General features: G+C 63.7%; 104 protein-coding genes (2 of these 104 only partly in view). 59 read left to right on the top strand and 45 right to left on the bottom strand.

The genetic code is table 11. The features are described from left to right. Positions 1-71 carry the 5' portion of a DedA family protein gene (locus AC07UC_RS00795; RefSeq protein WP_494903454.1) on the bottom strand. The gene continues 547 nt to the left of window position 1, outside the view, so only the first 71 of its 618 coding nucleotides appear in the window; its start codon is at positions 69-71; its stop codon lies beyond the left edge, outside the window. Further along, positions 68-667, bottom strand: coding sequence for a class I SAM-dependent methyltransferase (locus tag AC07UC_RS00800; RefSeq protein WP_494903456.1), 600 nt, complete (start codon positions 665-667; stop codon positions 68-70). The genes AC07UC_RS00795 and AC07UC_RS00800 overlap by 4 nt, the downstream gene beginning before the upstream one ends. A gap of 291 nt (positions 668-958) precedes the next feature. On the opposite strand from AC07UC_RS00800, the gene AC07UC_RS00805 reads away from it, so the two are divergent. The 4 genes from AC07UC_RS00805 (at position 959) to AC07UC_RS00820 (ending at position 4413) form a co-directional block, all read left to right on the top strand. Continuing rightward, positions 959-1633 carry a response regulator transcription factor gene (locus AC07UC_RS00805; RefSeq protein WP_494903458.1) on the top strand — a complete coding sequence of 225 codons (675 nt, stop codon included), beginning with the start codon at positions 959-961 and terminating at the stop codon, positions 1631-1633. Positions 1634-1643: 10 nt separating this feature from the next. After that, the gene (locus AC07UC_RS00810; protein ID WP_494903460.1) at positions 1644-3005 is read left to right on the top strand and encodes a sensor histidine kinase; all 1362 of its coding nucleotides are present in this window, start codon (positions 1644-1646) and stop codon (positions 3003-3005) included. A 69-nt stretch (positions 3006-3074) separates the two neighbouring features. Further along, positions 3075-3524 (top strand): RrF2 family transcriptional regulator, encoded by a 450-nt coding sequence (locus AC07UC_RS00815; RefSeq protein ID WP_494903462.1) that lies wholly within the window; start codon positions 3075-3077, stop codon positions 3522-3524. Further along, positions 3514-4413: an NAD(P)/FAD-dependent oxidoreductase gene (locus AC07UC_RS00820; RefSeq protein ID WP_494903464.1), complete on the top strand. Its 900-nt coding sequence runs from the start codon at positions 3514-3516 to the stop codon at positions 4411-4413. The genes AC07UC_RS00815 and AC07UC_RS00820 overlap by 11 nt, the downstream gene beginning before the upstream one ends. Here AC07UC_RS00820 and AC07UC_RS00825 read toward each other — a convergent pair. Then, complete coding sequence (locus tag AC07UC_RS00825; RefSeq protein ID WP_494903465.1) at positions 4410-5186, bottom strand: DeoR/GlpR family DNA-binding transcription regulator; 777 nt, start codon at positions 5184-5186, stop codon at positions 4410-4412. The genes AC07UC_RS00820 and AC07UC_RS00825 overlap by 4 nt on opposite strands. 410 nt (positions 5187-5596) lie before the next feature. On the opposite strand from AC07UC_RS00825, the gene AC07UC_RS00830 reads away from it, so the two are divergent. Continuing rightward, positions 5597-6484 (top strand): phosphotransferase family protein, encoded by an 888-nt coding sequence (locus tag AC07UC_RS00830; RefSeq protein ID WP_140769865.1) that lies wholly within the window; start codon positions 5597-5599, stop codon positions 6482-6484. Then, complete coding sequence (locus tag AC07UC_RS00835; RefSeq protein WP_494903466.1) at positions 6481-8922, top strand: GcvT family protein; 2442 nt, start codon at positions 6481-6483, stop codon at positions 8920-8922. The genes AC07UC_RS00830 and AC07UC_RS00835 overlap by 4 nt, the downstream gene beginning before the upstream one ends. A 99-nt stretch (positions 8923-9021) precedes the next feature. Here the strand turns inward: AC07UC_RS00835 and AC07UC_RS00840 are convergent, their stop codons facing one another. After that, positions 9022-9654, bottom strand: a complete 633-nt coding sequence (locus AC07UC_RS00840; protein WP_494903467.1) for a class I SAM-dependent DNA methyltransferase — start codon at positions 9652-9654, stop codon at positions 9022-9024. A gap of 105 nt (positions 9655-9759) precedes the next feature. Between AC07UC_RS00840 and AC07UC_RS00845 the strand changes: the two genes are divergently transcribed. Next, positions 9760-10662: a phosphotransferase family protein gene (locus AC07UC_RS00845; RefSeq protein ID WP_140769871.1), complete on the top strand. Its 903-nt coding sequence runs from the start codon at positions 9760-9762 to the stop codon at positions 10660-10662. A 45-nt stretch (positions 10663-10707) separates the two neighbouring features. On the opposite strand, the gene AC07UC_RS00850 is transcribed toward AC07UC_RS00845, so the two are convergent. From AC07UC_RS00850 to AC07UC_RS00860, 3 genes are all read right to left on the bottom strand, one after another. Beyond that, the gene (locus tag AC07UC_RS00850) at positions 10708-11631 is read right to left on the bottom strand and encodes a DMT family transporter (RefSeq protein WP_494903469.1); all 924 of its coding nucleotides are present in this window, start codon (positions 11629-11631) and stop codon (positions 10708-10710) included. Positions 11632-11755: 124 nt separating this feature from the next. Then, entirely contained in the window at positions 11756-12016 is a 261-nt protein-coding gene (locus tag AC07UC_RS00855) for a hypothetical protein (RefSeq protein WP_494903470.1), read from the bottom strand. Positions 12017-12104: 88 nt separating this feature from the next. Further along, on the bottom strand, positions 12105-13385 hold the full coding sequence (locus AC07UC_RS00860) for an amidohydrolase family protein (RefSeq protein WP_494903471.1): 1281 nt from the start codon (positions 13383-13385) through the stop codon (positions 12105-12107). Between the two features lie 206 nt (positions 13386-13591). Between AC07UC_RS00860 and AC07UC_RS00865 the strand changes: the two genes are divergently transcribed. Continuing rightward, the gene (locus AC07UC_RS00865) at positions 13592-15346 is read left to right on the top strand and encodes an ABC transporter ATP-binding protein (RefSeq protein ID WP_494908872.1); all 1755 of its coding nucleotides are present in this window, start codon (positions 13592-13594) and stop codon (positions 15344-15346) included. A 163-nt stretch (positions 15347-15509) separates the two neighbouring features. On the opposite strand, the gene ilvD is transcribed toward AC07UC_RS00865, so the two are convergent. Further along, complete coding sequence (gene ilvD, locus AC07UC_RS00870; RefSeq protein WP_140769879.1) at positions 15510-17354, bottom strand: dihydroxy-acid dehydratase; 1845 nt, start codon at positions 17352-17354, stop codon at positions 15510-15512. 265 nt (positions 17355-17619) lie between these two features. Here ilvD and AC07UC_RS00875 point away from each other — a divergent pair, with 265 nt between their 5' ends. After that, positions 17620-18087, top strand: coding sequence for a VOC family protein (locus AC07UC_RS00875; protein WP_494903473.1), 468 nt, complete (start codon positions 17620-17622; stop codon positions 18085-18087). A 52-nt stretch (positions 18088-18139) separates the two neighbouring features. Here the strand turns inward: AC07UC_RS00875 and AC07UC_RS00880 are convergent, their stop codons facing one another. Continuing rightward, entirely contained in the window at positions 18140-19732 is a 1593-nt protein-coding gene (locus AC07UC_RS00880) for a peptide chain release factor 3 (protein ID WP_056569618.1), read from the bottom strand. A 228-nt stretch (positions 19733-19960) separates the two neighbouring features. Between AC07UC_RS00880 and AC07UC_RS00885 the strand changes: the two genes are divergently transcribed. Next, the gene (locus AC07UC_RS00885) at positions 19961-21034 is read left to right on the top strand and encodes an NAD(P)/FAD-dependent oxidoreductase (protein ID WP_494903475.1); all 1074 of its coding nucleotides are present in this window, start codon (positions 19961-19963) and stop codon (positions 21032-21034) included. On the opposite strand, the gene AC07UC_RS00890 is transcribed toward AC07UC_RS00885, so the two are convergent. The 3 genes from AC07UC_RS00890 to AC07UC_RS00900 all read right to left on the bottom strand — a co-directional run bounded on the left by AC07UC_RS00890 (position 21028) and on the right by AC07UC_RS00900 (position 23618). Further along, positions 21028-22401: an amidase gene (locus AC07UC_RS00890; protein WP_494903477.1), complete on the bottom strand. Its 1374-nt coding sequence runs from the start codon at positions 22399-22401 to the stop codon at positions 21028-21030. The genes AC07UC_RS00885 and AC07UC_RS00890 overlap by 7 nt on opposite strands. A gap of 152 nt (positions 22402-22553) precedes the next feature. Then, entirely contained in the window at positions 22554-23354 is an 801-nt protein-coding gene (locus AC07UC_RS00895; RefSeq protein WP_494903478.1) for a class II glutamine amidotransferase, read from the bottom strand. Between the two features lie 15 nt (positions 23355-23369). After that, positions 23370-23618 (bottom strand): DUF6356 family protein, encoded by a 249-nt coding sequence (locus AC07UC_RS00900; protein WP_140769888.1) that lies wholly within the window; start codon positions 23616-23618, stop codon positions 23370-23372. Positions 23619-23729: 111 nt separating this feature from the next. Between AC07UC_RS00900 and AC07UC_RS00905 the strand changes: the two genes are divergently transcribed. The 6 genes from AC07UC_RS00905 to AC07UC_RS00930 all read left to right on the top strand — a co-directional run bounded on the left by AC07UC_RS00905 (position 23730) and on the right by AC07UC_RS00930 (position 28276). Continuing rightward, a complete protein-coding gene (locus AC07UC_RS00905; RefSeq protein WP_494908873.1) occupies positions 23730-24200 on the top strand; it encodes an Lrp/AsnC family transcriptional regulator in 471 nt (156 codons plus the stop codon). Between the two features lie 114 nt (positions 24201-24314). After that, on the top strand, positions 24315-24800 hold the full coding sequence (dut, locus tag AC07UC_RS00910; RefSeq protein WP_140769890.1) for a dUTP diphosphatase: 486 nt from the start codon (positions 24315-24317) through the stop codon (positions 24798-24800). Beyond that, the gene (locus AC07UC_RS00915; protein ID WP_140769892.1) at positions 24800-25459 is read left to right on the top strand and encodes an HAD family hydrolase; all 660 of its coding nucleotides are present in this window, start codon (positions 24800-24802) and stop codon (positions 25457-25459) included. The genes dut and AC07UC_RS00915 overlap by 1 nt, the downstream gene beginning before the upstream one ends. A gap of 73 nt (positions 25460-25532) precedes the next feature. Further along, a complete protein-coding gene (locus AC07UC_RS00920) occupies positions 25533-26387 on the top strand; it encodes a hypothetical protein (protein ID WP_494903481.1) in 855 nt (284 codons plus the stop codon). A 73-nt stretch (positions 26388-26460) separates the two neighbouring features. Beyond that, a complete protein-coding gene (locus tag AC07UC_RS00925) occupies positions 26461-27264 on the top strand; it encodes an isocitrate lyase/PEP mutase family protein (protein WP_494903483.1) in 804 nt (267 codons plus the stop codon). 13 nt (positions 27265-27277) lie between these two features. After that, a complete protein-coding gene (locus AC07UC_RS00930) occupies positions 27278-28276 on the top strand; it encodes a proline racemase family protein (protein ID WP_202324779.1) in 999 nt (332 codons plus the stop codon). Between the two features lie 15 nt (positions 28277-28291). Here AC07UC_RS00930 and AC07UC_RS00935 read toward each other — a convergent pair whose 3' ends face one another. Both AC07UC_RS00935 and AC07UC_RS00940 read right to left on the bottom strand, forming a co-directional pair. Beyond that, positions 28292-28993 carry a sulfate transporter family protein gene (locus AC07UC_RS00935; RefSeq protein ID WP_494903486.1) on the bottom strand — a complete coding sequence of 234 codons (702 nt, stop codon included), beginning with the start codon at positions 28991-28993 and terminating at the stop codon, positions 28292-28294. Positions 28994-29082: 89 nt separating this feature from the next. After that, entirely contained in the window at positions 29083-29985 is a 903-nt protein-coding gene (locus tag AC07UC_RS00940) for an EamA family transporter (protein ID WP_494903487.1), read from the bottom strand. Positions 29986-30213: 228 nt separating this feature from the next. Between AC07UC_RS00940 and AC07UC_RS00945 the strand changes: the two genes are divergently transcribed. After that, positions 30214-31206 carry an adenosine kinase gene (locus AC07UC_RS00945; protein WP_140769904.1) on the top strand — a complete coding sequence of 331 codons (993 nt, stop codon included), beginning with the start codon at positions 30214-30216 and terminating at the stop codon, positions 31204-31206. Between the two features lie 434 nt (positions 31207-31640). Next, complete coding sequence (locus tag AC07UC_RS00950) at positions 31641-32342, top strand: antitoxin Xre/MbcA/ParS-like domain-containing protein (protein ID WP_494903489.1); 702 nt, start codon at positions 31641-31643, stop codon at positions 32340-32342. Positions 32343-32370: 28 nt separating this feature from the next. On the opposite strand, the gene AC07UC_RS00955 is transcribed toward AC07UC_RS00950, so the two are convergent. After that, positions 32371-34650, bottom strand: a complete 2280-nt coding sequence (locus AC07UC_RS00955) for an NADP-dependent malic enzyme (protein WP_202324783.1) — start codon at positions 34648-34650, stop codon at positions 32371-32373. Positions 34651-34906: 256 nt separating this feature from the next. Here AC07UC_RS00955 and mutS point away from each other — a divergent pair, with 256 nt between their 5' ends. After that, on the top strand, positions 34907-37594 hold the full coding sequence (gene mutS, locus AC07UC_RS00960) for a DNA mismatch repair protein MutS (RefSeq protein WP_494908874.1): 2688 nt from the start codon (positions 34907-34909) through the stop codon (positions 37592-37594). On the opposite strand, the gene AC07UC_RS00965 is transcribed toward mutS, so the two are convergent. The 3 genes from AC07UC_RS00965 to AC07UC_RS00975 form a co-directional block, all read right to left on the bottom strand. Then, the gene (locus AC07UC_RS00965; protein ID WP_494903492.1) at positions 37595-38440 is read right to left on the bottom strand and encodes an aldo/keto reductase; all 846 of its coding nucleotides are present in this window, start codon (positions 38438-38440) and stop codon (positions 37595-37597) included. Positions 38441-38533: 93 nt separating this feature from the next. Continuing rightward, complete coding sequence (copM, locus tag AC07UC_RS00970; RefSeq protein ID WP_140769913.1) at positions 38534-38926, bottom strand: CopM family metallochaperone; 393 nt, start codon at positions 38924-38926, stop codon at positions 38534-38536. Positions 38927-38969: 43 nt separating this feature from the next. Continuing rightward, on the bottom strand, positions 38970-41486 hold the full coding sequence (locus AC07UC_RS00975; protein ID WP_494903494.1) for a heavy metal translocating P-type ATPase: 2517 nt from the start codon (positions 41484-41486) through the stop codon (positions 38970-38972). Between the two features lie 193 nt (positions 41487-41679). Here AC07UC_RS00975 and AC07UC_RS00980 point away from each other — a divergent pair, with 193 nt between their 5' ends. The 7 genes from AC07UC_RS00980 to AC07UC_RS01010 all read left to right on the top strand — a co-directional run bounded on the left by AC07UC_RS00980 (position 41680) and on the right by AC07UC_RS01010 (position 51388). Further along, positions 41680-42483, top strand: a complete 804-nt coding sequence (locus AC07UC_RS00980; protein WP_494903496.1) for a glycosyltransferase family 25 protein — start codon at positions 41680-41682, stop codon at positions 42481-42483. A 370-nt stretch (positions 42484-42853) separates the two neighbouring features. After that, on the top strand, positions 42854-43651 hold the full coding sequence (locus tag AC07UC_RS00985; RefSeq protein ID WP_494903498.1) for a glycosyltransferase family 25 protein: 798 nt from the start codon (positions 42854-42856) through the stop codon (positions 43649-43651). A 150-nt stretch (positions 43652-43801) separates the two neighbouring features. Continuing rightward, a complete protein-coding gene (locus AC07UC_RS00990) occupies positions 43802-46603 on the top strand; it encodes a [protein-PII] uridylyltransferase (RefSeq protein ID WP_140769922.1) in 2802 nt (933 codons plus the stop codon). Between the two features lie 172 nt (positions 46604-46775). Beyond that, positions 46776-48374, top strand: coding sequence for a murein biosynthesis integral membrane protein MurJ (murJ, locus tag AC07UC_RS00995; RefSeq protein WP_494903501.1), 1599 nt, complete (start codon positions 46776-46778; stop codon positions 48372-48374). 326 nt (positions 48375-48700) lie between these two features. Continuing rightward, positions 48701-49768, top strand: a complete 1068-nt coding sequence (trpS, locus tag AC07UC_RS01000) for a tryptophan--tRNA ligase (RefSeq protein ID WP_140769925.1) — start codon at positions 48701-48703, stop codon at positions 49766-49768. Between the two features lie 282 nt (positions 49769-50050). Continuing rightward, positions 50051-50542 (top strand): universal stress protein, encoded by a 492-nt coding sequence (locus AC07UC_RS01005; RefSeq protein ID WP_140769926.1) that lies wholly within the window; start codon positions 50051-50053, stop codon positions 50540-50542. Positions 50543-50818: 276 nt separating this feature from the next. Next, positions 50819-51388, top strand: a complete 570-nt coding sequence (locus AC07UC_RS01010; RefSeq protein WP_056570395.1) for a NifU family protein — start codon at positions 50819-50821, stop codon at positions 51386-51388. A 167-nt stretch (positions 51389-51555) separates the two neighbouring features. Here AC07UC_RS01010 and AC07UC_RS01015 read toward each other — a convergent pair whose 3' ends face one another. Further along, the gene (locus AC07UC_RS01015) at positions 51556-52173 is read right to left on the bottom strand and encodes a L,D-transpeptidase (RefSeq protein ID WP_140769928.1); all 618 of its coding nucleotides are present in this window, start codon (positions 52171-52173) and stop codon (positions 51556-51558) included. A gap of 227 nt (positions 52174-52400) precedes the next feature. On the opposite strand from AC07UC_RS01015, the gene cueR reads away from it, so the two are divergent. Further along, positions 52401-52814 carry a Cu(I)-responsive transcriptional regulator gene (gene cueR / locus AC07UC_RS01020; protein WP_140769930.1) on the top strand — a complete coding sequence of 138 codons (414 nt, stop codon included), beginning with the start codon at positions 52401-52403 and terminating at the stop codon, positions 52812-52814. Positions 52815-53535: 721 nt separating this feature from the next. Here the strand turns inward: cueR and AC07UC_RS01025 are convergent. After that, entirely contained in the window at positions 53536-53787 is a 252-nt protein-coding gene (locus AC07UC_RS01025) for a hypothetical protein (RefSeq protein WP_140771329.1), read from the bottom strand. Positions 53788-53966: 179 nt separating this feature from the next. Between AC07UC_RS01025 and AC07UC_RS01030 the strand changes: the two genes are divergently transcribed. Next, positions 53967-54467 carry an MmcB family DNA repair protein gene (locus AC07UC_RS01030; RefSeq protein WP_494903505.1) on the top strand — a complete coding sequence of 167 codons (501 nt, stop codon included), beginning with the start codon at positions 53967-53969 and terminating at the stop codon, positions 54465-54467. 26 nt (positions 54468-54493) lie between these two features. On the opposite strand, the gene nhaA is transcribed toward AC07UC_RS01030, so the two are convergent. From nhaA to AC07UC_RS01055, 5 genes are all read right to left on the bottom strand, one after another. Beyond that, on the bottom strand, positions 54494-55687 hold the full coding sequence (gene nhaA, locus AC07UC_RS01035; protein WP_494903507.1) for a Na+/H+ antiporter NhaA: 1194 nt from the start codon (positions 55685-55687) through the stop codon (positions 54494-54496). Between the two features lie 31 nt (positions 55688-55718). Beyond that, a complete protein-coding gene (locus AC07UC_RS01040; protein ID WP_140769944.1) occupies positions 55719-56282 on the bottom strand; it encodes an ActR/PrrA/RegA family redox response regulator transcription factor in 564 nt (187 codons plus the stop codon). A gap of 64 nt (positions 56283-56346) precedes the next feature. Beyond that, the gene (locus AC07UC_RS01045; protein ID WP_140769945.1) at positions 56347-57678 is read right to left on the bottom strand and encodes an ActS/PrrB/RegB family redox-sensitive histidine kinase; all 1332 of its coding nucleotides are present in this window, start codon (positions 57676-57678) and stop codon (positions 56347-56349) included. A gap of 26 nt (positions 57679-57704) precedes the next feature. Next, positions 57705-60167, bottom strand: coding sequence for an ATP-dependent helicase HrpB (gene hrpB / locus AC07UC_RS01050; protein ID WP_494903510.1), 2463 nt, complete (start codon positions 60165-60167; stop codon positions 57705-57707). Between the two features lie 57 nt (positions 60168-60224). Continuing rightward, complete coding sequence (locus AC07UC_RS01055) at positions 60225-61115, bottom strand: DMT family transporter (RefSeq protein ID WP_140769947.1); 891 nt, start codon at positions 61113-61115, stop codon at positions 60225-60227. 27 nt (positions 61116-61142) lie between these two features. Here AC07UC_RS01055 and AC07UC_RS01060 point away from each other — a divergent pair, with 27 nt between their 5' ends. From AC07UC_RS01060 to AC07UC_RS01130, 15 genes are all read left to right on the top strand, one after another. Continuing rightward, the gene (locus tag AC07UC_RS01060) at positions 61143-61841 is read left to right on the top strand and encodes a PIG-L deacetylase family protein (RefSeq protein WP_494903512.1); all 699 of its coding nucleotides are present in this window, start codon (positions 61143-61145) and stop codon (positions 61839-61841) included. A gap of 233 nt (positions 61842-62074) precedes the next feature. Further along, a complete protein-coding gene (locus AC07UC_RS01065; RefSeq protein WP_494903514.1) occupies positions 62075-63406 on the top strand; it encodes an ABC transporter substrate-binding protein in 1332 nt (443 codons plus the stop codon). 222 nt (positions 63407-63628) lie between these two features. Next, positions 63629-64576, top strand: a complete 948-nt coding sequence (locus AC07UC_RS01070) for a carbohydrate ABC transporter permease (protein ID WP_140771331.1) — start codon at positions 63629-63631, stop codon at positions 64574-64576. Next, positions 64573-65523 (top strand): carbohydrate ABC transporter permease, encoded by a 951-nt coding sequence (locus tag AC07UC_RS01075; protein WP_140769950.1) that lies wholly within the window; start codon positions 64573-64575, stop codon positions 65521-65523. The genes AC07UC_RS01070 and AC07UC_RS01075 overlap by 4 nt, the downstream gene beginning before the upstream one ends. Next, entirely contained in the window at positions 65520-65726 is a 207-nt protein-coding gene (locus tag AC07UC_RS01080) for a hypothetical protein (RefSeq protein ID WP_140769952.1), read from the top strand. Before AC07UC_RS01075 ends, AC07UC_RS01080 begins: the two co-directional genes overlap by 4 nt. 2 nt (positions 65727-65728) lie before the next feature. Next, positions 65729-66841 carry an ABC transporter ATP-binding protein gene (locus AC07UC_RS01085; protein WP_494903517.1) on the top strand — a complete coding sequence of 371 codons (1113 nt, stop codon included), beginning with the start codon at positions 65729-65731 and terminating at the stop codon, positions 66839-66841. Beyond that, positions 66834-67847 carry an ABC transporter ATP-binding protein gene (locus AC07UC_RS01090; protein ID WP_494903519.1) on the top strand — a complete coding sequence of 338 codons (1014 nt, stop codon included), beginning with the start codon at positions 66834-66836 and terminating at the stop codon, positions 67845-67847. Before AC07UC_RS01085 ends, AC07UC_RS01090 begins: the two co-directional genes overlap by 8 nt. A 69-nt stretch (positions 67848-67916) precedes the next feature. Beyond that, entirely contained in the window at positions 67917-69560 is a 1644-nt protein-coding gene (locus tag AC07UC_RS01095) for a dihydroxyacetone kinase subunit DhaK (protein WP_494903521.1), read from the top strand. Between the two features lie 72 nt (positions 69561-69632). Continuing rightward, positions 69633-70235: a dihydroxyacetone kinase subunit DhaL gene (gene dhaL, locus AC07UC_RS01100; protein ID WP_494903523.1), complete on the top strand. Its 603-nt coding sequence runs from the start codon at positions 69633-69635 to the stop codon at positions 70233-70235. Then, the gene (dhaM, locus tag AC07UC_RS01105) at positions 70232-70621 is read left to right on the top strand and encodes a dihydroxyacetone kinase phosphoryl donor subunit DhaM (protein WP_056569510.1); all 390 of its coding nucleotides are present in this window, start codon (positions 70232-70234) and stop codon (positions 70619-70621) included. The genes dhaL and dhaM overlap by 4 nt, the downstream gene beginning before the upstream one ends. Positions 70622-70639: 18 nt before the next feature. Next, complete coding sequence (locus AC07UC_RS01110; protein WP_140769963.1) at positions 70640-70942, top strand: HPr family phosphocarrier protein; 303 nt, start codon at positions 70640-70642, stop codon at positions 70940-70942. 41 nt (positions 70943-70983) lie between these two features. Then, entirely contained in the window at positions 70984-72558 is a 1575-nt protein-coding gene (ptsP, locus tag AC07UC_RS01115; protein ID WP_494903526.1) for a phosphoenolpyruvate--protein phosphotransferase, read from the top strand. Positions 72559-72569: 11 nt separating this feature from the next. Further along, positions 72570-72995: a hypothetical protein gene (locus tag AC07UC_RS01120; RefSeq protein ID WP_056569505.1), complete on the top strand. Its 426-nt coding sequence runs from the start codon at positions 72570-72572 to the stop codon at positions 72993-72995. A 32-nt stretch (positions 72996-73027) separates the two neighbouring features. After that, positions 73028-74014: a dihydroxyacetone kinase subunit DhaK gene (dhaK, locus tag AC07UC_RS01125; RefSeq protein ID WP_494903528.1), complete on the top strand. Its 987-nt coding sequence runs from the start codon at positions 73028-73030 to the stop codon at positions 74012-74014. Between the two features lie 171 nt (positions 74015-74185). After that, positions 74186-75208 (top strand): nucleotidyltransferase family protein, encoded by a 1023-nt coding sequence (locus tag AC07UC_RS01130; RefSeq protein WP_494908875.1) that lies wholly within the window; start codon positions 74186-74188, stop codon positions 75206-75208. 8 nt (positions 75209-75216) lie between these two features. On the opposite strand, the gene AC07UC_RS01135 is transcribed toward AC07UC_RS01130, so the two are convergent. The 4 genes from AC07UC_RS01135 to AC07UC_RS01150 all read right to left on the bottom strand — a co-directional run bounded on the left by AC07UC_RS01135 (position 75217) and on the right by AC07UC_RS01150 (position 78257). Continuing rightward, positions 75217-76206: a serine kinase gene (locus AC07UC_RS01135; RefSeq protein ID WP_494903530.1), complete on the bottom strand. Its 990-nt coding sequence runs from the start codon at positions 76204-76206 to the stop codon at positions 75217-75219. Continuing rightward, complete coding sequence (locus AC07UC_RS01140) at positions 76203-76637, bottom strand: lasso peptide biosynthesis B2 protein (RefSeq protein ID WP_494903532.1); 435 nt, start codon at positions 76635-76637, stop codon at positions 76203-76205. The genes AC07UC_RS01135 and AC07UC_RS01140 overlap by 4 nt, the downstream gene beginning before the upstream one ends. 39 nt (positions 76638-76676) lie before the next feature. Further along, on the bottom strand, positions 76677-76961 hold the full coding sequence (locus tag AC07UC_RS01145) for a PqqD family protein (RefSeq protein ID WP_172347223.1): 285 nt from the start codon (positions 76959-76961) through the stop codon (positions 76677-76679). Positions 76962-77408: 447 nt separating this feature from the next. Then, positions 77409-78257 (bottom strand): DUF2259 domain-containing protein, encoded by an 849-nt coding sequence (locus AC07UC_RS01150; protein WP_494903534.1) that lies wholly within the window; start codon positions 78255-78257, stop codon positions 77409-77411. 156 nt (positions 78258-78413) lie between these two features. On the opposite strand from AC07UC_RS01150, the gene AC07UC_RS01155 reads away from it, so the two are divergent. The 3 genes from AC07UC_RS01155 to AC07UC_RS01165 all read left to right on the top strand — a co-directional run bounded on the left by AC07UC_RS01155 (position 78414) and on the right by AC07UC_RS01165 (position 82614). Further along, complete coding sequence (locus AC07UC_RS01155) at positions 78414-80321, top strand: propionyl-CoA synthetase (RefSeq protein ID WP_494903536.1); 1908 nt, start codon at positions 78414-78416, stop codon at positions 80319-80321. A gap of 134 nt (positions 80322-80455) precedes the next feature. After that, positions 80456-81538 carry an acyltransferase family protein gene (locus AC07UC_RS01160; RefSeq protein ID WP_494903537.1) on the top strand — a complete coding sequence of 361 codons (1083 nt, stop codon included), beginning with the start codon at positions 80456-80458 and terminating at the stop codon, positions 81536-81538. Positions 81539-81882: 344 nt separating this feature from the next. Next, on the top strand, positions 81883-82614 hold the full coding sequence (locus tag AC07UC_RS01165) for a metallophosphoesterase (protein ID WP_494903538.1): 732 nt from the start codon (positions 81883-81885) through the stop codon (positions 82612-82614). 98 nt (positions 82615-82712) lie between these two features. On the opposite strand, the gene AC07UC_RS01170 is transcribed toward AC07UC_RS01165, so the two are convergent. From AC07UC_RS01170 to AC07UC_RS01195, 6 genes are all read right to left on the bottom strand, one after another. Further along, complete coding sequence (locus AC07UC_RS01170; RefSeq protein WP_140769982.1) at positions 82713-85100, bottom strand: polysaccharide biosynthesis tyrosine autokinase; 2388 nt, start codon at positions 85098-85100, stop codon at positions 82713-82715. 237 nt (positions 85101-85337) lie between these two features. Beyond that, on the bottom strand, positions 85338-86234 hold the full coding sequence (locus AC07UC_RS01175; protein WP_056569474.1) for a UTP--glucose-1-phosphate uridylyltransferase: 897 nt from the start codon (positions 86232-86234) through the stop codon (positions 85338-85340). A gap of 74 nt (positions 86235-86308) precedes the next feature. Continuing rightward, positions 86309-87292 (bottom strand): glycosyltransferase family 2 protein, encoded by a 984-nt coding sequence (locus tag AC07UC_RS01180; RefSeq protein WP_494903540.1) that lies wholly within the window; start codon positions 87290-87292, stop codon positions 86309-86311. Further along, positions 87282-88232 (bottom strand): glycosyltransferase family 2 protein, encoded by a 951-nt coding sequence (locus AC07UC_RS01185; RefSeq protein ID WP_494903541.1) that lies wholly within the window; start codon positions 88230-88232, stop codon positions 87282-87284. The genes AC07UC_RS01180 and AC07UC_RS01185 overlap by 11 nt, the downstream gene beginning before the upstream one ends. Next, positions 88232-89221: a glycosyltransferase family 2 protein gene (locus AC07UC_RS01190; protein ID WP_494903542.1), complete on the bottom strand. Its 990-nt coding sequence runs from the start codon at positions 89219-89221 to the stop codon at positions 88232-88234. Before AC07UC_RS01190 ends, AC07UC_RS01185 begins: the two co-directional genes overlap by 1 nt. A 15-nt stretch (positions 89222-89236) precedes the next feature. Further along, entirely contained in the window at positions 89237-90409 is a 1173-nt protein-coding gene (locus AC07UC_RS01195; protein ID WP_140769989.1) for a glycosyltransferase family protein, read from the bottom strand. 615 nt (positions 90410-91024) lie between these two features. Between AC07UC_RS01195 and AC07UC_RS01200 the strand changes: the two genes are divergently transcribed. The 5 genes from AC07UC_RS01200 (at position 91025) to AC07UC_RS01220 (ending at position 96031) form a co-directional block, all read left to right on the top strand. Continuing rightward, on the top strand, positions 91025-92173 hold the full coding sequence (locus AC07UC_RS01200) for a glycosyltransferase family 4 protein (RefSeq protein ID WP_494903544.1): 1149 nt from the start codon (positions 91025-91027) through the stop codon (positions 92171-92173). Between the two features lie 147 nt (positions 92174-92320). Beyond that, positions 92321-92464 (top strand): hypothetical protein, encoded by a 144-nt coding sequence (locus tag AC07UC_RS01205; protein WP_202324817.1) that lies wholly within the window; start codon positions 92321-92323, stop codon positions 92462-92464. Further along, a complete protein-coding gene (locus AC07UC_RS01210; RefSeq protein ID WP_494903546.1) occupies positions 92461-93249 on the top strand; it encodes a family 16 glycosylhydrolase in 789 nt (262 codons plus the stop codon). Before AC07UC_RS01205 ends, AC07UC_RS01210 begins: the two co-directional genes overlap by 4 nt. A 209-nt stretch (positions 93250-93458) precedes the next feature. Further along, positions 93459-94955: a lipopolysaccharide biosynthesis protein gene (locus AC07UC_RS01215; protein WP_202324819.1), complete on the top strand. Its 1497-nt coding sequence runs from the start codon at positions 93459-93461 to the stop codon at positions 94953-94955. A gap of 53 nt (positions 94956-95008) precedes the next feature. Further along, positions 95009-96031, top strand: coding sequence for a phosphoribosyltransferase family protein (locus AC07UC_RS01220; protein ID WP_140769997.1), 1023 nt, complete (start codon positions 95009-95011; stop codon positions 96029-96031). Between the two features lie 46 nt (positions 96032-96077). Here AC07UC_RS01220 and AC07UC_RS01225 read toward each other — a convergent pair whose 3' ends face one another. The 8 genes from AC07UC_RS01225 to AC07UC_RS01260 form a co-directional block, all read right to left on the bottom strand. After that, positions 96078-97157, bottom strand: coding sequence for a glycosyltransferase (locus tag AC07UC_RS01225; protein WP_494903548.1), 1080 nt, complete (start codon positions 97155-97157; stop codon positions 96078-96080). A 68-nt stretch (positions 97158-97225) separates the two neighbouring features. Next, on the bottom strand, positions 97226-97675 hold the full coding sequence (locus AC07UC_RS01230) for a hypothetical protein (RefSeq protein WP_494903550.1): 450 nt from the start codon (positions 97673-97675) through the stop codon (positions 97226-97228). A 13-nt stretch (positions 97676-97688) separates the two neighbouring features. Further along, positions 97689-99134 carry a GMC oxidoreductase gene (locus tag AC07UC_RS01235; protein ID WP_140770001.1) on the bottom strand — a complete coding sequence of 482 codons (1446 nt, stop codon included), beginning with the start codon at positions 99132-99134 and terminating at the stop codon, positions 97689-97691. 85 nt (positions 99135-99219) lie between these two features. Then, positions 99220-100551, bottom strand: a complete 1332-nt coding sequence (locus AC07UC_RS01240) for a UDP-glucose dehydrogenase family protein (protein ID WP_140770003.1) — start codon at positions 100549-100551, stop codon at positions 99220-99222. Between the two features lie 49 nt (positions 100552-100600). Beyond that, positions 100601-101482 carry an endo-1,3-1,4-beta-glycanase ExoK gene (gene exoK / locus AC07UC_RS01245; protein WP_494903553.1) on the bottom strand — a complete coding sequence of 294 codons (882 nt, stop codon included), beginning with the start codon at positions 101480-101482 and terminating at the stop codon, positions 100601-100603. A gap of 150 nt (positions 101483-101632) precedes the next feature. Next, positions 101633-102034 carry a hypothetical protein gene (locus AC07UC_RS01250; RefSeq protein ID WP_494903555.1) on the bottom strand — a complete coding sequence of 134 codons (402 nt, stop codon included), beginning with the start codon at positions 102032-102034 and terminating at the stop codon, positions 101633-101635. Between the two features lie 288 nt (positions 102035-102322). Then, on the bottom strand, positions 102323-103345 hold the full coding sequence (locus tag AC07UC_RS01255) for a glycosyltransferase family 2 protein (RefSeq protein WP_494903557.1): 1023 nt from the start codon (positions 103343-103345) through the stop codon (positions 102323-102325). Positions 103346-103410: 65 nt separating this feature from the next. After that, on the bottom strand, positions 103411-104541 hold the full coding sequence (locus AC07UC_RS01260) for a nucleotidyltransferase family protein (RefSeq protein ID WP_202324824.1): 1131 nt from the start codon (positions 104539-104541) through the stop codon (positions 103411-103413). 520 nt (positions 104542-105061) lie between these two features. Between AC07UC_RS01260 and AC07UC_RS01265 the strand changes: the two genes are divergently transcribed. From AC07UC_RS01265 to AC07UC_RS01290, 6 genes are all read left to right on the top strand, one after another. Then, a complete protein-coding gene (locus tag AC07UC_RS01265) occupies positions 105062-105214 on the top strand; it encodes a lasso peptide (protein ID WP_010913078.1) in 153 nt (50 codons plus the stop codon). Between the two features lie 134 nt (positions 105215-105348). Beyond that, positions 105349-105648, top strand: coding sequence for a PqqD family protein (locus tag AC07UC_RS01270; protein ID WP_202324825.1), 300 nt, complete (start codon positions 105349-105351; stop codon positions 105646-105648). Between the two features lie 91 nt (positions 105649-105739). Continuing rightward, the gene (locus tag AC07UC_RS01275) at positions 105740-106150 is read left to right on the top strand and encodes a lasso peptide biosynthesis B2 protein (protein ID WP_494903560.1); all 411 of its coding nucleotides are present in this window, start codon (positions 105740-105742) and stop codon (positions 106148-106150) included. Continuing rightward, a complete protein-coding gene (locus AC07UC_RS01280) occupies positions 106147-108090 on the top strand; it encodes a lasso peptide isopeptide bond-forming cyclase (protein WP_494903561.1) in 1944 nt (647 codons plus the stop codon). Before AC07UC_RS01275 ends, AC07UC_RS01280 begins: the two co-directional genes overlap by 4 nt. Next, positions 108087-109103, top strand: coding sequence for a phosphoenolpyruvate carboxykinase (ATP) (locus AC07UC_RS01285; protein WP_494903562.1), 1017 nt, complete (start codon positions 108087-108089; stop codon positions 109101-109103). Before AC07UC_RS01280 ends, AC07UC_RS01285 begins: the two co-directional genes overlap by 4 nt. Before the next feature lie 8 nt (positions 109104-109111). Then, positions 109112-110956 (top strand): ABC transporter ATP-binding protein, encoded by a 1845-nt coding sequence (locus tag AC07UC_RS01290; RefSeq protein WP_494903564.1) that lies wholly within the window; start codon positions 109112-109114, stop codon positions 110954-110956. 60 nt (positions 110957-111016) lie between these two features. Here the strand turns inward: AC07UC_RS01290 and AC07UC_RS01295 are convergent, their stop codons facing one another. Further along, positions 111017-111292, bottom strand: coding sequence for an exopolysaccharide production repressor protein (locus AC07UC_RS01295; protein ID WP_140770019.1), 276 nt, complete (start codon positions 111290-111292; stop codon positions 111017-111019). Between the two features lie 602 nt (positions 111293-111894). Between AC07UC_RS01295 and AC07UC_RS01300 the strand changes: the two genes are divergently transcribed. Continuing rightward, the gene (locus AC07UC_RS01300; RefSeq protein ID WP_140770020.1) at positions 111895-112572 is read left to right on the top strand and encodes a sugar transferase; all 678 of its coding nucleotides are present in this window, start codon (positions 111895-111897) and stop codon (positions 112570-112572) included. Between the two features lie 84 nt (positions 112573-112656). Further along, on the top strand, positions 112657-113916 hold the full coding sequence (locus tag AC07UC_RS01305) for a polysaccharide biosynthesis/export family protein (protein ID WP_494903567.1): 1260 nt from the start codon (positions 112657-112659) through the stop codon (positions 113914-113916). A 246-nt stretch (positions 113917-114162) separates the two neighbouring features. Here the strand turns inward: AC07UC_RS01305 and AC07UC_RS01310 are convergent, their stop codons facing one another. Further along, a protein-coding gene (locus AC07UC_RS01310) for an O-antigen ligase family protein (RefSeq protein WP_494903569.1) crosses the window boundary here: on the bottom strand, positions 114163-114380 show its 3' portion. The gene runs 1093 nt beyond the window's last position; only the last 218 of its 1311 coding nucleotides appear in the window; its start codon lies beyond the right edge, outside the window; its stop codon occupies positions 114163-114165.

Here is a 114380-nt window from a genome sequence, read left to right on the forward strand (position 1 = left end):
TTCTCGGTGAAGGCAAGGCAAAAGACGCCGAACAGGCCGAAGCCGAGAATGGCCGACAGCGGGCCGGTCATGCGAAGCGCCAGTCGGAGGACGTGACAGTCTTGATCCTGGCGATGCGATAGACCGTCGCCGGCGGGAAATTGCGAAAGGTATGGCCGACCGGCGTGACCTCGAGATCGAGCCGATCGAGCAGCGACTGATCGAACGGGCAGCGCCAGCCGAGCGTGAACTGATACAGCGCCCCGCCCGGACGAAGGTTCGCGAAAACGCCTTCGAGAATGGCAAACGTCTTGCGCGGTGAAATCAGGCGGAAGGGCAGCCCGCTGATGGCGGCGCCGACCACCGGCCCGGGGAATAGCGACAGATGGCGCAGGCCGACGGCATCCATCTCGAAAATCCGGGCGGCGGGAAAGCGGCGCATGAGAAGTGCCGCGAAATCCGGATCGGATTCGATCAGCGTCAGATCCTCTTCCCTCACCCCGCGGGACAGCAGCGCGCGTGTGAACGGGCCGGTTCCAGGACCGAGCTCCAGCACAGGGCCGGTTTCGGGGCCGATGTCGCGCGTCATCAAGGCCGCCAGGCTGGAACTGGACGGCGTGACGGAGCCGACCCTGAACGGCGCAACGGTCCACGCCATGAGAAAAGACAGGGCATCATGTGCAGGCATAGGCAACCTCAATCCCGGACAACAGCACGCCAACCAATTTGGCGTGGCCGCTCGATTTCGTTTCGGCGTCGGGCCCGAACCTGTTGCATCGTCAGGCCCGACGCCTTGACGCCGGCATGGGCGGTTCGTGCCGACCGGCGCTGTTTGCGGTGGCTGGATTGCATAGACATTGCGCAATGGCGCTGACGCAAAGAAAGGACTTGCCGGCCTCGGGCCATTCGGCTTTGCCATGTCTACGCAATGTTGGCGCGGTAGCGCCTGATACGGTGTGCTCGTTGCCGGGGAGTGTGGATGCGTATCTTGCTGGTCGAAGACGAGCCCGAAATGGTCTCGGCGCTGCGTGCGGCGCTGAAGCGCCACGACATGGTGGTCGATCACGCCGGCACATTGCTCGAGGCGGAAGGCTTCGTTGCCGTCGACAGCTACGACGCCATCCTGCTCGACCGCCAGTTGCCTGACGGCGACGGGCTGTCGCTGGTGCCGAGATTGCGCTCGGCGGCGAACACCACGCCGGTGCTGGTGCTGACGGCCAGGGGCGACACGTCTGACAAGGTTGACGGGCTGGACATGGGCGCGGACGACTATCTGGCAAAGCCGTTCGCCTTCGAGGAATTGCTGGCCCGTTTGCGCGCATTGCTCAGGCGGCCGGCGCCGTTGCAGTCGCAATTCATCCGCGCCGGCCATCTGGTGCTCGATGTTGGACATCGCGAGGCTGCGATCCGCGGCGAGCCGCTCAGCCTGCCGCGGCGCGAGCTGCTGGTGCTGGAGGCGCTGATGCGGCGCACCGGCCGCATGGTGCAGCGCGAGGCGCTGATGGAAGCAGTGTTCGGCCTCGACGACGAGATCCAGTCCAATGCGCTCGATACCCATGTTTCACGCCTGCGCCGCAAGCTCGCCGACGCCGATGCCGGGGTGACGATCAACGGCATTCGCGGCGTCGGCTATCTCCTGCGCGAAACGACGTGAGCCTCGATCGATGAGCCTCAAACGCCCACGTTCGCTCAAATGGAGCCTGGTGCTGCGCATCGCCTTGCTGCAATGCGCGATGCTGACGCTGATCATCGTCGGTATTCTCGGCGCGTTGCTCGCCACCGGCCTCATCCCCCACGACTATGAGGACGGCACGATGGACGTGCTGGCGGATGCCGTGGCACGCGACGCCGGCGGCAAGCTTGTGCTGCGCGAGACTTCGGATCTGACGAAGCTGCGATCCGATGTCCCCGGCCTGTGGTTCATCATCCGCGACAAGCAGGGGCAGCGGCTCCAGGAAGGCACGGTGCCGGCCATCTTCCAGCCTTTTGCCGGCCTGCTGGACACCATCAGCGACGCGCGTGTCGACAAATCCATCGGCGAGAGCGCACCGCCGGATGCAAAGATCCGCTGGACCGACACGGCCGCCGGCACCGTCCAGATCTTCACCGGCACCAAAGGCGGGCTTTCGCTGCTGCGCCTGCTCGGACAGGCGCCGCAATTCTTCCTGCAAGGCATATTGCCGCTGGCCGGCCTGATGGCGCTGGCCACGCTGTTCGCGACGCCCTGGGTGGTGCGCGGCGCGCTATCGGGCCTTGGCCATGCGGCCGCCGAGGCCGAGCGCATCGACATCGACCAGCGCGGCGTGCAACTGCCGCTGAAGGATGTGCCAAAGGAGGTCGCGCCGCTGGTCAAGGCGGTGAACGCCGCCCTCGCACGCCTGGACAAAGGCTATGAGCGCCACAAGCGCTTCCTGACCGATGCCGCCCATGAACTCAGGACGCCGGTCGCCATCCTCAACACACGCCTGGCCTCGCTGCCGGCAACACCCGAGCGGGCCCGGCTGCTGCAGGACGCGGCACGGCTTTCGACGCTGACAGACCAGTTGCTCGACCTGCAACGGCTCGACCGGCAGACCTCGCCTTTCGAGAAAGTCGATCTGGTGGCCATCGCGCGCGGCGTCATCGTCGATCTCGCGCCGATGGCGTTCTCTGCCGGGTATGAAATGTCGTTCGAGCCGGCAAGAGATACGGTTTTCGCGACCGGAGACCGCACCGCGATCGAACGCGCGGTGACCAACATCGTCCTGAACGCCATCGAGCATGGCGGCCGCGCGGGCAAGATCACCGTCAGCGTTGCAGCTCCGGCCGTCATCGAGGTGCGGGACGAAGGCGGCGGTGTGCCGCCAGCCGAGCGCGAACGCATCTTCGAGCCGTTCTACCGGCTGCGCCCTCAAGATCACGGCGCCGGGCTCGGCCTCAACCTGGTGCAGGAAATCATGCAACTGCATGGCGGGCACATCGAGATTTTCGATGGCAAGCCGAGCGGCGCCTGCTTCCGGATGAGTTTTCGCGCCTTGCCGGCATAGCGCCGCCGTGAACGGTAGAAATTGCGTTGGCGTGATTGACATCGCCGCAATCGTAACTAAATAAGTTACATGAAACGCAACAGCCGACTGTCCTCAACCCTGCACATTCTCGTCCACATGGCCGAGAAGCCAGAGCACGCGCTGACCTCCGAGCAGCTTGCCACCTTCATCCACACCAATCCGGTGGTGGTGCGCCGGACCATCGCCGGCTTGCGCGATGCCGGCATCGTCACCTCGTCTCGTGGGCATGGCGGCGGCTGGCTGCTCGGGCGCACGCCCGAGGACATCTCGCTGGCCGAGATCAGCGCAGCACTTGGCGAGACGCTGCTGCCGTTCAGCACCGAGCCGGAAAGCCCCGGCTGTCTCGTCGAGCAAGCGGTGATCGCCGTACTCGATGATTTTCGTGTCGCGGCGGAGAAGCTGCTGGCGGAGAAGCTCAGCCGCATCACGCTGGCCGACCTGACCGCCGATTTCCGCCGCCGTTACGACCTCATTGGAGTCTCCAGCCATGCAATATGATCTTGCCGTCGTCGGCGGCAGCTTTGCCGGCCTGTCCGCCGCGATCCAGGCGGCGCGGGCCCGGCGCAACGTGCTGGTGATCGACGCCGGCCAGCCGCGCAACCGCTTTGCCGCGCATTCGCATGGCTTTTTCGGCCAGGATGGACGCACACCCAGCGCCATACTCGATGATGCAAGGCGGCAACTGCTTGCCTATCCGACAGCCAGGTTTGTTCAGGCGCGTGCAAACAATGCCGTTGCCGACAGCAGCAGTGATTTCGAGATCACCACCGATGGCGGCGAGACATTCGGCGCCGCGCGACTGGTTCTGGCCACCGGCGTGCGCGACATCCTGCCGGAGGTTCCCGGGCTTGCCGGGCAATGGGGCAAGACCGTGCTGCACTGCCCCTATTGCCATGGCTACGAGGTTTCCGGCGGGCCGCTTGGCGTGCTCGCAACCGGCCTGATGTCCATGCATCAGGCGCAGTTGATTACCGACTGGGGTGACGTCACGCTGTTCGGCAACGGCCAGATAGAGCCCGACACCGAGCAGATGCTGGCCATGGAGGCCAAGGGTGTCAGGTTCGAACCCGCGACAGTCAACGAACTCAGGGAGGACGGCTCCGGCGGCCTGATCGTCCAGCTCGACAGCGGCCGAAAGGTTGGTGTCAGGGCGATGTTCACCGCACCGCGCAACATGATGGCGAGCCCGCTTGCCGAACAACTCGGCTGCGGCTTCACCGACGGCTTCCTCGGCCCGGTGATCACGGTCGATGACCGGCAGCAGACGACGATCCCCGGCGTCTACGCTGCCGGCGACGCGGCGCGCGCGATGCACAACATCGCCTTTGCCGTATCGGGCGGGACTTTCGCGGGCGTGTGCGCCCACCAATCCTTGGTGTTCAGCTAAAAAGCGACTTCGCCACCGGCGATGCTGAGCCGCGCGCCCGCCTGCGCCAGCGCCGCGGCTACATCGTGCGGCGGCGCGCAGTCGGTGGCGAGTTCGGAAAAACCGTCGAAGCCGCAGACCTGGACCAGGCCCTGGCGGCCGAACTTCGTGTGATCGGTGACGACGAGCGAGCGCTGGCCGCGTGACAGCACCATGCGGGCGAACTCAGCCTCTTCCAGATCGTAGTCCATGACACCGGTAACGGCATCGACGGCACCGGTGGAGATGATGGCATGGCTGACGGAGAAGCGGCTGACGAACTCGATGGCCGAAATCCCGAACGCGGCCCCTGAATCGCTGCGCAGCTCGCCGCCGGCCATATAGACCTTGTTGCCGTTGATCGTGGCCAGCGTGCGGGCGATGTCAGACGAATTGGTGACGACCGTCAGCCGCCGGTGGCCTAGCAGTTCCCGCGCCAGGAACGAGGTCGTGGTGCCGGTATCGAGCATGATGGACTCGCCATCGCGGATGGTGGCGGCGACCATGCGGGCAATGACGCGCTTGGCATCGGCATTCTCGCGCATGCGTCGCTCGAACGGCGCTTCGCCGATCATCGACGGCAGGCCGATCGCACCATGCATCTTCAGCACCGAGCCATCAGCGGTGAGCGGCTTGACGTCGCGGCGCACGGTTTCGAGCGAAACACCCAGCCGGTCGGCCAGGCTGGCGATGGTGACGGTTCCCTCTTCCTGCAGCAGCCGAAGGATCTCGCCGTGGCGTTTGGAATGGACCATTGGGTTTTCCCGGGCTCAGGCTTTTGACCGGTTTTAAGGTAATTCAAGCGCTTTTAAAGGGACTGACCCTTGGTTTCGGGCAAAATACCCAAAAAAAGTCACATCTTTTTGTTGACAACCGGGCAACCTTGGCGTGAAATCCACTCATCGACAGAGGTTTCGGAGCTGCAACGGGAGGGCGATGGCAGAGCCGCAACTCACTGGTCAGGCAGCCTTGAACGTGCCTGACGCAAGGAATTTTCAGATCCGCGGGGGCGGATGCCGGGATCAAAAACCTGGCCAAGGGGCTCGTCGGTGCGGTGCGGGATACCGATCCTGGCGTCCCGCACCGACGAGATTTACGCTTCTCCCCGCCGTCGCTGCGCTGTCCATGGCGCCTTGTCGAAGCCCCGCAAACCAGGGATGATCCCGTGATTGCCGAAGACCGCATCCGCGCCCTGCCCTGCTGGACCGGCGCCGTCGAGATCGCCCCGCTGCCCGGCGGCCTGAGCAACGCCAATTATGTGGTCAGCGACGGTGCCGGACGGCATGTCGTGCGCTTCGGTCAGGACTACCCGTTCCACCACGTCTTCCGCGAACGTGAGGTGATGACCGCGCGGGCGGCCCATGCCGCCGGTTTCGCACCGGCGGTCCATTACGCCGAGCCGGGCATCATGGTGACGGCGTTCCTTGGCGCCAGGACCTATCTTGCCGAGGACGTGCGCACCAATCTCGGCCGCGTCGCGGCCTTGATGCGCGGCTTCCACCGGGAGATGCCCAACCATATTTCCGGCGCCGGCTTCATGTTCTGGGTCTTCCACGTCATTCGCGACTACGCGCGCACGCTCGAGGAAGGCGGCAGCCGCAAGCGCGGTGACTTGCCACGGCTGCTGACGCTGGCAGACGAGTTGGAGCGGGCGCAGAAATTGCTGCCGATCGTCTTCGGCCACAACGATCTTTTGCCGGCTAATATTCTCGACGACGGCAGCAGGCTTTGGCTGATCGATTTCGAATATGCCGGCTTCAACACGGCGATGTTCGATCTTGCCGGCGTCGCTTCGAATGCGGGCATGAGCGACGAGGAATCCTTCGCCTTCCTGACCGCCTATTTCATGAAGGAACCGGACGAGGCGATCCGCCGCTCGCACGCCGCCATGCAATGCGCCTCGCTGTTGCGTGAGGCGATGTGGAGCATGGTGTCGGAACTCTATCTCGACGCGCCAGGCATCGACTATGTCGCCTACACCGAGGAAAATCTGGTGCGGCTCGACGCGGCGCTTGAAAACTACCGGACAAAATACGGGATCCTGAAATCATGACATTGCCCAGCCAGGCCGCCATCGTCGTCATCGGCGGCGGCATCATCGGCTGCTCGACGGCCTATCATCTCGCGCGCGACCACAAGGCCGACGTCGTGCTGCTCGAACAGGGCAAGCTGACCTCGGGCTCGACCTGGCACGCCGCCGGCCTGGTCGGGCAATTGCGCTCGTCGGCATCGATCACCCGGGTGCTCAAATATTCGGTCGACCTCTACAAGGGACTGGAGGCTGAAACCGGTCTTGCCACCGGCTGGAAGATGACCGGCTGCCTGCGGCTCGCCACCAATGCAGACCGCTGGACCGAATACAAAAGGCTGGCGACGACGGCGAAGAGCTTCGGCATGGACATGCATCTTTTGTCGCCGGCCGAGGTCAAGGCGATGTGGCCGCTGATGGAAACCGACGATCTCGTCGGCGCCTCCTGGCTGCCGACCGACGGCCAGGCGAGCCCTTCCGACATCACGCAGTCGCTGGCCAAGGGCGCGCGCATGCATGGCGCGAAGCTGTTCGAGGAGGTCCGCGTCACCGGCTTCGAGATGAAGGGCGGCCGCATCACGGCCGTTAAGACCAATCAAGGCGACATCGCCTGCGACAAGGTGGTGAACTGCGCCGGCCAATGGGCGCGGCAGGTGGGCGCCATGGCCGGCATCAATGTGCCGCTGCAGCCGGTGAAGCACCAATACATCATCACCGAGAAGATCGATGGACTGGCGACCGACGCGCCGACGCTGCGCGACCCCGACCGGCGCACCTATTTCAAGGAGGAGGTCGGCGGGCTGGTGATGGGCGGCTACGAGCCCAACCCGCAGGCATGGACGACAGGCGATGTGCCCAACGACTGGGAATTCCGTCTGTTCGACGACGATTACGACCATTTCGAACAGCACATGACACAGGCGATCGCGCGAGTGCCGGCTCTGGAAAGCGTCGGCGTCAAGCAGATGATCAACGGGCCGGAGAGCTTTACGCCGGACGGCAATTTCATTCTCGGCACAGCACCCGAATGCGCCAACATGTTCGTCGGCGCCGGCTTCAACGCCTTCGGCATCGCATCGGGCGGCGGTGCCGGCTGGGTGCTGGCGCAGTGGGTGGTCGACGGCGAGGCGCCGCTCGACCTGTGGGTGGTCGACATCAGGCGTTTTTCCGCCCTGCACCGCGACCGGCAATGGGTGTGCGAGCGCACGCTGGAGGCCTATGGCAAGCACTATACGATCGGCTTCCCGCACGAGGAATATGCCAGCGGCCGGCCGCGCATCATATCGCCGCTCTACAACAGGCTGAAGCAACGGCGCGCTGTGTTCGGCTCCAAGCTCGGCTGGGAGCGGCCGAACTGGTTCGCCCCAGAGGATGTCGAGCCGCGGGACATCTATTCCATGGGCCGGCAGAACTGGTTCGCGGCGGTCGGCGACGAACACCGGCATGTCCGCGAGCATGTCGGCATCTTCGACCAGTCGTCCTTCGCCAAATACGAGCTCAGCGGACCCGACGCGGCCAAGGCGCTGGACTGGATCTGCGCCAACGATGTCAGCAAGCCGGTCGGCCGGCTGACCTACACACAACTTCTCAACACGCGCGGCGGCATCGAAGCCGACCTGACCGTGGCGCGGCTGGCCGAAGACAGATTCTACATCGTCACCGGCACCGGTTTCCGCACGCATGACGCCTCCTGGATCCGCGACCATATCGGCGAGGGCCTCGATGCCGGACTGACCGATGTCACCGAGGAATTCGGCACGCTGTCGCTGATGGGACCGCGCGCCCGCGATGTGCTTTCCGCGGTGACCGAGGCCGATGTGTCGAACGCGGCATTCCCGTTCGGCCATGTGCGCGAGATCGCCATTGCCGGCCACACGGTGCGGGCGCTGCGCGTCACCTATGTCGGCGAACTCGGCTGGGAATTGCATGTGCCGATCGCGGCCACTGGTGAAGTCTTCGACGCATTGACGGCGGCGGGCGAGAAGCACCGCATCCGCCCGGTCGGCTACCGGGCGCTGGAATCGCTGCGCCTGGAAAAGGGCTACCGCGCCTGGGGCTCCGACATCACGCCCAACGACACGCCGCAGGAAGCCGGGCTCGGCTGGGCGGTCAAGCTGCGCAAGAACACCGATTTCGTCGGGCGGCGCGCGCTGGAGACGATCGGCGGGGCACCTCTGAAGAAACGCTTTGCCGGCTTCACGGTCGACAATCCGGAGATCGTGCTGCTCGGCCGGGAGACCATCCTGCGCGATGGCGAGCCGGTCGGTTACCTGACCAGCGGCGGCTATGGCTACACGATCGGCAGGAATATCGGCTATGGCTATGTGCGCAATGGCGACGGGGTGAGCGACGATTTCCTCGCCTCGGGCGATTATGAACTGGTGGTCGCGATGGAGCGGACGCCGGCCAAGATCCATCTCGAGCCGATGTACGATCCGACAGCGGAGAGGGTAAAGGCCTAGATACGGTTCATCGTTTCACCGAAACGCCGAATCGCTCCTTTGTGGTGACGCAATCCCCAAGGGGACACAGCGATACACTTCTTTCTTGCTGGAATTACTTCAGTTTACCCGCAGGACGAGGCCTCGGCTGGGCACGGTGTCGGCCTCGCCTGGCATGGAGACGTAAGGGCGCGTCTCCTCGGCGCGGGTGACGATGCCTTGCGCCTCGAGTTCGGCGATGCGCGCTGCAAAACCCTGATCCCACAGCGTGTTCTTGACCGTCAGCACGATCACCCCGCCGGGCCGGCAGATGCGGATCAGGTCGTCCAGCCCTTCGACGCCGACATGGCCCGAGGTGAAGACGCCGGCCGAAACGATTCCGGCATAGGCATCGTCGGCAAAGGGCAGCCTGCCGCCGAGCGCGAGGCAATGCAGCGCGGAATAGACACCCTTGCTGGCGGCCTGATCCAGCATGCCTTGCGAGATGTCCAGCGCCTCGACTTCGGGATAGCCAGCAATGTTCAACCATTCACCGATGAGCCCGGTGCCCGCGCCGGCATCGAGCAGCGGTGCGGAGCCACGCGGCAGATGGCGGGCGAGCAAGGCAAGGCAGATCGTCGGATGGCGATAGCCGGCGGCTGACATGTCGGCGTCATAGGTCTGAGACCACCGGTCATAGAGAGCGGCCACTTCCTCTGGCCGCTTCGCCGCGTAGGCAGCGCCGAGCGCACCATGATGTTTGCTGTCCACCATCGTCGTTCCGCCAGCCGCTCTCTCGCTCACCACGATCGGATGATAGCCAAACGGCGAAAATTGTGGAACCGTTGCGATGAGAAATAATCGCGTGGGGGCGCAGGCATGGTGACAGACGAGGCGCGGGCAAAACTTGCCGCCATTCCGGCGCTGGCCGGCTATGCCGGACCGCTCGACCGGCTTGGCGGCCTCACCAATCTCGTCTTCAAGGCCGGCGACTTCTGCCTGCGCATTCCGGGCAAGGGCACCGAGGAATACATCAACCGCGCCAACGAAGCGGTGGCGGCGCGCGAGGCGGCAAAGGCCGGCGTCAGCCCTGAAGTGCTTCATGCCGACGCCGGCACCGGTGTGATGGTGACGCGCTTCATCGCCGGTGCAGAAACGATGTCACCGGAGAAATTCAGGGAACGGCCGGGAAGCCCCGCCCGCGCCGGCGAAGCGTTCCGCAAGCTGCACGCGTCCGGTGCGGTGTTTCCTTTCCGCTTCGAACTGTTCGCGATGATCGACGACTATCTCAAGGTCCTGTCGACCAAGGATGTCGACCTGCCCGCCGGCTATCATGATGTGGTGCGCGAGGCCGGGAGCGTGCGCTCGGCACTGGCCAGCCATCCCTTGCCGCTCGTCGCCTGCCATTGCGATCCGCTGTGCGAAAACTTCCTCGATACGGGCGAGCGGATGTGGATCGTCGACTGGGAATATTCGGGGATGAACGACCCGCTCTGGGACCTCGGCGACCTCAGTGTCGAAGGCAAGTTCGACGCTGCGCAGGACGAGGAGATGATGCGCGCCTATTTTGGCGGGGAAGCAAAGCCGGCGGAGCGCGGCCGTATCGTCATCTACAAGGCGATGTGCGATCTTCTATGGACGCTGTGGGGGCTGATCCAGCTTGCCAACAACAATCCCGTCGACGATTTCCGCGCCTATGCCGACGGCCGCTTCGCGCGCTGCAAGGCGTTGATGGAGACGCCGGAATTTTCGCGGCATCTGGCGGCAATACGCCGGGGTTAGCCCCGCACTCGTTCCAAAACGCTGCGCACTTTTGGGCGGCAGGCGTCAATTCACGCCCTTCGGCACGTTTTCGGGCGGCACGGTGGTGTCGACCACCTTTTGGCGGTGGAAAATGAAGATGCCGGCCAGGACGACGATGCCGGAGCCGATCAGGATGCGTGGGCCGGGAACGTCACCGAAGAACATCAGTCCGAACACCACGGCCCACAGCAGCAGCGTGTAGTGCAGCGGTGCCAGCGTCGAGGCCGGCGCCAGCTTCAATGCCCTGGTGATCATCAGATGAGCGGCACAGGAGACGATGCCAAGCAGGAGCATGGCGCCGAAATCGAGCGCCGAGGGTGTCCGCCACGCGCCGATGGTCAGCGCGCCGCCGACCAGCAACGTGCCGATCGTCTGCCATGTCACAAGGTTGGTATCGCTGGTGCCGCGCAAACGCCGGTTGAGGATGATGGCGAAGGCAAAGGCGATGCTGCCGACAAGGGCGAAGGCCGAGGATAGCGAGAACGCCTCGGAGGACGGCTTCAGGATGATGAGCACGCCACAGAAGCCGACCAGGATCGCCAGCCAGCGCCGCCAGCCGACCTTTTCGCCCAGCAGCAGGTGCGACAGCGCCGCGACGTAGATCGGTCCGGCCATGTAGAAGCTCATCACGTCGGCGAGCGGCAGATAGACGACCGCGGCGTAGAACAGCCCGGTATCGGCCGTGGTCGCGACCACGCGCAGGAGTTGGAGGATAGGCCGCTCCAAGTGGAAAAGCTTTGCGGCGCCCTGGTTGGCGATCATCGGTCCGAGCACGATGAAGGCGCCGATAGAGCGGATCAGCACCACCTGACCGACGGAGAAGCTTGCGACCAGCCATTTGCCCATCGCATCGTTCAGCGCAAACATGAAATCGCCGGCCAGCATCAGCAGAATGCCGGCCAGAAGAACGTTCCTGATTGTGGAACTCTGCGCCACGGGCTGCGTCATGCCGATCCCGATTCCTCCCTCGCGTAAGGCCGCGTCGTAAACGGAAGCGGCCGCTTTGACGAGGAGAAATCCGGAAATCGGCAAGGCCAGCACCGGGAATCGGCTGGGTCTGGCCCGCCCCAACCTACTTCGGTTGCGGCCTGACGATGATCGGCCGGTAGATCACCGGCCGGTCCCAGGGATCAAAGGCCGGCGTGCTTCTCAACTCCGCGCGGCGATCGAGATCAATGCGCTGCAGGCATTCGGCGAAGGCGTCATTCTTCTTGAGAAAACCGTAGGACCGGCATTTGGCTTCGTCGGCGGCGCGTCGATCCTGCGCCGACATCGCCGTGCAGCCGGCGCAAAGCGCCGTCAACGCCATCGCCGTCACAGTCTTGCGCCACATGGAATCCTCCTCGATTAAAAGTGGAGGGCCATTGTAGACTTATTCGCAGGCAGACAAAGCAGCGAAGCTTGATGCAGATGCCGGCGTCTTATTGGGCCTGATGCCTGCGGTTAACCAGTGCCGGCCGGCCCGTGATCGAAAGCCTGGTATCCTGCCTTGTCCGTTCCGCCACCACCTTGCCGCTGGCGATGACGCAAATGCGCTCGGCGCGCAGGCGCAGGGCCTCGATCGGATTGCCGGCGTCGAGAACGACGAGGCTGGCGCGCTTGCCGACGGCCAGGCCCAGATGATCCAAGCCCATGATGGCGGCGTTGACATTGGTGACCATGTCGAAGCAGCGCGCCATGTCGGCCGGGCTCGACATCTGGGCGACATGCAGGCCCATGAAGGCGACATCGAGCATGTCGGCGGTGCCCAGCGAATACCAGGGATCGAGCACGCAATCCTGACCCCAGCCGACACGGATGCCGAGCGCCTGCATTTCCTTGACCCGGGTCATCCCGCGGCGCTTCGGGAAGGTGTCGTGACGGCCTTGCAGCATGATGTTGATCAGCGGGTTGGGGATGGCGGAAACGCCGGCCTCGGCGATCAGCGGCAGAAGTTTCGAGACGTAGTAGTTGTCCATCGAATGCATCGAGGTGAGATGCGAGCCGGCCACCCTGCCCTGCAGCCCCAGACGCTGCGTTTCATGGGCCAGCTGCTCGATGTGGCGCGACAGCGGGTCGTCGGTCTCGTCGCAATGCAGGTCGACCATCAGGCCGCGTTTTGCCGCGATCTCGCAAAGCTCGGTCACCGAGCGCGTGCCGTCGGCCATGGTGCGCTCGAAATGCGGTATGCCGCCGACGATGTCGACGCCCATGTCCAGCGCGCGGATGGTGTTTTCGCGCGCCTTCGGCGAGCGGTAAAAGCCATCCTGCGGAAACGCCACGAGTTGCAGGTCGATGTAAGGGGCGATCTTTTTCTTGACGTCGAGCAAGGCCTCGACCGCAAGCAGCCTGTCATCGCAGACATCGACATGGGTGCGGATGGCGAGCAGGCCCATCGACACCGCCCAGTCGCAATAGGCGAGCGCCCGGTCGCGCACCGCCTCATGCGTCAGCAACGGCTTCAGTTCACCCCATAATGCAATACCTTCTAGCAGCGTGCCCGAGGCATTGATGCGCGGAATGCCGTAGGACAACGTGGCATCCATATGAAAATGCGGATCGATGAAGGGCGGCGAGACCAGATTGCCGCGGGCGTCGACCTCGGTCCGGGCGGAACCTTGCAGTTTCGGCTCGATCGCCGCGATCGTCTCGCCGCTGATGCCGATATCGGCAATCCCGCCATCCGGCAGCGTGCCGCCACGAACGATAAGGTCGAAATCCATCTGCCGTCATCCTATTCCAGAATCACCCAGCCATGGTGGCGCAAAAGACAGCTTGCCGCAGCCGTTTCTTTCGGCGACCGCGAAAGGTTTCCTCCGGCGACAACTCCCTCTATAAGCCGCCTTTCGTCCACGCAGCGATCGGCTTCGGACTCAAGGCCACAAGTCGCAAACCATGGAAGTCTCGTGTGAACTTGAACTTGCCGTTCCTGAAACGCGACGAACGCTCGGTAGAGAACCAGCGCCTTATCGTGCGGTTGGTCAAAGAGTCCTTCGGGCAGCATAAGTTCGGATACGGCGCCGCCATCCTGTCGATGCTGGTGGTGGCCGGCATGACGGCTGCCAGCGCCTGGATCCTGCGCGAAATCACCAATGAATTCGTGATCGACAAGCGGATCGACCGTGTCAACATGATTGCCGGCGCGGTCGCCGGGATTTTCATCCTCAAGGGCCTCGCCAATTTCGTCCAGGCCTACTTCATGAGCCGGGTCGGCAATGCCATCATCGCCGACCGGCAGCGCAAGATCTACGACCGCATCCTGGCGCAAGGCATCGAATTCTACCATTCGACCTCGTCATCGGACCTGATCACCCGCATGACCAACAATGCCCAGGCGGCACGCAACGTGCTCGACCTGATCGTCACTTCCTATGTCCGCGATCTGGTGACCCTGCTCGCCTTGATTGGCGTCATGATCTGGCAGCAGCCGGCACTGTCGCTGATCTGCTTCGTCGTCGGTCCGCTGGCCATCTACGGCGTCAATCGCATCCTGAAGCGTGTGCGCAAGTTCGCCGCCATGGAGTTCCGCTCGGTCGGCCAGATCATCCAGGTAATGCAGGAAACCGCGATCGGCGTGCGCGTCGTCAAATCCTTCAACCTCGAAAGCCTGATGCGCAAGCGCATGTACAAGGCGGTGGCGGACGTCGAGGATCGGGCCAACAACATCGCCGCGCTGGAAGCGGTCACCAGCCCGGTGATGGAGACGCTGGCTGGACTGGCGATCGCCGGCGCCGTCATGGTCAGCGGCCTCCTGGTCCTGCAGGGCGGCCAGATGCCTGGCAACATCATGGCCTTCATCGCGGCGCTGCTGCTTGCCTATGAGCCGGCAAAGCGACTTGCGCGCGTGCGCATCTCGCTGGAAAGCGGCATTGTCGGCGTGCGCATGATGTTCCAGCTCGCCGACGAGCCGCTGACCCTGGCCGAGAAACCGGACGCGCGGCCGCTTCGGGCCGGACCAGGCGAGATCCGGTTCGACGCCGTCAACTTCGCCTATCAGAACGGTCCGCCAGTGCTCGACGGATTCGACCTGACCCTTTCAGCGGGCAAGATGACGGCGCTGGTCGGCCCCTCAGGCGGCGGCAAATCGACGATCCTGAACCTGATCATGCGCATGTACGACCCGAAGAGCGGCAAGGTCCTGCTCGACGGCCAGGATATTTCGCATGCGACGCTCGCCTCGCTCAGGGAAAAGATCGCCTATGTCAGCCAGGACACGTTCCTGTTTGCCGGCACGATCATGCACAACATCCGGCTCGGGCGAGAGGGCGCGACCGACGACGAAGTGATCGCCGCCGCCAAGGCCGCCAACGCGCATGACTTCATCATGGCGCAGGCGAAAGGCTATGAGACCGATGTCGGCGAGAATGGCGGCCTGTTGTCGGGCGGCCAGCGCCAACGCATCTCGATCGCACGCGCCATGCTGCGCAATGCCGAGATCCTGCTGCTCGACGAGGCGACCAGCGCGCTCGACGCCGAATCCGAAGCGCTGTTCCGCGACGCACTGCAGCAACTGACCGAAGGGCGCACAACGATCGTCATCGCGCACCGCCTGTCCACCGTGCACCAGGCCGACACGATCGTTGTGCTGGAAGCCGGCAAGGTGGTGGAGAGCGGGCCACATCGTGCGCTGCTCAAGCAGGGCGGGCTTTACCAGAAGCTCTATGAGTATCAGCTGATGCCGTAGCGCGGCGCCTTTCCTTCTCCCCTTGTGGGAGAAGGTGGATTGCCGCGAAGCGGCAAGACGGATGAGGGTGTTCCATCGGAGTGAGACGTTGGCGTTCCCTGGACACCCCTCATCCGTCGCCTGCGGCGACACCTTCTCCCACAAGGGGAGAAGGAAGAAACCCTTACTCCGGCACGTGCCGCACCGCGCCCTTGTCGGCGCTGGTGGCGAAGGCGGCGTAGGCGCGCAGCGCGGTCGTCACCTTGCGCTTGCGCTTTTCCTCCGGCTTCCAGGCCAAGGCGCCCTTGGCCGCCATCGCCGCGCGCCGTGCCTCAAGCTCGGCATCGCTGACGGCCAGGCGGATGGTGCGGTTGGGAATGTCGATCTCGATCGTATCCCCTTCCCTGACCAACCCGATCGTGCCGCCTTCGGCGGCTTCGGGCGAGACATGGCCGATCGACAGGCCCGACGTGCCGCCGGAGAAGCGGCCATCGGTGACCAGCGCGCAGGCCTTGCCGAGGCCCTTCGACTTCAGATAGCTGGTCGGATAGAGCATTTCCTGCATGCCGGGACCGCCGCGCGGTCCCTCATAGCGGATGACGACGACATCGCCGGCCTTGATCTCGTTGGACAAGATTGCCTTGACCGAAGCGTCCTGGCTTTCGAACACGCGCGCCGGGCCGGTGAATTTCAGGATCGACTCATCGACGCCCGCCGTTTTCACGATGCAACCATCGAGCGCCAGATTGCCTTTCAGCACGGCAAGACCGCCATCCTTCGAAAACGGCGTCTTTGCGGAACGGATGACGCCCGTCTCACGGTTGGTGTCGAGCTCGTCCCAGCGCCGGTCCTGGCTGAAGGCGACCTGCGTCGGCACGCCGCCGGGCGCGGCGAGGAAGAAGTCGCGGACATTCTGGCTGGAGGTGCGCGAAATATCCCAATGGTCGAGCGCCTCGCCGAGGCTGGCCGTATGCACCGTCGGCAGGTCGCGGTTGATCAGCCCTGCTTCGTCGAGTTGGCCAAGGATGGCCATGATGCCGCCGGCGCGGTGGACGTCTTCCATATGCACGTCGGACTTTGCCGGGGCCACCTTGCAGAGCACAGGAACCCGCCGCGACAGCCGGTCGATATCCTCCATGGTGAAGTCGACCTCGCCCTCATGGGCCGCGGCCAGGATGTGCAGCACCGTGTTGGTCGAACCGCCCATGGCAATGTCGAGCGTCATGGCGTTCTCGAAGGCGCCCTTCGAGGCGATGCTGCGCGGCAGCGCCGTCTCGTCATCCTGTTCGTAATAGCGCTGGGCGAGATCGACGACGAGATGGCCGGCTTCGACGAACAGGCGCTTGCGGTCGGCATGCGTCGCCAACGTCGAGCCGTTGCCCGGCAGCGACAGGCCGAGCGCCTCGGTCAGGCAATTCATCGAATTGGCGGTGAACATGCCCGAGCAGGAGCCGCAGGTCGGGCAAGCCGAGCGCTCGATGACCTTGACGTCCTCGTCGGAGATCTTGTCGTCGGCGGCCGCGACCATGGCGTCGACCAGGTCGAGCGCCTGCGTCTTGCCAGCCAGCACCACCTTGCCGGCTTCCATCGGTCCGCCCGAGACGAACACGGTCGGGATGTTGAGGCGCAGCGAGGCCATCAGCATGCCGGGAGTGATCTTGTCGCAATTGGAGATGCAGACCATGGCGTCGGCGCAGTGGGCGTTGACCATGTATTCGACGGAATCGGCGATCAATTCGCGCGACGGCAGCGAATAGAGCATGCCGTCATGGCCCATGGCGATGCCGTCATCGACGGCGATGGTGTTGAACTCCTTGGCGACGCCGCCGGCCTTCTCGATCTCGCGCGCGACCAACTGGCCGAGGTCCTTCAGATGGACATGGCCCGGCACGAACTGGGTGAAGGAATTGACCACAGCGATGATCGGCTTGCCGAAATCCGAGTCCTTCATGCCGGTGGCGCGCCACAGGCCGCGGGCGCCGGCCATGTTGCGGCCATGGGTGGTGGTGCGGGAGCGATAGGCAGGCATGTTTTTTCCTTGGTGGCTGGCCGCGGCCAAGGCATGGCGCGGCGGAGCTGAATTTGGATCGCAGGCGTTATAGACGCCAGAGCTTGGTCTGGCCACATTTTTGCGATGCGCCAGATTCCGCCGAAGAACGAGAGACCAGGAAAAATCGCACGCCGCTGTCGGATTGCGCGGCGCGCGGCCGTCCTTGGGCAGACGGCACGGAAATGGCACCATTCTCGGGGTCAGCCGTTTCACAGTAGCAGCAAGAGCAAGCGAGGAGCGCGACATGCAAAAGATCACCACCTGCCTTTGGTTTGACGGCCATGCAGAAGAGGCGATGAACCACTATGTCTCCATCTTCAAGAATTCGAAGGTGCTGAGCGTTCTGCGCTGGCCCAAGGGACACGCCAGTGAGGGCAAAGTGCTGATGACCACGTTCGAGCTCGACGGCGTGCCGTTCCAGGCGCTCAATGGCGGCCCGAACTTCAAGTTCAACGAGGCGATGTCACAGTCGATCGACTGCAAGACGCAGGAAGAGGTGGATTATTTCTGGGAAAAGCTCACGGAAGGTGGCGAGCCGGGCGTCTGCAGCTGGCTGAAAGACAAGTTCGGCGTCTCCTGGCAGGTCGTGCCGGAGCAATTGCCGAGGCTGCTTCTGGATCCGGACAGGGCCAAGGCCGGGCGGGTGATGTCGGCGATGATGCAGATGGGCAAGATCGACATCGCCAAGATCGAAGCGGCGGCCAAAGGTTAAGCACTGCGCGATCTTCCCTTCTCCCACAAGGGGAGAAGGAAGAAACCGCAGCTCACGCCGCCTTGTCGCGGACCTGGTAGTCCTTGATCGTGGCGAAGCGGATCGCCTTCCAGCGTTCCGCTTCGTAGTTCAGCGAGAAGGCGTGCTGGGCGAGGAACACCGGATCGTTGTCGAGGTCGCGGGCAATGTCGCCGCGATGCGCCTCGATGAAGCGCAAGACCTCCGCCTTGTCGTCGGCCGATATCCAGCGGCAGACGGAAAAGCGCGACATCTCGAATTCGACAGGCAGTGTGTATTCGAAATTCAGCCGCTCCTTCAACACGTCCAGCTGCAGCGCGCCGACAACGCCGACGATGGCCGGCGAGCCGTCCTCGGGCGAGAACAGCTGCACGACGCCTTCTTCGGCCATCTGGTGCAGCGCTTCCTTGAGTTTCTTCGCCTTCATCGCGTCGCCGAGGCGGACGCGGCGCAGGATCTCCGGCGCGAAATTCGGCACGCCGCGGAACAGTATTTCCTCGCCTTCGGTCAGCGTATCGCCGATGCGCAGCGTGCCGTGATTGGGGATGCCGACGACGTCGCCGGCAAAGGCTTCGTCCGCCGTCACGCGGGTGCGGGCAAAGAAGAATTGCGGCGCGGACAGGGACATCGGCTTTCCCGTGCGCACCAGCTTGGCCTTCATGCCGCGCTCGAGCTTGCCCGAGCAGACGCGAACGAAAGCGATGCGGTCGCGGTGATTGGGGTCCATGTTGGCCTGGATCTTGAAGACGAAGGAGGTCATCTTGTCCTCGGTCGCCTCGACGGTACGCGTATCGGCATCCTGCGCGCGCGGCGGCGGGCCGAAGGCGCCGAGCGCCTCGATCAGGTCGCGAACACCGTAGTTGCGCAGCGCCGAGCCGAAATAGACCGGCGTCAGATGGCCCTCGCGGAAGGCATCGATATCAAGGGGTCTGCACGCTTCTCGCGCGAGCTCCAGCTCCTCGATGAAGGCCTCGCGCTCGTTTTCGGGCAGCAGGCCGGCGACGCGGTTGGAATCGGGACCGTTGACCGGCGTGCGTTCCTTCTCGTCGTCGCCCTTGCGCACCGCGTTCAACGCCAGGTGATAGGTACCGGAGAACGTCTTGCCGCGGCCGATCGGCCAGGTGATGGGGGCAGTGTCCAGCGCCAGCTTCTGTTCGATCTCGTCCAAAATCTCGAAAGGGTCGCGGCTTTCGCGGTCCATCTTGTTGACGAAGGTGATGATCGGGATGTCGCGCAGCCGGCAGACTTCGAACAGTTTCAGCGTGCGCGGCTCGATGCCCTTGGCGGCGTCGATGACCATGACGGCCGAGTCGACCGCCGACAGCGTGCGATAGGTGTCGTCGGCGAAATCCTCGTGGCCGGGCGTGTCCAGGAGGTTGAAGACATTGTCCTCATATTCGAACGTCATCACCGAGGTGACGACCGAAATGCCGCGCTCGCGCTCTATCTTCATCCAGTCGGACCGGGTCTGGATGCGGTCCTTCTTGGCCTTGACCTCGCCGGCAAGCTGGATGGCGCCGCCGAACAGCAGCAGCTTTTCGGTGAGCGTCGTCTTGCCGGCGTCGGGGTGGGCGATGATCGCGAAGGTGCGGCGGCGCGCCACTTCCTCTGGTATTGTTTCGGGCATTCTCTGGGATTTCCGTGTGACAGGCCGGGCTTCTAGCAGCGCAGTGCCGGGCTGTCGACCGGTCCGGGCGGCGCTGACGCCGCCGGATGCCGTCTCGCTGTCCAGATCCGCAATTCGACCGTCCCTGCTCCACACTGGCCGAGAGCCGGACATTTCGACATTGGCAAGCGGCTACAGGAATGCCACTTGGATAAACATCCGTTGGAATCATGAGACAGAGGAGCGAGCATGGCAGCGGCGAAACAAGTCATCGTCATCGGCGCCGGCATCATCGGTGCTTCGATCGCCTGGCACCTGACCAAGGCCGGTGCACAGGTGACGGTCGTTTCCGAAAGCGGCGCAGGTGGCGTCGCGACGCCCAATTCCTTTGCCTGGATCAATGCCAGCTGGGGCAACCCCGAAATCTACTTCCGGCTGCGCATCCGCGCCATGGCCGAGTGGAAACGGCTGGCAAATGAGCTGCCCGGGCTTCCGCTCGCCTGGTGCGGTGGCCTGTGCTGGGACCTGCCGGCCGACCGGCTCGAAGCCTACGCGGCCGAACACTCTTCATGGGGCTACGGCATCGAACGCGTTGATGCGAAGCGGGCGGCGCAAATCGAGCCCAACCTCGTCGAGCCCCCTGAATTCGCCGTCTATGTCGCGGAAGAAGGCGTGGCCGAGCCGGTTGCGACGGCCAGGGCCCTGCTGGCCGATGCCGAACGGCATGGCACACGGGTCATTGCCAGCACGGTTTCGGCGCTGGCCCAGACCAATGGCCGGATTACCGGCGTGGACACATCGCATGGGCTGATTGCCGCCGACGAAGTGGTGATCGCCGCCGGCGTCGGCGCTCCGGATATTGCCGCGACGGCGGGGATCAGCCTGCCGATCGAGACGCCGCCTGGCCTGATTGTCCATTCGCGGCCACACAAAAAGCTGCTCAACGGCCTGGTGCACGACGAGAAGTTGCATATGCGCCAGACGGCCGAAGGCCGCATCATCGCCGGCTCGGATTTCGCCGGCGGCGACCCAGGCGATGACCCCGCCGCCACGGCGCGCGAATTGTTTGCAGTAGCGAAGGCAGCGTTGCGCGGCGCCGTGGATCTGGAGCTCGATTTCCACACGGTCGGCTACCGGCCGACGCCGATCGACGGCTTTCCGATCATCGGTCGCGCGGAGAGCATGGACGGCCTGTATGTTACCGTCATGCATTCCGGCATCACGCTGGCGCCGGCCGTCGGCCTGTTCGCTGCGCGGGAAATCCTCGACGGCGAGCGCGACACGCTGCTGGCGCCCTACGGATTGTCGCGTTTCGCTCAGTAGCCCGGCGGACGGCGGAAGCCGCCGATGAGCGGCTCGATCGTCGCCGCAATACCAAGCAGCTGGGATTCCGACCAGCGTTTGCCGACCAGTTGCAGGCCGATCGGCAGGCCGTCGGGATCTGCACCATACGGCATCGAAATCGCCGGATGGCCGCTGTAGTTGAAGACAGCGCCGTAGGCCGGCAGCATCCAGTAGCTCTGTTCCCGACCGTCGACCTTGATCGCCTTGCCCGGCTCGCAATGCGGGAAGGCGGTGGTCATGGCGACAGGGCAGAGCAGCGCATCCCAGTCATCGAAGAACCGGTCCCAGGCGAGAATGGATTTGTCGCGGCGGGCGAGCGCCTCGAACCAGCGCGAAACCGATGTCGGCTGCGCCGGGGACAGGGGTTGGGCAGCTTCCAGCATCATGCCGATCAGTGCGCCGCCTTGCGCCAGATCGTCGTGCAGGTCGAGCCTGGGCAGTTTCGCTTCCTCCACGGTCGCCCCGGCCGAGCGCAGATTCCCGGCGAGATCTTCGACCGCCGCACTGATGTCCGCCGCCACCGGGAAGCCGCGAAAGGACGGCGCGAAGGCGATGCGTAGTGCCTTGAAGTCGAGCTTCGGCATGGCCTCGACCGGCACCGGCGCAAGATCGGTATCACGCCCGTCCGGCCCGGCGATGATGCGATGGATCAACGACAAATCGCCCACGCTACGCGCCAGCGGTCCGAGGCAGGACATCAGCCGCACGCTGCGCGCCGTGCCGCCCGGGTCCGGGAAGGCACCGGCCAGCGAGACGCGATGTTCCGTCGGCTTCAGCCCATAGACACCGCACAAGGCGGCAGGCAGGCGGATCGAATCCTGCATGTCGGTGCCGACATCGAATGGTGTCATCCCGGCGGCGACCGCTGCCGCGGCGCCGCCGCTGGAGCCGCCGGCGGTGCGCTCAGGGTTCCACGGATTGTTGGTGCGGCCGAACAGCGGATTGTTCGACTGCCAGTCGGAAAGCATGGTCGCGACATTGGTCTTGGCCATCAGCACGCCGCCGGCGGCCTTCAGCCTCGCAACCACCGGGCTGTCGTGGCTGGCGACATGGTCGGCGAAGGCCGGAAAGCCGGCAGTGGTTTTCAGGTCTGCGGTGTCGTGCGTGTCCTTCAGGGTGAAGGGAACGCCATGCAATGGCCCGAGCGCCTCGCCGCGTGCAAGCGCCGCGTCGGCGTTTTTGGCGCGTTCGCGAGCGCCTTCCCTGTCGAGCGAAATGACGGCGTTGATGCCTTGGTTGTGGCAATCGATCCGCGCCAGATGGGCGTCGAGCGCTTCGACAGCGGAGATCTTGCGTTGGGCAATGGCGGCGGCGAGGTCGACGATTGAGGAGAAGGCGACGTCCATGGCGAATGCTCCGGCTTGGCCGCTTGCCTGGAAAATGGCGGACAGCGATACGACTTCAAGCGGAGTTGAGCATTCGGAGCTTGGCTCCGTTTGATCGGAATTGTGCCGAGGCCAATTGAGGGGGCGCTGGCCTGCGGCGTTTCCGACTTAGATTACCCTGCCAGCGCCAGCCTCGCCGCCGTCGGCGCGAATGGCCGAATGCTGATGCCGTCCCCAGTCATGGTGACGAAGCTCGACGGCGGGATCGCCTGCCAGTCGCCGCCTTCGCGATCGAAAGGCTCGGAGACGATGCAGCGGCCGCCGCCCTTGCGCAGGGTAGAGGTGTAGAGTGTCGGCGCATGCGCATCGGTGGCATATCGAACCGCGTGCAGCGCCTCCCCGTCCGAGAAGGCGGCGGTGAGTTTCAGTGCCGGTTCGAGGCCGGCGCGGCGCGAGGCTTCGAGAACCCGGCTGGTGGCGCGTGACACCGCACCCTGCGGGTCGCCGGCCAATCCTTCGTCGATCATAAGGAGAAAAAAGAGTTCGGAATCGGTGGTGCCTTCGCGCTGGTCGAAGACGGCGTCGGACAGTGAATTCTCCAGCGCGCGACGGATTTTCTCGAAACCGCCTATCTGGCCGTTATGCATGAACGACCAGCGGCCGGAGATGAAGGGATGGCAGTTCATGCGGCTGGTCGCGCCGCCAGTCGAGGCCCGCACATGGGCGAGGAACAGGCCGGATTTGATCTGCCGGCACAGGCTCTTCAGATTGGGATCGGACCAGGCCGGCAGGATGTCGCGGTAGAGGCCGGGTTCCGGACGGTCGCCGTACCAGGCAAGGCCAAAGCCGTCGCCATTGGTCGGTGACTTCGCCTCCTGGGCGCAATGGCTCTGGGCGATCAGCGAGTGACAGGGCGCCGTGAGGATATCTTCGAGAAAGACCGCTTCACCGAGATAGGCCGCCCAACGGCACATCGCTTCTGTCGTCCTCTAGGCGCGATCCGGAAGAGCCGCGGGCTCCTTGGTCGCGTGTGTGCCTCTGTTGTGCGTCCGCTCGTAAAGCTCACGGACGATTCGGCTGGCGGTAGTCTCGAAGAGAAATGGCAAGAAAGCGTGAACGAGCGCGGCACCCGCCGCCATCAGCAAACGCGACGAAAACCAGGCAGCGAAGGCCATATGGCCGAAATAGGTCTCGCCAACCTTGGCCGGATGAGAGGTGAAGATGCTTGCGACTGACATGCTGGTCCCCTTCAGCGTGAGTTCCGATATGAGTATCCTGACACGCTTCGCCGGTTCATCGGTCTCAAAATGTCCTTGTATTTTGCCATTCCATGGGACAAATATCCCAATATGACGCTGGATATCGATGAAATAGACCGAAAACTGCTTGCCGAATTGCAACGCGACGGCACGCTGTCGGTCGACCAGCTATCGGAACGGGTAGCCTTGTCGCGCAATGCCTGCTGGCGGCGCGTCAAGCGGCTGGAGGAAGAAGGCGTCATCACCGGACGCGTGGCGCTGGTCGATGCCGACAAGCTCGGGCTTGGCTTGTCTGTGTTCATCCTGGTCCGGACGTCGAACCATGATCCGGACTGGCTGCACAAATTCCGCGCCGCGGTGACCGGCTTTCCCGAGATCACCGGCGTCTACCGGATGTCCGGCGATCTCGACTATGTCCTGCGCGCCCGTGTCGCCGACGTGAAAGCCTATGACCGGCTCTACCAGCGGCTGATCGCCAAGGTGGCGCTGTCGGATGTCTCCGCCTCCTTCGTGATGGAGGAGATCAAGGAGACGACGGTGGTTCCGATGGAAGTGCGCTGAAGCGTGCTAAGGTCATAGTGATGCCTGAGGTCATAGTGATGCCCGAAAGAAAGCCGTTGATACCCTTGCGGGCGAATTGACCGAATCGGCAATCGCGCCGATAGGATCGATTTTATGCGCGCAGCCCTCCAAAACTCCTCCGTCATCGGTCCGACCGTCGGCTTCGTCAGGTTGCCGCATGCTGAAGGACTACCCCTCCCCGCCTATGAAAGCGCCGGCGCCGCCGGGATGGATCTGCGCGCCGCGGTGCCCGACGACCGGCCGCTGCTGATCCTTCCCGGAAAACGCGCCCTGGTGCCGACCGGGCTGATCCTGGAAATCCCCGAAGGCATGGAAGGCCAGGTACGGCCGCGCTCCGGGCTTGCTTTCAAGCATGGCCTCACCGTCCTCAATTCGCCAGGCACGGTCGACAGCGACTATCGCGGCGAGGTGAAGGTGCTGCTGGTCAATCTCGGCGATGAGGATTTTGCCGTGACGCGCGGCATGCGCATCGCCCAGATCGTTTTCGCCGCCGTGACGCAGGTGGCCGTCGAAGAACGTTCGCTGGCCGGCGGCACGGCGCGTGGCTCGGGCGGGTTCGGATCGACCGGCACCGCCTGATGCCCATCCCGAAACTTGTCATCTTCGACTGCGACGGGATCCTGGTCGACACGGAGAACCTCGCCAACCGGCGCCTTGCCGAGTGGCTGAGCGCGGCTGGCTATCCGACGAGCTTCGAATATTGCCGCAAGAATTTCTCCGGCCGCAGCATGGCCTCGGTGCAGAAGGAGATCGAAGAGCAGACCGATGTCCGCCTCGGCACCGATTTCGTCGATCGCTGGAATGCCGGCCTGCCGGACCTGTTTTCCCATGGCGTCGAGGCGATCCCCTATGTCCGGGAGTTCATCGAGGCGGTTCGCGGGGCCGGCATCCCCTATTGTGTCGCCACCTCGGCCAGGATTTCGAAGATGCACATCACGCTTGGCCAGACCGGGCTGCTGCCGCTCTTCGAACATGCGATGTTCAGTGCCACCATGGTCGGGCGCGGCAAACCGTTCCCCGACCTGTTCCTGCATGCGGCCAAGACCATGAGCTTCGCGCCCGCCGACTGCATCGTCATCGAGGACAGCGTCGCGGGCACGCAGGCCGGCATTGCCGCCGGCATGCGGGTGTTTTCCTATCATGGCGATCCCTATTCCGACCGCGACGGCCTGATCCAGGCCGGCGGCATCCTGTTCGATGACATGCGCGAGCTGGCCGGCCTGGTGCCGATCCACTGATCCTGTTCCGACACGGCTGCACGATGCCGGAACCCGTGCTAGCGTGACTGGCCTGATCTCCGGGGGGATATTCATGCCGACGAACCTGCTCCGCCTCATGCTCGCCTTGATGCTGCTGCCGTTCTTTTGGACTGCGGCCGGCGCGCAGGCCGTGAGCTTTCCCGAACTCAACAGCCCGCTGCCCGGCCGCAGCGATGTCACCTATCTCGACCTGGCCAAAATGGTCATCCCGGACCTCGCCGCCGACAAGGACGGTTTCTACAAGGGCGGATTGCCGATCGACATGCGCCACATTGCCGGTGACGATGACGGCGGCTCGCCGCCGGAGACGACGAGCCTGCCCAATGCGGCAGTGCTTCCCATCAAGGCCGGCGGCAAGGATCGGCTGGCGATGCTGTTCGATCTCGGCGATTCTCCCGACAGTGCCGAAGGCTATGCCGTGCTGGCGCTCTACGACGTGACAGCCAAGCCGAAACTGCTCGATGCGGCCAATGTCGCGGTCGACCGCAGCACCTATTTCCGCGAGCCGAACAAGCTTTCGATCGGCGCCGGCGACGACGTGCTCATCTCCATGAGCACGCATTTCAATTCGAACCAGGGCTATGTGAGTACGCTACTGATCCAGCCTCGCGAGGATCGCCTTCAATTGGTCGACACGATCAACACGTTCGACGAAAACGTCTGCGCTTACAAACGCACCCAGGACCTGGCCTTCCTGACGCTGGACGACGGAAAGCCCTATGCGGCGATCAAGGTGACGGCGACCGACGCCACGGTGCCGAGTGGTGAAAGTTGCGATGAGGCGGCGCCCGAGGCGGCCTCGCACGACATTTCCGTCACCTACCATTGGGACACGAAGACTTCACACTACGTCAAGGATTCCGACGCGTTCGAGAAATTGTCAGCAGAGAACGCGAAGCGCTTCTGAACCAAACGCATTCGTTTGCCCGACTTGAGACAGCGCGGTAGCATCCGCTCAAAACTCGTGATGGGGAGCATTCATGGACAAGGGCAAGATCTTTCGCGACCTGCATGCCTCGACCTTCGTCATGCCCAATCCCTGGGATCCGGGCACGACCAAGCTGCTCGGCTCCTTCGGTTTCAAGGCGCTGGCGACGACCAGCGCCGGCTTCGCCTTTTCGCGCGGCCTGCCGGACGGCTCGGTGACCTTCGAACAGATGATCCATCACTGCCGCGAGGTGACGGCAGCGACCGACCTGCCGGTCTCGGCAGATCTCGAGAGGGGCAAGGGCGACAGCGCCGAGCGGGCCGCCGAAACCATCTTCGCGGCGGAAGCGGCCGGCCTTGCCGGCTGCTCGATCGAGGACCACACCGGCGATCCCGACAAGCCGATCTATGATTTTTCGCATGCGGTCGAGCGCGTCGCCGCGGCGGTGGAGGCGGCGCGGGCGCTGAAGCGCGATTTCGTGTTCACCGCGCGCGCCGAAAATTTCCTCTGGGGCAGAACCGATCTCGACGACACGATCAAGCGGCTGCAGGCCTTCGAGAAGGCTGGAGCCGACGTGCTCTATGCGCCGGGGATCGGCGACATCGAGATGGTGCGTACGATCTGCTCGGCGGTCGGCAAGCCGGTCAACGTCATGGCAAAGCCGGGCTTTACCATCGCCGATCTTGCCATGGCCGGCGTGAAGCGCATTTCACTCGGGCCATGGCTGACCAATTTCGCCTACGGCATGCTGGAGACGGCGGCGCGCGAGATCCAGCAGGACGGCACGTTCGGCTTCACCCGCGCCGCCATGCCTTTCGGCAAGCTGCAGGCGCTATACAGCAAGCCATCATTATGAACAGGCTGGGCGCATGACGCTGACCGTCGTCGACATGCATACGGGCGGCGAGCCTTTGAGGATCGTCACCGGCGGCTATCCCCGCATCCCGAAGGGCACCATCCTGGAAAAGCGCGCCTATGTGCGCGACCATCTCGATCATCTCAGAAAAATCCTGATGTTCGAGCCGCGCGGCCATTACGATATGTACGGCGCCCTGCTGGTCGAGCCCGACTTGCCGGGCGCCGATCTCGCGGTGCTGTTCATGCATAATGAGGGCTATTCTACCATGTGCGGCCACGCCATCGTCGCCCTCGGCCGCTACGCCATCGATGAAGGGCTGGTGGCGAAACAGGAGCCGATCACGACCGTCAACATCGAGGCGCCGTGCGGCCTGGTCGTCGCTTCGGTCGAGGTTCTGGACGGCAAGGCCGGCGCCGTGTCGTTCGAGAGCGTGCCGGCCTTCCTGTTTGCCGGTGACCAGCAGATCGAACTGGCAAGGTATGGCAAGATCGGCTTCGACATCGCCTATGGCGGCGCTTTCTACGCGCTGGCGGACTGCCATCAGTTCGGGCTGGAATTCGGCCGTGACCGCGTGCGCGATTTTGTCGATGCCGCAACGACGCTGACGAACAGGCTCAAGGCGGAATTTCCGCTGTCGCATCCCGACCACGCCGACCTCGCCTTTCTCTACGGCACCATCCTGACCGACGGACGCGACGCGTTTTCCGGCGAGGTGACGAAAAACATCTGCGTCTTCGCCGAGGCCGAGGTCGACCGCTCGCCGACCGGCTCCGGCGTCACCGCCCGTCTCGCCGCCATGCTTGCCAAGGGCGAGATCGCTATCGGGCAGACGCGGACCTTCGAGAGCATCGCCGGTTCGCGCTTTTCCGGCGCGGTGGCGCGGACGGCGCGGGCCGGCCCGCATGAGGCGATCATCGCCCGCGTCGGCGGCCGCGCCTACTACTCCGGGCGGGCGGAATTCATTGTCGAGCCCGATGACGAGCTGGGGCGAGGTTTCCTGCTGCGTTGAGCAGAGCTAGCTGCGCTATCGACGTGCCGCTTCCCGTGCCGAAATCGCCTTGTGCAGGTGCACCATCATGGCGGCGGCGAAGAGCGGCGTCACCAAATTGAGCAACGGCACGGCGAGGAAGGCCGCGATGACCAGCCCGGCGAGAAAGACCGTGCCGGCATACTGCCGGCGCAAGGCCCTGGCTTCGTCGTCGCCGCGAAAGCGCATGGCGGCAAATTCGAAGAATTCGCGGCCGAGCAAATAGCCGTTGACGACGAAGAAGGCGGCAATGTTGATGCCCGGCACCAGCAGGAGCAGCAAGGCGACGATGTTGCCGAGGATGACGACGCCGAGGAATTTTATCGCCAGCACCAGCGAGCGCAGCGCCGGCATGGCGCGCCCAATCGGGTCGCCGGGATAGTCGGTGCGCTCGACCACTTCGGCGACATCGTCGAGGAACAGGCCGGCGATCCCCGCCGTCACCGGGGCGACGAGCAGCGCCGTGCCGAAGGCAAGCGCTATTGCCGCGATGATGCCGCCCAGCCAGCCGGCCCAGGACGGCATGCCGGGCAACAAGGCCTGGAGCCACAGGAGCGCCAGCCACTCGACCAGGCTGGTCAGGCCGAACCACAAGGCGACCAGGGCCAGCACGGTCAGGCCAAGCGTCTTGACGAACACGGCGCGAAACGGCGGCGAGAGCAGCTCGAGGGCCGCAGTGCGGGCAGCGTCGAAAATCACCGTGCTTCAACCCCAAGTCAGCGACAGCGCCGTAAAGGCGGGACGTTCACGAGATAGGCAGCGCGGCTCGTCAGCACAAGCGCGTATCGCTATCGGGCAAACGCCGGCTTTCTGACCGGGATCGTCATGGCGGCGACGCCGGCCACGACAAAGGCCATGCCCAGCCATACCGTTGGCCCCAGGCTTTCGCCGAGGAAGACAGCACCGATGCCGACGCCGATCGGTACGCGCAGATAGGCCTGCGATGTCGTGCCGACCGAACCCAGCGTGTGGATGAGGCGGAAATAGATAACGAAGGCCAGCGCGGTCGAAAACACCGACAGGCCAAGCAGGGCCAGGATCGATGCCATCGAGGGTGTCAGCGTCCATGGCTGGTCGACCAACAGGCTGAGCGGCACCAGCATGACCGCGCCGCACAGCATCGAACCGGCGGCCGGCAGCATCGGATCGAGGCCCTTGAAGCCACGGCCGAAGATCGCCGCACCCGCATAGCAGATCGTTGCCACGACGATGGCGACCTGTGCCCAGAGTTCGTGACCGAGACCACCCAGCGCCTGCGTGCCGACAATGAAGCAGATGCCCGCTATGCCGGCGCCGACACCGATCAGCTTGCGCACAGTCACCGGCTCATGGCGAGTGATGAGCGCTGTGAAAACGAAAGTGAAGATCGGCGAGGTCGCATTGAGGATCGTGGCCAGGCCGGCATCGACCGAGCGCTCGGCGGCGGCGATCAGCGTGAATGGTATGACGCTGTTGAGGCATGCCTGGAAGGCGAAGCGGCGCCAGCTTGCCGCATCGCCCGGCATGGCCAGCCCGCGCCAGCGGATGATGGCGAACAGGATGCCGCCGGCGATCAAGGTGCGGGCGGCGATGAAGGTGACCGGCGGGATCGTCTCGACGCCGATCTTGATGAAAGTGTAGGAGGCGCCCCACAGCACCGCCAATACGGCAAGCAACGCCAGGTCGATGGTCGTGTCGTTCTTCGCGGACATGGGCTTGCCGTCTTCGGGTGCGATCGATCAGGCCCGATTTGTAGGCAATGCGGCGATGAAACGCTTCGTCCACGGTCGAATTGTCGTAGCGCCTGGCTGTTGGTGCCCTGTTCTGGGGCCATCCCGCCAAAGTTGAGTGTCGTGCTCTAGGCAAAGCTGCCGTTAATCGCTAAACCCGCGCCCGGCCAGCGTGGCAAGAAGCCGGCTCGGGTTTTGGCGGAGATATTGATGCCGGATTATGACGTGCTTTGCATCGGCAATGCCATTGTCGACATCATCGCCCAGTGCGAGGAGGAATTCCTCGAAACCAACGGCATCATCAAGGGCGCGATGAACCTCATCGATACGCGGCGCGCCGAACTGCTCTACAGCCGCATGGGCCCGGCGATCGAGGCCTCCGGCGGCAGCGCCGGCAACACGGCGGCAGGCGTCGCCTCCTTCGGCGGACGCGCTGCCTTCTTCGGCAAGGTCTCCAACGATGCGCTGGGCGAAATCTACGCGCACGACATCCATGCGCAGGGCGTCGCCTTCGACACCAAGCCGCTCAAGGGCGAGCCGCCGACGGCGCGCTCGATGATCTTCGTCACCCCCGACGGCGAACGCTCGATGAACACCTATCTCGGCGCCTGTGTCGAACTCGGCCCCGAGGATGTCGAGGCCGAAAAGGCCTCGGGCGCCAAGGTCACTTACTTCGAGGGCTATCTGTGGGACCCGCCGCGCGCCAAGGAGGCGATCCGGCAGACGGCCAGGCTGGCACACGCGGCAGGCCGCGAAGTGTCGATGACGCTTTCGGATTCGTTCTGCGTCGACCGCTACCGTGACGAGTTCCTCGAGCTGATGCGCTCGGGCACGGTCGACATCGTCTTCGCCAACAGCCACGAGATCAAGTCGCTCTACCAGACATCGTCCTTCGACGAGGCGGTGGCCAAGATCCGCAAGGACTGCAGAATAGCCGCGGTGACCCGTTCTGAAAAAGGCTCGGTCATCGTGCGCGGCGACGAGACCGTGGTCATCCAGGCGACGGCGATCCGTGAACTGGTCGACACGACGGGCGCAGGCGATCTCTACGCCGCCGGTTTCCTGCATGGCTACACGCAAGGCCGCGACCTCAAGACCTGCGGCGACCTCGGCTCCCTGGCGGCCGGACTGGTGATCCAGCAGATCGGCCCAAGGCCAAGGCAGAATCTGCGCCGCGAGGCGGAACTGGCGGGGTTGTTGTAGGGACAACTGCTGATCTCCCCCCTTGTGGGGGAGATGGCCGGCAGGCCAGAGGGGGGCGCTGTCCCGCTGGCATTTCCGACGTTTTATTTCATAGCTTCAGGGCTCAACACCTGCCGAGAGCCGGGGGCACGGCATAAGCATCGCTACGTAGCGATCCTTCGCCCCCTTTGCCCTGCCGGGCATCTCCCCCACGAGGGGGGAGATCGGCAACTTCACCGTCGCGTTACTGTCACATATCACCCCTACACGAAACCGTGAGTGTCCCGTGACTGACATTTCGGGACGCCCGCAACCAGATGGGGTGTTGAAAGATGCAAGACAGCAAGCTGTCGGGCAGCGCGATGCGTTGCCGCCACGATCTTCGTTTTCCGCAATAAAAATTCAGCAATCGGCCGCGGCTGAGGGAGGAACGCGCGCGGCCAGAAGACATATGCATGAGCAGATTTCAGCCACCTGGTCCTGGACAGGACGACTTCGCGGAAATGGTCGCGGAGGACGTCGAGCGCGCGCTTGCCCATTATGACGAGGCCATAAACCAGTCCACCGTGGTGTCGGTCGGCAAGATCGCCGGCAGCATAGCGTCCGCCGTCACCTTGCTGTCGCCGAAACACCAGCGCGCCATCGACGCCATCCATGCCGACCTTCCCGGCCTGGCCTCGAAATTCGTGCGCGCGCTGGCAGCGGAAGCCGCGCGCCGCAGCGAAGCCGGCACTGCCGGGGCCACAAACCAGTTGACGGCTTCGCTGGCCGATGAGCCGCTTCCTGCACCGCCACGGTCCGACGACCTCGAATCGATGCTGATCGAGGACTGGGCCGGTCGTGTCGCCGGTTCGACCTACCTGGAAGAAAACCTGGGCATCGCCCGCTCGACCCTGCATCGCTGGCAAAGGCGCGGCGACGTCATCGCCTTGCGCAAGGGAGGCCGCAAACACGTCTTCCCGCTGGCGCAGTTCGTCGACGGCAGGCCTGTCGCAGGCATAAGCGACGTGCTCAAGCAGATCGGCAATCCGAGGCTGGCGTGGCTATGGCTGACACGCCCCACGGCACAGCTCGACGGGCGCATTCCAATCGACCTGCTGCGCGCTGACGAAGTCTCGGATGTGATCGAGGCGGCGCGGGCGTTCGCGCCGGGCTGAAGCTCTCATCCGCTGCCCGGACCGCTCCTCAAGTCCCCGCCGTGTACGCCGCGATCACCGCCATGTTGACGATATCGCTATCCTTGGCGTTCAGCGAGACGATCTGGACCGGCTTGTTCAAGCCGACCAGCAGCGGGCCGATGACCGTCGAGCCGCCGAGTTCCTGCAGCATCTTGGTCGAGATCGAGGCCGAGTGGAAGGCCGGCATGACCAGCACATTGGCCGGACCGGTGAGGCGGATGAAAGGGTACTGCGCCATGGCGCGCGCGTTGAGCGCGACGTCGGCGGCCATTTCGCCGTCATATTCGAAATCGACGCGGCGCTTGTCGAGGATGCGAACCGCTTCCTGGACGCGCTCGGAGCGTTCGCCCTGCGGATGGCCGAAGGTGGAATAGGCGAGCATGGCGAGCCTCGGCTCATAACCCATGCGGCGGGCAAAGCCTGCCGCCTCCTCGGCGATGTCGGCGATCTGTTCGGCGTTCGGCATGTCGTGCACGGCGGTGTCCGCGACCAGCACGGTCTTGCCCCGCGCCAACACGATCGACACGCCTATGACGCGGTGGCCGGGTTTGGCGTCGATGACGCGCCTGATATCGTCGAGCGCGGTCGAATAGTTGCGGGTGACACCGGTGACGATGCCGTCGGCATCGCCCAGCGCCACCATGCAGGCGGCGAAGTGGTTGCGGTCATTGTTGATCAGGCGCTGGCAGTCGCGGAACAGGAACCCCTTCCGCTGCATGCGCTCATAGAGATAGTCGGTGTAGATGCCGTTGCGGCGCGACAGCCGCGCATTGATGATCTCAATGCCTTGCTTGTTGAGGTCGATGCCGGCGTGCTTGGCGTTTTCCTTGATGACATCGTCGCGGCCAAGCAGGATGGCGGTGCCGAGCCGCTGGTTCACATAGGAGACGGCGGCGCGCATCACCTGCTCCTCCTCGCCTTCGGCGAAGACGATGCGCTTGGGCTGGCGGCGCACGCGGTCGTAGATGCGTTGCAGAGTCGAAGCGATCGGGTCGCGGCGGGCCGACAGTTCCTGTGCGTAGCGGTCGAGGTCGAGGATCGGCTTGCGGGCGACGCCGGAGTCCATCGCCGCTTTGGCGACGGCCAGCGGAATGGCCGAGATCAGGCGCGGATCGAACGGCACCGGAATGATGTAGTTGGGGCCGAATTTCGGCCGGTTGCCCTGGTAGGCGGCGGCGACGTCGTCGGGCACGTCCTGGCGCGCCAGTTCGGCGAGCGCCCTGGCCGCGGCGATCTTCATGTCGTCATTGATGGTGGTGGCCCGCACGTCCAGCGCGCCGCGGAAGATGTAGGGGAAACCGAGCACGTTGTTGACCTGGTTCGGATAGTCCGAACGCCCGGTCGCCATGATGGCGTCGGTGCGGATCTCGGCCACTTCCTCCGGCGTGATTTCGGGATCGGGATTGGCCATGGCGAAGATGATCGGGTTCTTGGCCATCGATTGCACCATGGCGGTGGTCAACGCGCCCTTGGCCGAGAGGCCGAGGAAGACGTCGGCGCCGTCGAGCGCCTCGGCGAGGCTGCGCGCGTCGGTCTTGACCGCATGCGCCGACTTCCACTGATTCATGCCTTCGGTGCGGCCCTGGAAGACCACGCCCTTGGTGTCGCACAGGACGATGTTTTCCGGCGCGAAGCCCATCGCCTTCATCAGCTCTATGCAGGCTATGCCGGCGGCACCCGCGCCATTGCAGACCAGCTTCGTGGTCTTCATGTCGCGGCCGGTGACTTCCAGCGCGTTGATCAGGCCGGCGGCCGAGATGATGGCGGTGCCGTGCTGGTCGTCATGGAAGACGGGGATGTCCATCAGCTCGCGCAGCCGCTGCTCGATGATGAAGCATTCCGGCGCCTTGATGTCCTCGAGGTTGATGCCGCCGAAGGAAGGACCGAGGAAGCGCACGCAATTGATGAACTCGTCGGCATCCTCGGTGTCGACCTCGAGGTCGATGGAATCGACATCGGCAAAGCGCTTGAACAGCACCGCCTTGCCTTCCATCACCGGCTTGGAGGCCAGCGCGCCGAGATTGCCGAGACCAAGGATGGCGGTGCCGTTGGAGATGACGGCGACCATGTTGCCGCGCGTCGTGTAGTCGAAGGCGCGGCTCGGATCCTCGGCGATGGCGCGCACCGGCACGGCGACGCCTGGCGAATAGGCGAGGCTCAGATCGCGCTGCGTCGTCATCGGCTTGGTGGCGACGATCTCCAGCTTGCCAGGCCGGCCCATGGCGTGGAATTCGAGCGCTTCCTGCGCGCTGACGGACGGACCGCTGTTCTCGGTTTTCCTGGCCATGATGCTTTTGATTTCCTCGCCGGTGCAGCACCTCCTTGAAGCGGGTGCTTTGTTTCGGTCCGAATTAAGACCACGCACCGCCGCGTGTAAACCGCCACCACGCCTGAATCGCGGATCATGGGGGAAATTGCCGGCACTTCCCGCCTCGGTCTTCCCCTGCTTTTCGAAGCCCCGGCATTAAACCCGGCCATCACATCTGCTAGCGTGCCGGGCCATGAACATGCACAGCCCCAACGAGCCCGACGCCCCCGAGGTGATGACGCCGCCACAGCCCGGCACGGCCGCAGTGACGCCGATGATGGAGCAGTTCATCGAGATCAAGGCCGCAAATCCGGATTCGCTGCTGTTCTACCGCATGGGCGATTTCTACGAGCTGTTCTTCGACGACGCCGAAAAGGCGAGCCGCGCGCTGGGCATCGTCCTGACCAAGCGCGGCAAGCACCAGGGCCACGACATCCCGATGTGCGGCGTGCCGGTGCATGCGGCCGACGATTATCTGCAGAAGCTGATCGGCCAAGGGTTCCGCGTCGCCGTCTGCGAACAGATCGAGGATCCGGCCGAGGCCAAGAAGCGCGGCTCCAAATCGGTGGTGCGCCGCGACGTGGTGCGGCTGGTGACGCCGGGCACCATCACCGAGGACAAATTGCTGGCGCCGTCGGAATCAAGCTTCCTGATGGCGCTGGGGCGGGTGAAGGGCGGCGCGGACCATTCCTTCGCGATTGCCTGGATCGACATCTCGACAGGCGCTTTCCGCGTCGCCGAGACCACCGCCGACCGGCTGCTCGCCGACATCTTCCGTGTCGATCCGCGCGAGCTGATCGTCGCCGAACCGGTGTTTCATGATCCGGAGTTGAAGCCTGTGTTCGACGTGCTTGGCCGCGTCGCCAACCCGCAACCGCCATCGCTGTTCGATTCGGCCTCTGCCACCGGGCGCATCGCCCGTTTCTTCGAGGTGGCGACACCGGACAGCTTCGGCACGTTTTCGCGGGCCGAACTGTCGGCCATCTCGGGCGCCATCGCCTATGTCGAGAAGACGCAGAAGGCCGAACGCCCGCCGCTGTCGCGCCCTGAACGCGAAGAGCAGGGCTCTACCCTGTTCATCGATCCGGCGACACGCGGCAATCTCGAGCTGTTGCGAACATTGTCGGGCAGCCGCGAAGGCTCGCTGTTCAAGGCGATCGACCGCACGGTAACCGGCGGCGGCGCAAGGCTGCTCGCCGACCGGCTGATGGCGCCGCTGACCGACCCGGCGGCGATCGGCGCAAGGCTGGACTCGGTGTCGTTCTTCCGCTCCGAAACGCGGCTTTGCCAGGCGGTGCGGGCGAGCCTGAAAAGCGTCGCCGACATGCCGCGCGCTTTGTCCAGGCTGGCGCTCAACCGCGGTGGCCCGCGCGACCTCGGCGCGTTGCGCGCCGGCTTCGAGGCGGCGGGCGCCATCGCCGAGATCTTTGCAGCGATCACCCTGCCCCAGGAATTGGCTGGCGCAATGGCCGCTATCCAGGCGCTGCCCCAGGCGCTCGCCCAGCATCTGGTGCAGGCGCTGGGCGAGGAACTGCCGCTGCTCAAACGCGATGGCGGCTTCGTTCGCGGGGGCTACCACCCGGAACTCGACGAGATGCGGGCGCTGCGCGACGAGTCGCGAAAAGTGATCGCCGCGTTGGAACGCTCGCTGATCGAGGAGACCGGCATCCGTTCGCTGAAGATCCGGCACAACAACGTGCTGGGTTACTATATCGAGGTGACCGCCAACCACCACGCGGTCATGACCGGCAGCGATGGCGCCAAGGCGCGCTTCATTCACCGCCAGACCATGGCCAATGCCATGCGCTTTACCACCACCGAGCTTGCCGAACTCGAAACCAAGATCGCCAATGCCGCCGACCGCGCGCTGAGCATCGAACTGGCCGCCTTCGATGCGCTGACGGCGCAAGCCGTCGGCGAGGCCGAGGCGATCCGCGCCGGCGCCGAGGCGCTCGCCATACTCGACGTGTCGGCGGCACTGGCGCTTCTGTCGGAAAGCGAAGCCTGGTGCCGTCCGGTGGTGGATTCGAGCCTCGCCTTCGAGATTTCCGGCGGCCGGCATCCGGTGGTCGAACAGGCCTTGCGCCGTTCCGGCGAAGGGCCGTTCGTCGCCAATGATTGCGATCTCTCGCCGGAGGGGAGCGCCAAGAACGGCGCGATCTGGCTGCTGACCGGCCCGAACATGGGCGGTAAATCGACCTTCCTGCGGCAGAACGCGCTGATCGCGATCCTGGCGCAGACCGGGTCATTCGTGCCGGCGGCATCGGCCCGTATCGGTGTCGTCGACCGGCTGTTCTCGCGCGTCGGCGCTTCGGACGACCTGGCACGCGGCCGTTCGACCTTCATGGTCGAGATGGTCGAGACGGCGGCCATCCTCAACCAGGCCGGCGAGCGGGCGCTGGTGATCCTCGATGAGATCGGCCGCGGCACCGCCACTTTCGACGGCCTGTCGATCGCCTGGGCGGCGGTGGAGTATCTGCATGAGAAGAACCGCTGCCGGGCGATCTTCGCTACCCATTTCCACGAGATGACGTCGCTGGCCGGCAAGCTGGCGCGGCTGCACAACGTCACCATGCGGGTCAAGGAATGGGAAGGCGACGTCGTCTTCCTGCACGAGGTCGGCAAGGGTGCGGCCGACCGCTCCTACGGCGTGCAGGTGGCACGGCTGGCCGGCCTGCCGGAAGCGGTGGTGGATCGGGCCAAGGCAGTCCTGCACCAGCTGGAAGAAGGCGAGGTTTCCGGCAAGACCAACCGGCTGGTCGACGACCTGCCGCTGTTTTCCGTGGCGATGAAGCGGGAAGCGCCGAAGCCGGTGAAAAGCGATGCGCTTGGCGCTGCCCTCGGCGAGATCAATCCTGACGAGATGACGCCACGGGAAGCGCTGGAAGCGCTGTACCGGCTGAAGGGATTGGCCGGGAAGTAGTCAGATCATCTCCAGCCCGCGCTTGCGGGTCGGCGGGGGGAAGGCGCGGTCGAGATCGGCGAGGTCTTCGCCCGTAAGCGCGATGTCGAGCGCGGCAAAATTCTGGCGGACGTGCTCCTGGCTGCTGGCCTTCGGGATTGCGACGACGCCGTCCTGATGCATCACCCAGGCCAGGGCGATCTGCGCGGCGGTCGCATTGTGGCGGGCGGCGATGGCATCGAGCCTGGCGTTGCGCGCCAGTGCGCCCTGCTCGACCGGCGAATAGGCCATCAGCGGGATGCCGCGCTGCCGGCTCCAGGGCGCCAGATCGAACTCGAGGCCGCGCCGGACCAGATTGTAAAGCACCTGGTTGGTCTGGACGTTGCCGCCGTCGGGCAAGCCGGCGAGCTCCTCCATTTCCTCGGTGTCGAAATTGCTGACGCCCCAATGGCGGATCTTGCCGGCCTTCTTCAAGGCCTCGAAGGCCTCGACCGTCTCCGCCAAAGGCACGCTGCCCGGCCAATGCAAGAGATAGAGATCAATGCGGTCGGTGCGCAGGCGCTTCAGGCTGTTCTCGCAGGCGCGTTGCACGCCCGCGCGCGAAGCGTTCGACGGTAGAACTTTTGAAACCAGGAAGACCTCGGCGCGACGCCCGGCAATGGCCTCGGCGACCACTTCCTCGGCGCCGCCGCTGGCGTACATTTCGGCGGTGTCGATCAGCGTGATGCCAAGGTCGATGCCGAGCTTGAGCGCATCGACCTCGCCAGCACGGCGGCGGGAATCCTCGCCCATCTTCCATGTGCCCTGGCCGAGAACAGGTATGGCCTCGCCAGACGGCAACGCGGTGGTTCTGACGCTCGACGGCATGGCAGGCTCCAGTTGAGGCCCGATCGCATCACAGGCCGGACGAGAAATCCAGAGCGTTCTCGCCGCAGCCTACCGTGCGATGCCTCGAAAGCTCTATTTCACCGGATGGGCGGCAAGCCAGTCCTGCATCTGCTTGATCTCGGCTTCCTGGGCGGCGATGACGCCTTCGGCCAGCTTGCGGATTTCCGGGTCCTTGCCGTTGGCAAGCTCGACCTTGGCCATGTCGATGGCGCCCTGATGATGCGGGATCATGCCGCGAACGAAATCGACGTCGGCGTTACCGGTATACTGCGATGCCATCATGTCGGCATGCATCTTGTCCATCGCCGCCTTGTAGCCTTCGGTCGAAGGGCTGGTCGCGTCCGTCGACATGCCGGCCATGTCGTGTTTCATCTCTTCGCTCTGCGCCGGAACGCTTTCGAGGAAGACGGCGAGCAGCATTCCGGCCGCCATCAGCAAAAGCACGAGTTTCTTGGCCAAGGTCATTCATGGTCTCCTGTTGGTTGGATTTCGTATTTGGGGGCTTGGATCAGAGTTTCAACGTCCGCAGCCGCAATGCGTTCGCGATGACCGAGACCGAGGACAGGCTCATCGCCGCCGCCGCCAGCATCGGCGACAAAAGCATGCCGGTGAGCGGATAGAGCACGCCGGCGGCCACCGGCACGCCAAGGACATTGTAGAGGAAGGCGAAGAACAGGTTCTGCCGGATGTTGCCGATCGTCGCCTGGGCCAGCGTCCGAGCCCGAACAATGCCGTTGAGGTCGCCCTTGACCAGGGTGATGCCGGCGCTTTCGACCGCGACATCGGCGCCGGTGCCCATGGCGATGCCGACATCGGCGGCGGCCAGGGCCGGCGCGTCGTTGACACCGTCGCCGGCCATGGCGACACCGGCGCCCCTGCGGCGCAGTTCGTCGACCAGAGCTGCCTTCTGTTCCGGCAACAGTCCGGCACGAACCTCGTCAATGCCGAGACTCCCGGCGATAGCCCTGGCCGTGCGCTCATTGTCGCCCGTCGCCATGATGATCCTCAGGCCGCTGTCATGCAGGGCCTTGATCGCTTCGGCGGTGGTTGCCTTGATAGGATCGGCGACAGCGACGATGCCGGCCAGCGTCTTGCCGGCAGCGACAAACATCACCGTCTTGCCTTCAGCCTGCAGCGCCTCCGTCCTGGTGGCGATGGAGGCGATGTCGATACCGAGATCGGCCATCATCGCCGCATTGCCGAGCGCGACCTTCTGTCCCGATACGGTGCCGAGAACACCCTTGCCGGTGACCGCCTCGAAATCGCTGGCCTCTGCGATCTTCAGGTCACGGGAGCCGGCGCCCTCGACGATTGCCTCGGCAAGCGGATGCTCCGAGCCTTTTTCCAGGGCGGCGGCAAGCGCCAGCAATTCATTCTCAACGATGCCCCCGGCAGCGACAACATCGGTCAGTTTCGGCCGGCCTTCGGTCAGCGTGCCGGTCTTGTCGACGATCAGCGTGTCGACCGAGGCGAAGCGCTCGAGGGCGGCGGCTTCCTTGATCAGCACGCCGGCATGCGCCCCGCGCCCGGTGGCGGTCATGATCGACATCGGCGTGGCGAGGCCGAGCGCACAGGGACAGGCGATGATCAGCACCGAGACCGCTGAGACGACGGCGAAGATCAGGCTTGGCTCGGGGCCGAAGACCGCCCAGGCCATGAACGCCACGATGGCGACAAGGACGACCGCCGGGACAAAGTAGAAGGAAACGCGGTCGGCCAAGCCCTGGATCGGCGCGCGCGAACGCTGTGCCTTGGCGACGAGTTCGACGATGCGCGCCAGCGTGGTCTCGGCGCCGATCCGCTCGGCGCGCATGATCAGCGAGCCGTTCCTGTTGAGCGTGCCGCCGGTGAGCGCGTCGCCTTCGGCCTTTTCGACCGGCAGCGGCTCGCCCGTGATCATCGATTCGTCTATGGCGGAGCGCCCTTCAATCACGGTGCCGTCGACCGGCACGGCATCGCCGGGCCGGATGCGCAGGCGGTCTCCAGCCTGGACGCTGTCCAGCGGCACATCGGTCTCGGAACCGTCTTCGGCGATGCGCCGCGCGGTCTTTGGCGCCAGATCGAGCAAGGCTCGGATCGCCGATCCGGTCTTTTCGCGGGCGCGCAGCTCCAGCACCTGGCCGAGGAAGACCAGCGCGACGATGACGGCGGCAGCTTCGAAATAGACCGGCACCGCGCCGCCATGGCCGCGGAACTGATGCGGAAAGATATCCGGGAAAAGCGTGGCGACGACGCTGTAGAGATAGGCCGCACCGACGCCGAGCGAGATTAGCGTCCACATGTTCGGACTGCGGTTGAGGATCGACTCCCAGCCGCGGTGAAAGAAGGGAAAGGCGGCCCAAAGCACGACCGGGCTTGCCAGGGCCAGCTCCAGCCAGGTTTTTGTCCGATCGCTGACCAGGGTTTCAAAGCTCAGGCCGACCATCGGCGCCATGGCGATGATCAGAAGCGGGATCGACAAAGCCGCGCTGACCCAGAACCGCCTGGTGAAGTCGACCAGTTCGGGATTTGGCCCTTCATCGCCGGATGGTACGCCCATCGGCTCCAGCGCCATGCCGCAGATCGGGCAGGAGCCGGGCTTGTCGCGGATAATCTCGGGATGCATCGGGCACGTGTATTGCGTGCCTTTGGGTGCCGGCACCGGCGCCGGCCTGTCGCTGAGATAGGTTTGCGGTGCCGCCTCGAATTTCGCCTTGCAGCCGGCGGAGCAGAAATAGAAGCCCTGGCCTTCATGGCGCACGAAATGCTTCGCCGTCGAGCGGTCGACGCTCATGCCGCAAACAGGGTCGGTGGCCGTCATGTATTTTTCCGGCTCGGCCTGGAATTTCGTGCGGCAACCTTCACTGCAGAAATGATAGAGGCGGCCGCCATGCTCCGATGTCGGCTTGCCGGCGTCCGGATCCACGGTCATGCCGCAGACCGGATCGCGCAGAACGGCCGTATCGGCACCCTTCGAAGCGCAACAGCTTCCGTGTGCGCCATGCGAATGGTGGTCGCCGCGATGGTCATGGTCTGAATGCGTCATTCCAGGAATGCCTCTATCCTCTGCCTGTTTGCGGAGGTAGTGCTTCCAGTAACTGGAAGGTCAAGGGCTGTTTTGATTTTTCGTGTTTCCAGATCCAACCCAGGCTGTTCGCCCCGAAAAAAGCCCACATTCCGTAGCGCAGCCTGCTAATATAATGCCGATCCCTCCAACGCGATGCCGATCCCGTTAAGACATGAAGTGTCTGGTCATCAATCTTGATCGGTCTCCTGACCGCCTTGCCCATATTGCGGCGGAGTTTGCCCGCGTCGGCATCGCCTTCGAGCGAATCGTCGCGATCGACGCGCGTGACCATCCCGACCTGATGCTGCAGCCGCAGCATGCGATGTATTCCATCCGGCGCCTGTCCCACAGCGAGATCGCCTGCATGCACAGCCATCGCGCCTGCTGGGCCATCATCGCGCAGGACAACGCCCCTTATGGCGCCGTCTTCGAGGACGACATCGTGTTTTCCGCGAAAGCCGGGGCCGTGCTTGCCGATGTGAACTGGATTCCGGCCGATGCCGATGTCGTCAAGCTCGAGACATTCTTCATTAAGACCATGACACAGAGGAAAAGAACCGCCGTCGGTCACGGCTTTTCCTTGGTCAGGCTCCGCAGGAACCACGTCGGAACCGCCGGCTACATCCTGTCGAGGCAAATGGCGCGCGACCTCCTCGATGCTACCGCACAGGCCAGCGCGGCGGCCGATGATCTCGTCTTCAATCCGGCGTTCCCCACGTCGGGCGAAAAGACGATCTACCAGCTTGTCCCCGCGCTTTGCGCACAGGATCAGTTCGTCGGCCACAGACTGCCAAGCCTGCTTGTCGAGGAACGCGACGCGGCATGGGACGCAAGCGGGCTAACCATCAAACGCAGAAGGCCGGTCACCGAGAAAATATGGACGGAGACCAGACGCGTCGTCGAATGGATCATTGATTACTGCCGAATGCGGCGATACACGGTCGTCCCCTTCGATCCGCCCGAAGCAGACCGATAGACTTGTTTCCAGGCTCAGGCAGCTTGATGCCAGGTGCCGTTAAAACGCATATAGACATCCATGAAAAAAAGTATTAGCAGACACCGCTGTCGGAAATTGCTTAACCTCATCGAGGAAAATCTTTAGCCTCACTTCGAATTCTGCCTTTCTGCCTGCAAGATCGAATAGAAAATTTCTCCTGCTTCCCTCTGTATGTAATTCTTGGAAGATGGGCCGACTTTAAATCCTGGCTTTCATCTGCGACATGAAATCCACTCAAAAAAAATCAACAACAATACCATCACCTGTGCTAGACTGCTCCTGCGGTGCTTTACGACTCATGCCGGCTCCGTGAAGGCAAAGATTTCGTAAGAAACAGTTCTTAGAAAAAATGAAGCGCCTGGTCATCAATCTCGATCGGTCTCCCGAGCGGCTTGCCCACATGACAGGGGAGTTTGCCCGCATCAACATCGGGTTCGAGCGGGTCGCGGGCATCGATGCAAAGCAGCATCCCGAGCTGGCGCTGCAGCCACAGCACGCGATACACGCCATCCGGCCGCTTGCCGGCAGCGAGATCGCCTGCCTGCACAGCCATCGTGCCTGCTGGACGATCATTGCCCAAGACGATGCCCCGTACGGCGCCGTGTTCGAAGACGATATGGTCTTCTCCTGCAAGGCGGGGGCCTTGCTGGGCGATATCAGTTGGGTGCCGGCAGACGCGGATGTCGTGAAGCTCGAGACGTTCTTCTCCAGAACCGTGGTCCAGAGGAGAAGGATCGCCGCCGGCAACGGTTTTTCCGTGGCCCGGCTCCGCAAGGGCCATCCGGGGGCCGGGGGTTATCTCCTCTCGCGGCAAACGGCACGCGACTTTCTGGAGGCGACGGCGCAGATCAACATAGCTGTCGATGATCTCATCTTCGACCCCATCATGTCAGCCGGCAAGACGGTCTACCAACTTGTTCCCGCCTTGTGCGCACAGGACCAGTTCGTTGCCGACAGGCTGCCAAGCCTGCTTGATCAGGAACGGGATGCCGCGCGAACCGCGAGCGGGCTTATGACAAGGCGCAGGAAGCCGACAGCGGTGAGAATCACGAGAGAGGCCGGACGAACCATACGGTGGATCGCCGACTTCTGCAGATTCCGGCGACACATTGTCATACCCCTCGATCCGATCGAGGCAGCGAACTAGCGGTTCATCGCTTCACGGAAGCCGAGTGCTTCCCCGAGAGAACCGTTTCACACTTTCCTGGACTTGCTTCAGCCCTCGCGCCGGCCCCATACCCAGCGCCGCGAAAACGCGCTATAGACGCCGCCCAAAAGGCAAGGCCGACCGGTACCTATGGCGAAAATCTCCCTGAAGCTCGATGAACTGATCGATGGCGAAGCCTTGCGCCGCGAGATGACCGCGCTGACGGACGCCACGGCCGGCGACGGTTCCGGGCAGGCCGCCCGCGCCGGTGTGCTCCAGCTTCTCAAGGCCCGCCTCGCCGAAGGCCGAAAGATCGCCGAGGCCATGCTGAGGCAAGATGGCGGCGGCAACGCCTGCGCCGAGCGGCTGTCGCATCTGATGGATGAGCTGATCCGGGCGCTCTACGATTTCGCGGCGACACATGTCTACCGGGTGAAGAACCGCTCCGTGGCCGAACGCATGGCCGTTGTCGCCGTCGGCGGCTATGGCCGCGGCACGCTGGCGCCGGGATCCGACATCGACCTCCTGTTCCTGCTGCCCTACAAGCAGACGCCGTGGGGCGAACAGACCGTCGAATACATGCTCTACATGCTGTGGGACCTGGGCTTGAAGGTCGGCCACGCCACCCGCAACATCGACGAGTGCCTCAGGCTGTCGCGCACCGACATCACCATCCGCACCTCGATCCTGGAAGCGCGCTTCCTGTGGGGCGAACACAAGCTCTATGACGAGCTGATGCTGCGCTTCGACCACGAGGTGGTGCGAACGACCGGCCCGGAATATGTGCAGGCCAAGCTCGCCGAACGCGACGAGCGCCACGCCAAGGCCGGCGAAAGCCGCTACCTGGTCGAGCCCAATGTGAAGGACGGCAAGGGCGGCCTGCGCGACCTGCAGACGCTGTTCTGGATCGGCAAGTATTTCTACCGGGTGCGCACCGGCGAGGAACTGGTCGAGAAGGGTGTTTTCACCGATGCCGAGTACCGGGAGTTCCAGAAGGCCGAGGACTTTCTGTGGGCGGTGCGCTGCCATATGCATTTCCTCACCGGCAAGGCCGAGGAGCGGTTGCATTTCGACATCCAGCGCGAGATCGCCGAGCGGCTGGGCTACACCACCCATCCCGGCCTGTCGGCGGTCGAACGCTTCATGAAGCACTACTTCCTGGTGGCCAAGGATGTCGGTGACCTGACCCGCATCTTCTGCGCCGCGCTGGAGGAGGAGCAGGCCAAGCATGTGCCGGGGTTCAATCGCATCTTCCTGACCTTCCAGCGCCGCAAGCGCAAACTCGCCGGCACATCGGACTTCATCGTCGACAACCACCGCATCAACATCGCCGACGATCAGGTGTTCGAACGCGATCCGGTCAATCTGCTGAGACTGTTCTGGTTCGCCGACAAGCACGGGCTGGAGTTCCACCCCGATGCGCTGAAGCTGCTCACCCGCTCGCTCGGTTTGGTCAACAAGTCGCTGCGGCGCGACGAGGAAGCCAACCGGCTGTTCCTCGACATACTGACCTCGGACCGCAACGCCGAACTCAACCTGCGGCGCATGAACGAGGCCGGGCTGCTGGGCCGGCTGATCCCGGATTTCGGCAAGATCGTCGCCATGATGCAGTTCTCGATGTACCACCACTACACGGTGGATGAGCACCTGATCCGCTGCATCGGCGTGCTGGCCGAGATCGAGCGCGGCGACGGCGAGAAGATCCATCCGCTGTCGCATTCGCTGATGCCGGGCCTGAAGAAGAGCCGCGAGGCGCTCTATGTCGCCGTGCTGCTGCACGACATCGCCAAGGGCAGGCCGGAAGATCATTCCGAGGCCGGCGCCCGCATAGCGCGGCGCATCTGTCCGCATATGGGGCTGTCGGCGGCGGATACGGAAACGGTCGCCTGGCTGGTCGAAAACCACCTCGTGATGTCGATGACGGCGCAGACGCGCGATCTCAACGATCGCAAGACCATCGAGGATTTTGCCTCGATCGTGCAATCGGTCGAGCGGCTGAAACTGCTTTTGATCCTCACTGTCTGCGACATCAGGGGCGTCGGCCCAGGGGTGTGGAACGGCTGGAAGGGCCAATTGCTGCGCACGCTCTACTACGAGACCGAACTGCTCCTGACCGGCGGCTTTTCGGAAGTGTCGCGGGCACAGCGCACCGCGGCGGCGCGCGAACGCTTGGCCGAGGCGCTCGCCGACTGGCCCGACAAGGCCCGCAAGCGCTATGTCGGGCTGCATTATGAAAACTACCTGCTGGCCGTGGATCTGCCGGACCAGCTTCGCCACGCCGAATTCATCCGCGAGGCGGACGCTGCCGGCAACAGGCTCGCCACCATGGTCAAGACCCACCAGTTCGAGGCGGTGACCGAAATCACCGTGCTGGCGCAGGACCATCCCCGTCTGCTCTCGGTCATTGCCGGGGCGTGCGCCGGTGCCGGCGGCAACATTGTCGACGCCCAGATCTTCACCACCTCGGACGGCCGCGCCCTGGACACGATCCTGATCTCGCGGGAATTCGACCGCGACGAGGATGAGCGCCGGCGCGCCGAGCGCGTCGGACGGCTGATCGAGGACGTGCTGTCAGGCAAGAGCTGGCTGCCGGAGATGATCGAGAAGCGCACCAAGCCAAGGCGCGGGTCCAAGGTGTTCAAGATCCCGCCGCGCGCCGAGATCCGCAACACGCTGTCGAACCGCTTTTCCGTCATAGAGGTCGAGGGGCTCGACCGCCCTGGCCTGCTGTCGGAGATCACCGGCACGCTGTCCGACCTGTCGCTCGATATCGCATCGGCGCACATCACAACCTTCGGCGAGAAGGTCATCGACACCTTCTATGTCACCGACCTTACCGGCCAGAAGATCGACAGCCCGGCCCGCATCGCCACCATCCGCAACCGGCTGATGGCGACGCTCGAAGGCATCACGCCCGAACGCGGCGGCAAGGCCAAGGCGGCCGCCGAGTGACTGCCATCCCCACCTTGTCCCAATCCCTGGAGCTGTTCACCGTTTCACGGAAACGGCGAACAGCTCTAACTCTTTGTTTTAACACAGTTCCCAAGGGCAATGCGCTATGCGCTTTGCCCGGGAAAACCGCTCACAGTTTTCCTGGAATTGCTCCAAGGCAGTCTTCAAACGCATGAGCCTCGTCAAGAAATTCGCTACCGTCGCTTCCGGCACGCTGATGAGCCGCGCGCTGGGTTTTGGCCGCGAGATGCTGATGGCGGCGGCACTCGGCACCGGACCGGTCGCCGACGCCTTCAACGCCGCTTTCCAGTTTCCCAACACCTTTCGCAGGCTGTTCGCGGAAGGCGCCTTCAACGCCGCCTTCGTGCCGCTGTTCGCCAAGGAGATCGAGACGCATGGCACCGACGGCGCCAAGCGTTTTTCCGAGGAAGTGTTCGGCGTCCTGTTCTCGGCGCTGCTAGTGCTGACCATCGCCATGGAGCTGGCGATGCCACTGATCGTGCGCTATCTAGTGGCGCCCGGCTTCGCCGACACGCCGGGCAAGTTCGAGACGACCGTCCGGCTCGCGACGATCATGTTCCCCTACCTGATCTGCATGTCGCTCGCGGCCATGATGGCGGGCATGCTGAATTCCCTGCGCCGCTATTTCGCCGCGGCGATCGCGCCCGCTTTCCTCAACATCATCCTGATCAGCGTGCTTGGCTACGCCTGGTATCATGGGCTGGACGCACATGCTGTCGGGTTCAGCCTGTCTTGGGGCGTTCTGGCGGCGGGCATCGTGCAACTCGCCATTGTCTGGGTGGCGGTGCGCAACGCCGGCATCTCGATCGGCTTCCGCCGGCCGAAGATGACGCCGAACGTAAAACGCCTCCTTATCCTGGCGCTGCCGGCGGCGATCACCGGCGGCATCACGCAGATCAACCAGTTGATTGGCACCGCGATCGCCTCGGCGCAGGACAGTGCCGTCTCCTCGCTCGCCTATGCCGACCGCGTCTATCAGTTGCCGCTCGGTGTCGTCGGGGTCGCGGTGGCAATCGTGCTTCTGCCGGAACTGTCGCGGGCGCTGAAGTCAGGCAATCTCATCGAGGCCGCCAACCTGCAGAACCGTTCCGTCGAGTTCACCTTGTTCATGACCTTGCCGGCGGCCGCCGCACTCTGGGTGATGTCGGAGCCGATCGTGCGGCTGGTCTATGAACGCGGCGCCTTTGCCGCCAACCATTCGACGCCGACAGTGGCGGCGATCCTGGCGATCTTCGGCCTGGGCCTGCCGGCCTTCGTGCTGATCAAGGCCTTCACCCCGGGCTATTTCGCCCGCGAGGACACGCGCACGCCGATGATCTTCGCCGCGATCTCGGTGGCGGTGAACGTCACCACCGCGCTGACGCTGTTCCCCAGAATGGGCGCACCCGGCATTGCTGTCGCCTCGGCCGTGGCCGGCTGGGTCAACGCGCTGATGCTGCTTGCCGTGCTGATCCGGCGCGGCCACTGGGGCCGCGACGTGGCGCTCCTGAAGCGCATTCCCCGGCTGGTTCTGTCGGCGGCGGTGATGGCGGTGGCGCTGTATTTCGCCGAGCATTGGCTGGCCGTCAGGCTCGGCCCCGGTTCGCCGCTGGTCGTCAAGGCGACGACGGTGCTGACGCTGGTGGCCGGCGGAGCGCTGCTCTACTTCGTCACCGCCTTTGCCACCGGTGGCGCCGATTTCGGCATGATCCGGCGCAATGTCAAACGCAAGGGACCAGCGGCGCCTAAGGAACAGTCTCCAGATCAGTAAGCCTAACGGTGGCGGCGTCGCCGACAAGCATCAGTCTTCGCCAGACAATTCGTCGTAGACCTGGCGCGGCAGTGGCGGCGTCTTTCTCCCCGTCACTATACGGGGAGAAATGTCCGGCAGGACAATGAGGGGCGGCGCGCACCTGTCAGACTGGAAAACAGGCGCAACAAGCGCGACGCCCGCATTGAACAAACAATTCAGCCTGAAGCAATGGCGCTGCGGGCTCTCCTGCCTCTTGATCCTCCCCACACTCTCGTTCATAAGCGCGCCGTCGAAAAGACTTTCGCCGCGCGCGAAACGGCCCTCCACAAGCCCTGAGGAACCCCATGTCCGCCTTCAAGCCCCTCGTCTTCTCCGGCGTCCAGCCGACCGGCAATCTGCATCTCGGCAACTATCTCGGCGCCATCAAGAAATTCGTCGCCCTGCAGGACACGTCCGACTGCATCTATTGCGTCGTCGACCTGCATTCGCTGACGGCACAGCTCGTCCATGACGACCTCGCCGACCAGACGCGCTCGATCACCGCCGCCTTCCTTGCGTCCGGCATCGACCCCAAGAAGCACATCGTCTTCAATCAGTCGCGAGTGATGCAGCATGCGGAGCTTGCCTGGATCTTCAATTGCGTCGCGCGCATCGGTTGGATGAACAAGATGACGCAGTTCAAGGACAAGGCCGGCAAGGACCGCGAGAATGCCTCGCTGGGCCTGCTTGCCTATCCCTCGCTGATGGCTGCCGACATCCTGCTCTACCGCGCCACGCATGTGCCGGTGGGGGAGGACCAGAAGCAGCATCTGGAACTGACCCGCGACATCGCCCAGAAATTCAACAATGACTTTTCGAGCCGCATTGCCAGCCTTGGCGTCGGCGTCGAGATGCAGGTTGGCGAGGAGACGGTGAACGGCTTCTTCCCGATCACCGAGCCGGTCATCGGCGGCCCGGCGGCACGCATCATGAGCCTGCGCGATGGATCGAAGAAGATGTCGAAGTCGGATCCGTCGGACCTGTCGCGCATCAACCTGACGGACGATGCCGACACCATCTCGAAGAAGATCCGCAAGGCCAAGACCGATCCGGAAGCCTTGCCGAGCGAGGTCGACGGGCTGGAAAGCCGGCCGGAAGCGGAAAACCTGGTCGGCATCTATGCGGGCCTGGCCGAGATTTCGAAAGCCGACGTGCTCAAGGAATTCGGCGGCCAGCAGTTTTCGGTGTTCAAGCCGGCGCTGGCCGACCTCGCGGTGGAGAAGCTGGCGCCGATCGCCGGCGAAATGCGCCGCATCCAGGGCGACCGCGCCTATGTCGACGCGGTGCTCAGGGATGGCGGCGAACGCGCCGGCGTGCTGGCCGAAACGACCATGAAGACGGTGCGCGACATTATAGGCCTGCTGCAGGGCTGATCCCGGCGTCGGTGCACTGCATCGACACTGGCACAAGGCCGGCCGCTTGCGGCCGGCCGAAGCGGGTGGCAGATTGCGGCCGGCCGAAGCGGGTGGCAGATTGCGACCGAAAACACACTCGTGTCTCTGATTTTGAAATTCGCCAGAGTTGTAATGCGAATTTCAAAATCAGGGACACGAGCAAACTATTGATTTCTAGTGTCGTTTTTGATTTCGAAGTTCGCTCGGGGCGAGATATCGAAAGCAGGCGAACTTCGAAATCACGACACCAGGTAGATAGACATGGTCTCCAAACGCCTTAGCCGCGAAGCCGGTCATCGCAGGAAATTCCTGACGATCATCGACGACACGCCCGAGTGCGAGCGTGCCGTCGCCTATGCCTCGAAGCGGGCGCTGAGCACCAGCGGGACGCTGGTGCTGCTCTATGTCATCGTGCCGGACGATTTCCAGCACTGGCTGGGCGTCGAGAAGATCATGCGCGAGGAGGCGACCGCAACGGCGCGCGCGGCTCTCGACGGCTATGCCAACAAGGTGCGCCAGAAGCTCGGCATCGAGCCGGAAATGGTGGTGCGCGAAGGCAAGCCGACGGAAGAGATCCACAGGCTGATCGAGGAAGACCAGGATATCGCCATCCTGGTGCTGGCGGCAGGCGCCGGCAAGGAAGGGCCGGGACCACTGGTCGGTGCCGTTGCCGGCAAGGGTGCGGCCTTCCCTATTCCGGTCACGGTTGTGCCGCAAAACCTTTCGGACGAGGAGATCGACAGCCTCGCTTGAGATGTATTGATATTCAGGTGATGCCGGCCTGCGAATGACAGCTTCCTGCGCTTCCGGTGCTCACGTACTTCAAGTACGCTCCGCTCCGGTTCTCGGAAACCACCATTCTCGACTCGGCCTGACCTGAATCTCAACACATCTCCCGTGAGTGCACGGTGAGCAAAAACATTCCGCCAGCCAGCCGTTCGGGCGACGCGTTTCGCTTGAATGTCCAGCCAATAGAGCCTATTTAGAACTATTCCAAACTAGTTGCCCGAAATGGGCACGGAGACGGCCATGTTCATCCAGACCGAATCGACGCCCAATCCGGCGACGCTGAAATTCCTGCCCGGCAAGGAAGTGCTCCTGGAGGGTACCGCCGATTTCCGCGACGCCGATAGCGCGGCCACGGCCTCGCCGCTGGCCGGCCGGCTGTTCGAAATTCCCGGCGTCACCGGCGTCTTCTTCGGCTATGACTTCATCACCGTGACCAAGGATGGCCCCGACTGGCAGCATCTGAAGCCGGCGATCCTCGGCGCCATCATGGAGCATTTCATGTCCGGTGCGCCGGTCATGGCCAAGACCGGCCCGGCCGCCGAGACCAGCCAGACCGGCGAATTCTATGACAAGGCGGACGAGGAACTCGTCATCACCATCAAGGAACTGCTCGACACACGGGTGCGTCCGGCAGTGGCCCAGGACGGTGGCGACATTACCTTCCGCGGCTTCGAGAACGGCACGGTGTTCCTGCACATGAAGGGCGCCTGCGCCGGTTGCCCATCATCGACGGCGACGCTGAAGCACGGCATCCAGAATCTGCTTCGCCATTTTGTGCCCGAAGTGCAGCAGGTCGAGCAGGTCGCCTGATACTTTCCGCGCGCCGCCGTTTCGGCCTGCGGGCGCGACCTCAAAACATCCTGTTCGTGAATAACAAAAAACCGGGCCGAATTGCCCGGTTTTCTGTTTGGGACGTCCGTTGTTGCCTAGACGGTCCGCGCACGAAAGATTTGACCCTGATCCTGAGATCAGGATGCTTACATCACGATGACCTTGGCGCCGACCGAGGCGCGGTCATAGAGATCGATAATGTCCTGGTTCATCAGCCGGATACAGCCAGACGACATCGCCTTGCCGATCGAATTCCATTCCGGGCTGCCGTGCAGGCGGTAACCCATGTCGCCGCCCTTGTTGAAGAGATACATCGCGCGCGCGCCGAGCGGGTTCTTGAGGCCCGGCTCCATGCCGTTGGCGAACTTCTCCAGTTCGGGCTGGCGCTTGATCATTTCACGGGGCGGCGTCCAGGTCGGCCATTCGCGCTTCAGCGCGATATGAGCAGTGCCATGCCACTCGAAGCCCTCGCGGCCAACGCCGATGCCGTAGCGGATCGCGCGGCCATCACCCTCGACGAAATAGAGGAACTTGTTCTGCGTATCGACGATGATGGTGCCCGGCTTTTCCTTGGTGTCGTAATTCACTTCCTGCCGGTGATACTGCCTCGGCACTTTTTCGATCGGGATGCGCGGCAGCTGGTAACCAGCGTCGGTCACCGCGCCGTAGTCGTTTGAGAAAATCTGCCCGCCGATGGTGCTGCAACCGGCGATAGCAGTGGACAGCGCCAATGCGGCAATTATTGCGAGCGACTTCATGCGCATGTGATGATCCGGTGCCCTGCCCAAACGCCAGCGGCACGAGTCGGCCGCTTTCTCTCCATCATTCATGCTGGCATTTGCTTTGCTTGCCAAGCACACGATGCCTATATCCGTGGCCTTACGTGCTGGTAAGCGTATCAGTATGGCATTTCGGCAACAGCCTTCACCAGATTGTGAAGTAAATTCAATGGGCCTGAACCGCGCGGGCCACAGGATCGAGGATCTCCGCCATGAATGTCGGCGACGCCGCCCACCGTTCAGGACTGCCAGCCAAGACCATCCGCTACTATGAGGAGATCGGCCTGATCGCGCCCGCGCGTGCCGCCAACGGCTACCGTGATTATTCCGGCGACGACGTCCACCGGTTGGCCTTCCTGCGCCGCGCGCGCAACCTCGGCTTTTCCATCGACGATTGCCGTCAGTTGATGGCACTCTACCGGGATCGCGGCCGCGCTAGCGCCGACGTGCGCGAGATCGCCGCCGCCCATGTCACGGCAATCGAGGAGAAGGTGCGCGAACTGCAATCCATGCGCTCGACGCTGCAGAAGCTGATCCATGCCTGCCACGGCGACGACAGGCCGGACTGCCCGATCCTGGATGACATGGCGGGGACGGCGGCGGGAGCCGACCAGGCGTTCGGCTGACTGGAACATCTCCGCCGTCCTGCCGCAGGCCATGCCCTCGCACTCAAGCCTAAAGTGCAGACCCTTTCGATCTCGCTCGTCTATCGTTTCAATGCCGACGAGGCGAGAGGCAGCGCCTTGCACGGCGGCAGCGATGTTTCCGCGAAACCATAGCAGGCAGGGGATTTCTGGCCGGCCGAGGGAGGCGCTTTCCATCGGCCGCCGCGTTGAATGCCATCATACGCAATCTGCTCGCACGGTTCGGTCGACCAGGGACTTCAGTCTTATTTGCGCAGTTGCTAATATATATGTAGGTTAGTCCTCGCGGGGATAATCATACCCAACGCCCAAACCCGCAATGGCCGGCGCAGCCCCCCCTATAGACCCAAAGCCAAACTGCGCCGGCCATTCCGCCAGCCACTTTCCCTAACGTCAGGCCTTATATGCTGAATAACTAAAGTAATGGAACGTCCAATGGACATTGACGGAACCAAAACGGTAACGTCAGACCTTTGCTTTTCTGGCGCAAGACTTTAGTCCTGCCGTCCTATGGTTAGGATCGGAAGTTGATCGAGGCGAGATAGGGCCGTCTCGCAACAGGTCAATACCAGACTGCACTTGACCGGATTATGGCGTGATCGCGGAAGGCCGCTCACGGTCCAACGGGTCTGTCAAATATGCAATCGTTCGGCACAAGGGGATATGCGGTTGACAAACCAAGCTTGCGAACTCGGCGAATGCCTTAATCCTCGGCCAGTTCCAACCGAACTCGCTGCCATTCTTCCCAACAATTTTCTGGATCAATATCGAGATAGCCTCGCGACTCGTCCACCCGCCTGGCGTCTTCCTGAGTGAGCGCAATGGCCGGACAGCTATCACGGATTTGGATGACCTCATCCTCTGTCAAAGGGGTTCCCTTTGCTCTCTCGCGATTGAGCAAGGTCGCTACAAGACTGGGGATGGGATAAATAATGAGGTTTCCGTTCTCGCTCATCGTTGCCCCTGACTGTCCGTCCCTTTGCGGACGCTTCCGGCCACCAGTTCCTTTGCCTGAGAAACGCGCATGTTTCCAGGTAAGCCTTTGTGATCGGGCGAATAGCGCGATTCTGACAATCCTAATCGCCCGACACAAACGGGTTCAAACCGTGAACAGAATCTGGCATGGTGCTTGTCATGCCAATCATCTCTCCCATCGCAATCAACCCTCTCATCGACGGTCGCCAGTCGGAACGCGCCATGCTGGTGCGCCGTGGCGTGCAGCGGCTGCTCATGGAAATGGGCGCGCATGTGCTGCCTGAACTGTCGCTGGCCACCGGCCGCCGCGCCGACCTCGTGGCACTGACCCGTCAGGGCGATATCTGGATCATCGAGATCAAATCCTCGATCGAGGATTTCAGGGTCGATCGCAAATGGCCGGACTACCGGCTGCATTCCGACCGCTTCTTCTTCGCCACCCATCCCGGCGTGCCGGCCGAGATATTTCCGGACGAGTGCGGCTTCATCCTGTCCGACGGCTACGGCGCCGAAATCATGCGCGATGCGCCGGAGCACCGCATGGCGGCGGCGACGCGCAAGGCGCTGATGCTGCGGATTGCGCGCGCCGGTGCCTCGCGGCTGCTGGCGGCGGAACTGGCCGGCGTCTCGGTGCCGACTCTGGAAGGGGAAAGCGAGTAGTTCGCGGGCCTTCACGGCATCCGCCGCTACTCTTCACCGCCCTCCGCTCCAGCAGCAGGCGCCATCAGCAGCACGGCGGCGCCGAGGATGGCGGCGATGAAGGAGCCGGCGAGAATGCCGACCTTGACCGCGTCCTGCAGGGCCACGTCGCCGGCGAAGGCAAGCAGGCCGATGAACAGGCTCATGGTGAAGCCGATACCGCAGAGCAGCGAGATGCCGAGCATGTGTGACCAGCCGGCATGGGCCGGCAGGTCGGCCAGGCCGAGCCTTATGGCAAGCGCGGACGAGCCGAGCACACCGACGAGCTTGCCGACCACCAGGCCGGCGGCGACACCCAGCGTCAACGGCTCGATCAGCGCGCCAAGGCTAAGGACGGCGAGCGAAACGCCGGCATTGGCAAAACCGAAAATGGGGATGATGACGAAGGGCACGATCCTGTGCAGGCCATGCTCCAGCCGGTGCAGCGGCGAATGGTCGAGGTCGTGGCCGATCCCGGCGGAGCGTTCGAGCGGGATGGTCAGCGCCAAGGCGACGCCGGCAAGCGTGGCGTGGATACCCGATTTCAGCACCAGCACCCACAGGATGGCGCCGAGCACGAGATAGGGCACCAGCGTCATCACCCGCATGCGGTTGAGCACGACGAGCACGGCAATGACGGCGAAGGCGGCGCCGAGATAGGCCAGCGACAGGCCGCTGGTGTAGAAGATGGCGATGATGATGACGGCGCCGAGGTCGTCGATGATGGCGAGCGCGGTGAGAAAAACCTTCAGCGAGGCCGGCACGCGGCTGCCGAGCAGCGACAGCACGCCGAGCGCGAAGGCGATGTCGGTGGCGGTCGGGATCGCCCAACCGGGCAGTGCGGCTGAATTGTTGCGGTTGATGGCGACATAGACCAGTGCCGGAACCAGCATGCCGCCCGCCGCCGCGATGCCAGGCAGGACGCGGCGCGGCCATGTCGAAAGCTGGCCGTCCAGCATCTCGCGCTTGATCTCCAGCCCGACGAGCAGGAAGAACACCGCCATCAGCCCGTCATTGATCCAGTGCGACACGCTGAGCGGGCCGAGATAGGCGTGGAGCACGGAGAAATAGGTTCCCGACAGCGGCGAGTTGGCGACGATCAGGGCAAGGGCCGCCGCCACCATCAGGATGATGCCGCCGGCCGCTTCGCTATCGAGAAATTCGCGGAAGACGGAAACCGGCCGCTGCTTCAAATCCTGCATGTCGCCTCCGCCTGGTCACCCGGCCTGCCGCTCAGCGCGGTGCGCGCTTGGCCAGTATCCGCTGCAGCGTGCGGCGATGCATGTTGAGCCGGCGCGCGGTTTCGGAAACGTTGCGCTCGCACATTTCGTAGACGCGCTGGATGTGCTCCCAGCGAACGCGGTCGGCCGACATCGGGTTTTCCGGGGGCGCGGCGCGCTCGCCCGAGGTGCGGGTGAGCGCGGCAAAGATGTCGTCGGCGTCGGCGGGCTTCGACAGATAGTCGACGGCACCGAGCTTCACGGCGGTCACCGCGGTGGCGATGTTGCCGTAGCCGGTCAGGATGATGGTGCGGGAGTCCTCGCGCTTCTCGCGGATGGCGGCGACCACGTCGAGGCCGTTGCCGTCGCCGAGCCGCATATCGACCACGGCGTAAGCCGGCGGATTGGCGCGGGCCTTGCCCACGGCCTCCTCGACGCTCTCGGCGGTCTCGACCACGAAGCCCCTGGTTTCCATGGCGCGGGCCAGACGGGTGAGGAACGGCTTGTCGTCATCGACGATCAAAAGCGAGGTGTCTTCGCCTTCAACCATTGCGCCACTATTTTCATCGCCTGTCATCGTCTTGAAAATTCCTGCTGCCTTAATTTTACGCAGATATAGTTTTGCGCCGCTATTGTCCAATTTATGCAGTGTCAAACATGGTGGCAGGGGCCGTTTCCGGGTTCAGGAAGACTGTTCTCGGCCACGAAATCTGCACCACGGCGCCCTCGCCCAGGCCGCTTGAATTGCGGAAATCCAGCGCGGCACCCGAGCGCTCGAGCAGTGTCTTGGCGATGAACAGGCCAAGCCCAAGGCCTCCGCCGGCCTCGGTGCCCTGACGTGTCGACATATAGGGCTCGCCGATGCGATCGATGATCTCGGGGGGAAAACCAGGCCCGTCGTCGATGATCGAAAAGGTGACGGTCGCCTCGTCCCAGCTCCAGCGCACGGTGACGCTCTTGCGGGCGAAATCGACGGCGTTCTCGACCAGATTGCCGAGGCCATAGATGACGCCCGGATTGCGGCGCCCGACCGGCTCGGGCCCGGTGCGCTCGCCCGGGCGAAGCTTGATCGAGATGCCGAAGTCGCGATGCGGCGCGGTGACCTCCTCGACCAGCGAGGTCAGCGGCAAGCGGGAAAGATGCGCCTCGCCCTCGGACGACAGGCTGGTCAGGCGCTTGAGAATTTCGCGGCAGCGCTCGCTCTGCGAGCGCAGCAGCTTCACGTCTTCCCCGTATTTCGGGTCGCTGCCGAGCGCCTTTTCCATCTCCTTGGCGACAAGCGTGATGGTGGCGAGCGGCGTGCCAAGCTCATGCGCGGCGGCGGCCGCCAGGCCGTCGAGCGCCGAAAGGTGCTGCTCGCGCTGCAGCACCAGTTCGGTGGCGGCAAGCGCATTGGCCAGAAGCCGGGCTTCGGCGGCCACCCGGAAGGCGTACATGGCCGTGAAGGCGATCGAGGACAGCACCGCCATCCACATGCCGGCGACATAGATGAAGGGCATCACCAGCGGCGCGCCTTCATACCAGGGCAGCGGCAGATGGATGAAAACCAGCAAGGTCGCCGCTATCATCACCAGCCCGCCGAGAATGGCGGTCAGGCGCAAGGGCAGCGACGTCGCCGAGATAACGACGGGCACGGTCATCAGCAGCGAGAACGGATTGGTCAGGCCGCCGGTCATGTAGAGCAGGCCGGCAAGCTGCAGGCTGTCGAAGATCAGGATGCCGAAAGCGGCGAACGGGGTGAGCCGGTGCGCGGCCGGAAAGCGGAACGCCAGGAACAGGTTCATCCAGGCAGAACAGGCGATCAGCGCGAAGCACAGGCTGACCGGCAGCGGGAATTTCAGGCCATAGGCGACGACGAGCACCGCCACGCTCTGGCCGACAATGGCAAGCCAGCGCAGCCGGATCAGCGTGTTGAGACGCAGCCTCTGACTTTGCTGGAAATCGGGCGCACGCAAAACATTGATCATGGCCATGGATTACAGCCGCAGGAGGACAAGCGCTAGGTCCCGCGCGGTTTTGCGCGAGCGGTGGCCGTGGCGAGCAGTGGATTCTCCGGCCAGACATGCTTGGGATAGCGCCCGCGCATGTCGGCGCGCACGTCGGCCCAGGAGCCGCGCCAGAAGCCGGGCAGGTCGCGTGTCGTCTGGATCGGCCGGTGCGCCGGCGACAACAGTTCGAGCGTCAGCGGCACCGTGCCGTTGGCGATCGAGGGATGGCGGTCGAGGCCGAACAGCTCCTGCACACGAACCGCTAGCACCGGCCATTCGCCGTCATAACGGATCGGCACATGGCTCCCCGACGGCGCGTCGAAATGCGTTGGCGCCAGCGCATCGACCTTGCGCTGCAGGTCGTGCGGCACGAGCGAAGCCAGGCCGGCCGAGACAACACCGGAATTGATGGCGGCCAGGGATGCGGCACCTGACAAGAAGGGCAGCAGCCAGTCGTCGAGGCGCTCGATCAGCGCTTCATCCGACATATCGGGCCAGGGCGACCCAAGGCCACGGTGCAGCCAGGACAGTCGCTGGCGCAGCGTCTCGGCCTCCTTGCTCCAGCTCAGCAGCGACAGCCCGTGCTCGCGCAAGGCGTCAAGAATGGCGCGGTCAGCCTCGGTGCCTGAGGGAGCGGGCAGCATGCGCTCCGCGAGCGTGATGGCGCCGAGGCGAACAGTCTCGCGCACCCGCACGGCGCGCCGGTCGCGATCGAAGCTCGTTTGCCGGCGCGTTTCGATCCGGTCGGCCAGCGTGGCGCGGATGTCGTCCTCGCCGATTGCGGCCGCCGCGGCGATGCGCGCGTTCTGCGCCTTGCCCTGCAGGTCGGCGACAACCAGGAACGGCTCGCCCGCCAGCGGGTCGGCGGCATCGAGCATGGCGCCGGAGCCATTGGCCAGCACGAAGCGGCCGCGCTCGCCGCGCGCCTTGGCGACGCGGTCCGGCCAGGCGTGGATGAGCAAGGGACCAGCAGGAACAGCCGCGCTATCCTTCTGGCCGCTCGCCTGTCTTGCCAACCGCTCCGCTAGCTGCCGCGCGGCGACGGCGCGCGGCGATCTTTCCGCGCGAAAGCGCATCAGCCGCCGTTCGAGGTCGGCGCCGTCGCCACCAAGGCCGCGTTCGGTCAGCAGTACGGCCACCATAGCCGCTTCGCCGGCATGGCCGCTCTTCGCCGCCTCGGCGACCATATGCGCCAGCCGCACCGGCAGAGCGAGCTTGCGCATGGCCATGCCCGCTTCCGTCAGGCGGCCTGCCTCATCGATGGCGTCCAGCGCGCGCAGCAGCACCCTCGCCTCGTTGAGCGCCAGCGCCGGCGGCGGATCGAGGAAGGCGAGCGCCGTCGGATCGGCGACACCGAAGGCGGCGCAGTCGAGCAGCAGGCCCGACAGGTCCGCCTCGAGGATTTCCGGCGGCGTGAAGGCGGGAAGCGCCGCCGTCTGTTCGGCGCGCCACAGCCGGATGGCGACGCCGGCTTGCGTGCGCCCGGCGCGGCCGGCGCGCTGATCCGCGGAAGCCTTGCTGACGCGCACGGTTTCCAAGCGCGTCAGTCCGCTCGCCGGCTCGTAGCGCGGCAGCCTCGACAGGCCGGAATCGATGACGACGCGCACGCCGTCGATGGTGATCGAGGTTTCGGCGATGGAAGTTGCCAGCACCACCTTGCGGCGGCCGGACGGCGCGGGCTTGATCGCGGCGTCCTGCGCCTTGCCGTCGAGCTGGCCATAGAGCGGCACGATGTCGGTGTCGGCGCCGACCCTGCCGGCCAGCCGCTCGGCGGTGCGCTCGATCTCGCGCTGGCCGGGCAGGAAGGCAAGCACGCTGCCGCTTTCGTCGGTGAGCGCCGAGCGGATCGCCTTGGCCATGGCATCCTCGATCGGGACACCGGCCGGCCGTTCGTCGTAGCGGATATCGACGGGGAAGGCCCGGCCCTCGCTTTCGATCACCGGCGCGCCCGACAGGAGCCTGCCGACGCGGGCGCCGTCGAGCGTCGCCGACATAACAACAAGGCGCAGGTCCGGCCGCAGCGCATCTTGCACGTCGAGTGCCAGGGCAAGGCCGAAATCACCGTCGAGCGAACGCTCGTGGAATTCGTCGAAAATGACCGCCGAGACACCGGGCAGTTCGGGATCGTCGAGGATCATGCGTGCCAGCACACCCTCGGTGACGACCAGGATCCTGGTCCGGGACGAGGTGCGGTTCTCCATGCGCATGGCGTAGCCGACCGTGCCGCCGGGCTCCTCATCAAGCAATTCGGCCATGCGCCGCGCGGCAGCGCGGGCGGCGAGCCGGCGCGGTTCGAGCAGAACGATCCGGCCGGCTCCCAACCAGGACGCGTCCAGCAGCGCCAAGGGCACCAGCGTCGTCTTGCCGGCGCCGGGCGGCGCCACCAGCACGGCGCTGTTGCCATTGCCAAGCGCTTCGCCGAGCGCCGGCAACACAGCTGTGACCGGAAGCTCCGGCAACGGTTTCGTCTTCATCGCGCCCGCATATCAGCGGTCCCGGTCGCCGTGCAACTTTATCGCGCTAACGCCTGGTCAAAGCCGGGTGCGCGAAAACGGGTTCCAGCGCACCGTGCCGAGCCTCGCCTCCTCGCGCACCATCGTCAGCAGGCCGGAGGCACCGACAACCGCGAGGCCAACCAGCGACAGCCAATCGGGATATTCCTGGAAGAAAAGCGCGCCGAGGATGACCGCCCACACGATCTGCGAATAATGCGTCGGCGCGATCCGGTTGGCGGGCGCGTATTTGGCCGCCAGGAGCTGCATGAGTTGCCCGCCGGCGGTGAAGGCGCCGGCCATCGCCAGCCAGACAAGCTGCATGGCATTCGGCAAGGTGAAGGAGCTGGCGGCGGCGCCAGCGCCGTTGAACAGCAGGCCATAGCCGACAAGCACGCCGAGCATCGATGTGCGCTTCTCCTGCTGGGCGAGCGACCGCAGCAGGATGACGCTGGCCGCGGCGAGAAAGGCGTTCACGAAGGCGGCCAGATGGCCGAGGTTCAATTCGCGGAAACCCGGCCGCACCACCAGCATCACCCCGGCAAAGCCGGCGACAACGGCCAGCCATCGCCAGGGGCCGACCTTCTCCTTCAGGATGACGGTGGACAGGATGGTGACCAGCAAAGGCGCCAGGAAGATCAGCGCGTAGACTTCGGCAAGGGGAATGTGAGTGAAGGCATAGACGCTGAGCACCCCCGACGCGATGCCGGCCAGGGCCCGCGCCTGCACGGCCCATGGCCGCTTCATGCGCCAGAAATCGCGCCAGCGTTCACCCGCGGGGCGGCTGAAGAACAGGAAACAGCCGGCGAACAAGGTGGAGAAGAAGCCGATCTCGAAGACGGTGAACTGCCCGCCCAGGCTCTTGATCACGGCATCGCTGCCCGAATAGCTTGCATAGGCGATCAGGGCGAGCAGGATTCCGTTCGGCACGTTTTTCCATTTCCGGGAGAGAGTAGCTTGAGAATATTGGCGCTCGGCGCGCATCCGGACGACATCGAGATCTTCATGTTCGGTACGATGGCCGCCTATGCGGCGCAAGGCGCAGAACTCACTTTTGCCGTGGCCACGGATGGTGCCAAGGGGGGCAAGAGCGATGCCAAGGTCCTCGCGCGTCTCCGTCGCGAGGAAGCGACGGCGGCGGCGGCGCTGCTTGGTGCTGCACCGCGCTTCCTCGACTTTCCCGATGGCGAACTGGTGGCCGATGCGACGCTGATCGGTGCGCTGAAGGCGCTTGTACGCGAGACCGGGCCGGACCTGGTCATCACGCACGCGCCCAACGACTATCACGCCGACCATCGCGCGCTGTCGGACGGCGTGCGCATCGCGGCCTCGTTCGCGGTTCCGGTGCTGCATGCCGACACGATGGGCGGCACCGGGTTTGCGCCGACGCACTATGTCGATGTTTCCGCCTACCGGGATATCAAGACGCAGGCGATCCGCGCGCACCGCTCGCAACGGCCCGAGCAATATGTCGACCGGGTGCGCATCCAGAATGAATTTCGCGCCGGCCAGTGCAACGGCCTCCCCGGTTCTCTGGCCGAGGCCTTTCGCTTCGAGCCGACATTTCCCTTCGCCGACATACGCGCCTTGCTGCCCCCCGCGCCGCCGGTCCGGCCGGTGACGCCACAGACGAACGTCATCGGCGAGGCCAACTGAGCGGCTGCCGGAAAACCATCCGGCGGTCATTTCCCAACGATTTCAATCACCCGTTTCGTCATGTTGCGGCGCAGCAACGAATTCGCTTGCCTTGTTTAGTAAAAATTGCATCACTAAACAAATTACTAAACATCCGCGGTGCCGAGACACCGCCGTGTTTGGGCCTCTGAGGAGAGAGGTTCGAGGGCTCTTGAAACCGTCATCCGGGCGCGTTTCGCAAATGGGAGGAAGACATGAAATCGAGCTTGAAACTGGCGTTGGGACTGGCCTCGGCGATTACAGCGTCGACAGCCGTGTCGAACGTCGCGCACGCTGAAGACCTGACGCTGTGCTGGGCCGCCTGGGACCCGGCAAACGCGCTTGTCGAACTGTCCAAGGATTTTACCAAGGAAACCGGCATCGGCATGAAATTCGAATTCGTGCCGTGGACCAACTATGCCGACCGCTTCCTCAACGAGCTCAACTCGCACGGCAAATTGTGCGACCTGATCATCGGCGATAGCCAATGGATCGGCGGCGCGGCCGAGAACGGCCACTACGTCAAGCTGAACGACTTCTTCGACAAGGAGAAGATCAGCATGGACGACTTCGTGCCGGCGACCGTCGTCGGCTATTCGGAATGGCCGAAGAACACGCCGAACTACTGGGCGCTGCCGGCCATGGGCGACGTCGTCGGCTGGACCTACCGCAAGGACTGGTTCTCCAAGCCCGAGCTGCAGAAGGAATTCAAGGAGAAGTATGGCTGGGATCTCGGCCCGCCGACCACCTTCGACCAGCTGAAGCAGATCGCCGAATTCTTCCAGAAGCGGCAGATCGACGGCAAGACCGTCTATGGCGCCTCGATCTACACCGAGCGCGGCTCGGAAGGCATCACCATGGGCGCCATGGATGTGCTCTACAGCTACGGCTTCCAGTATGAGAACCCGAAGAAGCCCTACGAGATGGAAGGCTTCGTCAATTCGCCCGACGCGGTCAAGGGCCTGGAATTCTACAAGGCGCTCTATGACTGCTGCACCCCGCCGGGCGCCTCCAACAGCTACATGGGCGAAGGTGTCGATGCCTTCAAGTCCGGCCAGGTGGCAATGCACATGAACTTCACCTTCACATGGCCGGGCCTGCAGAAGGACGAGAATGTCGGCGGCGACAAGATCGGCTATTTCGTCAATCCGAAGGGTCCCGGCGGCGCACGGTTCGCACAGCTCGGCGGCCAGGGCATTTCGGTGGTTTCCTATTCCGACAAGCAGGAATCGGCGCTGAAGTACATCAAGTGGTTCGCCAACAAGGACGTGCAGGCCAAGTGGTGGTCGCTTGGCGGCTACTCCTGCCTGAACGCGGTGGTGAAGGACCCGAAGTTCCCGGCCAGCCAGCCCTACGCACAGGCCTTCCTCGACTCGATGGCCATCGTGAAGGACTTCTGGGCCGAGCCGAGCTACGCGCCGCTGCTGCAGGCCTCGCAGAAGCGCTTCCATGATTATGTCGTTGCCGGCCAGGGCTCCGCCAAGGATGCGCTCGACGGCCTGGTCAAGGACTGGACCCAGGTGTTCCAGGATGACGGCAAGATGTAACCGGCTCCTCCCGAGCTAGGACCCCGGAGCCGGATGATTTCAGGTCGAATCGACCAGGGATCATCCGCCTCCGGCCTCAACGAGAGAGAGCATGATGTCGTCCGAAAACCGCTTCACACTTTTCGGCATCATGCTCTTGGTCCCGTGCCGCCCTTGGCACGGGACGCAGTTCAGATAAATTCCATGACAGAGACGACCCAAGTGACCGAAGCAGGACTGACCATGCTCAATCGGACCGCGGAGAACGTTGCCCGGGCGACCCCGGAACCGTTGGCCCGCAAGGTCCGGGGCATCAGCGACAAGGGCCTCGCCTGGCTGTTCATCTCGCCGACGATCCTGTTGCTGCTTGCCATCAACATCTTCCCGCTGTTCTGGGCGATCTATCTCTCCTTCACCAACTACCGGGCCAACCGGCCGAACGAGGTGGTGAAGAATCTCGGCTTTGCCAACTACCAGCGCATCCTCGGCGACAAGGACATCTGGATCGCCATGCAGACGACCGCGCACTTCGTGTTCTGGACCATCCTCTTGCAGACGCTGATCGGCTTCACGCTGGCCTGGCTGATCGACCGCAAATTCCGCGGCCACGCCTTCTGGACGACGCTGATCCTGGTGCCGATGATGCTGTCGCCGGCGGTGGTCGGCAATTTCTGGCGCTTCCTCTACGAGCCGCAGATCGGCCTGTTCTCCTATGTCATCTCGTTCGTCAGCGGCATTCCACCGACGAGCATCCAGATGCTCTCCAACGTCGAGTTGGCGCCGTGGTCGATCGTCATCGTCGACACATGGATGTGGACGCCCTACGTGATGCTGATCTGCCTCGCCGGCCTGCGCTCGATCCCCGAATACATCTACGAGGCGGCCGAGGTCGACCGCGCCTCCAACTGGCGGCAATTCTGGTCGATCACGCTGCCGATGGCGCTGCCCTTCATCATGCTGGCGGTGCTGTTTCGCGGCATCGAGAACTTCAAGATGTTCGACATGGTCAATCTCTTGACCGGCGGCGGGCCGGGGTCGACCACCGAGGTCGCCTCGATCACGCTGAAGCGGCAGGCTTTCGAGAGCTGGCGTACCGGCTATTCCTCGGCCTTCGCCATCATCCTGTTCGTGGCGGTGTTCGGCCTCGCCAACATCTACGTCAAGGCGCTCAACAAGGTGAAGCAGAGATGAGCCTGACCACAGCCCACTCGGTCGTCTCCCCTTCGGCGAACTCGAAGCGCATCGCCGGCGCGATCATCATCGCCTATGCGCTGATCTCGATCGTGCCGCTGCTGTGGATCTTCGCCACCAGCTTCAAGACTCCGCCGGATTCGATCGCCTATCCACCCAAGATCGTCTTCCAGCCGAGCATCGAGGGCTACTGCAACCTGTTCACGACCCGGACAAGGCAGACGCCGGAATACATCAACTCGCTCGGACCGGCGACCGGCTTCTGCGACGAGACGGTGCGCAAGCGCAACATGGTGATCGCCGGCCCGTCCAACTTCCTGCCGCGCTTCGTCAACTCGCTGATCATCGCCTTCGGCTCGACCTTCTGCGCGGTGTTTCTCGGCACGCTGTCGGCCTATGGTTTCTCGCGCTTCAAGGTGCCGCTCGCCGACGACCTTTTGTTCTTCATCCTGTCGACACGCTTCATGCCGCCGATCGCGGTCGCCATCCCGATCTACCTGATGTACCGCGAGCTTGGCCTGTCGGACACGGCCCTGGGCATGATCCTGCTCTACACGGCGGTCAATGTCTCGCTGGCGGTGTGGCTGCTGAAGGGTTTCATCGACGAGATCCCGCGCGAGTATGAGGAAGCGGCGATGATCGACGGCTACACGCGGCTGCAGGCCTTCTGGCGCACCGTGCTGCCGCAGGCGACAACCGGCATTGCCGCGACCGCCATCTTCTGCCTGATCTTCGCCTGGAACGAATATGCCTTCGCCGCACTGCTGACATCGGGCACCGCGCAGACCGCGCCGCCCTTCATCCCGACCATCATCGGCGAAGGCGGCCAGGACTGGCCGGCGGTGGCGGCCGGCACGACCATCTTCCTGGTGCCGATCCTGGTTTTCACCATCCTGCTTCGCAAGCAATTGCTGCGCGGCATCACCTTCGGCGCGGTGCGCAAATGAGCATGACCAAATCAGCCAAGCGCAAATCGCGCTGGCCGGCCTGGGCCCGGCGCGGCGTGATGGAAAATATCGCGACGGCGCTGATCGCCATCGGCTTCCTGATGTTGTTCCAACCCTTCGCGCTGTCGCTCTACACCTACTCCTTCATCACCATGCTAGCCGGCACCGTGATGTTCATCATCGTCTCGAAGTTCCCGGAATAATCATGGCCGAAATCCGCGTCCAGAATTTGAGAAAGGCCTTCGGCGATTTCGTCGCCGTGCAGGATTCCAACTTCGTCGTCGAGGATGGCGAGTTTTTCGTCATGCTCGGGCCGTCGGGCTGCGGCAAGACGACGACCTTGCGCATGATCGCAGGGTTGGAACTGCCGACTGGCGGCCAGATCCTGCTCGGCGGCGACGACGTCACCATGCTGCGGGCCCGCGAGCGCGACATCGCCTTCGTCTTCCAGCTGTTCGCGCTCTATCCGCACATGAATGTGCGCAAGAACATCGGTTTTCCGCTGCTGGCACAAGGCATGCCGTCAGCCGAAATCCGCACGCGAGTCGAGGAGACCGCTAAGCTCCTGCGCATCGACCATCTGCTCAACAAATCCGTCTCCGGCCTTGCCGGCGGCGACCGCCAGCGCGTGGCGCTCGGCCGCGCCATCGTGCGGCGGCCGAAATGCTTCCTGATGGACGAGCCACTGGGCACGCTCGACACTGAATTCCGCGACCTGATGGTCCATGAATTGCGCGAACTGCACAACCGCATCCACGCCACCACGGTCTATGTCACGCATGACCAGATGGAGGCGATGTCGATGGCCGACAAGATCGCCGTCATGAACCACGGCGTCATCGAGCAGTTCGGCAGTCCGCGCGAAATCTACGACCGACCGGCAACCATGTTCGTTGCCGACTTCATCGGCTCGCCGCCGATGAACTTTCTGGGCTTCGGCGGCGGGCTCGCCAAGGGCGCTAGGGAAATCGTCGTCCAGGGCGCGAAGGTCAAGGTGCCGGAAGTGCGCGAGGACATTGCGCCAGCCGACATGGCGCTTGGCATCCGGCCTGAACACATCCGCTTCGACGATGCCTCGAAACTGCGCGGCGCCATCTACGGTACCGAATATCTCGGCACCACCCAGATCGTCGCGGTGGAAACGGCGGACGGCATCATCAAGGCGCGCGTGCCGGCCGAAATCCGGCTCAACGCCGGCGATCATGTCGGCCTGGCCCTGAACAGCGCCCGGCTGTCGCTGTTCGACAAGGGCTCCGGCCGGGCGGTGAGAACCGCGATCCACGATACCGCCTCCCAGGGGAGAGCGCAGCATGGCTGACGTGCACATCAAGAACGTGACCAAGAGCTTCGGCGAACATGTCGCCGTCGACGGTCTCGACCTGCACATCGCCGATGGCGAATTCGTCGTGCTGCTCGGACCGACCGGAGCCGGCAAGACGACGACGCTGCGGCTGATCGCCGGGCTGGAGCGGCCGGATGCCGGCACCATCGAGATCGGCGGCCACAACGCCACGACGCTGTCCCCGGCGGAGCGCGACACCGCCTTCGTGTTCCAGCAATATTCGCTGTACCCACATCTGTCGGTGTTCGACAATCTCGCCTTCCCGCTACGTTCACCGGCACGCAAAATACCGGAAGACCAGATCCGCCGCCGCGTCGAGGAGGTGGCGAAAATGGTGCGCATCCACCACAAGCTCGCCAACCGCTCGACCAGACTGTCGGGCGGCGAAATGCAGCGCGTCGCCATCGGCCGCGCGCTGGTGCGCAAGCCTTCGATCTACCTCATGGACGAGCCGCTGTCGTCGCTCGACGCCAAGCTGCGGGCGGATCTGCGCCTCGAACTGAAGCGCATCCAGACCGAACTGGGCGCTACCATGCTCTATGTCACCCACGATCAGATCGAGGCGATGACCATGGCCGACCGCATCGGCATCCTCGCCGACGGCGTTCTGGTGCAGATCGGCACGCCAAGGACGATCTATTCGGAGCCGGCGAACCTGCATGTCGCGGCAAGGCTCGGCCAGCCGGCGATCAATCTTCTGCCGACCGGCCTGCTGCCCGATGGCAGCGCGCCGGCGGGCACCAAGACGATCGGCGCGCGCACGGAGCATCTGACCATCGAGAAGGCAACAAATGGCCATGCCGACGGCGTCGTCGACTGGGTCGAGCATCTCGGCGACCAGAACCATCTGCATGTGACGGTGGGCCCAAAGAAACTGGTGACGCTGACCGATCCGGACACCGATCTGGCGCAAGGCGACAGAGTGATGATCCGCTATCGCTCGCCGCTCTATTTCGGCGCCGACGGACAACGGTTGATGTGAAGGGTTCGGCGCTCCCGCTAAGGGTTCACGCCGCTTCTGATTGACGATTGCGAATACGGGACGAATTCGATGAAGCACTTTTTCAACCGCCGGGAAACGATCGTCACCGAGGCGCTGGACGGCCTGTTGCGGACGATCGGTTCGGGCGAGCTCGCGCGCCTCGACGGATATCCCGAGATCAAAGTCGTGCTGCGTGCCGATTGGGACAAGTCGAAGGTCAGCGTCGTCTCCGGCGGCGGCGCTGGGCACGAACCATCGCATGCCGGCTTTGTCGGCAAGGGCATGCTGACGGCGGCGGTCTCGGGCGAGATCTTTGCCTCGCCGAGCGTCGAAGCGGTGCTGGCGGCCATCCGCGTGGTCACCGGCCCGGCCGGCTGCCTGCTGATCGTCAAGAACTACACCGGCGACCGCCTCAATTTCGGCCTGGCGGCCGAGAAGGCGCGCGCCGAGGGATTTCGCGTCGAGATGGTGATTGTCGGCGACGACATCGCGCTTCCCGACATTGCCCAGCCGCGCGGCGTCGCCGGCACTCTGTTCGTACACAAGATCTCAGGCCATCTGTCGGAGGCCGGCCATGATCTGACCGATATCGCGGCGGCGGCGCGAGCGGCGGCCAAGGATATCGTCTCGCTCGGCATGTCGCTGTCTTCCTGCTCCATTCCAGGCCAGCAGCATGAGGAACGGTTTGGCGATAACGATGGTGAACTCGGCCTTGGTATCCATGGCGAGCCCGGCGTCGAGCGCATCGCGGTGCAAAGCGCGGACCGGCTGGTGGCGATCATGGCCGAGCGCCTGGCAGTGCTGCTCGATCCGAAGGCCAGCCACGCCTTGCTGATCAACAATCTGGGTTCGGTGCCGCCGCTCGAAATGTCGCTGGTCGCCAATGCGGTGCTCGCTTCCCCACTCGCCAAGACGGTCAAGCTGACGATCGGCCCCGGGCCGCTGATGACGGCGCTCAACATGAACGGCTTCTCGCTGTCGCTGATCCGGCTCGATCCAGCGCGCGAGGCCGCCTTGCTTGCGCCGGTCGGCCCGCACGCCTGGATGCCGGCGAGGCCGGTCGCGGCACCTGCCATCGTGCCGATGGCCAAAGCAGCCGGACAAAGTGCCGCGCACAAGGCCAGCCAGGATGCCGGCAGCAGGCGCCTGATCGTCACCGTCTGCGAGAAGCTGATTTCCCTCGAAGCGACATTGAACGGGCTCGACGCCAAGGCGGGCGACGGCGACACCGGCTCGACTGTGGCGACCGGCGCGCGCAGCATCCTCGATCGGCTTGACGCGCTGCCGCTGGGCAACCCCGCGGCGACCCTTGGCGCCGTCGGCGACACGCTGAGCGCATCGATGGGCGGCTCCAGCGGGGTGCTGCTGTCGATCTTCTTCACGGCGGCGGCGCAGGCGCTGGACGGCGGCGCCAGCCTGCCCAAGGCGCTGCTCGCCGGACTTGAGCGAATGACCTTCTATGGCGGCGCCAAGCCGGGCGACCGCACCATGGTCGATGCGCTCGAGCCGGCGCTCAAGGCGCTCGACAGCAATGGCCTTGGCGAAGCAGCGATCGCGGCCCGGCGCGGAGCCGAGGCGACGGCCGCCATGGAGAAGGCAAAAGCCGGACGGTCCGCCTATGTCGGCACCAAATTGCAGGGCGTTGTCGACCCCGGCGCCCATGCCGTGGGCGAGGTTTTCGCAGCCGTCGCCGCGCTGCTCGTAACGGCCTGACGCATGCACCAGTTGTCGAATGACCGTTCTTTCGCTACTGCCGGCAAGGTGAAAACCGGGACTTTGGACGACATGGCGGCATTGAACCTTGCCAGGCTGATCGCGGCCGCCGCGGATACGATTACCGCCCACGCCGAGGAATTGACGGCGCTCGACCAGGCGATCGGCGACGGCGACCATGGGCTGAACATGAAGCGCGGCTTCGAGGCCGTGCGGGCCGAGGCCGATGCGTTCGCCGCGAAGCCCTTGCCCGAGGCCCTGAAGGCGATCGGCACCAAGCTGGTGATGACGGTGGGCGGTGCCTCCGGCCCGCTGTTCGGCACATTGTTCATGGCGCTGGGCAAGGAGATCGCGGCGGAGCCCGATCGTGCCAATTTGACGACGGCCTTCGGCAAGGCGATCGAAGCGGTGGCCGCGCGTGGCAAGTCCCAGGTCGGACAAAAGACCATGCTCGATGTGCTGCAACCGGTGCATGACGCCTTGGCGGGAGGCAAGACGGCGGCGCAAATCGCCGACGTCGCCGACGCCGCCGCCGAAGCGACCGTACCGATGAAGGCGCTGCGCGGCCGCGCCTCGTTCCTAGGCGAGCGCTCGATCGGCCATATGGATGCCGGCGCGCGCTCGACCGCGCTGCTAGTGCGCACATTGGGGCAAGCGATCGGGGAAAGCGCATGAGCAATGTCGGGATCGTGATTGTGTCGCATTCGCCGCTGGTCGCGGAGGGCACGGCCGACATGGTACGCCAGATGGTGGGCGACGAAGTGCCGCTTGCATGGTGCGGCGGAAACGGCCATGGCGGGCTTGGCACCAGTGTCGAGGCGATCATGGGTGCCATCGACAAGGCCTGGTCGGAAGCTGGTGTCGCCATCCTGGTCGATCTCGGCGGAGCCGAGACCAATTCGGAAATGGCGGTGGAGATGATCGGTGAGCCGCGTGCGCAGAAGATCACCGTCTGCAACGCGCCGATCGTCGAGGGCGCCGTGATGGCGGCGACAGAATCCTCCGGCGGCGCCTCGCTGAAGGAAGTGGTAGCGACGGCGCACGAATTGTCGCCATCGTGAGTGAACGGGATTTCTGAAATGTCCGCAGCCGCCGAAGCGACCGTCCTGATCACCCACGATGTGGGCCTGCATGCGCGTCCCTCGGTGAAGTTCACCAAGCTGGCCAAGACCTTTGCCGCCGACGTGGAAATCGCGCTTGCCGCCAACGGCCCATGGTTCGACGCCAAGAGCATCGTCAAGGTGATGGCGGCCAAGGCGCCGAAGGGCACGGTGTTGCACATCAGGGCCAGCGGCAGCGGCGCCGATGACGCCGTGCGCGCGCTGATCGAACTGGTGCAGCGCGATTTCGACGAGGACGCCGGTCATGTCCGGTCGGCCTGACGCTGGCGCGCGCCTTCGCCGGCCTGCAAGGAACACGGGCCATGCGGATTGAGGGTGTTCCGGCCTCGGCCGGCTATGCCGAAGGGCCGTTGTTCGACCTCGACCGGCCGCCGGCCGTCTATGCAAGCAAAGCCACATCATCGGAAGAGAAGACGTCGCTGGAAGCCGCGATCGGCAAGGCGGTAAGCCGGCTTGCGACAATAGTCGAAACCGCCGACAGCGACGCCGCCGGCATACTCGAATTCCACATCGCCATGCTGGAGGACGATGCACTGAGCGGCCCCGCCTTCGCGTCGATCGCGTCCGGACAGACCGCCGACGCGGCATGGCGGCAGGCTCTCGACGCCGAGATCGCCGGCTACGAGGCCTCCGACCAGGATTATTTCCGCGCCCGCGCGACGGATTTGCGCGATATCAGGGACCAGGTTCTGCGCGCGCTGACCGAGGACGGTGGCGCTACGGCGCCTACCGGTGCCATCCTCTGCGGCGAGGACATCGCGCCGACGCGTTTTCTCGAAACCGACTGGAGCCATGGCGGCGGCATCGCGCTGAAGGCGGGCAGCATCGCCAGCCATGTCGCCATGCTGGCGCGCTCGCGTGGCGTGCCGATGGTGGTGGGGCTGCGCGAACCGCTTGCCGGTCTTGCCGGCATGGCGCTACTCGACGCCGAACACGGCAATATCGTTCTGGCGCCGTCGCCGGCGGAGATCGGATCGTTCCGGCAGTCGTCCTCTTCCTTCGCGGCCCGCCAAGGCAAGGCGAGGACTTTTCTGGCGCGGCCGGCTGCGACAAGAGCCGGCACGGCGGTGCGGGTGCAGGTCAACATCGCCGACCCGTCCGATGTCGACGCCATGGACATCACGACCTGCGACGGTGTCGGCCTGATGCGCACCGAATTCCTGTTCGGCAAGACTTTGCCGGATGAGGAGACGCAGTATCGCGCCTACCGCAAGGTGCTTGAGTGGGCTGGCGACAAACCCGTGACGATCCGCACTGTCGATGCCGGCGGCGACAAGCCGGTGCCGGGCTTCACCGTCGAGGAAGGCAATCCGTTCCTCGGGCTGCGCGGGATCAGACTGTCGCTGGCGCGGCTCGACATTTTTCGCGTGCAGATCAGGGCATTGCTGCGCGCCGCGCCACACGGCAATCTCAGGGTCATGTTTCCGATGATCGCCATCGCCGATGAGTATGAGCGCGCAGCCGCTCTGTTCGCCGAGGAACAGGCAGTTCTTGCCGCGCGTGGTGTCGCGCACAGGCTGCCGCCGCTCGGCATCATGGTTGAAGTGCCTTCAGTCGCCATCGCGCCGGAAGCATTCGCAGGCGTCGCCTTCTTCTCCATCGGCTCCAACGATTTGACGCAATATGTGGTGGCGGCCGCGCGGGATAACGCTGCCGTGGCCCACCTCAATTCGGTCCGCCATCCGGCGGTGCTGCGGCTGATCGGCTCGGTTGTGGCCTTTGGACGGGACAACAGCATTCCCGTCAGCCTGTGCGGCGATGCCGGCGGCGATCCCGTCGCGATCCCGTCGCTACTCGAAGCGGGCCTGCGCGATCTGTCCGTCGCGCCGGCACAACTCGCCATGGCCAAGGCGGCCATCGCGGATGTTTCGGTCTAGGCGCGGCTGGCATGGTCGACATCAAACCCGAACCCGGTTCCGAAGAGGCGATCCGCGCATACAAGACGATCCTGTCGCAGGTCATCGACCAGCGCCCGTCCGGCATGCGCCAGCGCCTTGCCGACGCGCTTGGCAAGCACCGCAGTTTCGTCACGCAGATCTCCAGCCCGGCCTATACGATCCCTATCCCTTCAAAGCATCTGCCTTCGATCTTTTCCGTCTGCCATTTCAGCCCGGCCGAGCGGGACCAGTTCCTCGCCGCCTACCACCAGGCGCATCCGGGAAAGATGTCGGTGGCCGCGGGCATGCGCAAAACCCGGCACGTTTCGCTTGTCGTTCCCGATTTCGGTGACGACAAGCAGAATGCGGCGCTCGATCGGGCCATCAACGAATTCATCCAGAAGATCACCAGCATCGCCGGCAAGGGTGGCGGCTGACTATTCCTTGCCGGGCTGTTTGGGAGGACGCCATGAAGAAATTTATGAACGCGGTGGACACGGTGCTGACCGAGAGCCTCGATGGTTTCGTGGCCGCCCATGCCGATATACTGGTGCTTGGCGAGGAGCACAAATTCGTCCGCCGCAGGACCTTGCGGCCGGGCAAGGTGGCGCTGATCTCCGGCGGCGGCTCGGGCCACGAACCGCTGCATGGCGGCTTTGTCGGCCATGGCATGCTGGATGCCGCCTGCCCCGGCCAGGTTTTCACCTCGCCAACGCCGGACCAGATGCTGGCGGCGGCGCAGGCCGTCGACACCGGCGCCGGTTGCCTGTTCATCGTCAAGAACTACGAGGGCGATGTGATGAACTTCGACATGGCCGCCGAAATGTCGGAAGGCGTCCTGCAGGTGGTGACCAATGACGATGTCGCCGTCGAGAATTCATCCTATACGACCGGCCGGCGCGGCGTCGCCGGCACGCTGGTGGTGGAAAAGATCGTCGGCGCGGCGGCCGAGCATGGCTTGGCCCTGCCGGTGCTGAAGACGCTGGGCGAGCGCGTCAACGCAGCCACCCGGTCGATGGGTGTGGCTCTGACCAGTGGTACCGTGCCGGCCGCGGGCAAGCCGACCTTCGACATCGGCGACGGCGAAATGGAATTCGGGGTCGGCATCCATGGCGAACCCGGCCGTCGCCGCGACAGGTTGAAAAGCGCCGATGCGATCGCCGAGGAAATCTGCACCGCGATCCTGGGCGATCTTGGCGACAAGGCGACAGGCCCGGCGCTGCTGTTCGTCAACGGCTTCGGAGGCACGCCGCTGATGGAGCTCTATCTGATGTATAACAGTGCCCGCCGGATTTTCGAGAAGCGCGGCGTGACGGTAACCCGCTCGCTGGTCGGCACCTATGTCACCTCGCTCGACATGGCTGGATGTTCGATCACGCTGACCATGCTCGATGACGAGATGACCGGCTGGTGGGACGCGCCTGTCCACACGGCAGCACTGCGCTGGGGCATGTAAGACTGGCTTCCACAGCGCTTTTCTGCAACCATCCTGGACATCTCCCTAGAGCGCTTCACCGTTTCACGGAAACGGCGAATTGCTCTAACTCTTTGTTTTTACGCAATTCCGAACACAAAACCGCTTACACTTTTCCTGGAATTGCTCTAGCGATAAGATTTGTCCGGCTTGATGCTGCCATCCCTGACCTCCGCCGAAGAAAGACTGCTGCTGCGCCTAGCCGATCCGGAGGCGGCGGCAGTCGAGGACAATTTGTCGGCAAAGTCCCTGTCCGCGCTGCTCGACAATGCCGAATTCCACGGCATCCTGCCGATCATGCTGCGCAAGCTCAGGGAGCGCGGCGATGCACGCCTGCCGCCGGACACCGACTTGCGGGACAAGCTCGACGATTTGCGCCAGAAGGCGACGATCGCCACCGGCCAGTCGATGCTGCTGCAATATCATGGCGACCGCATCATGAAGGAGATGGCGGCGCAGGGCATTCCGGCGCGGATCGTCAAGGGACCGGTCTTCGCGCGAAAGCTTTATCACAACGTGTCGGACAGGCCGTTCACCGACATCGACATCCTTGTCGAACCCGCCAACCTTGCGCGGGCAAACCAGGTGATCGCGTCCTGCGGCTTCGAGCTAGGCAGTGACGAAGCCGAATCCTACCAGCTGCACGAATTCAAATGGCTGGAAAAGGAGAATTCCAGCCTGCTGGTCGAGCTGCATGGCGACCTGGTGCACGACACCGGCATGCGGCGGCGCCTGTCGCTGGGTTTTCGCGAACTGGGTGTCATCGACGGAGATGTGAGGGACACGCCGGCCGCGCTTTTGACGATCGCCATCGTGCATGCCGCCGGCGGCCACAAATTCCACCGGCTGCAGCTTTGCGTCGACGTGCTGCAAGGGGTGCGGGCGCTGCAGTCAGCCGAATCGGAAAGCCGCCTGCTCGACGCCGCCCGGATGACCGGCATCGAGCTCGAACTGGCGATCGTGCTCAATGTCACCGGCCAGTTGTTCGGCGAGGGTCGCGCGCTTGAGCTCGCCGGGCGGATCAAGCCCGATCTCTCAATAAGGCTGGCCAGGCGGCTGATCACGACGAACACGCTGCTCAGGGTCAATTCCCGGGAGAAGATCGGCTCGCGTCTGCGGCGCGATGCCTTCCGCTGGATCCAGCGGCTGGCCAAGGCCAGGCCATACGCCGCTTGAACTTGCCGTCAACCCGGTGATGTCAACGTGGCGCTTATCAACGCCGCCGCGTCGGCCGGGCGCGCGCCCACTTCCAGAGTGAATGTCGGGACCGAGGAAACCAGCTTGCCGATCGTCGCCAGCCGGCGCTTCTGCGAGGGCAGCAGGCCAGTCATGCTGGTGCGGACATTGTCCATCGCCAGCGCCACCATCGCGTCGGTCCGGGCCATGGGCACGAGCCGGGTCTCACGGTCGGCGGAGCGCGCCAGGTGCAGCACGGCCGCCACCGGCCGGGCGACCGGGCTTTCGATCCGTACGATCTCGCTCAACCGCTGCAGCGAGACGGCCTGTTCGCCGTTGCGGTCCCACGACGGACCAAGGCAAGGCGCAACCTGCGGGATCATTTCGGCGGTCTTCTGATGGATCTTGACGTGGCGCGGCAGACCCCAGGCCAAGGGCTGCTTCTCCAAAGCCAGATCCAGGATCATGGCGTCGTCGGAGCAGAGACCAAAGCCTTGCGTTGCCAGCGCCAGCGAGGTCGTGGTCTTACCGGTGCCGCTTGGGGCATGGATCAGCACGATGGTGTCGCGGCCCGGCAGTGTCAGGCCGGCCGTGTGCAGCATATGCTGGCCGCCGGCGTCGAGTGCAGCGTCCAACACCAGCATCGATGGCGTCCAGGCTGCTTTCGCCCCAGGGCGAACCCGAAGTTTCGCCCACCCTTCCTCGTCATTGACGGCAACGGTCTGGCGCCCGGGAAAGATGAGATGGATGGTGCCGCCCTCAGCGACCATCCGGCAGTAGCCGTCCTCCGGTATCTCACCGTCGAAGACGAGCGATCCGCCGGGCTCCTCGTCCAGAACGTCCGCCTCGGTGATATCGAGACGAAAGCCCGGCGCCGTATCGCCGGTGACTCGCAGGATGCCCAGCATCCTGTCGAAATCCTGCCAAAGCTCGGGGCGTTCGGCCGATATGCCGAAGACCTGGCCGTTGAGGTCGTAGCATGCTGAAGGCTTGGTCAAGCGGGGCGCACCTTTGAGGTATCGGCATGGTGGCGATAGATCTCCACCATGCCGGGAAGGCTGTCACTGACCACGGGCCTGCCGTCGAGGCAGACCCAGCAATGCGCCGAAACGCGCGGCGTCTGCAGTGACTTCGGGTCGACGCCGAAACGCAACTCCGGATCGAAGCCGGCAAGGCGCAGGAAGCGATGGCCGAGCAGGCCTTCCCGCAGGCATCTGCGGTCGCGCATCAGCCAGGGATGGCGGACAATGCGGTTGACGCGAGCGACGATGTAGCCGGCTGGCAGGCCGCGATAGGGGGTCGAGGAGGCGAGCGGAGCCCATTTCAGCACGTCCTCGAAGCTGCGCCCGGCAATGAGCGCCGGCATCAGCCGCGCGCTTGTCCAGAGATGGCAGCGAAACAGGGCACGCAGGAGCGGACCGTCAGCCATTAGGCGATACCTCTAGCCATCAAGCGGCACCTTTGGCCATCAAGCATTTGGGGCGGCGAGGATACCTTCCGAGACCAGATCGTTGGCCAATGCCGCCATGTCCTCATCGAGCGTATCCTTGTCGACCTCGAACTCCTCGCAAAGCAGGCCGACGATCTGATCGAGGCTTCGCGCACCATCCACCTTGTCGAGAAAGGCTTCCGTCGTGCCGTTGCAGGTGTAGAGCTGGCCGCTGCGCGCCAGAAGCACGACGGCACCGTCGCCGACATGCTGGACCGAGGCGTCGTCCGCCAGCCGCAAAACCGTTCCAGAGACAATTTCCATCACCAACCCCAACAAGCCGCGCCAGAACCCGAAAATGAGATAGCGCGGCGGTGCGGCGCTGTCTATCGGCCGGCCGGGAGAGATCGCCGATGCGGCTTTGCGATGCGACGGATTCCTGCCGGCCGCAGAAGCGCCATCACCCGTTCCCAACCGAAAATCGTCCCAGAAATAGTCGTCGCCGTGACGCCACAGGCAAGTGCGTTGACCGATGGGACCGTTGCTTTTCTTCCCTTAAGTAAGGTAAAGACTCCACGGGTTTTGGGGAGATAGCGTATGCGTTACAACTGGGAGCGGGCTCCGACGACTTTCGAACGTCATCGAAAAGCCCTGGCGGCGGCGATTTTGATCTTCGGCGGTGTAGGCCTCATGCTTGTGGCCCTGCCGATCTAGTACAATCGAAATTTGTCCAATGAATACCGTTCGTTAGACGGCTATCGGGTCGGCTCCTCAGCGGGCCTGCCCCGTCACGGCAATGAAACGGCGGTCGCGCCCTTCGAAGCCCTGGCTGAAGCGCTGCACCAGCACGACAATCACCGCCGGTTTGCCTGAAGGTGTGTATTCATAGGATTCCGACAGGCTGTAGGAAGTCGGGCAGTTCCTCGAGCCAGGCACGGCCTTGTCCTCATGCAAGGTCTTGAACGGCTTGCCGTCCTGGCCCTGCAGCGACAGCCGGAAACCGAGCGCCTTGCCCGTCTTGTCGCCTTGAGGAGCCTTGTCACCCTGTAGGGCCTGGTCGCCCGATTGGGCTTCGTCGAAACTCGCCGAACAATCCGCCGTGCTGGTGGCCAGGATCTGGTCGAGCTGGATCGTCGAAATGCCTGTCTCGCCATAGAGCGGCGAAAGCCATTTCTGCGACACTTGCTCGAGGCGGGAGATGTCGGCGAAGGCGACCATCTCGCCGGGGAAGGTGAACTTGTCGGAGGCGGTCTGCTTGCCGCGCGATGCGATGGCGTATCTGGCCAGGATGGGATTTGCCCTCGCAGCCGCTTGCGCCCTTGCCTGTTCAAGGCTCAGCGTCGATTCCTCGGATTCGTCAACGACTAGAATCGGTTTGCCGCCGACGAACTCGTCGGTGCGCGTGTCGATGATGTCGATCTGCGAATAACCGGACGCCGAGGCACCGGCATCAAGCTGGCCATATTGCTCGAAGGCAAAATAGCTCCCGTCGGGCGAGAAGCCGATGATGCGCCGTGCCGCGGCGTCTCCGGCCACAGCGGTCGCGGTGGAGATAGCGAGCAGCGCGCCGATCGTCAGCGCAAATGCCGGTTTTGCCATGATCGGCAATGGATGGCGCATCGTTTGGATTCTCCCCCCGCGAGGGCTCCACTTCACGACACAGCGCACCAGGGGTCAAGACGAGACCGGCTCAGACGAAAATCAGGGAAGACAGCGCCGGAAAAAACAGCATAGGCTGTTTGCAAAGACGGCAAATGGTTCCTGGGGAGGTTACGGATGGCTTCACGCTATCATGAGGTCTATGACGGCTGGAAACGCGAGCCGGAAGAATTCTGGGCGGACGCGGCCGGTGCCATCGACTGGTATTCGCCCTGGGACAAGGTGTTCGATGCCACCGCCGGCGTCTACGGCCGCTGGTTTACGGGCGCGACCTGCAACACCTGCTACAATGCCATCGACCGGCATGTCGCCGGCGGACGCGCCGACCAGATCGCGCTGATCTACGACAGCGCCATCACCGGAACGGTCAAAAAATTCACCTATGCCGAGCTGAAGCGTGAAGTGGTGGCGCTGACCTCGGTGCTTAAGAACCGGGGCGTCGGCAAGGGCGACCGCGTCATCATCTACATGCCGATGGTGGCGGAGGCGGCCATCGCCATGCTCGCCTGCGCCCGCATCGGCGCCGTGCATTCGGTGGTCTTCGGCGGCTTTGCCTCGCATGAGCTTGCCACCCGCATCGACGACGCCAAGCCAAAGCTGATCATCTCGGCCTCCTGCGGCCTGGAACCAGGCCGCATCGTTGCCTACAAGCCGCTGCTCGACAAAGCGATCGAGATGTCCCGCCATAAGCCGGACGCTTGCCTGATCCTGCAGCGCGACCAGCTGCGCTGTGACCTGAAGGACCATTTCGACATCGACTATGCCGACGCCGTCGCGCGCGAGCGGGCCGCAGGCGCCAATGTCGACTGCGTGCCGGTGCTCGCCACCGATCCGCTCTACATCATCTACACTTCGGGCACGACCGGACAGCCAAAGGGAATCGTGCGCGACAATGGCGGCCACATGGTCGCGCTGAAATGGACGATGGAGAACGAGTTCGGCGTCAAGCCGGGCGAAGTGTTCTGGGCGGCGTCCGATGTCGGCTGGGTGGTCGGCCATTCCTACATCGTCTATGGACCGCTGCTGCATGGCTGCACCAGCATCCTGTTCGAGGGCAAGCCGATCGGCACGCCGGATGCCGGCACCTACTGGCGGGTCATCTCGGATCATGGCGTCGTCGCGCTGTTCACCGCGCCGACGGCCTTCCGCGCCATCAAGGGGCAGGACCCCAAAGGCGAGTTCGTTCCCAAATACGATCTGTCGAAATTCCGCACGTTGTTCCTCGCCGGCGAGCGCGCCGACCCCGAAACCATCAAATGGGCGGAGCAGAAGCTGAACGTGCCGGTGGTCGACCATTGGTGGCAGACCGAGACCGGCTCGCCGATGACCATCAACCCGGCGGGGCTCGGGCTGCTGCCGGTGAGATACGGCTCGCCCGGCGTGCCGATGCCCGGCTACGACATCCGCGTGCTCGACGATGCCGGCCACGAGGTGTCGCGCGGGACGCTCGGCAACGTCGTGGTCAAGCTGCCGCTGCCCGCCGGCTGCCTGCCGACGCTGTGGAACGCGGATGCCCGCTTCCGCCAGGCCTATCTCGATGAGTTCCCCGGTTTCTACAAGACAGCCGATGCCGGCATGATCGACGAGGACGGTTACCTCTACGTGATGGCCCGCACCGACGACATCATCAATGTCGCCGGCCACCGGCTGTCGACCGGGGCCATGGAAGAGGTGCTGGCCGCCCATCCCGATGTCGCCGAATGCGCTGTCGTCGGCATCGCCGATGCGATGAAGGGCCAGATTCCGCTCGGCTTCGTGGTGCTGAACGCCGGTGTCGCGCGCGACGGCGGCGCCATCGAAAAGGAGGTCGTCGCGCTGGTGCGCGAGCGCATCGGCCCGGTCGCGGCCTTCAAGACCGTGGTGACGATCAAGCGCCTGCCCAAGACCCGGTCGGGAAAGATCCTGCGCGGCACCATGCAGAAGATCGCCGACAAGGAGGAGTGGGCGATGCCGGCGACCATCGACGACCCTGCCATCCTGGACGAGATCACCGCCGCCCTGAAGGCGCGCGGGATCGGGGTTTGAGGCCGACACGGCGAGCGGTTTCGCGCCGTCCTTCCTTGCCGTTCGGCCTATCCTGATCGGCAAGCAATACTTTTATTGTGCAATGCAGCAAGCCACCCTACAGTGACGGGTGGGGGGCCATCCGGCGATGCGGTATGGCTCAGCAAAAAATTACGTTCGGCGGCGTCGACATCCTGCGGTTTCTCGCCGCCGTGCTCGTCATGATCTACCACTATGGCTTCTGGGTGTGGGCCTATCCCGATGGCATTTCGGCACAGGCCACGGGCGGCGTGCCGGCGCAGCCAGCGATAGGCGCCTGGGTCGGGTCCGGCTGGGTTGGCGTCGAGATCTTCTTCGTCATCAGCGGCTTTGTCATCGCCTTCAGCGCCGAGAAATCGACGCCGCTGCGGTTTTTCGAGGCAAGATTCAAAAGGCTGGCGCCGGCGGTGTGGATCTGCGCGCCGATCACAGCGGTGCTCTTGCTGCTCATCGGCCTGAGCTGGCCGACCGATGCGGTGGTCAGGCTCGTCCGCACCGGCCTGTTCGCGCCTTATGGCCCATGGGTGGACAGTGTCTACTGGACGCTCGGCATCGAGATCGTCTTCTACGCCATCGTCTGGGTCCTGCTGCGGCTCGGCCGCTTCCATCTGATGGAAATGGTCGCCATCGCCATCGGCCTGGTCAGCACGCTGTTCTGGTGCCTCTACTATCTCTTCGACTGGTCCGACTTCGCCGAGACGCGCTGGCTGCAGCTTACCCTGGTGCACCATGGCTGCTTCTTCGCGGTCGGCGTGCTGCTCTGGCTGATGCGGTTCAAGGCGCTGACGCCTTCCCGCCTCGGCTTCTGCCTGTTGTTCCTTGGCGGCGGCGTGCTGCAGATCGCCAGTTCGGTCGACGTCCACAGCATCAAGGTCAATGCCGTGATGCCCTATGCGCCGCCAATCCTGATCTTCCTCGTCGCTATAGCCTTGATGGCATGGTCGTTGCGGCTCGACCTCGGCTGGAGCGGCTGGCGCCGGATCGGCCTGATGACCTATCCGCTCTACCTGATCCACGATGTCGTCGGCGCGGCAATGCTTGGGGCGATGGTCCGCGCCGGTGCGCCTTATCTCCCGTCGATGACAATCGTCGGCGCGACCATGATCGCGGCAAGCTGGCTGGTGGCGACCGAGGCCGAGCCGCGTATCCGGCTGCTGCTCGACCACACGGTTTTCCGCTACCGGCTCAAGGCCGCCTAGACGCCAGATCGGTTCTCGTTTCGGGGAAACGGCGAACCGATCCATCTCTTTATCCTGACGCAGCTCCCCAGGGAAAGCGTTACGCGCTTTTCCCGGGAAAACCGCCTCCGCACCTTTCCTAGAATAGCGCCGTGGCGTGAACATACCCAGCCTACCCGGCACGCCCTATCCGTCTGGCGCGGCACGATCTTTCCGAAATCCGGATTCCGCTTCGGGATCGTAAATTAGCCTCTTGGCACGCTAAGCTTCACGCGTGATAACAGACAGTCATGTTTTGTGCATGACTGTCCGCTTTTCGATATCGAGAGCCTTCGCCAGTGAACCTGTTTCAGCGAAAACCCCGGATGGCGGCGCGTGCACGCCTCGATATCGACCTGCAGGACACGACCGTCTATGCGATCGGCGACGTGCATGGCTGCTATAGGGAGCTGCGCTCGCTGGAGCAGAAGATCCTGCTCGATTCCTTGCGCTTCCAGGGCCGCAAGATCATCATCATGCTCGGCGACTATATCGACCGTGGGCCGCAATCGGCGCGGGTGCTCGACCATCTCCTTGCGCCGCCGCCGAAGGGGTTCCAGCGCATCTGCCTCGCGGGCAATCACGAGGTGGCGATGCTGCATTATCTCGACGGCAATCTGTCACGCGAACCCTGGTTGGCGGCAGGTGGCCTGCAAACCCTGTTCTCCTATGGCCTCGACCCGCAGCGGCTGGCCGGTCTTTACGAAAGAAGCGCGGAGATCGACCGGCACATAAGGGATGTCATCCCGGCCGAGCATGTCAGCTTCCTGCGTGGGCTGCCGATCATGGTCCGCTCGAGAAAATTCGTCTTCGTCCATGCCGGCATCAGGCCGGGCGTCGACCTCGCGGCGCAGGACGACCGTGACCTCCTCCACATCCGTTCGGATTTCTTCGACGCGGCGCATCTGCTCGACCGCTGGGTGGTGCATGGCCACACGCCGGTGGACATCCCAAGACTTGAGGGACGCAGGCTGGGCATCGACACCGCCGCCTTCCAGAGCGGCCGCCTGACGGCGGTCAGGATCGCCGACAAGCAGGGCCGGCTGATCTTCTCCTGATCAGGCTCCCGGGAAAAGCGTGTAGCGCCCTCCCCTGGGAATTGCATCAAAACAAAGAGTTAGAGCGGTTCGCCGTTTCCGTGAAACGGCGAAATGCCCTAGACCGGCGCCTTGCTGCGGACTTCCGACTTGTCGAGATAGTAGGTCGAATATTTGTCGAAGAATTTCTCCGACGCCCCAAACGACCCGTATTTGGCGAGCTTCTTCAGATCGACCTTGTTCAGCACCGCCCCGACGATCTTGTTGGCGACATAGGGCTCGGATTCCAGCATCGACCGCACCATGGCGCGCGGCGTGCGGCCCCATTCGGTGACGAGCACGAAGCCGTCGACGAGCGGCGCGAAGGCCTTGGCGTCGACCACCGGCCCGAGCGGCGGCAGATCGACGACGATGTATTCGAACGTCTCCTTGGCATTATCGATGAAGCGCCGCATTCCGGCCGAGGAAAGCAGCTCGCTGGTGTGCGAGAAGTGCCCACGCAACACGGCCGGAATGATGGCAAGCTTGGTCTGCCTGTCGATCTTACCGACGGATTGCCATGTCTGACCGCTCACCACCGCTTCCATCAGGCCTTGTTCGGCCTCCATGCCGAGGCTGCGGCTGAGACCGGGATTGCGCAAGTCGCCGTCGATGAGCAGCGTCTTGGCGCCGTTGGCGGCAAGCAGCCCGGCGAGATTGGCCGCCACCGTCGACTTGCCTTCGCCGGGAAGCACGGAGATGACGCCGATGACGCGGCTGCCTTGTCCTTCCATCACGACATCGAAGGCGATCTTGGCGCTGCGCAGCGTTTCGGCAAACATCGATGCCGGAGCGTCGATGCTCACCCTCATTCGCGCCCGCCTTTCAATGGCGGCCGGCGATCTGGCTGCCTTGGCATCCGGCTGAGCCTCGGCCGGCTTGTCGTCCTTGGCGGGTTTGCTGCCGATGGTCGGCAGGTAGCCGAGGAATTTGAGACCGACGCGGTCGCGCACCTCCTCACCGGTCCGGAAAAACCGCTCGTTGAATTCGTTGAGGCCGCCGAAGCCGGCGCCCATCAGCACACCGAGCACGAGCGAGAGCCCGAGCACGACCATGGTACGCGGGCTCGAGGCGGAGAGCGGTGTCGAGGCGTCCGAGATGATGCGGATCTTGCCGACCGGGAAGGATTGCTGCTGCGCGGCTTCCTCGTAGCGGCCGAGGAACGTCTGGTAGAGCGTCGTGAGCGCCGTCGCCTTCTGGTCGAGGTCGCGCAACTGGACCTGCGACTGGTTGTCGATGGAACTCTTGCCCTGTGCGGCGGCGACATTGGCCCGGAGCGCGGTCTCGCGCGCCAGCGCCACTTCATATTCGTTGCGATAGCTTTCGGTGAGCTGCTTCAGCTCGCCGAATATCTGCGCCGATATGTCGGCCTTTTCCTTGGCAAGCGCGACGGCCTGCGGATGTTCGGGACCGAAATTCGCCTCGACGTCCTGCTGCCGCTTGGCGACGGTGAGGTAGCGGGTCTTGAGCGCCGAAATGACCGAACTGCTCGGCTGGTCGGCCGATATGGCCGCGTCCTTGAAGGCGTTCTCGGAGCCGCTATCGACAATCGACTTGTACTGCTGGTAGCGGGCGCTGGCGCGAGCCGTGTCGGCCTGCGCCACGATCAGCTGGGCGTTGAGGTCGGCAAGCTGCTTGTCGCTCATCAGCTGGCCATCGCTGTTGGCGGACAGGCCGTGCTCGGCCCTGAATTTCTCGACCGCGAGCGATGCCTGCTGCGAACTCTCGCGCAGTTCCGTCAGCCGGCCCTGCAGCCAGACCGCCGCGCGCTCGGTGGCGTCGAAGCTGGCGTCGAGCTGATCGGCAAGATAGGCGTCGGCATAGGCCTTGGTGATCGCGGTCGCCAGTCCCGGATCCGTCGCCTGATAGCCAAGCGCGATGACATAGCTTCGTCCGACACGATCCGCCCGGATTTCGTTCTGCAGCTTGAGGATGGCGTAGTCACGGCGCGACGCGGCAATCAGCGCATCGCGGGCAGCCGGGTCGAGTTTGCTGATGTCACCAAGGCCCGGCATGGGCGGGCTGGGGCGGACATACTGGATCAGGCCGCGGATCAGGCCGACGCCCTGGGCAAGCGCCGACTGCGGCGGGTTCATGAAGGCATCGTTCTGGTCGAGCTTGAGCTTGTCGACGACCACCGCGGCAAGCCGCGTCGAGGTCAGTATCTCGATCTGGCTCAAAATGGCGGAATCGGTCTGCATGGTGGTCGACGCCGCCGAAATGTCGTCGACGATCTTGTTCAGCCCCTCGTCGATCAGCACGCTCGAGACCGACACAAATTTGGGCGGCGTGGTCTGCAGATAGAGCATGCCCAGGAAAAGACCGATGGCGGCGCACACGGCAACCACCTTGGCCTGCCGCGCAGCCATGCCAAGCAGACGCTCGATATCGATGAAGTCTTCGCCGCCTCCTGCATCCGAATTCGGCAATGGCATCCTCTTGTCGAGAGGAAAGTTGGCATAGTTCATCGTCGGTCCAATCCCAGAGCCTGTCGCGTCCCGATCATCGGGTTTAGGCTCTATCTCTTTGTTTGGGCACAATCTTTTCCGAAAACCGGGACTGACTTTCCGGGATCGTGCCTTGGCTTGCAGTTGCCTCGATGGCCGGGAGCATTGCCGTGGGCAATGCAAGCCTCATGCCAATCAGCGAGGAACCTGCCAGCCCCTCGCCAACAGTCATGTGACAATGCTCCCGAAAGATGGGCATTATGCGGCTTCTTCCTGGCGTTCATGCGACCGGACGAACTCCTGAAGCATCTCGAAAACCGGACCCTTCATGTCGTTGCGTGCCAGCGCGAAGGCGATGTTGGCCTGGATGAACCCTTCCTTGGACCCGCAGTCGAACATGCGGCCCAGGAAAGGCTGGGCAAAGAACGGCTGGTCCCTCGACAGGCGGACCATGGCGTCGGTCAGCTGGATCTCGTTGCCGGCGCCACGCTGCTGATTGCCCAGCAGCGCGAATATCTCGGGCTGCAGGATGTAGCGGCCGTTGATGTAGAAATTCGACGGCGCGTTGGCCGGGGCCGGCTTCTCGACCATGGCCGTAACCTCGAAACCGCCGCCGATCTCGGCGCCGCGACCGACAATGCCGTATTTGTTGGTTTCGCTCGGATCGCAGCGTTCGACGGCGATCACATTGCCGCCCGTCTCGGCGTAGAGATCGGTGATCTCGGCCAGGCAGCCGCGCCCGCCGAAGGAGACCATGTCAGGCAGAAGCAGGGCGAAAGGCTCGTTGCCGATGACTTCGCGGGCGCACCAGACGGCGTGGCCGAGGCCTTGCGGCGACTGCTGGCGGATGAAGGAGGTGGCACCAGCCACAGGCAACATGCTTTCGAGCGCCTCCAGCTGGGTCTTCTTGCCGGTCTGCTCCAGCGTGCCGATCAATTCCGGATGCAGGTCGAAATAGTCCTCGATGACCGCCTTGTTGCGGCCGGTCACGAACACGATGTGCTCGATGCCGGCTTCGAAGGCCTCGTCCACCGCATATTGCACGACAGGCCTGTCGACCACGGGAAGCATTTCCTTCGGCATCGACTTGGTCGCCGGCAGGAACCGTGTTCCAAGCCCCGCCACCGGTATCACGGCCTTCCTGATTTTCTTCATCGCAAATTCCTTCTGAGGAGATCGACTGCAGTTCCTTCACAGGCCACGAAAAATCCCTCCATGTGCCTGCATCTTCACCTCCCCACCCCCACGGCAAATTGTGCCGCTACTCGTCGCAACCGCACGGCGATCGGCATGCCCATATGCCTGACCGCCGCCGGGTCGCTGAGCGCCGTCCGGATCGCCTTGAGCGGGGACCGCGCCTTGATGTGCTGGACCATCGCCAGGAAGGAGGCCGCCTTGCGCAGGCTGCGGCCGCGCCGGGCAAAGGCCGCCTGAGCTGCCTCATCCATCTGATGGGTTTGAGCGAATACGGCGTCCGCCTTGCGCATCGCTTCGACATGATGAAGCTCGAGCACACGCGAGATGGAGCCGCTGCGAATGTGATAGGCGTAGCCGATATCGGGCTCGACCACGCATCTGCCGCCCTTGGCGAGCGCCTCGGCAAAAAGGATATAATCCTCGCCGATCCTCAGTTTCTCGTCATAGCGAAGCCGGTTCTCATCCAGGAACCGGCGCTGGAAGATCGGCTTGAGGTAGCCGAGATTGAACTTCGATTCGAAGACGATGTTGCCTGCGATGTAGGTGGTCAGCGAAATTTCGCGCAAGCCTTCCAGATACTGCCGCGGGAACATCGCATCCTCGACCACACCGTCCTCGCGGATGACCTGGAGATTGTCGACGGCGATCTGGGCATCGGCTTTCTCGGCGCGGTTGATCATGGCGGCGAGACGGCCGGGAAAGATGGCGTCATCGGAATCGAGAACCGCGATCCACCTGCCGCGGGCGACGTCGAGGCCGGCATTCCTGGCGCCGCCGGGGCCGCGATTCCTGGCGAGCGCAACGACACGCACGATGTCCTGCGGATAGGCCCGCGCCACATCGAGCGTGGCATCGCGCGACTGATCGTCGACAACGATGATCTCGACGCTGACATCCTTCTGCGCGATGGCGCTGGCGATCGCCCTGTCGAGCGTCGCCTCCGCATTGTAGGCCGCGATCACAACGGAAACGTCGGGGGCTGAAACGGCGGGGATCGGGGAAACGTCAGGCTGCACGCTTGCCTCCTTCCCCCGGCGAGGGTTGGCCATAGAGGCGGATTTCGCGGACGCCGACAAGACCGCTGACGACACCGAAATGCATGATGCCGCGCAACACGCTGCGGTTCCTGCGTACCGGGCTGGCGACGACGGGAAGTGCCGCTGCGAAACAATAGGCCGCCTTTGCCGCGGCAAGGCCGACATGCTTTATCAGCCCGATGCCGCGCGCATTGCTGCCCAAGAGGTGACCATGCGTCTGACCGACACGAAAACGGCGCCGGCCAAGCCAGTCGAACGCAGCCCTCGCACCCGGCACCACCTCGTCCACCCAGGCGTCCTGCGAGAAGGCGATGCGGCCGTCTGCCTTGACCATCTGATCGAAGAACTCGGTGTCCTCGCCGCCGGTCTGGCCGCGCGCCAGGCTGAAGCGACGGCCGCGCAAGCTGTCCGATCCCATGCGCAGCAGGACATTGCAGGTGTAGCCGGTGCGGATCTCGCCGCGCACCCAGACGGGCAAGGTCGAATGGAAATCGCCACGCCGCATCCATTCGGGCGCATCCGGACGGTAGAGCGCGCGCACCGGGCCGAGCACGGCTGTTGCGCCGCTGTCCTCAGCCGTCGCGACCAGTTCGGCCAGCCAACGGGGCGAGGCAGTCTCGTCATCGTCGATGAAGGCGAGGAAATCCGCCTGGCTGGTATCGAGGCAGGCGTTGCGGGCGACCGAGATGTTGCGTGCCGGAGCGTGCCGGTAGCGGACCGGCAATTTCAAATCCCGCGACAGCGCCGTCACCAGGGCCTGCGCGCTTGGCGTGTCGTCATTGTCGGCGACGATGACGCCGACATCAAACCCCGCCGGCATTTCCATGGCGGCGAGCGAGCGCAGCGTATCGGCCAGCTCCGGCCGCCGGAACGTGCACACGCCGATGTCGATGCTGCGGTTCTTGGCCTGAACCGCCATCACGCCACCCCGCGTCGCGCGCCGAGGCCGAGAAGCTGCAGCCAGAAGCCGACGGACCAGCCGAAATGCATGACCATCGCCGAGACGCCGGCGAGCGCGATGTCGGCATTGCGCTGGCGGATGGCCGTCACCAGGCCGTAGCCCAGGCATACCGCCGCCCAGACCAGCAAGGGCACAGCCGCGATCCAATGCACGAAGGAGAAGGCAGCCAGAAGAACCACGGGGAAGACCGCCAGCGGCACCATCTGCCGGACCTTCGGAATGACGCGGTGCTTCAGCACATTCTTGGCGCGGCCACGGCCATAACCGAGATACTGGAAATAGAGACCTTTGAGCGAGGCGCGCGGGTAATAGACCATCTGCGTCTTGCCGCTCATCCAGATCTTGTGGCCGGCTTGCCGCAGCCGATAGTCGAGCTCGGCATCCTCATTGTGGCTGAACGTCTCGTCATAGCCGCCGACAGCGCGGAAGGCCGAAATCCGCATCAGCGCGTGATGGCCATGGTCGACCCACTCTCCGGCGGAGAGGTGGCGATGCTTGGAGCCACCGGTGCCGAGTTTCGAATTCTGCGCCGCCGCAACCGATTTCTGTACCGCGCCGCTGCCGCTGGTCAACATCGAAACCACGACTGAATCCGCTGATGTGGCCAGTGCTTCCTCAAGCAGCCGGTCACAATAATCGTCGGGATAGCCGCCATGCGCGTCGATGCGGATCAGATAGTCCGCGCCCTCACCGAAAGTGCCAATGGCGAGATTGATCGCCGCGCTCTGGATGCGGCGCTTGTTGTGAAGCAGGATGACGCGCGGATCCTTCGCGGCGATCTGCTCGACAATGGCCAGCGTGCCATCGGTGCTGCCGCCATCGGCGACGATGATCCTGGCGCCCAGCCTTTGCGCCGCGGGCCGCAATTGATCGAGCAGCGTGCCGATATGGGTTGCCTCGTTCAGGCAGGGGATCACGATCAGGTTGGAGGGAAGCGCTTGCGTCATCAGGCGATGTCCATCCTATGCCATGGCTTCGGCCGCGAGGGGTTCGCGCACGGTGGTCAGGCGGCGCAATTTTTCGACCAGCGCCCTGCAGTCGCTGCGGTCGTAGCTCCATGTCCTCGGATTATGGGCAAGCACGCGCGCCTTCAGCCTGCCGAAGCGGTGCTCTTCCATCTTGCCAAGCGCGGTCTCGAGCGCCTGGGAAGTCGGCTGGGGCAGAAGAACGCCGATATCCTGCTGGCTGAGGAACCGTCCCGTTTCGGTATGGCCCATCGAGATCGGCACCGCCCCGAAGCGACAGCCTTCATAAAGGCGGTTGGGCAGCAGCCATTCCGAATTCTGCCCCTCTTCGAAGAAATCGATCGCCCAGGCGAAGTGGACGTCCTGGTAGATCGCCGCCATGTCCTCCGGGTTGCGGTAGGGTCCGCGAAACGACAGATAAGGCTCGGCATCGACGAAATCATGGAAATCCGGGAATTCCGAGAGCGCCGGACGGCCGCGCAGCACGACCTCGAAACGTCCATCCATGCGGCGCGTGAAATCGGCGAGCAGCCTGAGCGAGCGGCGACAGCGCAGCGCGCCGAACCAGCCGATCCGCCATGGCGGGGCGACAGGCCCCTCCATCGCCTCGCCCGTGCCAGGCTGGATCGCCGCCGCCTCGAAATACTTGTTCTCGACCAGTTCGACCGGGGCGGCGACCTGGCGGAAAGGTTTGAAATAATTGGCGATGAAGGCGGGCGAACTTGTCACCAGCAGCTTCACGTCGCGCGCCAGGTGGCGCTCGGTGGCGCGCAAGGCCTTGCCGAGGACATCGTCGCGGAGCACCAGGCGGTGGATGTCGAGGCATTCATAGACGATCGGCACCTTTGCGCCGAAGGCCGACCCGGCGCGACGGGCAAGCGCCAGCATTTCCAGGTTGCGCGCTATGATGAGATCGGGCCGCGGCGTGCCCCTCAGCTTCGCCCGAAGCGAAACCGTCGCTTTTGCGACCGCCGCCAGGCGCTGGGCGAATCGTCCGTCGCGTGTCGCGCCAAGGTCAACCGGCAGCAATCCTTCGATATCGGCAATCGGGGTGGCGGTGCGGCGGAAGCCCGCCAGGGTGACCTGGGCGCCACCTGTCCTGAGCATTGTGATCCGCCGGCGGACCGCCGGATCGGAGACATCGTGCACCAGGTACAAGACATGCAGCATGAAAACTCGACCGCTGTTTGACCCACCCATGGGGAGCCTAGTACAGCTCTTGCTGCATCGCAACATTTTTGGTGCAGTGTAGCAAAATTAGTCACCTCTGCCGCGCCGCACAAACATATCGCTTGCGGTCCACAACTCTTGAGAATGACCGCGTGGTAGCGCCTTGCGGAAACAATATGGCCCGCCTCGCAAGCAATTTCGGGCAGTTTCACCCATCTCAAGGCACCATGGCGATCTCACCGGGCGAACCGCGAAGCCCCCAGCAGCGGAGATGGTGGTTAATCAATTCCTAAATATTGTATTGCAGTGCAACAAAAAATGATGTTGAATTCTTGCCAGGGAAGTTGGGTTTTGGAAATTGGCTAGGGGATCCGCGCCTGCATTGTGTTGCAGCGCGGCATGTGATTGCAGCGCTGCTGCAGCTTTGGAATGGCCTGCGAATACCCCCTGATGCCACTGTGTCGATACGGGTGGTGCTGTATGAGCAAGGCTCTTCGTATTGCCGTCTATGACGACAAGTATCCGACCAGTTTCGTTACACCGCGAACATCCAGGCATACGATCTTGCGACAGCGATTTCTGCCGCTGAACCTGGTCTCGTCGAAGCTGGAAGGCGTGACGCTGATCGAACCTGCCCTGTCTGTCGACATGGTGCATGCGTTCAACCGGATACCGGTCAATTCCTCCAAATACATCATGTCGTTCGAATCCCATCTGCCCCGGCAATTCGCCCTTCGCAAACGTGGGCTGGTGGCGCGCTACCTGATGTCGCGGATCACCAACCCCGGCTGCCGCCGCATCATCGCCTTGTCGCATTTTGCCCGCAGAAGTTTGCTCGCCCAGCACTCCGACCATCCGGAACTGGACCTGCTGACGAAAAAGCTGCTGGTCCGCCACCCGAACATCGTGGTGCCGGCAACGCAAGACGCGATGGCGCAAGACGTTGCCGAGGAGTTGGTGCTGACATTCATCGGCGCCCACTTTGGCCGCAAGGGCGGATGCGTGGCGGTCAAGATCGCGGAAAAGGCAGCCGAGCAAAATCTGCCAATTCGAGTGAACATCGTGTCCAGTCTCCAGGTTGGTGGCCACATATGGACCGATCCGACAAGCCCGGGCTTCTTCGACCCCTACATCAAGCTGCTCGAACTGCCCAACGTCCGGCATCACGGGGTGTTGCCAAACCAGGAGGTGCGGCAGTTGCTGCGCAACTCGCATTTCGGCGTCCTCGCCACCTTTGGCGACACTTTCGGTTACTCGGCGCTGGAATCGATGTCCGAGCACACGCCGGTTCTTGGAACGAAAGTCTGCGCCTTGCCGGAATTCCTGGAGGATGGCGTCAACGGGATCTCATTGCCTGTGGAGCTCGACGATACCGGCGACTGGTCCAGCCCGGGATACGACGCGCGCGGGGAGGCGAAATACGCACAGTATTTCCGCGATGAGGTCGAACGGCTCGCCAGCCTGGCCATCGAACGGCTGAAGCCGTATATCGGGCAACCGGCCTTGATGGCGCCGCTGCGGCGCGAAGCCCGCAGGACCGCGGAGGTCATGTTCGCGGCGGAGCCGGCAGGCGCGTTCTTTGATGCGCTCTACGATCGTGTCGCGGTGGAAAAAGCCCGCCAGCCGGCACAAATCGATCCTGCCCTAGACGTTTCGTCTCCCCAATCCCTGCCGCTTGAATCCCTTAAGCCCGTGTTATTGCCGTTTGCCCCTGACCCGCAGAGTGCAATGGGGCACGGCATTCCGACAGCCTCCGCGGCCTGAGCACCGCTGCGAGCATCGCAACAGAGGTCTTTTGCCCCGGGCGTTGGCCCACCGATCGAGAGGGACCACTCCGCCTATTCTCACTGCCCGGATCGCGCCGACACCCGAAAGGAATTTTTTTGTTGCATCGCAACATTTTGATGTGGCGTGGCAAAAAACCGCCTCACCGGGGTGCAAGACTCCTCAAAGATGGCGCATGCCCAGCGCCACGGCGCCAAGGCCGCATCGGACGGCCGGATCGAGTACGTCGCCGCCGACAAGGGCAAGGCGGCCAATGGAGGCTACCGATGATTTACACACGCAGAAAACTCCTGGCGCTTCTGGCCGCCTCCACGGCGGTACAATCGGTCGCCAGCCAGGCACTGGCCGAGAGCGTCGTGGCGGGAAGCGGGGACGTCGCCCTCGACAAGCTTCCCGACTGGGCCGATGTGAAGCTCCAGCTTTGGAAATACTCCAATCCCTTCGCACCGTCGCAGTGGAGCGAGCCCAAGCTCGGCGGCTATGACTGGAAGGCCGCCAACGTCAAAATCGTCGACGGCGCCCTTCAGCTTACCGTCAGCGAGAAAGCCTCCGCCGAGGTGATCTCGGGCAGCAATTCCGCATCCGCATCGGCGAAATGGGAGGTGGACGTAACGCTGCCGACGATGAAGCCAGGGCTGATCGCGGCGCCGCTCTGGATCTTCAACGACAAGGCCCATGAGGAGGTCGATTTCGAGATCGTCGGCACCAGGGGATTGCAACTCACCGTCTGGGCGAACGTCGACAACCAGCACAAGGCGGTCTGGGTGAAATGGATCCTGGTTGGCGACCTTTCGGGCAAACGATATCGTCTCGGCCTGCAATATGAGGCCAGAAAACGGGTTGTCTTTTCCATCGATGGCAAGGAAGCCGCGGTCGTCACGCCGGCCGACACCACCGGCGGTGCCTTTCCGAACAAGCCCATGCAGCCGTATTTCGACCTGTGGGTAGCCGCAGGTGCCATCATGGACCCGCGCTGGGCCGGCAAATGGGAGCCGATGGCTCCGTCGGAGAGATTGGTCATGACCGTTCACGGATACAGGCGGACCGACATTTAGCCATGAGGTAACTTCTTGCGCTGTCGCGCCTAGCCTCGAGGACGGGCGCAAGCGCCGATCCGGATATGCTGCATTGCAGCATTTTTGGTGCAGTGTAGCAAAAATCCACGTTTTCTGTTGCACTGCAAAATTATTGCCGTAGTTTGGGGTGGGCGGCGGTTGTGGATTTCGGATTTCCGGAATCCGCGCAAAGATCAGGAATCCTGAATTTGGAAGCCAATCCATTCGACCCGCCAGAAGGCTCGTTGCGCAAATCGGTCGGACGCGGCGCGGTGGTGACCGCCCTGTCGCAATCGGTGCGGGTCGCGACACAGATCATATCCGTCATCGTGCTGTCGCGGCTGCTGTCACCGCAGGATTTCGGCGTCGTGGCGATGTGCGCGCCGGTGCTGGCCTTCATCGCGCTGTTCCAGGATTTCGGCCTGACCCAGGCGACGATCCAGAAATCGGGCATCCGGCACGAGGAGGTAAATTACCTCTTCTGGATCAATGTCGCGGTCAGTGCGATCCTGGCCTGCGTGCTGGCGGGCGCGGCGCCGCTGGTCGCCGCCTTCTACAGCGAGCCCCGCGTGACCGGGCTGGTGGCCGCGTTCGGCCTGCAGATCATGGCCTATGGGCTTGGCGCCCAGCATCTGGCGCTTTTGACGCGGCGCATGCAGTTCGGGCGGCTGGCGATCATCGATGTCGCCAGCGCCGTCGCCGGGCTGGTGGTATCGATCGCCTGGACCTTCATCGACCGTTCCTACTGGGCGCTGTTCGCCGGCACGCTGACCGGCGCGGTGCTGCCGACGCTGTGCTACTGGGCAAGCTCGCGATGGCGGCCCGGCATGCCGCGCAAGGTCGCGGGCATCGGCGAGCTGATCAATTTCGGCGCCGGCATCACCGGCTTCAACTTCGCCAATTTCTTCGCCCGCAACCTCGACAATGTGCTGATCGGCAAATACTGGGGCGAGCAGCAACTCGGCCTTTACGACCGCGCCTACAAGCTGCTTCTGTTCCCGCTCAGCCAGATCACCAATCCGCTGTCGAAGGTGATGGTGCCGGCGCTGTCCAGGCTGAAGGACGAACCGGACCGCTATCGCAGCGCCTATCTGCGCGTCATGCCGCTGATCCTTTTGGTGGCCTTGCCCGGCGTCGCCTTCGCCACAGCGATGTCGGATGTGCTGATCCCCTTCGTGCTCGGCGAGCAGTGGCGCGCAAGCGCTTCGATCTTCCTGGCGCTCGGCTTTGCCGGGCTGCTGCAGCCGCTCAACAACCCGGCGGGCTGGCTTTTCGTCAGCCAGGGCCGCTCCGGCGACTTCATGCGCTGGGGCATCATCACGGCGGTGACGTCGGTGCTCGCCTTCGCGATCGGCCTGCCCTATGGCGCGCTCGGCGTGGCGGTCGCCTATGCGGTGAGTGAATATCTGCGCACGCCTTTCCTGTGGCTTTATGTCGGCAAGAGCGGACCGCTGCGGGCCAGCCATGTGCTGCGCGCGGCGACGCCCTTCGTGCTCGGCGCGCATCTGGCGTTGGCGGCGGTCTGGCTGATCAAGCCGATGCTGCCGCAACAGCCTGTCGTCGCCCTGGCCGGTGGCGCCGTTCTTGCCTACCTGATCACCATCGTTGTCGCGCTGGCCTTCGCATCCGGCCGCGAGGCCTTGCGCGAGGCCCTGAAAATGCTGCCGGCAAGGCAGCCGGCGGCAACGCCGCGCGAGGCGCAATAATTTCGACGCCTTTGCCGGCTACCCAATATCCACACGAGCATCAGGTCCGATCCATGCACTACCGGTCGATATCCGACATGAACGACACCATCGTCAGCAACCTTCACCGGCTGCCGCGTGACATCGACCTTGTGGTCGGCGTTCCCAGAAGCGGCGTGCTGGCGGCGACGCTGGTGAGCCTTGCCGCGAACATTCCGATGACCGACCTGGATAGCTTCCTGGAAGGCCGTGTTTACACGTCGGGCATCACCAAGCGCCGCGCCGCACTCGACCGCAAGGTCTCCGAGATGCGCAAGGTGCTGGTGATCGACGACAGTGTGGCGGGCGGCAATGCCATGCGCGACGCCCGCGCCCGCATCCAGGCTGCCGGCATCGAAGCCGACTTCACCTTTGCCGCCGTGTTCGGCCTGCAGCCTCGGCATGCCGAAACCGACGTCGTCTTCGAGGTCGTGCCGCATCCGCGCATGTTCCAGTGGAATTTCATGCATCACAAATTCCTGGCGCAATGCTGTGTCGACATAGACGGGGTGCTGTGCCTCGACCCGACCGAAGCGGAAAACGACGACGGCCCAGCCTATGAAAAATTCCTCAGCGAAGCGCGCCCTCTTCATGCCCCGACCCACCGGATCGGCTGGCTGGTCACCAGCCGGCTGGAGAAATACCGCGCGCTGACCGAGGCATGGCTCGCAAGGAACGGTATCCAGTACGACCAACTGATCATGCTCGACCTGCCGAGCAAGGCGGAGCGCCAGCGGCTTGGCGCGCATGGCAGTTTCAAGGCTGATTTCTACCGCAAATCCGACGCCATCCTGTTCATCGAAAGCGAGCATGCGCAGGCGTTGAAGATCACCGAACTGTCGGGCAAGCCGGTGCTGTGCGTCGAAACGCACATGGTCAGCGTTCCCGACGCGCTGTCGCTGCCGGCGCTCGGCCAGGCAGCGCGCAACCTGCCGGCGAGGCTGCGGCAGATCAACTCGCAGGAAGGCCGCAAGGGCGCCGCCAAGGCCCTTGTTCGCGCCCTGCTTGGCGCCCGCGGCTACGAGACGCTGAAAAGCCGGGTCAAGCGCCCGGCCTGATCAGCACCGTGGCGGCTGCCGTCGAGCAGCTCGCCACCCGCCATGGCTACGCCGCCTGGCGGGCGCGCTGCCGCACCGCCCTGTCCAGGATGGAGAAGAAGGTGACGAACTGGCGGTCCGGATCGAGCTCCGGGCGCGCCGCGAAACCGCGCGCGAGGCCCGAGACGCGATCATATTCCTTGCTGTCGTTCCACAACCGTCTGACGGCCGCGACCCAGTCGGCGAGCGGAGCGTCGTAATCCAGCACCGCGCCGCCCGGGCCGATCGCTTCGGGCAGGCCGCCGCGCCGCGAGCCAATGACGGGGATTCCGCTGCAATGGGCCTCCGACGCGACGCGCCCCCAGGCCTCTTCCCATTTGCTGGGCGCAAGCAGGATCCTGGTGCGGCCATAGACCGTCTTCATGTCGCTGGTGCGGCTTTCCAGCGTGACATTGCCAAGCGGTGCGATCGTCTCTTCGATGCGCGCGCGATGATCGTCCTCCAGCTTCCAGCTTTCAACGAACAGGAACGGGATTTCCGGGCAAGCACCGGCGATGCGCACCGCCAACTCGAAACCCTTTTCCTCATAGGGATTGATCAGCGTGACAAACTGGCCCGTCGTCGGCGTGCTGTAATGCGTCGGGTTGATGGTCGGCGGGATCACCGTCGCCTCGATGCCGAACTCCCTGCTGTAGGTGCGCGCGGTGAATTCGGAATTGGCGATGTAGAGTGCCGAGCGCAATTCGCGCAGGTCGCCGGCCAGTTCATGAAACTCGACGTTGCGCAGATACACGACCAGCGGCACGCCCTCGGCCTGCAGCGCCTTGCCGAGCGGAACCGACTTGTGGCACTGGACCACCGCCACATCCGGCTTCACGCGGTTGACGGCAAAGGCCGCCGCCTCCCAGGGGAACCACGCCCGGATCACCGGGTAGCCGGGGAAGCTGTCTACGACCGCGGGCTGGCGCAAAAGCTTCATCTTGGCGCGCGCCTTGAGGCCGAAGACGCCGTCGCCGAACAGGGCGGCAAGCACCGCGGCCTCATGCCCATGCTCGATCAGTTGTTCGGCCAGATGATGCGTGCTCGACTGGACGCCGCCGCTGAATTCCGGCGGGTAGCCGTTGCCGCCTGCAAAAAGAACTTTCATGATCCTGGCTCCTGGTCTTTTCGCGTTTCATTCTTGCGGCCCGATCGCGGGCCGCGTCGAAAGCCGCCTCAGGCATTCTGTGGCGGATCAAGCGTCGCGAACGGGTTGGTGCATGAGTGCCATCCGGTGAACCGGATCGGATCGTCAGGCGAACTGCGCCCGGCATAGTCCGTCAGCATGTGGAATTCGGCAACGAGCCAGCGATCGAAATGCCTGAGATCGCGCCGCTTGCGTTGCGGCAGCAACCCGCGCGCCTGGCCGAGCTTCGTCTTTTCAAGCAAGGTGACGGCATCGCCCAGCTTCTCGCTCGGGAATATCCAGGGATTCCGGTTGCGGAACTCCAGCACGAACTGCTGCAGATGCTCGATGCGCATGTTCAGCCTGCCGAGATATTTTTCCAGCGTGACCCGAACCAGATCCTCGTCCGAAAACGAGGAGACGGCCGCGTAGGCAACGCCTGTCGACGCAACGCCTCCCGCCAGGATGGCCAGTGCCGAGCGCCGTGTGACTTCGATCATCGGCCCGCTCCTTTCATGCGATCCGGCTCGCCGCGCGCAGCGACAACGCTGCCGCGGTCAGGCTCGGGTTGGCGCAGGAGCAGCTTGGGTAGGTGCTGGTGCCGACGACAACCAGGTTTCTCAACCGGTGATGGATCATGTCGCTGTCGATGACCGAATCGGCGGGGCCGGTGCCCATCCTGAGCGTGCCCTGCACATGCGATTCGGTTGGCCGGATGCCGCGGTCGAAAAGCCTTTCGACCGGCAGCGGGGCGAGCAGCCCGGGCAATTTATCCAGTGCCCTGGCCATGCCCTTGACCGCGTAGTCCGACGGCGCCTTGAAGGAGACAAAGGCATTGTCGTCCTCGTCGAGGGTGACGAAATTCTCGTCATCGAGCAGGTTCTCAGTGACCACGACCAGCGGCAGCGTCTGGCGCAGACGGCCCTTCTCGGCACGCATCCCGTGCTGCCAGCGGTTCTCGAAATAGACCAGGGCCGCCGCGTGCTCGGACCGGTGCGGACCGTCATAGAGGCCGAAATTCAGGCCGGTGGTAATTGTGCTGCCGTCGAAATTGTCGACGCCGTCGAGATAGACCTCGAAATTCCAGCCATAGGATTCATGCAGGCCACGCCCGACGAATTGATCGCCCAGGCCGGAACGCAGCATGATCGCGGCGCTCTGGATGGCATTGGCGCCGAGAATGAAGAGGTCGCCACTGACCTGATATTGCTTGCCGTCATGGACGAAGGTGACCGAACGGACCGTACCGCCGACATGATCGAGCCGCCGCACTTCCGCACCGAGGCAGACCGAAACGTCGGGATGCTCGAAGACGTGCATCAGGCCGTTGTTGGCGGTGAATTTCGCGTCGACCGGGCACAGCCAGCAGCGCAGATTGGCACAGCACGAGGTGCGTTGCGAGGTCGGGACCCGGGCACGGGCCGTCGGCATGACGAAGTGCTCGTCGGGCTGGGCCGCCTTCATCATCTTGTCCGGCGTCGACATGCGATGCGGCGGTTGCGGAAACGGTTTTGAACGCGGCAGCATCGCCGCCATGTCGGGGTCGCCCGAGATCGACATGATCTCTTCGGCATCGCAGTAGAATGGCTCGACATCGTCATAGCTGATCGGCCAGTCATTGCCGATGCCGTAGGTGCTTTTCAGCCTGAAATCATTGGGATGGAACCGTGGCGTCTGCGCGAACCAGCAGTTGGTCCCGCCGCCCAGCCCGATCGTATAATTCCACGGCTTGTCGGAATTGTCGGTCTTGTAGGTCGTCTCGTCGTCGATGTCGGTGTTGGCGTCCTGGTCGAGCTGCCATTCATGCGTATTGTGGCGGCCCCACTCCAGCACCAGGATGCGCGCCTTACGCCGCCTGGCGAACTCGTGCAGGAAGAAGGCCGAACCGAAGCCGGAACCGATTGCGACAAGATCGAAATGATCCCTGGTGATTTGCTCGGGCTTTACGTCCAGCACCATCAGCTACAACTCCGCACAGAAATACGCACCCATCGGGTCCTTGCGACCGTTCTTCATGTCCGAGACCAGTCTCACCACTCCAGCCTCATGCCGCCATTCTGCCGATCGAGTGATATTCGATGCCATGGCGCGCCACGACCTTGGGGTCATAGAGGTTGCGCCCGTCGAAGATGACCGGTGTGGTCAGCGCGTCCTTGAGCGCGTCGAAGGACGGCGCGCGGAAGCTCTTCCATTCGGTGGCGATGAGCAGCGCATCGGCGCCGCGCAGTGCCGCTTCCTTGGTGCCGCACAGCATCAGGTCGTCGCGCAGCCCGTAGATGGCCTGGCATTCCTGCATCGCCTCGGGGTCATAGGCCTGCACGGTCGCGCCGGCCTTCCACAGCGCCTCCATCAGGACGCGCGCCGGCGCCTCGCGCATGTCGTCGGTGTTGGGCTTGAAGGCCAGGCCCCACAGCGCGAAGGTCTTGCCCGCGAGGTCGCCCTTGAAGTAGCGGTTCACCTTGTCGAACAGGACGGATTTCTGGTCGTTGTTGCGTTCCTCGACGGCACGCAGCAGCTTGGCGTCGAATTTGACGCCTTCGGCGGTCTTGATCAGGGCGCGGACGTCCTTGGGGAAGCACGAGCCGCCATAGCCGAGGCCCGGATAGATGAAGTGATAGCCGATGCGCGGGTCGCTGCCGATGCCCTTGCGCACCTCCTCGATGTCGGCGCCGAGCTGCTCGGCCAGATTGGCCATCTCGTTCATGAAGCTGATCTTGGTCGCCAGCATGCAGTTGGCGGCGTATTTCGTGAACTCGGCGCTGCGCACGTCCATCACGATCATCTTCTCGTGGTTGCGGTTGAAGGGCGCGTAGAGCTCGCGCATCACCGCCTCGGTGTCCTCGCTGGACGTGCCGACGATGATGCGGTCGGGTTTCATGCAGTCGGAGACGGCCGAGCCTTCCTTGAGGAATTCGGGATTGGAGGCAACGTCGAAGCTCAGGTCCTCGCGCCCTCTCGTCTTCAGTGTTTCGGCGATCCTGGCCTTTACCTTTTCGCAGGTGCCGACCGGCACGGTGGACTTGCCGACGATGATCTTGGCGGTCTCCATCTCGCGGCCGATGGTCTCGGCGACCGCCAGCACATATTTCAGGTCGGCCGAACCGTCCTCGCCGGGCGGCGTGCCGACCGCGATCATCTGGATTTCCCCATGCCTGACGGCGGCGGCGGCATCGGTGGTGAACTTGATGCGGCCGGCGGCGTGATTCTCCCTGACGATGCTTTCAAGGCCCGGCTCGAAGATCGGGACGAAGCCCTGGTTGAGCCGTTCCACCTTGTTTGCATCGATGTCGACGCAAACAACCTGGTGGCCGACCTCGGCAAGCACCGCCGCCTGCACGAGGCCGACATAGCCAATTCCAAACACCGTCAAGTTCATTCGATTTCGTTCCTGTCCAGGGCCGCGAACCGCTTTGGGTCCGGCCGGTTCAATTCGACGTTCCCAACTGTTTTATAGTGCATACGAGCGATTCAGGAAATTGACAGGGTTCGCCGAGCGCGGTGAAGGCGACGCGTTCGACCTGCAGCGAGAGCTTGCGGCCCGGATCCGCGAACGCACCCATCCAGCCGTTCATCGTGTCGCTGCCCCAAAAACTGAAGAAAATCTTCTGCGCATGGCTGGGCAGCTTCGCCGGATCGGTGATGGTGTTCACCAGCTGGCCGTTCACGTACCAGCGCAAACTGTCCTTCTCCCAGACGAAGGCGTAGTCGTTGAAGGCCTTGTCGGTGCCGCCGGGCACCTCGACCAGCTTCTCGTTCTTGCCCTTGCCGTCGATATAGGCGTTGACCTGCACCTTGGATGTGTCCTTGGTCAGGATCTCGAAGTCGATCTCGTCCCAAGGCTGCTTGTCGGACGGGCCGATATACGAAAAGAAAGCCGCGTTCAGGCCGGGACCGGTATCGGTCTTCATCCGCGCCTCGTAGGTGCCGTAGCCGAAGCGCTGCTTGGTCTGGATCTCGCCGCAGGCGAATTCGCGATCCTTCGTCTTCTGCTTCTCGAACCCTAGTGACAATACACTGTTGGACAGACTGATCTGCCCCTTCGACCAGGTGCAATTCTGGTGACTGCCGTTCGTCCAGCCGTCGGAAACGTACCAGCGTTCACGGTTGAAACTGGTGAAATCGTCGACGAAAGAGGGGGCCGTCTCGATATTCTGTGCATGGGCGGGAACTGCCGGGAAACTGGCAAGAGCAGCCAACAGCAGCGCCCCGGCCGGACCCAGCAGCCACAGGCCGGTCCGCCGGGCCTGGTGCGCGAAGGGCGATGCGTCAATTGCAGTCGTGGATGTGGATTTCGAACCCGAATTCATACCAAACTCACCTTTGTGCTGTGTGTCCCCAACCCAAAGTCGACGTTTGAACCGCTTCCAAACGGGCCAACCTTGACCTCCTCCTTGACCCTCCCGAAATCCCTCTCCTGTCTTGCACCGCATCCTTGCGGCAGTCCCGCGCCTTCACGATCACGCTCGGCCGGCGCCAGCGGGCCTGGCGAAATCGACGGCGGCGGCCGAATCGGACGCCGCACCCTCGTCGAAGACCATATCCAGCGAATGACGGAGCTCCCTCATCATGCCGTTCTGGCGCGACAACGCCGCGATGCGACGCTCGCAATTCAGGATCGACTCCGTCAGCGCGGTGACTTCGGATGAACGCCTGCGCGAGGCAGAGCCGTTTTCCATGGCTTCGACAAGAAAGGCCGCGTTGGTGGCCGTCTTGCGGTAGCGGCTCTCCAGGCCGGTTTTCTCGGCTTCGATCTCGGCTGCAATCTGCTCGAAGAGTTTCGCCAGCCGGTCGAGGCGCGAGACGTCGGCCTGCCGGTCGCGGGCAGGATCCCTTGATCTGAAGCCGAATATCGAGGCCATGGCTTAAATTCCTGTCATCGCCGGCTTGCGTGCCGGGCTACTGGCCAATCCCCCGCAACCGGGGGCCGAACAACTCGTACCGCATTGTCCACTCCACTGACGGGAGAGACTTCAGACCAATCCGATCGGGGGCCAGTTCGGTTGGTCGTTTAATTTGCTGCACCGCAACATAGACTGCCATCGTCGGAGCCGTGAGGCAACCACCCAATTCGTAAACTCATAAATCCGGTGGAAATGGTTTGCGCGGTGACGTGCTGCCGGCGGGATAAACCGAGCATTCCCAGCGCCTTACCGTTCCTTGCCCGCGCTGGTCCCGGCCATCAGGAAACGCAACGGCGGCACATGCCTTTGCCCGGAGGCAAGGCCAACGCGACGAAACAGCGCCTCGAGCTTGTCGGACGCCACGCCCTGGACGATGGGGACCAGGTTGGATTGACTTGATAAGGCGTAGGCCGCGGCCGAAGCCAGCCCGCGCTCGGCCTTCACGTCGAGGAAGTTGCGTAGCCGGTATTTGTCGCGCACGTGCCGCTCATGCCGCCGCAGCACCGCCTTGGAGCCTTCCGGCAAGCTGTCGATCGCCAGCAGCGCCAGATCCGCGTCGGCCAATCGCTTCAGGTCCTGCGTCTTGTGGCGGCCGCTGAGCGAATCGGCGCGCACGATGGCGCCGTAGCCGCAGGAGCGGATGACCTTGAACCGCGCCCCGTGGGCGACCGCGCGGGCGTAGAGTTCGTAATCCTCGCCCAGCCGCAGGCTCTCATCATAGCGCAATCGGTGCCGGTCGAGGAAGGCGCGGCTGATCACGGGCTTCAGAAAGCCAAGCTCGCCTCTTTGCACACGGCGCCTGGAGATGTTGCCTTCTACGAAGCGCTCGAAGTCGAGGAATTCCGGCTCGGCGGCAAAATCCGGGGCGACGATTTTCGTCGCGTCGCTGGTCGCGTCGTCCCTGATCAACATGATGTTGTCGGCCGCGAAATCCCAATCGGCGCCGGCAAACAGGTTGCGGAACCGGCCCTCGAGGAAGAAGTCGTCGGCATCCAGAATGCTGATGAACGGCGCCTTCGAGCCGGCGATCGCGGCATTGCGGGCGAAGGACGGGCCGCGATTGACATCGAGGCGCATCACCGCAAGCCGGCCGCTGCCGTCGTCGGCCGAGCGGGCAACCTCGGCGGTGTTGTCGGCGGAGCCGTCATCGACGACGACGACCTCCGTCACTTCCGGTTCGCGCAACGCGGATGCGATGGCTACCGCGATCGTGCGTGCCGCGTTTTTGGCCGCGATGATCACGCAAACCTCGGATTTCGTCATCGACATGGGTTTTGCCTCTTGCACAGGTTTCGATCTGCCCTCGCCCTGTACGTATTCGATGCCCACCGCCATCACGGACTGGCCGGCCGTTCGAAGATGCGGCGGCTGATATCCGCCGATGCCGCCCAGCCGGCTTCCGCCAGATAGCGGACGGGAGCCCGGCCGCACAATTCCCACAAAACGGTTCGCCGCTGCGGCCATCGCAGTGACGACAGCCATGGCGCGATGACCATGTTGAGCAGATCCTCGTTGCCGATGCGCGAAAGGATCGGCTTGGCCCGCTCCGACAAGAGCGTGTCGGTGCCGCCCAACAGCACGTCGGCGGCACGCAGGCCGAGCAACAGCGTATCGTCCAGCCCCTGGCTCACCGCCGCATCGAGAACACGGCGCTGATCGGCCTCGTCGAGACGATTGGCGCTGGCCCTGATATCGCAGACATAGCCCGCGCAGGGTTCGCGGTTGAACAAGGCCTTGGCAACGCTGATGCAGGACAGCATCAGCGTGTCGGCGACCGACGTGAACGGCACTCCGGTGCCGGTGATCTCGACCAGCCGTTTGCGCCGCAGGAACCCGTCGGCATCGCGTGGGCTGGGCGAGCCGGGCTGCTGGAGCCGATAGTGAAGGTCGACCGTGGAGGATTTCGGCCCGCTTCCACGAATCATGTGCTGTTCGCCAAGGAAGCGAACCCACCAGACGGAGCGCGACTTGCCTGATACCTCGTAGCCGATCGAACGCAGCGCGTCGCGCGCCCTCGAGAACCCTGCAGGCGAAACCAGGATATCGACATCGCCCGATGGCTTCATGAAATGGTCGTCGTAGAGCAGATGCTGCTGAAACGGGCCCTTCAGAAAGACGAAATCGATCTGCCTGTCGCGCAGTGCCTGGTGGATCGCCATCGAATCCATGAGGCAGGCGGCGTTCATCGAAACCGTCTGCCGGCGATAGGTGTCGAGCCACTGTGAAAGCTCAGCCGGCCTGTCGCCCGCCGGGGCGCGCGACAGCGCCTTCAGAACGAAGGTGGCGACTTTGTTCAGCCTGGCGATGTCGGCGACGGCAGCATCGGAAAGGCCCGGTCGCGACAGATCGCCGGCCGAGGCCGCCGCCCCCGAGAAATACAACCGCAGGCAGGCCCGCACATAGGCAATCTCGTCGGCGCAGTCGGCGGCGCGCAGTCGTTCATAGGAACTTTCCGGCAAGGCCATCGAGCGCATGGTCTCCAAAACGCGGTTTGCGCGACGCGTATGCTGCAGGTGCGAAGCAAAGCATCCTCAAAAACCTCGGCGACGTAAAGTCTTTCCTTTCGCAGTGCGAAATTTTGCAACCAGAGCGGTTGCCGAGCCTTCCGAAGACCGTGAGATATACGGTTGGAATTGCAACCGCCATCGAGGCGTTTCGGCCGATCATCACCGCGGGTCGGCTAACAGAAATCCATCTTCTTTAGGGACGCCTAAAAAAGCATCAGCACTACCAACTTTTTATGCAAATAAAATCAACTGCTTAAAGAATCGCCATCGCCGAAGTCAGATGGTTCGAGCTTCAGTTCAAAAGCGGCGGAATTTTGAGCAGCCCGCACACACATGGTGACGCCTTCAACCTTTAATTGATTAACCAGAGGTAAATCAGGCTTGACTCATAAATGCTGCCATGCAGCTATTGCACCGCAGCATGAAAGTGCTGACGGCACTCGACAGGCCGTTTCCAGTCCTCATTTTGGAGAGTAAAATGGAACAGAATGTTGAAAAGCACGAGTACGAAACGCCAAGCCTGACGGTACATGGTTCCATTGAAACCATCACCCAGGGCGGTGGTGGCAGCACGGCAATCGACGCGTCGTTTCCCGCGCACACCCCAATTGGCGACCTGACGTTCTCCTGACACCAACCTGATTCCGGGGGAGTGACGTTGGGCTTCCGGGATCCAAGACCATAAATGGAGCCGGGGATGAAAATCCCCGACTTTCCCTCTTGAACCGACGACGCGTGGACCGTGTGTTGCAACGAGGTTTTGGCATGAACTGGAACCCATCCGAGCACGATAGCGTAAGTGCCACCGGGGATGCCGTGGCTTGCGAATTTGGCGAAGGCCTCGCGCTTCTCAATCTCAAATCCAATATCTACTACAGCCTCAACGGCGTCGGCGCGTTCATCTGGGAGCTGATCCAGGAGCCGAAGTCGATCGCCGATATCCGCGGCGCCGTGCTTGCGCGCTACAATGTCGACGCCGAGCGCTGCAAGGCCGACGTCGACGCATTGCTGCAGGGCCTCGCCGAAAACGGGCTTGCGAGGGTGCAGCATGAGGCACTCGTCTAGGCAGGCTGCGCAAAAGGCCATGATCCCGCGGCAAAGACCTGCGATGGAACAAAGACCCAGGCCGACGACCCGGCGGCCCGGCCGGTGGAGTTTGGCCAGGATTCTGTCGCTGAGCGGCTCTGAAGCCCTTTTCCTCTGCCACTGCCTGCTGGTGGTCGCCACCGTCCGGCTGGGGCTGACATTGTTCTCCTACAACAGTGTTCGTGGCATGGTGACCCGGCTCAACGCGCGCCAGTGCGCCAGTATGGGCGAGCTCCGGCTCGTCGCCTGGGGCGTCGCCGCGGCTGCACGGTTCGTGCCGCGCGCCACTTGCCTTACCCAGGCGCTCTCGGGTCAGTACATTCTCGCACGCCAGGGCAATGCCTCCAACATCCGCATCGGCATCGAACGCGGCACGGGCGAGCAATTGAAGGCGCATGCCTGGCTGGTCAGCGACAACCATGTCGTGCTTGGCGGCTCCGTCGACGGCTTCGCGCATCTGGTCGACCACGGCAGCCGATGAGCGGCGTGGCCGGAATCCTGCTGCGACAGGGACAAGCGTTCGCGGTCCGGGGATCCGCGCCGGCCGATGCGGCGACCGACATCCAGCAGATGCTGGCACGCATGCGCCACCGTGGCCCCGACGGAAACTCGTGGTGGCTGGACAGCGGCATCGCGCTTGGCCACGCCTGGCTCAACACGACGGACGAGGCCGGCCCGGGCCCACTGACCATGGCCGGCGGCAAGCTCGCCATCACCGCCGATTGCCGGCTGGACAATCGCGACGAGCTGATGGCGAGGCTGGGTGTCCGCGACAGATCGGTCGCTGACGCAGTATTGCTGATGCGGGCCTATCTGCGCTGGGGCGAATCCTGCCCCGTCCACCTGCAGGGCGACTTCGCCTTTGCCATCTGGGATGCCGAGCGGCAGCTGTTGTTTTGCGTGCGCGACCATTTCGGGGTCAAGCCGTTCTACTACCACGCCGCGGACCGGCGTTTTGCCTTTGCCTCCGAGATCGGGCCGATGCTTGGCCTCGAGGGGGTCGATGCGCGCATCAGCGAACACCGCATTTCGGGATTCCTGGCCGGACTTCCCGACGACCCGCAGTCCACCCCCTACAACGATATCTTCAGCCTGCCCGCACGTCACAGCCTCACCGTCACCGCACAACAGGTGGTGCTGCGCCGATATTGGCAGATCGAACCATCGGCGCGGCCGCTGCGATCGGATGCGGCGGAGGAATTCAGCCATCTGTTCGCGCAATCGGTGCGCAACCGGATGCGCGGCAGTCAGTCGATCGGCGCGATGCTGAGTGGCGGCCTCGACTCCTCCTCGATCGCCTGTGTCGCCGGCCTGCAGAATGCCGCCGAGCGGAAACCCAGGCTGCCGACCTTCTCGCTGATTTTCGTGAAGGGCTCGTCGATGGACGAGCGGTTCTTCATCGACGCGGTGCTGGATCAGCAGAAAACCGATCCGACGCTGATCCCTGTCGGCAATTATGCACCCTTCGCCGAATTCGAGCGGGTGCTGGAGGAGCAGGAAGGCACTTTCCTGGCGCCGGGGCTGACGCTGACCCGCGGCATCTACAGGACCGCGGGCGCCAAGGGCGTCAAGGTGCTGCTCGACGGCCATGGCGGCGACGAGGTCGTTTCGCCGGGCCATGGCCATCTGCACGAGCTTGCCAATGGCGGCAGGTGGCTGGACCTTTGGCGCGAGGTCCGCAGCGCCTCCAACACCTATGGCGACAGCACGCTCGCCCTCTATTTCCAGTTCCTGACGCTCTATGGGCCGGCATGGCGGATCGCCAGGCTGAGACAGCTGGCGATCCGGGCGCTGAACCGGATACGCAAGCCCACGCGGATACAGCGCGGCCGCAGCTGGCGCGACCTGATCAATCCGGACCTGGCCAGGCGCACCGAGATCATCGACCGTTTCCACCGGGCCGGATACATGCCGCCGGGTGTCCAGGCCAGCGACGCCTTGAGCCATCGCTGGATCCTGTTGAACGGCTATGTGCCGCACTCTTTCGAGGTGCTCGACAAGGCGGCCGCCAATTTCGGCGTCGAGCCACGGTATCCCTTCTGGGACAAGCCGCTGGTCGAATTCTGCCTGGCGTTGCCGGGCGAGGAGAAACTCAGCCACGGCTTTGGCCGCTACGTGTTGCGCCGGGCGATGGAGGGCATCCTGCCGGCGGCGGTCCAGTGGCGGCGCGACAAGATCGATTTCACCGCCAATCTGGTCAATGGCATGGTGCGCAACCACCGCGACCTGCTGGAGCAATTGCTGGTCTCGGATGCCGGGCGCATAGCGCCCTATGTCAACCTGCCACAGGTGAGCGCCGCATATGGTCGATTGCTGCGCCAGCCCGATCAGGCAACCCCTCTCGATGTCCAGTATGTGTGGCGTTCGGCCTCGCTGTCACTCTGGCTGCGGCAGGTCCAGCACAGCGGGAGCCCCGCATGATGCCTCGTAACCAGCCGTTCGCCACCTACCTTGGTGATCGTCCTTCCCGTGACGGGATGACGAGGGAGCGGCGTTACTACCGGGCCTATGGCCTGACCGTCGCATCCGACGTGGCGTTGCCCGAACTGCAGCCGGCGGAGCCGGCGACGCCGGATATCCTGATCGCCATCGGCACGATCGACATGCCGAAGCCTTCGTCCGAGACCGCGACAATCTTCCGCTTCGAGCCGGACCAGCAATATCTGGCATGGCATGCCGTCGGCGCCTTCCTGATCAACGATTTCAGCCGCATCGATATCGAGCCGGCGCCCGGCGTCGACGACGCGCTGCTTGCCTTCCCGCTGCTCGGGCCGGTGATGGCATTGTTGCTGCACCAGCGTGGCCTGCTCGTCCTGCATGCCAGCGCCATCGCGGTGGCCGGCAGGGGCGCCATCTTCATGGGCGACAAGGGCGCCGGCAAGTCGACGACGGCAAGCGCGCTGATCCGAGCCGGGCATGATTTGCTTACCGATGATGTCGTGGCGCTGGACCTGGCCAACCCCGTCGCGCCGATGATCGTTCCGGGCTTTCCCCAGATCAAGCTTGCCGCAGATGCCGCGGCCGCGATTTCGCTTGGCCAGGCGGAGGTGCGGCCGCAAGTGCATCCGTCGATCGAGAAGATGCAACATCGCCTGCACGGCGCCTTCTCCGGCGGCACGGTGCCGGCGACCAGGATCTATGTGCTCGAGCGAGGCCAAGAGGCCGAGATCACGCCTTTGCCCGGTATCGCCGCCCTGCCGGCCATCATCAAATTCTCCTATGTGACGCGGTTCGGCCGCGCGGCGCTGGCCGGCGATTTCGCGGCGCTGCATTTTCGCCAATGTTCAGCAATCGCTAACCATGTCGGCGTGTTCCGGCTGGAAGTTCCGACCGGCCTCGACAGGATAGGCGAGGCGGTGGAGCTGATCGAAGCCGACCTTGCAGTTGGCAATTTAGCCGCCGGGGAGCCGGCGGCCGGCTGCCGGCAGCGGTGAGGGCAATCATGTCGAAGTCCTCGATCCTTCGCCTGTCGCTGTTTCGTGATGTCGCTGCGTTCGGCGCCGTCATTGCCCAGATCGGCGGGCGGCGGACCTGGACGGCGCTGCTGTTCCTCATCCTCGGCAGCCTGACGGAGGGCATCTCGATCCTGCTGCTTGTGCCGCTGCTTCACCTGGTCGGGCGCGCCGACCAGGATTTCGCGGTGCGGTTGCCGAACAACGATTTCGTGCGCTGGCTGGTGCCGGACGGAACGTTGCAGCTGACGACGGTGCTGTGCGCGCTGGTCGGGCTCGTTGCCGTGCAGGCAGCATTCAACCGCTTCAAGTCGGTCTACATGGCCAGGCTTCTGTTCGATTTCATCAACCGCCTGCGCATGAACCTGTTCGAGAGCATCGGCAAGGCCCGCTGGGGCGTGTTCTCGCGCATGCGCAGCTCAGACCTCGACCACGCCCTGACCGGCGACATCGATCGCGTCCAGGGCGCCGCCTTCTCGCTGCTGATGCTGGTGCAGATCGCGGTGCTTTTGGTGGGCTATCTCGTGATCTCCATGTTCATCTCGCCGATCATGACGGCGTTTGCGATCGTCATCGGCATCGTGATGTTCATAGCGCTGCAGCCGTTTCGCTCGCGCGCCACAGCATTTGGGCGTGTCCTGACCAGCAATCGCCAGGATCAGTACCGGACAGTCTCGGAATTCCTCGGCGGCATCAAGGTGGCCAAGAGCCTTAATGTCGAGGCCAGCTATTTCGCGCAGTTGCAGGCAACCCTGGAAAGGATGAAGGCCGACAACATCGACTATGTGCGCAACAGCTCGATCGGTACCGCCGTGTTCCAGGTGGCGAGTGTCGTGGGCCTCAGCCTGTTCATCTACGTGGCGCTGGTCCGCTTCAACCTGTCGCTGGCCGAGATTGTCGTGCTGCTCCTGGTTTTCATGCGTATCGCGCCCCGCTTCATGGACATGCAGACGCAGGCCCAGCAGGTGCTGATCAACCTGCCCGCCTATATGGCCATGCGCAGCCTGCAGGCACGCTTCGACGCCGAGCGCGAGCCGGGCCATGCCGAATTCGACGATGCCGAAAAGCTGTCGCTCGATACCGGGCTGAACATTCGCGGCGTTTCCTTCAGCTACGACGATGGCGCCGGCAAGGCGGTGGTGAGCGACATCACCTTCGGGCTTCCGGCCGGCAAGGTCACCGCCCTGATCGGGCCTTCGGGATCAGGCAAGAGCACGATCGCCGACATGCTGCTTGGCCTGCTCGAGCCGACCACCGGCAAGATCCTGGTCGACGGTGTCGAGATCAATGCCGGCAATCGCCGGCTCTGGCGCGACCAGGTGGCCTATGTGCCGCAGGACGTGTTCCTGCTGCATGACACGATCGCGGCGAACCTGCGACTTGCCGCGCCACAGGCCAGCGACGACGCGTTATGGACCGCGCTGCGCGCCGCACATGCGAGCGAATTCGTCGAACAGCTCGACCAGCGGCTCGAGACCGTGGTTGGCGACCGTGGCGCGCGCCTCTCAGGTGGCGAGCGCCAGCGCATTGCATTGGCGCGCGCGCTGCTGCGCAAGCCGTCGCTGCTCATCCTCGACGAGGCGACCAGCGCGCTCGATTGGCAGAACCAGGCGCTGATCGCCAGGTCGATCGATGGATTGCGCGGCGCAATGACCATCCTGACGATAGCGCACCGGCCATCGATGATCGCCTTCGCCGACTGGGTGGTGGCGATGGAAGACGGCCGTGTGGTGGAGGTCGGACAGTATCAGCGGCTGAAGGCGAAGCCGGCGAGCCGGCTGTCCAGGATGCTGTCGGGAGAACAGTCGGAAACCGAACCCGCCAATGTGGCCTGAGGCTCGATCGGGGTGTTGAGAATTCAGGTCAGGCCGGTATCACCTGAATATCCGAACTGCCTAATGCAGGCTGCGCCGGGCGCTGCCCAGCTTCTCGCCTTCGGGCACTTCGGGCGAACTCAGCTTTCTTTCGGCTTCACGTAGCCTGTCCGCATGCGTCGGTGCGCTCCTGGCGATCATTGCATAGACGAGGACAAAATAGCCGGCCTGGATAACCGCCGCGCAGATGACGAGGCGCAGCAGCGTCGTGCCCAGCGAGGCGCCGCCAAGCCAGGACCAGGCGACGACAATCGCAAGAGCGAAAAGCATCCCAACGATGAATTTTGGAAGCGACATTACCCAACAGCCCATAAACCGGCTCGGGTCATATCCAATAATTGCCCCACCCGAGCGCCGTCCCTTGTCATGCGGGCTTGTTAAAATCACCCGCTCTCGGCCGGTTGCTTCCGGCCTTTCAACCTGTCGCCACTGTGACAGGTATAATTTGCAATTCTATTAAGGCGGGCAGGAGGCGGCAAGGGCAACCGCACATATTTTTGATTGAGCTTACGCGATCGACTCTTTCATGCTGCAACGCACACGACGGCATTTCACTCAACCTGCAGCCGACGAGCTTTTTCAGTACAATCCATAATATTAAGTAGTATTTTATGTTAATAGTCGTGAGCCTCGCACTTTTCTAAAGCACTAATATGTGTCGCCTCGAGCGGACGAGTACGCCCTGCCCAAAAATCGCCCCAAAAAGGTCCGTATTTTTTTCCGTTTGCCCATTTATTGTCACAATTGTGCTAAATATCCCGAAAAATGTGCATTGCTAGCTTATTATTTAGTCAATTCATGACGTGACTATTTCAATGGGCCGGGAAATTGTGTGTTGCGCTGCAACATTTTTTTGATATCGTGTGGTGAACCATTCGTTCAACGCATGGAGTTTCCGCATGAGGGATATTGCCAAGTCGGCCACGGCGGGCTTTTCGCAGGCTGACACCGATTTTCCGCCGCCGATCGGCGGCCTCATCAAGCGCAGCTTCGATATCGCCGGTTCGCTGGTCGGTCTGATCGCTCTAAGCCCGCTGTTCGTGATGATTGCGCTACTCGTCAAGTTTTCCGACGGTGGATCGATTTTCTATGGCCATCGGCGAATCGGGCGCGGCGGACGGATTTTTCCGTGCCTGAAATTCCGCACCATGGTCCCGGACGGCGACAAGGTGCTGACCGCGTATCTCGCCACCAATCCGGATGCCAATGCGGAGTGGATGGCGACCCGCAAGCTGAAGAACGATCCGCGCGTCACCCGCGTCGGAGCGGTGTTGCGGAAGCTCAGCCTTGATGAACTGCCGCAGATCATCAACATCCTGCAGGGCGACATGAGCCTTGTCGGGCCTCGCCCCGTGGTGCGTGACGAGTTGGAAATCTACGGCAGCGCCGCGGTGTACTATCTGAAATCGCGGCCCGGCCTGACCGGCCTGTGGCAGGTCAGCGGCCGCAACGATGTCTCCTACGACAGCCGCGTCGCCTTCGACCGCCACTATGTCGAGAACTGGTCGCTGTTCGGCGACGTGCGCATCATCATCAAAACCGTGCCGGCCGTCTGGATGTCACGCGGCTCTTACTGACCGGCCGCCGGCACCAGGCATCCGGCGGCAAGCTCATCGGGCGATGGGGCTAAAACGGATCGGAACGTTCAGTTGAAAACAGACATGTTCGAAGCCTTTGGCAGCGGCCGCTTTTCCGGCCGCTCTCGGCTCATGGCCACATGCCTCGCGGCATCGCTCGCTTTTCTTCCCCGGATCGCGGCAGCCGAGGAATATCATCTCGGCTCGCAGGACAAGCTCACCATCCGCATCGCCGAATGGCAGACCGTCGAAGGCACGTTCCGCGACTGGTCGGCGGTGAACGGCGAATACACGGTCGGCCCGGGCGGAACGCTGTCGGTGCCTTTTGTCGGCGAGCTGCCGGCCGCCGGCAAGACCACGGCGGAGGTCGCGGCGGCAATCAGCGAGGCGCTGCAGCATAAGCTCGCCCTGTCGGACAAGCCCGAAGCCTCGGTCGAAATGGCGCAGTTCCGACCCTTCTACATTTCGGGTGAAGTGCAAAATCCCGGCCAGTTCCCCTATGTGCCCGATCTTACGGTGCTGAAAGCGATCAGCGTCGCCGGCGGCATCAGGCGCAACACCGATTACGGTCCCCAACTCGGCAAGGACCTGGTCACCGCCAAGGGCAATTTCGACATCTCCGACGACCAGCGCGTCCGGCTGATTGTCAAGCGCGCCCGCATCGACGCCGACATGGCCGGCAAGACGAGCTTCGAAGCGCCGAAGGAAGTCGAGGGCGATCCGCGGCTGCCGACCATCGTCAACGACGAGATGACGATCCTGACCGCCGACCAGAAGGCGCTGAAGTTGAAGCTCGAGGCGCTCGACGATCTCAAGGGTGTCCTACAGGCCGAAATCGAATCGCTGCAGAAGAAGATCGTCAACCAGCAGAAGCAGGTCGACCTGGCGCAGCAGCAGCTCGCCAGCATCGGTCCGCTGGCGCAGAAGGGCCTGGTCGCCAATGCGCGGCTTCTGGATTCGCAGCAGTCCGTCACCGACCTGCAGGGCAAGATCCTCGATTACGAGACGGCCATCCTTACCGCCAAGCAGGCGATCAGCAAGGCGACGCAGGACGCCATCGATGCCCAGAACACGTTGAGCTCGAGCCTCGCCGCCGACCGGCAGCAGACCGAAGCCGACCTGAACGAGGCCGCGTTGAAGGTGAATATGCAGAGAGGCCTGATAGCCCAGGCCAGCGATCCCGCGACGACGGCCGCCATCACTAACGACCAGCAGCCTACCCTGCTCTATTCGCTAGTGCGCAATGTCGACGGCAAGACCAGCGAAATCGCCGCCAAGGAAGATACGCTGGTGCTGCCCGGCGATGTGATCAAGGTCAAGCTGGCGCCGCTGGCCAGCCAGTAAGCCTCGGGACTTCGGCGCGATCCAACGCTTCGATCCATTATTCGAGGAATTCACACCTCCGCCAGGCCCACCTGGTGGAGGTTTTTATTGGTGCGGTTTTCGCGCCGCCAAACGACTGGAGCGCTTCACCGTTTCACGGAAACGGCGAACCGCTCTATCTCTTTGTCTTAACGGAATTCCCAAGGGCAAGCGCTACGCGCTTTTCCCTGGAAAAAACCGCTCACACTTTCCTGAAATTGCTCGAGCTCACGATGCGTCGGCGGCTGGACGACCGACATTGCGGGGCCAAGCTGGCTCGCCCCGTGTCGCATCCGCCGGCTCGAAAGCCGGCGACCACCGCGTGCGGGTGACCGGCAGGCGGGCCAGCTTGAAGTAGCTGAAATACATCAGGAAGGAGCCCATGATGTAGGGGTTGAGGATCTCGACCTCGACGAAGGAGCGGATAAGCAGCAGCACCATCACGC

Source organism: Mesorhizobium sp. GW821-FHT04C10, assembly GCF_059420305.1.

Bases quoted from the DNA above. Each gene is read 5' to 3' on its own strand.
- AC07UC_RS00860 (WP_494903471.1), bottom strand. From the start codon at position 13,385: ATGGATTTCGACCTTATCGTTCGTGGCGGCACGCTGCCGGATGGCGGG.
- AC07UC_RS01230 (WP_494903550.1), bottom strand. From the start codon at position 97,675: ATGATCGAAGTCACACGGCGCTCGGCACTGGCCATCCTGGCGGGAGGC.
- AC07UC_RS01170 (WP_140769982.1), bottom strand. From the start codon at position 85,100: ATGAACTATGCCAACTTTCCTCTCGACAAGAGGATGCCATTGCCGAAT.
- AC07UC_RS00945 (WP_140769904.1), top strand. From the start codon at position 30,214: ATGCCGGATTATGACGTGCTTTGCATCGGCAATGCCATTGTCGACATC.
- AC07UC_RS00905 (WP_494908873.1), top strand. From the start codon at position 23,730: ATGACGCTGGATATCGATGAAATAGACCGAAAACTGCTTGCCGAATTG.
- AC07UC_RS01130 (WP_494908875.1), top strand. From the start codon at position 74,186: ATGCTGCCATCCCTGACCTCCGCCGAAGAAAGACTGCTGCTGCGCCTA.
- dhaK (WP_494903528.1), top strand. From the start codon at position 73,028: ATGAAGAAATTTATGAACGCGGTGGACACGGTGCTGACCGAGAGCCTC.
- AC07UC_RS01195 (WP_140769989.1), bottom strand. From the start codon at position 90,409: ATGCTGCATGTCTTGTACCTGGTGCACGATGTCTCCGATCCGGCGGTC.
- copM (WP_140769913.1), bottom strand. From the start codon at position 38,926: ATGACCTTGGCCAAGAAACTCGTGCTTTTGCTGATGGCGGCCGGAATG.
- exoK (WP_494903553.1), bottom strand. From the start codon at position 101,482: ATGAATTCGGGTTCGAAATCCACATCCACGACTGCAATTGACGCATCG.
- AC07UC_RS00810 (WP_494903460.1), top strand. From the start codon at position 1,644: ATGAGCCTCAAACGCCCACGTTCGCTCAAATGGAGCCTGGTGCTGCGC.
- AC07UC_RS01110 (WP_140769963.1), top strand. From the start codon at position 70,640: ATGTCCGCAGCCGCCGAAGCGACCGTCCTGATCACCCACGATGTGGGC.
- AC07UC_RS01190 (WP_494903542.1), bottom strand. From the start codon at position 89,221: ATGACGCAAGCGCTTCCCTCCAACCTGATCGTGATCCCCTGCCTGAAC.
- AC07UC_RS01250 (WP_494903555.1), bottom strand. From the start codon at position 102,034: ATGGCCTCGATATTCGGCTTCAGATCAAGGGATCCTGCCCGCGACCGG.
- AC07UC_RS00925 (WP_494903483.1), top strand. From the start codon at position 26,461: ATGGACAAGGGCAAGATCTTTCGCGACCTGCATGCCTCGACCTTCGTC.
- AC07UC_RS00835 (WP_494903466.1), top strand. From the start codon at position 6,481: ATGACATTGCCCAGCCAGGCCGCCATCGTCGTCATCGGCGGCGGCATC.
- AC07UC_RS01090 (WP_494903519.1), top strand. From the start codon at position 66,834: ATGGCTGACGTGCACATCAAGAACGTGACCAAGAGCTTCGGCGAACAT.
- AC07UC_RS00880 (WP_056569618.1), bottom strand. From the start codon at position 19,732: ATGCCCGAAACAATACCAGAGGAAGTGGCGCGCCGCCGCACCTTCGCG.
- AC07UC_RS00955 (WP_202324783.1), bottom strand. From the start codon at position 34,650: ATGGCCAGGAAAACCGAGAACAGCGGTCCGTCCGTCAGCGCGCAGGAA.
- AC07UC_RS00980 (WP_494903496.1), top strand. From the start codon at position 41,680: ATGAAGTGTCTGGTCATCAATCTTGATCGGTCTCCTGACCGCCTTGCC.
- AC07UC_RS00800 (WP_494903456.1), bottom strand. From the start codon at position 667: ATGCCTGCACATGATGCCCTGTCTTTTCTCATGGCGTGGACCGTTGCG.
- AC07UC_RS00915 (WP_140769892.1), top strand. From the start codon at position 24,800: ATGCCCATCCCGAAACTTGTCATCTTCGACTGCGACGGGATCCTGGTC.
- AC07UC_RS01025 (WP_140771329.1), bottom strand. From the start codon at position 53,787: ATGAGCGAGAACGGAAACCTCATTATTTATCCCATCCCCAGTCTTGTA.
- AC07UC_RS01150 (WP_494903534.1), bottom strand. From the start codon at position 78,257: ATGCGCCATCCATTGCCGATCATGGCAAAACCGGCATTTGCGCTGACG.
- AC07UC_RS00890 (WP_494903477.1), bottom strand. From the start codon at position 22,401: ATGGACGTCGCCTTCTCCTCAATCGTCGACCTCGCCGCCGCCATTGCC.
- AC07UC_RS01290 (WP_494903564.1), top strand. From the start codon at position 109,112: ATGTCGAAGTCCTCGATCCTTCGCCTGTCGCTGTTTCGTGATGTCGCT.
- AC07UC_RS00900 (WP_140769888.1), bottom strand. From the start codon at position 23,618: ATGTCAGTCGCAAGCATCTTCACCTCTCATCCGGCCAAGGTTGGCGAG.
- AC07UC_RS01255 (WP_494903557.1), bottom strand. From the start codon at position 103,345: ATGTCGATGACGAAATCCGAGGTTTGCGTGATCATCGCGGCCAAAAAC.
- AC07UC_RS00965 (WP_494903492.1), bottom strand. From the start codon at position 38,440: ATGCCGTCGAGCGTCAGAACCACCGCGTTGCCGTCTGGCGAGGCCATA.
- AC07UC_RS01030 (WP_494903505.1), top strand. From the start codon at position 53,967: ATGCCAATCATCTCTCCCATCGCAATCAACCCTCTCATCGACGGTCGC.
- dut (WP_140769890.1), top strand. From the start codon at position 24,315: ATGCGCGCAGCCCTCCAAAACTCCTCCGTCATCGGTCCGACCGTCGGC.
- AC07UC_RS01085 (WP_494903517.1), top strand. From the start codon at position 65,729: ATGGCCGAAATCCGCGTCCAGAATTTGAGAAAGGCCTTCGGCGATTTC.
- AC07UC_RS01080 (WP_140769952.1), top strand. From the start codon at position 65,520: ATGAGCATGACCAAATCAGCCAAGCGCAAATCGCGCTGGCCGGCCTGG.
- AC07UC_RS00805 (WP_494903458.1), top strand. From the start codon at position 959: ATGCGTATCTTGCTGGTCGAAGACGAGCCCGAAATGGTCTCGGCGCTG.
- AC07UC_RS01065 (WP_494903514.1), top strand. From the start codon at position 62,075: ATGAAATCGAGCTTGAAACTGGCGTTGGGACTGGCCTCGGCGATTACA.
- AC07UC_RS00975 (WP_494903494.1), bottom strand. From the start codon at position 41,486: ATGACGCATTCAGACCATGACCATCGCGGCGACCACCATTCGCATGGC.
- AC07UC_RS01210 (WP_494903546.1), top strand. From the start codon at position 92,461: ATGATTTACACACGCAGAAAACTCCTGGCGCTTCTGGCCGCCTCCACG.
- AC07UC_RS01225 (WP_494903548.1), bottom strand. From the start codon at position 97,157: ATGAAAGTTCTTTTTGCAGGCGGCAACGGCTACCCGCCGGAATTCAGC.
- AC07UC_RS01155 (WP_494903536.1), top strand. From the start codon at position 78,414: ATGGCTTCACGCTATCATGAGGTCTATGACGGCTGGAAACGCGAGCCG.
- mutS (WP_494908874.1), top strand. From the start codon at position 34,907: ATGACGCCGCCACAGCCCGGCACGGCCGCAGTGACGCCGATGATGGAG.
- AC07UC_RS00815 (WP_494903462.1), top strand. From the start codon at position 3,075: ATGAAACGCAACAGCCGACTGTCCTCAACCCTGCACATTCTCGTCCAC.
- AC07UC_RS01305 (WP_494903567.1), top strand. From the start codon at position 112,657: ATGTTCGAAGCCTTTGGCAGCGGCCGCTTTTCCGGCCGCTCTCGGCTC.
- AC07UC_RS01295 (WP_140770019.1), bottom strand. From the start codon at position 111,292: ATGTCGCTTCCAAAATTCATCGTTGGGATGCTTTTCGCTCTTGCGATT.
- AC07UC_RS01005 (WP_140769926.1), top strand. From the start codon at position 50,051: ATGGTCTCCAAACGCCTTAGCCGCGAAGCCGGTCATCGCAGGAAATTC.
- AC07UC_RS00845 (WP_140769871.1), top strand. From the start codon at position 9,760: ATGGTGACAGACGAGGCGCGGGCAAAACTTGCCGCCATTCCGGCGCTG.
- AC07UC_RS00940 (WP_494903487.1), bottom strand. From the start codon at position 29,985: ATGTCCGCGAAGAACGACACGACCATCGACCTGGCGTTGCTTGCCGTA.
- dhaL (WP_494903523.1), top strand. From the start codon at position 69,633: ATGGCGGCATTGAACCTTGCCAGGCTGATCGCGGCCGCCGCGGATACG.
- AC07UC_RS00825 (WP_494903465.1), bottom strand. From the start codon at position 5,186: ATGGTCCATTCCAAACGCCACGGCGAGATCCTTCGGCTGCTGCAGGAA.
- AC07UC_RS01145 (WP_172347223.1), bottom strand. From the start codon at position 76,961: ATGGAAATTGTCTCTGGAACGGTTTTGCGGCTGGCGGACGACGCCTCG.
- AC07UC_RS00950 (WP_494903489.1), top strand. From the start codon at position 31,641: ATGAGCAGATTTCAGCCACCTGGTCCTGGACAGGACGACTTCGCGGAA.
- AC07UC_RS01175 (WP_056569474.1), bottom strand. From the start codon at position 86,234: ATGAAGAAAATCAGGAAGGCCGTGATACCGGTGGCGGGGCTTGGAACA.
- AC07UC_RS00875 (WP_494903473.1), top strand. From the start codon at position 17,620: ATGCAAAAGATCACCACCTGCCTTTGGTTTGACGGCCATGCAGAAGAG.
- AC07UC_RS01075 (WP_140769950.1), top strand. From the start codon at position 64,573: ATGAGCCTGACCACAGCCCACTCGGTCGTCTCCCCTTCGGCGAACTCG.
- AC07UC_RS01185 (WP_494903541.1), bottom strand. From the start codon at position 88,232: ATGGCGGTTCAGGCCAAGAACCGCAGCATCGACATCGGCGTGTGCACG.
- AC07UC_RS00990 (WP_140769922.1), top strand. From the start codon at position 43,802: ATGGCGAAAATCTCCCTGAAGCTCGATGAACTGATCGATGGCGAAGCC.
- nhaA (WP_494903507.1), bottom strand. From the start codon at position 55,687: ATGCAGGATTTGAAGCAGCGGCCGGTTTCCGTCTTCCGCGAATTTCTC.
- AC07UC_RS01260 (WP_202324824.1), bottom strand. From the start codon at position 104,541: ATGGCCTTGCCGGAAAGTTCCTATGAACGACTGCGCGCCGCCGACTGC.
- AC07UC_RS00985 (WP_494903498.1), top strand. From the start codon at position 42,854: ATGAAGCGCCTGGTCATCAATCTCGATCGGTCTCCCGAGCGGCTTGCC.
- AC07UC_RS01070 (WP_140771331.1), top strand. From the start codon at position 63,629: ATGCTCAATCGGACCGCGGAGAACGTTGCCCGGGCGACCCCGGAACCG.
- AC07UC_RS01265 (WP_010913078.1), top strand. From the start codon at position 105,062: ATGGAACAGAATGTTGAAAAGCACGAGTACGAAACGCCAAGCCTGACG.
- AC07UC_RS00820 (WP_494903464.1), top strand. From the start codon at position 3,514: ATGCAATATGATCTTGCCGTCGTCGGCGGCAGCTTTGCCGGCCTGTCC.
- AC07UC_RS01285 (WP_494903562.1), top strand. From the start codon at position 108,087: ATGATGCCTCGTAACCAGCCGTTCGCCACCTACCTTGGTGATCGTCCT.
- AC07UC_RS01095 (WP_494903521.1), top strand. From the start codon at position 67,917: ATGAAGCACTTTTTCAACCGCCGGGAAACGATCGTCACCGAGGCGCTG.
- AC07UC_RS00930 (WP_202324779.1), top strand. From the start codon at position 27,278: ATGACGCTGACCGTCGTCGACATGCATACGGGCGGCGAGCCTTTGAGG.
- hrpB (WP_494903510.1), bottom strand. From the start codon at position 60,167: ATGAAGACGAAACCGTTGCCGGAGCTTCCGGTCACAGCTGTGTTGCCG.
- trpS (WP_140769925.1), top strand. From the start codon at position 48,701: ATGTCCGCCTTCAAGCCCCTCGTCTTCTCCGGCGTCCAGCCGACCGGC.
- AC07UC_RS00840 (WP_494903467.1), bottom strand. From the start codon at position 9,654: ATGGTGGACAGCAAACATCATGGTGCGCTCGGCGCTGCCTACGCGGCG.
- ilvD (WP_140769879.1), bottom strand. From the start codon at position 17,354: ATGCCTGCCTATCGCTCCCGCACCACCACCCATGGCCGCAACATGGCC.
- ptsP (WP_494903526.1), top strand. From the start codon at position 70,984: ATGCGGATTGAGGGTGTTCCGGCCTCGGCCGGCTATGCCGAAGGGCCG.
- AC07UC_RS01015 (WP_140769928.1), bottom strand. From the start codon at position 52,173: ATGCGCATGAAGTCGCTCGCAATAATTGCCGCATTGGCGCTGTCCACT.
- AC07UC_RS01300 (WP_140770020.1), top strand. From the start codon at position 111,895: ATGAGGGATATTGCCAAGTCGGCCACGGCGGGCTTTTCGCAGGCTGAC.
- AC07UC_RS01280 (WP_494903561.1), top strand. From the start codon at position 106,147: ATGAGCGGCGTGGCCGGAATCCTGCTGCGACAGGGACAAGCGTTCGCG.
- AC07UC_RS01220 (WP_140769997.1), top strand. From the start codon at position 95,009: ATGCACTACCGGTCGATATCCGACATGAACGACACCATCGTCAGCAAC.
- AC07UC_RS01270 (WP_202324825.1), top strand. From the start codon at position 105,349: ATGAACTGGAACCCATCCGAGCACGATAGCGTAAGTGCCACCGGGGAT.
- AC07UC_RS00895 (WP_494903478.1), bottom strand. From the start codon at position 23,354: ATGTGCCGTTGGGCGGCCTATCTCGGTGAAGCGGTCTTTCTCGAAGAT.
- AC07UC_RS00855 (WP_494903470.1), bottom strand. From the start codon at position 12,016: ATGTGGCGCAAGACTGTGACGGCGATGGCGTTGACGGCGCTTTGCGCC.
- dhaM (WP_056569510.1), top strand. From the start codon at position 70,232: ATGAGCAATGTCGGGATCGTGATTGTGTCGCATTCGCCGCTGGTCGCG.
- cueR (WP_140769930.1), top strand. From the start codon at position 52,401: ATGAATGTCGGCGACGCCGCCCACCGTTCAGGACTGCCAGCCAAGACC.
- AC07UC_RS01010 (WP_056570395.1), top strand. From the start codon at position 50,819: ATGTTCATCCAGACCGAATCGACGCCCAATCCGGCGACGCTGAAATTC.
- AC07UC_RS01140 (WP_494903532.1), bottom strand. From the start codon at position 76,637: ATGGCTGACGGTCCGCTCCTGCGTGCCCTGTTTCGCTGCCATCTCTGG.
- AC07UC_RS01040 (WP_140769944.1), bottom strand. From the start codon at position 56,282: ATGACAGGCGATGAAAATAGTGGCGCAATGGTTGAAGGCGAAGACACC.
- AC07UC_RS01240 (WP_140770003.1), bottom strand. From the start codon at position 100,551: ATGAACTTGACGGTGTTTGGAATTGGCTATGTCGGCCTCGTGCAGGCG.
- AC07UC_RS00850 (WP_494903469.1), bottom strand. From the start codon at position 11,631: ATGACGCAGCCCGTGGCGCAGAGTTCCACAATCAGGAACGTTCTTCTG.
- AC07UC_RS01120 (WP_056569505.1), top strand. From the start codon at position 72,570: ATGGTCGACATCAAACCCGAACCCGGTTCCGAAGAGGCGATCCGCGCA.
- murJ (WP_494903501.1), top strand. From the start codon at position 46,776: ATGAGCCTCGTCAAGAAATTCGCTACCGTCGCTTCCGGCACGCTGATG.
- AC07UC_RS01045 (WP_140769945.1), bottom strand. From the start codon at position 57,678: ATGGCCATGATCAATGTTTTGCGTGCGCCCGATTTCCAGCAAAGTCAG.
- AC07UC_RS01235 (WP_140770001.1), bottom strand. From the start codon at position 99,134: ATGGTGCTGGACGTAAAGCCCGAGCAAATCACCAGGGATCATTTCGAT.
- AC07UC_RS00920 (WP_494903481.1), top strand. From the start codon at position 25,533: ATGCCGACGAACCTGCTCCGCCTCATGCTCGCCTTGATGCTGCTGCCG.
- AC07UC_RS00885 (WP_494903475.1), top strand. From the start codon at position 19,961: ATGGCAGCGGCGAAACAAGTCATCGTCATCGGCGCCGGCATCATCGGT.
- AC07UC_RS01165 (WP_494903538.1), top strand. From the start codon at position 81,883: ATGGCGGCGCGTGCACGCCTCGATATCGACCTGCAGGACACGACCGTC.
- AC07UC_RS01160 (WP_494903537.1), top strand. From the start codon at position 80,456: ATGGCTCAGCAAAAAATTACGTTCGGCGGCGTCGACATCCTGCGGTTT.